Origin of the sequence: Pseudoalteromonas luteoviolacea NCIMB 1944 (assembly GCF_001625565.1) — a bacterium.
Lineage (GTDB): Bacteria > Pseudomonadota > Gammaproteobacteria > Enterobacterales > Alteromonadaceae > Pseudoalteromonas > Pseudoalteromonas luteoviolacea_F.
On the sequence record NZ_AUXS01000047.1, the window covers coordinates 1 to 96,852 of the forward strand.

Annotated in this window: 86 protein-coding genes and 2 tRNA genes; 33 read left to right on the forward strand and 55 right to left on the reverse strand. The window is 44.3% G+C overall.

Annotated features, from left to right (window positions below; all coding sequences use genetic code 11):
* The 4 genes from N483_RS17930 to N483_RS17945 all read right to left on the reverse strand — a co-directional run.
* Nucleotides 1–1,610, reverse strand: a 1,610-nt coding sequence (locus tag N483_RS17930; protein WP_063383368.1) for a choice-of-anchor tandem repeat GloVer-containing protein, incomplete at its 3' end; no start/stop codon positions are given.
* A 20-nt stretch (nt 1,611–1,630) separates the two neighbouring features.
* Nucleotides 1,631–4,135, reverse strand: a complete 2,505-nt coding sequence (locus tag N483_RS17935) for a TonB-dependent receptor (protein ID WP_023398991.1) — start codon at nt 4,133–4,135, stop codon at nt 1,631–1,633.
* Between the two features lie 112 nt (nt 4,136–4,247).
* Nucleotides 4,248–5,213: a FecR family protein gene (locus N483_RS17940; RefSeq protein WP_023398992.1), complete on the reverse strand. Its 966-nt coding sequence runs from the start codon at nt 5,211–5,213 to the stop codon at nt 4,248–4,250.
* A gap of 19 nt (nt 5,214–5,232) precedes the next feature.
* Nucleotides 5,233–5,736 carry a sigma-70 family RNA polymerase sigma factor gene (locus tag N483_RS17945; protein ID WP_023398993.1) on the reverse strand — a complete coding sequence of 168 codons (504 nt, stop codon included), beginning with the start codon at nt 5,734–5,736 and terminating at the stop codon, nt 5,233–5,235.
* A 939-nt stretch (nt 5,737–6,675) separates the two neighbouring features.
* On the opposite strand from N483_RS17945, the gene N483_RS17950 reads away from it, so the two are divergent.
* From N483_RS17950 to N483_RS17960, 3 genes are all read left to right on the forward strand, one after another.
* The gene (locus N483_RS17950; protein WP_023398994.1) at nt 6,676–8,646 is read left to right on the forward strand and encodes an ATP-binding protein; all 1,971 of its coding nucleotides are present in this window, start codon (nt 6,676–6,678) and stop codon (nt 8,644–8,646) included.
* On the forward strand, nt 8,639–9,073 hold the full coding sequence (locus N483_RS17955; RefSeq protein ID WP_023398995.1) for a response regulator: 435 nt from the start codon (nt 8,639–8,641) through the stop codon (nt 9,071–9,073). Before N483_RS17950 ends, N483_RS17955 begins: the two co-directional genes overlap by 8 nt.
* A 489-nt stretch (nt 9,074–9,562) precedes the next feature.
* Nucleotides 9,563–9,838 (forward strand): helix-turn-helix transcriptional regulator, encoded by a 276-nt coding sequence (locus tag N483_RS17960; RefSeq protein WP_023398996.1) that lies wholly within the window; start codon nt 9,563–9,565, stop codon nt 9,836–9,838.
* Between the two features lie 447 nt (nt 9,839–10,285).
* Here the strand turns inward: N483_RS17960 and N483_RS17965 are convergent, their stop codons facing one another.
* The 4 genes from N483_RS17965 to N483_RS17980 form a co-directional block, all read right to left on the reverse strand.
* Complete coding sequence (locus N483_RS17965) at nt 10,286–10,543, reverse strand: helix-turn-helix domain-containing protein (protein ID WP_023398997.1); 258 nt, start codon at nt 10,541–10,543, stop codon at nt 10,286–10,288.
* A 398-nt stretch (nt 10,544–10,941) separates the two neighbouring features.
* Complete coding sequence (locus N483_RS17970; protein WP_023398998.1) at nt 10,942–11,466, reverse strand: TlpA family protein disulfide reductase; 525 nt, start codon at nt 11,464–11,466, stop codon at nt 10,942–10,944.
* A 308-nt stretch (nt 11,467–11,774) separates the two neighbouring features.
* The gene (locus N483_RS17975; protein ID WP_155250754.1) at nt 11,775–12,227 is read right to left on the reverse strand and encodes a YbaN family protein; all 453 of its coding nucleotides are present in this window, start codon (nt 12,225–12,227) and stop codon (nt 11,775–11,777) included.
* Nucleotides 12,228–12,240: 13 nt separating this feature from the next.
* A complete protein-coding gene (locus tag N483_RS17980; protein WP_023399000.1) occupies nt 12,241–12,852 on the reverse strand; it encodes a biliverdin-producing heme oxygenase in 612 nt (203 codons plus the stop codon).
* 344 nt (nt 12,853–13,196) lie between these two features.
* Between N483_RS17980 and N483_RS17985 the strand changes: the two genes are divergently transcribed.
* From N483_RS17985 to N483_RS17995, 3 genes are all read left to right on the forward strand, one after another.
* Nucleotides 13,197–14,384 carry a cellulase family glycosylhydrolase gene (locus tag N483_RS17985; protein WP_023399001.1) on the forward strand — a complete coding sequence of 396 codons (1,188 nt, stop codon included), beginning with the start codon at nt 13,197–13,199 and terminating at the stop codon, nt 14,382–14,384.
* 279 nt (nt 14,385–14,663) lie between these two features.
* Nucleotides 14,664–16,655, forward strand: a complete 1,992-nt coding sequence (locus N483_RS17990; protein ID WP_023399002.1) for a methyl-accepting chemotaxis protein — start codon at nt 14,664–14,666, stop codon at nt 16,653–16,655.
* A gap of 109 nt (nt 16,656–16,764) precedes the next feature.
* Nucleotides 16,765–16,983 (forward strand): TIGR02450 family Trp-rich protein, encoded by a 219-nt coding sequence (locus N483_RS17995; RefSeq protein WP_023399003.1) that lies wholly within the window; start codon nt 16,765–16,767, stop codon nt 16,981–16,983.
* Nucleotides 16,984–16,993: 10 nt separating this feature from the next.
* Here N483_RS17995 and N483_RS18000 read toward each other — a convergent pair whose 3' ends face one another.
* Nucleotides 16,994–18,205, reverse strand: coding sequence for a helix-turn-helix domain-containing protein (locus N483_RS18000; protein ID WP_023399004.1), 1,212 nt, complete (start codon nt 18,203–18,205; stop codon nt 16,994–16,996).
* 186 nt (nt 18,206–18,391) lie between these two features.
* Between N483_RS18000 and N483_RS18005 the strand changes: the two genes are divergently transcribed.
* The gene (locus tag N483_RS18005; protein ID WP_023399005.1) at nt 18,392–19,102 is read left to right on the forward strand and encodes a DUF2306 domain-containing protein; all 711 of its coding nucleotides are present in this window, start codon (nt 18,392–18,394) and stop codon (nt 19,100–19,102) included.
* 142 nt (nt 19,103–19,244) lie between these two features.
* Nucleotides 19,245–20,057, forward strand: a complete 813-nt coding sequence (locus N483_RS18010; protein ID WP_023399006.1) for an SDR family NAD(P)-dependent oxidoreductase — start codon at nt 19,245–19,247, stop codon at nt 20,055–20,057.
* Here N483_RS18010 and N483_RS18015 read toward each other — a convergent pair.
* On the reverse strand, nt 20,054–20,944 hold the full coding sequence (locus N483_RS18015) for a LysR family transcriptional regulator (RefSeq protein ID WP_023399007.1): 891 nt from the start codon (nt 20,942–20,944) through the stop codon (nt 20,054–20,056). The genes N483_RS18010 and N483_RS18015 overlap by 4 nt on opposite strands.
* 98 nt (nt 20,945–21,042) lie before the next feature.
* Between N483_RS18015 and N483_RS18020 the strand changes: the two genes are divergently transcribed.
* On the forward strand, nt 21,043–22,035 hold the full coding sequence (locus tag N483_RS18020; protein WP_023399008.1) for a zinc-dependent alcohol dehydrogenase family protein: 993 nt from the start codon (nt 21,043–21,045) through the stop codon (nt 22,033–22,035).
* Nucleotides 22,036–22,350: 315 nt separating this feature from the next.
* Here N483_RS18020 and N483_RS18025 read toward each other — a convergent pair whose 3' ends face one another.
* The 5 genes from N483_RS18025 to N483_RS27065 all read right to left on the reverse strand — a co-directional run bounded on the left by N483_RS18025 (nt 22,351) and on the right by N483_RS27065 (nt 25,544).
* Nucleotides 22,351–22,734, reverse strand: a complete 384-nt coding sequence (locus N483_RS18025) for a hypothetical protein (RefSeq protein WP_023399009.1) — start codon at nt 22,732–22,734, stop codon at nt 22,351–22,353.
* Nucleotides 22,731–23,330 (reverse strand): hypothetical protein, encoded by a 600-nt coding sequence (locus N483_RS18030; RefSeq protein WP_023399010.1) that lies wholly within the window; start codon nt 23,328–23,330, stop codon nt 22,731–22,733. Before N483_RS18030 ends, N483_RS18025 begins: the two co-directional genes overlap by 4 nt.
* Nucleotides 23,331–23,522: 192 nt before the next feature.
* The gene (locus N483_RS18035; RefSeq protein WP_023399011.1) at nt 23,523–24,899 is read right to left on the reverse strand and encodes a class II fumarate hydratase; all 1,377 of its coding nucleotides are present in this window, start codon (nt 24,897–24,899) and stop codon (nt 23,523–23,525) included.
* Between the two features lie 8 nt (nt 24,900–24,907).
* Nucleotides 24,908–25,279 carry a hypothetical protein gene (locus N483_RS18040; protein WP_023399012.1) on the reverse strand — a complete coding sequence of 124 codons (372 nt, stop codon included), beginning with the start codon at nt 25,277–25,279 and terminating at the stop codon, nt 24,908–24,910.
* Nucleotides 25,280–25,373: 94 nt separating this feature from the next.
* Nucleotides 25,374–25,544: a hypothetical protein gene (locus N483_RS27065; RefSeq protein WP_023399013.1), complete on the reverse strand. Its 171-nt coding sequence runs from the start codon at nt 25,542–25,544 to the stop codon at nt 25,374–25,376.
* Nucleotides 25,545–25,741: 197 nt separating this feature from the next.
* Here N483_RS27065 and N483_RS18045 point away from each other — a divergent pair, with 197 nt between their 5' ends.
* Nucleotides 25,742–26,332, forward strand: a complete 591-nt coding sequence (locus N483_RS18045) for a DUF938 domain-containing protein (RefSeq protein WP_023399014.1) — start codon at nt 25,742–25,744, stop codon at nt 26,330–26,332.
* Here N483_RS18045 and N483_RS18050 read toward each other — a convergent pair.
* The 4 genes from N483_RS18050 to N483_RS18065 are packed head-to-tail and all read right to left on the reverse strand — an operon-like array spanning nt 26,309 to nt 31,938.
* On the reverse strand, nt 26,309–27,469 hold the full coding sequence (locus tag N483_RS18050; protein ID WP_023399015.1) for a GNAT family N-acetyltransferase: 1,161 nt from the start codon (nt 27,467–27,469) through the stop codon (nt 26,309–26,311). The genes N483_RS18045 and N483_RS18050 overlap by 24 nt on opposite strands.
* Entirely contained in the window at nt 27,459–28,730 is a 1,272-nt protein-coding gene (locus N483_RS18055; RefSeq protein ID WP_052027376.1) for an alpha/beta hydrolase, read from the reverse strand. The genes N483_RS18050 and N483_RS18055 overlap by 11 nt, the downstream gene beginning before the upstream one ends.
* Entirely contained in the window at nt 28,706–31,456 is a 2,751-nt protein-coding gene (locus tag N483_RS18060) for an ATP-binding protein (protein ID WP_023399017.1), read from the reverse strand. The genes N483_RS18055 and N483_RS18060 overlap by 25 nt, the downstream gene beginning before the upstream one ends.
* A 20-nt stretch (nt 31,457–31,476) precedes the next feature.
* Complete coding sequence (locus tag N483_RS18065) at nt 31,477–31,938, reverse strand: Lrp/AsnC family transcriptional regulator (protein ID WP_023399018.1); 462 nt, start codon at nt 31,936–31,938, stop codon at nt 31,477–31,479.
* A gap of 137 nt (nt 31,939–32,075) precedes the next feature.
* Here N483_RS18065 and N483_RS18070 point away from each other — a divergent pair, with 137 nt between their 5' ends.
* A complete protein-coding gene (locus N483_RS18070; RefSeq protein ID WP_023399019.1) occupies nt 32,076–33,269 on the forward strand; it encodes a PrnB family protein in 1,194 nt (397 codons plus the stop codon).
* A complete protein-coding gene (locus N483_RS18075) occupies nt 33,259–34,371 on the forward strand; it encodes an aminotransferase class V-fold PLP-dependent enzyme (protein WP_023399020.1) in 1,113 nt (370 codons plus the stop codon). The genes N483_RS18070 and N483_RS18075 overlap by 11 nt, the downstream gene beginning before the upstream one ends.
* Here the strand turns inward: N483_RS18075 and N483_RS18080 are convergent.
* The 4 genes from N483_RS18080 to N483_RS27070 all read right to left on the reverse strand — a co-directional run bounded on the left by N483_RS18080 (nt 34,364) and on the right by N483_RS27070 (nt 35,851).
* The gene (locus tag N483_RS18080; RefSeq protein ID WP_023399021.1) at nt 34,364–35,131 is read right to left on the reverse strand and encodes an MBL fold metallo-hydrolase; all 768 of its coding nucleotides are present in this window, start codon (nt 35,129–35,131) and stop codon (nt 34,364–34,366) included. The two genes, N483_RS18075 and N483_RS18080, sit on opposite strands and share 8 nt — an antisense overlap.
* Before the next feature lie 169 nt (nt 35,132–35,300).
* Nucleotides 35,301–35,393 (reverse strand) — tRNA-Ser (locus N483_RS18085).
* Nucleotides 35,394–35,411: 18 nt separating this feature from the next.
* Nucleotides 35,412–35,502 (reverse strand) — tRNA-Ser (locus N483_RS18090).
* A gap of 199 nt (nt 35,503–35,701) precedes the next feature.
* The gene (locus tag N483_RS27070; RefSeq protein WP_023399022.1) at nt 35,702–35,851 is read right to left on the reverse strand and encodes a hypothetical protein; all 150 of its coding nucleotides are present in this window, start codon (nt 35,849–35,851) and stop codon (nt 35,702–35,704) included.
* Nucleotides 35,852–36,108: 257 nt separating this feature from the next.
* Here N483_RS27070 and N483_RS18095 point away from each other — a divergent pair, with 257 nt between their 5' ends.
* The gene (locus tag N483_RS18095; RefSeq protein ID WP_269201447.1) at nt 36,109–36,978 is read left to right on the forward strand and encodes a diacylglycerol/lipid kinase family protein; all 870 of its coding nucleotides are present in this window, start codon (nt 36,109–36,111) and stop codon (nt 36,976–36,978) included.
* Here the strand turns inward: N483_RS18095 and N483_RS18100 are convergent.
* Nucleotides 36,956–37,879, reverse strand: coding sequence for a DMT family transporter (locus N483_RS18100; RefSeq protein WP_023399024.1), 924 nt, complete (start codon nt 37,877–37,879; stop codon nt 36,956–36,958). The two genes, N483_RS18095 and N483_RS18100, sit on opposite strands and share 23 nt — an antisense overlap.
* A 103-nt stretch (nt 37,880–37,982) precedes the next feature.
* Between N483_RS18100 and N483_RS18105 the strand changes: the two genes are divergently transcribed.
* Nucleotides 37,983–39,434: a PLP-dependent aminotransferase family protein gene (locus N483_RS18105; RefSeq protein ID WP_155250752.1), complete on the forward strand. Its 1,452-nt coding sequence runs from the start codon at nt 37,983–37,985 to the stop codon at nt 39,432–39,434.
* 35 nt (nt 39,435–39,469) lie between these two features.
* Here the strand turns inward: N483_RS18105 and N483_RS18110 are convergent, their stop codons facing one another.
* Nucleotides 39,470–40,258: a DUF2884 family protein gene (locus N483_RS18110; RefSeq protein WP_023399026.1), complete on the reverse strand. Its 789-nt coding sequence runs from the start codon at nt 40,256–40,258 to the stop codon at nt 39,470–39,472.
* A gap of 353 nt (nt 40,259–40,611) precedes the next feature.
* Here N483_RS18110 and N483_RS18115 point away from each other — a divergent pair, with 353 nt between their 5' ends.
* Complete coding sequence (locus N483_RS18115; RefSeq protein ID WP_023399027.1) at nt 40,612–40,794, forward strand: PA3496 family putative envelope integrity protein; 183 nt, start codon at nt 40,612–40,614, stop codon at nt 40,792–40,794.
* 60 nt (nt 40,795–40,854) lie between these two features.
* On the opposite strand, the gene N483_RS18120 is transcribed toward N483_RS18115, so the two are convergent.
* Nucleotides 40,855–41,304: a c-type cytochrome gene (locus N483_RS18120; RefSeq protein ID WP_023399028.1), complete on the reverse strand. Its 450-nt coding sequence runs from the start codon at nt 41,302–41,304 to the stop codon at nt 40,855–40,857.
* A gap of 362 nt (nt 41,305–41,666) precedes the next feature.
* Here N483_RS18120 and N483_RS18125 point away from each other — a divergent pair, with 362 nt between their 5' ends.
* A complete protein-coding gene (locus tag N483_RS18125; protein ID WP_023399029.1) occupies nt 41,667–45,725 on the forward strand; it encodes a S8 family serine peptidase in 4,059 nt (1,352 codons plus the stop codon).
* 251 nt (nt 45,726–45,976) lie between these two features.
* Here N483_RS18125 and N483_RS18130 read toward each other — a convergent pair whose 3' ends face one another.
* Complete coding sequence (locus N483_RS18130; RefSeq protein ID WP_036975968.1) at nt 45,977–46,408, reverse strand: DUF2721 domain-containing protein; 432 nt, start codon at nt 46,406–46,408, stop codon at nt 45,977–45,979.
* A gap of 26 nt (nt 46,409–46,434) precedes the next feature.
* Nucleotides 46,435–46,944 carry a TlpA family protein disulfide reductase gene (locus N483_RS18135; protein WP_023399031.1) on the reverse strand — a complete coding sequence of 170 codons (510 nt, stop codon included), beginning with the start codon at nt 46,942–46,944 and terminating at the stop codon, nt 46,435–46,437.
* A gap of 101 nt (nt 46,945–47,045) precedes the next feature.
* Between N483_RS18135 and N483_RS18140 the strand changes: the two genes are divergently transcribed.
* Nucleotides 47,046–47,471, forward strand: coding sequence for a YqaA family protein (locus N483_RS18140; RefSeq protein WP_023399032.1), 426 nt, complete (start codon nt 47,046–47,048; stop codon nt 47,469–47,471).
* 41 nt (nt 47,472–47,512) lie between these two features.
* Here the strand turns inward: N483_RS18140 and folX are convergent, their stop codons facing one another.
* From folX to N483_RS18170, 6 genes are all read right to left on the reverse strand, one after another.
* Nucleotides 47,513–47,887, reverse strand: a complete 375-nt coding sequence (folX, locus tag N483_RS18145; protein ID WP_036975970.1) for a dihydroneopterin triphosphate 2'-epimerase — start codon at nt 47,885–47,887, stop codon at nt 47,513–47,515.
* Nucleotides 47,888–47,907: 20 nt separating this feature from the next.
* The gene (gene folE, locus N483_RS18150) at nt 47,908–48,465 is read right to left on the reverse strand and encodes a GTP cyclohydrolase I FolE (protein ID WP_023399034.1); all 558 of its coding nucleotides are present in this window, start codon (nt 48,463–48,465) and stop codon (nt 47,908–47,910) included.
* A 55-nt stretch (nt 48,466–48,520) separates the two neighbouring features.
* On the reverse strand, nt 48,521–49,228 hold the full coding sequence (folM, locus tag N483_RS18155; protein WP_023399035.1) for a dihydromonapterin reductase: 708 nt from the start codon (nt 49,226–49,228) through the stop codon (nt 48,521–48,523).
* Nucleotides 49,229–49,473: 245 nt separating this feature from the next.
* Complete coding sequence (nadE, locus tag N483_RS18160) at nt 49,474–50,304, reverse strand: ammonia-dependent NAD(+) synthetase (protein ID WP_023399036.1); 831 nt, start codon at nt 50,302–50,304, stop codon at nt 49,474–49,476.
* 89 nt (nt 50,305–50,393) lie between these two features.
* Nucleotides 50,394–51,011, reverse strand: coding sequence for a YceH family protein (locus tag N483_RS18165; RefSeq protein WP_023399037.1), 618 nt, complete (start codon nt 51,009–51,011; stop codon nt 50,394–50,396).
* Nucleotides 51,012–51,110: 99 nt separating this feature from the next.
* Complete coding sequence (locus N483_RS18170) at nt 51,111–54,440, reverse strand: ATP-binding protein (RefSeq protein WP_052027377.1); 3,330 nt, start codon at nt 54,438–54,440, stop codon at nt 51,111–51,113.
* A gap of 229 nt (nt 54,441–54,669) precedes the next feature.
* Here N483_RS18170 and N483_RS18175 point away from each other — a divergent pair, with 229 nt between their 5' ends.
* Nucleotides 54,670–56,970, forward strand: a complete 2,301-nt coding sequence (locus N483_RS18175) for a penicillin acylase family protein (RefSeq protein WP_023399039.1) — start codon at nt 54,670–54,672, stop codon at nt 56,968–56,970.
* Between the two features lie 4 nt (nt 56,971–56,974).
* On the opposite strand, the gene N483_RS18180 is transcribed toward N483_RS18175, so the two are convergent.
* Nucleotides 56,975–58,048 (reverse strand): sensor domain-containing diguanylate cyclase, encoded by a 1,074-nt coding sequence (locus N483_RS18180; RefSeq protein ID WP_063383371.1) that lies wholly within the window; start codon nt 58,046–58,048, stop codon nt 56,975–56,977.
* 112 nt (nt 58,049–58,160) lie between these two features.
* Nucleotides 58,161–59,048: a DMT family transporter gene (locus N483_RS18185; protein WP_023399042.1), complete on the reverse strand. Its 888-nt coding sequence runs from the start codon at nt 59,046–59,048 to the stop codon at nt 58,161–58,163.
* A 304-nt stretch (nt 59,049–59,352) separates the two neighbouring features.
* Between N483_RS18185 and N483_RS18190 the strand changes: the two genes are divergently transcribed.
* Nucleotides 59,353–59,736 carry an MAPEG family protein gene (locus N483_RS18190; protein ID WP_023399043.1) on the forward strand — a complete coding sequence of 128 codons (384 nt, stop codon included), beginning with the start codon at nt 59,353–59,355 and terminating at the stop codon, nt 59,734–59,736.
* Nucleotides 59,737–59,747: 11 nt separating this feature from the next.
* Here N483_RS18190 and N483_RS18195 read toward each other — a convergent pair whose 3' ends face one another.
* Complete coding sequence (locus tag N483_RS18195) at nt 59,748–60,458, reverse strand: pseudouridine synthase (RefSeq protein ID WP_023399044.1); 711 nt, start codon at nt 60,456–60,458, stop codon at nt 59,748–59,750.
* Between the two features lie 119 nt (nt 60,459–60,577).
* Here N483_RS18195 and N483_RS18200 point away from each other — a divergent pair, with 119 nt between their 5' ends.
* Complete coding sequence (locus tag N483_RS18200; RefSeq protein ID WP_023399045.1) at nt 60,578–60,883, forward strand: DUF6482 family protein; 306 nt, start codon at nt 60,578–60,580, stop codon at nt 60,881–60,883.
* Between the two features lie 242 nt (nt 60,884–61,125).
* Nucleotides 61,126–61,863, forward strand: coding sequence for a hypothetical protein (locus N483_RS18205; protein ID WP_155250753.1), 738 nt, complete (start codon nt 61,126–61,128; stop codon nt 61,861–61,863).
* A gap of 11 nt (nt 61,864–61,874) precedes the next feature.
* Here the strand turns inward: N483_RS18205 and N483_RS18210 are convergent, their stop codons facing one another.
* The 9 genes from N483_RS18210 to lptM all read right to left on the reverse strand — a co-directional run bounded on the left by N483_RS18210 (nt 61,875) and on the right by lptM (nt 70,382).
* The gene (locus N483_RS18210; RefSeq protein ID WP_023399047.1) at nt 61,875–63,017 is read right to left on the reverse strand and encodes a retropepsin-like aspartic protease; all 1,143 of its coding nucleotides are present in this window, start codon (nt 63,015–63,017) and stop codon (nt 61,875–61,877) included.
* Nucleotides 63,018–63,040: 23 nt separating this feature from the next.
* Entirely contained in the window at nt 63,041–63,919 is an 879-nt protein-coding gene (locus N483_RS18215) for a dTDP-4-dehydrorhamnose reductase family protein (protein ID WP_023399048.1), read from the reverse strand.
* 156 nt (nt 63,920–64,075) lie between these two features.
* Nucleotides 64,076–65,599: a peptide MFS transporter gene (locus N483_RS18220; RefSeq protein WP_023399049.1), complete on the reverse strand. Its 1,524-nt coding sequence runs from the start codon at nt 65,597–65,599 to the stop codon at nt 64,076–64,078.
* Nucleotides 65,600–65,746: 147 nt separating this feature from the next.
* Nucleotides 65,747–66,448 (reverse strand): HAD-IA family hydrolase, encoded by a 702-nt coding sequence (locus N483_RS18225; protein WP_036975926.1) that lies wholly within the window; start codon nt 66,446–66,448, stop codon nt 65,747–65,749.
* 79 nt (nt 66,449–66,527) lie between these two features.
* On the reverse strand, nt 66,528–67,448 hold the full coding sequence (locus tag N483_RS18230; protein ID WP_023399051.1) for a tyrosine recombinase XerC: 921 nt from the start codon (nt 67,446–67,448) through the stop codon (nt 66,528–66,530).
* Nucleotides 67,445–68,071: a DUF484 family protein gene (locus N483_RS18235; protein ID WP_023399052.1), complete on the reverse strand. Its 627-nt coding sequence runs from the start codon at nt 68,069–68,071 to the stop codon at nt 67,445–67,447. The genes N483_RS18230 and N483_RS18235 overlap by 4 nt, the downstream gene beginning before the upstream one ends.
* Nucleotides 68,068–68,898 carry a diaminopimelate epimerase gene (dapF, locus tag N483_RS18240; RefSeq protein ID WP_036975928.1) on the reverse strand — a complete coding sequence of 277 codons (831 nt, stop codon included), beginning with the start codon at nt 68,896–68,898 and terminating at the stop codon, nt 68,068–68,070. The genes N483_RS18235 and dapF overlap by 4 nt, the downstream gene beginning before the upstream one ends.
* A gap of 47 nt (nt 68,899–68,945) precedes the next feature.
* Nucleotides 68,946–70,202 (reverse strand): diaminopimelate decarboxylase, encoded by a 1,257-nt coding sequence (gene lysA, locus N483_RS18245; protein ID WP_023399054.1) that lies wholly within the window; start codon nt 70,200–70,202, stop codon nt 68,946–68,948.
* A complete protein-coding gene (gene lptM, locus N483_RS18250) occupies nt 70,203–70,382 on the reverse strand; it encodes an LPS translocon maturation chaperone LptM (protein WP_023399055.1) in 180 nt (59 codons plus the stop codon). It abuts the gene before it with no gap.
* Nucleotides 70,383–70,513: 131 nt separating this feature from the next.
* Here lptM and cyaY point away from each other — a divergent pair, with 131 nt between their 5' ends.
* From cyaY to add, 7 genes are all read left to right on the forward strand, one after another.
* Nucleotides 70,514–70,834, forward strand: coding sequence for an iron donor protein CyaY (cyaY, locus tag N483_RS18255; RefSeq protein ID WP_023399056.1), 321 nt, complete (start codon nt 70,514–70,516; stop codon nt 70,832–70,834).
* Nucleotides 70,831–71,487: an alpha/beta hydrolase gene (locus N483_RS18260; RefSeq protein ID WP_231105478.1), complete on the forward strand. Its 657-nt coding sequence runs from the start codon at nt 70,831–70,833 to the stop codon at nt 71,485–71,487. The genes cyaY and N483_RS18260 overlap by 4 nt, the downstream gene beginning before the upstream one ends.
* Before the next feature lie 16 nt (nt 71,488–71,503).
* On the forward strand, nt 71,504–72,334 hold the full coding sequence (locus N483_RS18265; protein ID WP_023399058.1) for a DUF2914 domain-containing protein: 831 nt from the start codon (nt 71,504–71,506) through the stop codon (nt 72,332–72,334).
* A gap of 18 nt (nt 72,335–72,352) precedes the next feature.
* A complete protein-coding gene (gene hemC / locus N483_RS18270) occupies nt 72,353–73,291 on the forward strand; it encodes a hydroxymethylbilane synthase (RefSeq protein WP_023399059.1) in 939 nt (312 codons plus the stop codon).
* A 1-nt stretch (nt 73,292) separates the two neighbouring features.
* On the forward strand, nt 73,293–75,113 hold the full coding sequence (locus tag N483_RS18275) for a uroporphyrinogen-III C-methyltransferase (RefSeq protein ID WP_023399060.1): 1,821 nt from the start codon (nt 73,293–73,295) through the stop codon (nt 75,111–75,113).
* Nucleotides 75,110–76,234: a heme biosynthesis HemY N-terminal domain-containing protein gene (locus N483_RS18280; protein ID WP_023399061.1), complete on the forward strand. Its 1,125-nt coding sequence runs from the start codon at nt 75,110–75,112 to the stop codon at nt 76,232–76,234. The genes N483_RS18275 and N483_RS18280 overlap by 4 nt, the downstream gene beginning before the upstream one ends.
* Before the next feature lie 170 nt (nt 76,235–76,404).
* Nucleotides 76,405–77,400, forward strand: coding sequence for an adenosine deaminase (gene add, locus N483_RS18285; RefSeq protein WP_023399062.1), 996 nt, complete (start codon nt 76,405–76,407; stop codon nt 77,398–77,400).
* A 12-nt stretch (nt 77,401–77,412) separates the two neighbouring features.
* Here add and N483_RS18290 read toward each other — a convergent pair whose 3' ends face one another.
* From N483_RS18290 to ubiD, 3 genes are all read right to left on the reverse strand, one after another.
* Complete coding sequence (locus N483_RS18290) at nt 77,413–77,823, reverse strand: CBS domain-containing protein (RefSeq protein ID WP_023399063.1); 411 nt, start codon at nt 77,821–77,823, stop codon at nt 77,413–77,415.
* Nucleotides 77,824–77,954: 131 nt separating this feature from the next.
* The gene (gene fre / locus N483_RS18295) at nt 77,955–78,668 is read right to left on the reverse strand and encodes an NAD(P)H-flavin reductase (RefSeq protein WP_023399064.1); all 714 of its coding nucleotides are present in this window, start codon (nt 78,666–78,668) and stop codon (nt 77,955–77,957) included.
* A 142-nt stretch (nt 78,669–78,810) separates the two neighbouring features.
* Nucleotides 78,811–80,286 (reverse strand): 4-hydroxy-3-polyprenylbenzoate decarboxylase, encoded by a 1,476-nt coding sequence (ubiD, locus tag N483_RS18300; protein ID WP_023399065.1) that lies wholly within the window; start codon nt 80,284–80,286, stop codon nt 78,811–78,813.
* A 288-nt stretch (nt 80,287–80,574) separates the two neighbouring features.
* On the opposite strand from ubiD, the gene N483_RS18305 reads away from it, so the two are divergent.
* Nucleotides 80,575–83,190 (forward strand): EAL domain-containing protein, encoded by a 2,616-nt coding sequence (locus N483_RS18305; protein WP_023399066.1) that lies wholly within the window; start codon nt 80,575–80,577, stop codon nt 83,188–83,190.
* On the opposite strand, the gene N483_RS18310 is transcribed toward N483_RS18305, so the two are convergent.
* Nucleotides 83,175–83,951, reverse strand: a complete 777-nt coding sequence (locus N483_RS18310; protein ID WP_023399067.1) for a sel1 repeat family protein — start codon at nt 83,949–83,951, stop codon at nt 83,175–83,177. The genes N483_RS18305 and N483_RS18310 overlap by 16 nt on opposite strands.
* An 85-nt stretch (nt 83,952–84,036) precedes the next feature.
* On the reverse strand, nt 84,037–85,446 hold the full coding sequence (locus N483_RS18315; protein WP_023399068.1) for a M20/M25/M40 family metallo-hydrolase: 1,410 nt from the start codon (nt 85,444–85,446) through the stop codon (nt 84,037–84,039).
* Nucleotides 85,447–85,664: 218 nt separating this feature from the next.
* On the opposite strand from N483_RS18315, the gene dbpA reads away from it, so the two are divergent.
* Nucleotides 85,665–87,047, forward strand: a complete 1,383-nt coding sequence (gene dbpA, locus N483_RS18320; protein WP_023399069.1) for an ATP-dependent RNA helicase DbpA — start codon at nt 85,665–85,667, stop codon at nt 87,045–87,047.
* A gap of 16 nt (nt 87,048–87,063) precedes the next feature.
* On the opposite strand, the gene N483_RS18325 is transcribed toward dbpA, so the two are convergent.
* Nucleotides 87,064–87,666, reverse strand: coding sequence for a DNA-J related domain-containing protein (locus N483_RS18325; RefSeq protein ID WP_023399070.1), 603 nt, complete (start codon nt 87,664–87,666; stop codon nt 87,064–87,066).
* Nucleotides 87,667–87,758: 92 nt separating this feature from the next.
* On the opposite strand from N483_RS18325, the gene N483_RS18330 reads away from it, so the two are divergent.
* Nucleotides 87,759–90,584 carry an ATP-binding protein gene (locus N483_RS18330; protein ID WP_036975930.1) on the forward strand — a complete coding sequence of 942 codons (2,826 nt, stop codon included), beginning with the start codon at nt 87,759–87,761 and terminating at the stop codon, nt 90,582–90,584.
* Here N483_RS18330 and N483_RS18335 read toward each other — a convergent pair.
* The 3 genes from N483_RS18335 to trxA all read right to left on the reverse strand — a co-directional run bounded on the left by N483_RS18335 (nt 90,561) and on the right by trxA (nt 93,763).
* Nucleotides 90,561–91,838: a methyl-accepting chemotaxis protein gene (locus N483_RS18335; protein WP_023399072.1), complete on the reverse strand. Its 1,278-nt coding sequence runs from the start codon at nt 91,836–91,838 to the stop codon at nt 90,561–90,563. The genes N483_RS18330 and N483_RS18335 overlap by 24 nt on opposite strands.
* A 131-nt stretch (nt 91,839–91,969) precedes the next feature.
* On the reverse strand, nt 91,970–93,229 hold the full coding sequence (rho, locus tag N483_RS18340; protein ID WP_023399073.1) for a transcription termination factor Rho: 1,260 nt from the start codon (nt 93,227–93,229) through the stop codon (nt 91,970–91,972).
* 207 nt (nt 93,230–93,436) lie between these two features.
* Nucleotides 93,437–93,763 carry a thioredoxin TrxA gene (gene trxA, locus N483_RS18345; protein ID WP_023399074.1) on the reverse strand — a complete coding sequence of 109 codons (327 nt, stop codon included), beginning with the start codon at nt 93,761–93,763 and terminating at the stop codon, nt 93,437–93,439.
* Between the two features lie 92 nt (nt 93,764–93,855).
* Between trxA and rhlB the strand changes: the two genes are divergently transcribed.
* Complete coding sequence (rhlB, locus tag N483_RS18350; protein ID WP_023399075.1) at nt 93,856–95,139, forward strand: ATP-dependent RNA helicase RhlB; 1,284 nt, start codon at nt 93,856–93,858, stop codon at nt 95,137–95,139.
* Nucleotides 95,140–95,169: 30 nt separating this feature from the next.
* A complete protein-coding gene (gppA, locus tag N483_RS18355; protein ID WP_023399076.1) occupies nt 95,170–96,672 on the forward strand; it encodes a guanosine-5'-triphosphate,3'-diphosphate diphosphatase in 1,503 nt (500 codons plus the stop codon).
* Nucleotides 96,673–96,852: the final 180 nt, after the last annotated feature.

Below are 96,852 nucleotides of genomic sequence, written 5' to 3' on the forward strand. Positions count from 1 at the left end.
TCAGGCTCAGGCTCAGGTTCTGGCTCTGGTTCCGGCTCTGGATTGACTACCAGTTCAAGTGTGCGAACAAAGGCCTTTTGATCTGTATCCAGACAAGTGAGCACATAAGATTTGTCACCTTCCGACTCTGGCTCAATGGTTTCTTGACCCGTTGCATCCTTTTCACCTGCCCAATCACCGCTGGCAGTACAGCCACTGAGATTTGTGGATTGCCAGTGTAGCTCTAGACTCTCACCTAGTTCGAGCTGCGCTGTTTCAGTGGTAAAACTGAGGTCGTGTTGAGTGACAGAAAATTGAAAAACACCGCCTGAGTCTGTGGTATTGTTGCCGTTTGTTGCGCCATATATGGTTTGTGAACCATCAAGCAAGGTACCAGCGGATAGGCCCATAGGTGCGATTGAATCCTTGCCGGCAAAGTGCAGCACGACTTCATAAGTGTCTTTTGCTCTGTCTACATCAGTGGCATCTTCACTTAGGTTAATACGGTAGAGCGTACCGGACTCGCCATCGCTGCCACCGCTTGAAGTTGTGCCGTAAATGTTACCATCGGCGGCCAACACAAGGGGACCTGCTGGTTTATCACCATCTTGGCTATCTTCTTGTGTCGCAAAGGTGTGTAAAACAGTGAATCCGTTGTCATTGCTTTTGTGCATGCGCCAGATGGTTTTTTGTGACGTGCCGTAAAGCCAGTCACCGTGTTCGACGAGTCCGTTGGTTGCCAGCACATGATCGTCAATCAGCCCGTGAGTCTCATCATCAAAGCTCTTGAGTACAGTGACATCTGTGCTGCCATCTGTTGCGACATTGGTTAAGTCCACTTTAAATAAAGTACCGCTGGCAAAGTTATCACCTTCTAAGCCGTCATTACTGCCGGCACCTGCGGAATCTGCTGATTTATGCGCAAGGCCGTAAATAGCATTGTCAGCTGCACTAAAAACCAATGCAGCAGGTGATTGTCCTTTAGTGAAAACGTATAGATCGCCAGCTGCTTGCTTATATTCTTCGCGGCTGAAATCGACCAGCATAGCAAGTTCACCTGTGCTGCTGAGTCTTAGCAGTGCATAAAAGTCATCGCTGCGATCTGAGGCTGCGAAGTACACGTTGTCTTGTGAATCAACCGTAAGTAAGCCATGTATTTCAAATTTACCGCCATTAATACCTGACAGATCAAGGTCTGCCAGTGCATCTTGCATTTCTTCGCCTTCGCTCCACTTAAATAAGCTGGTTTTAGCGCCACCGTAAGCCATGCCTTGACCGTCGACAACAACATTTGTATCAAACGCTGTGATCTCGGTATTTAGAGAGTTGGCTTGCGTGTTGTAGTCAGTTAGCGCACCTTCAGTTAGCTGAGGTGTAAAATAATAAATACCGGACTGTCTGATTGAGGCAAAATCGCTACCGCCACCAGAGAGAAAAGTGCCGACAAGCTTGCCGCTGACCGGATGTAGTACGGGCGGCTTTGCAGGCAACATGCCCTTATCACCACCAAACATGATGGTTTGTGGTGTGCCAAACACATGTAATTGCTGCAGGTTGATCTCAGCGGCGCTTGCCAAGTTTGCGCTAACTAACGCGCTACTGATAAGTGCCAACTTAAAAGCTTTTCGCATGTTTATACCCTTGTCTTTAATTAAAATTTTGCTGTTATTCTTGCGATGACGCTGCGTCCCGGCGCAATCCAGTAAGAGGTGCCATTTGCCTCGGCATAATTGAGGTCCTTGAGGTTGTCAATCGACATGCGCAACTGAATATTTGGTGAGTATTGGTAGTCCAGCCACACGTCGTAAACTTCCCAGTCCACGACCTTCTCATAGGCTTTTCCACCGCGACCATCGTTGTCTTCAAAGCGCATTCTTGCGCCAACTTTTAGGCTGTTATCAAACAACTTTAATCCAAGTGTGATGGCGCCATTGTGTTTCGGAGGTGGAATGTAAAGCAGTCCGCCAGACTCAGTTTTACCTAAGTTTGTAGCGGGGAAACCGACCTGACTACCTAGTGGGAACGGGTTGTAGTCACCCAGGCCAGGATCGAAATTCATCTTGGTATAATTGAGCTCAGCAAACATCATTTTAGATTGATAATCAGCTTGTAGCTCTATGCCTTCAAAGCGGATCTCATCTTGCAAATTGACATAGCTGCGAATGCCACTTTTGTCGCTCACTGAGGTTGGACTCATCACCATCCCCTGAATGATGAAGTTGTCTACGGTGTTTTCGAACCAGCCTGTTTTAATAAACAGATCATGCTCTTTGGCCAACTGACTAAACTCAAAATTCATCCCCACTTCGTTGTTACGAGATTCTTCGGCTTGTAAGCCGGGGTTTGGGTAGAAAGGAAATTGGTTGCCCACATGCATCCCGAATAACAAAGTTTCAGTGATCGAGGGAGGGCGCACACCTTTGGCAGAACTGACATAAGCTTGAATTTCATCATTAAAGCGGTATGCAAATCGTAAGTTAGGTGAGACAAACTCGTCGTGGCGTGCCACGGAAAAATTAGTGTAGATCAGCGTCTTGCTCGGGGTGACACCGGGTGGATTGAGAATCGAACCAGAGTTGATCTCACCCTCTCCCTCGAGTGAAAAGTGCTCATATCTGACGCCCGCTTCAATGGACAGGTGTTCCCCATATTGCCACTCGGTCTGGAAAAACGCACTGCTCACTGCACGGTTTCCCCCAGGAGTTGCCCCTGTGAACCAAGTTGGGTCACCCGTTCCAGGCGTTTGTTGGATTGCTTGAGGCTGGGTCCAGTCTCTAAAGTATTCCACGCCTGTATTGAGCATGAGCAGTGAATCAGCTTCACTCAGCCAAGCATGTTCTAAGCTAAAGAATGAAATATTTTCGAGCACCAGACCAAAGGTATTGGTTTCATATTGCAACTCAAACTCCCCGTAGGGGTTAATTGAGTCTCCTAGCTCAAACTGATGCTGGCGCATTTGAGTTCGGTTGTAGTAAACACTTGAACTTAAATCAAAATAATCTGAGTTAGGGTTCCAGAAGTAATCTACTTTAATGGTGTCATTACTGAGTTTGCTGGTGGCACTGGGTTGCTCGGTTTCCCCTGTGGTTGAGCCCTCGTCGAAGTTGGCAGAGAAGCCCACATAACTCAGCTTTATGGCGTGTTGTTCGTTGATTTTATAGCTGGCCTTGAGCAAAGAGGACCATTGATCTTGCTCGGTAAATGAGCTGAGCGCATCAAAGTAGTTGTCATTGCCGGCATTACCACCGTGCTGACCAGGCTCAAACCTTCCGACGTGTTTGCGCCCAACCGCTGCGACCAGCTCAAGATCCTTTCCCAAGCGTACACCAGAGGCGAGTAAGCCTTGCATATGGTATGCGTTGCTGCCTGTTGCGAGCGCAACTTTGCTGCCGTGGTCTTGCCCTTCAAGTGCGAGATCAGCAAATTCCAGAGTGTTGAAATTTACGACACCGCCAATGGCACCTGCGCCGCCAGCGTGGCCGACGGGACCTTTTGCAATGTCAACACTAGAAAGCAGTTGGGGATCTAGATAGACAGTACCATTGGCGCCGTGTCCGCTGCGCTGAAAATTCTGTCTTGCTCCATCGATCATCACATTGACTCGACCAAAGTCTTGAATACCACGTACATTGACCGCGACTCCGGGTTCTTGTCGTGTTTGCGATGTGGTCACGCCGGGCACATTGTAGAAAATGTCAGAGGTATCTCGCGGTGCTACACGGGCAAGCTGATCTTGGCTTAATTTAGTGTCTGAAGAAGCGGATTGATAGATCTCTTTATGGGTATTATTACTGGCATATACCTCTAGCGTATCGAGCATGACCGCGTGTTCAAGGTTGCCTGATAGCGCTCGAATGACATAGCTACCATTGCTGGTTTTCTCAGCGTATAAACCTGTGCCTGCGAGCAACTGTTCAAAGCCATCACTCAGTACAAACGCGCCTTTTAACCCAGTTGTTTGGGCACTGCCTATCTGGTTGGGATCAAATTGCAACAGTACGCCTGTTTGCAGTGCCAAGGTATTGAGTGCCTCAGCTAAGCTGCCTTTGGGAATATCAAGTTGGTGTGCCTGTTGTGCCAAAACGGCGCTTGGTAGAGCAAGCCCTGTACACAACACAGCAGTAAAAATTGAGCGAGTAGCACTGTCGCCTATCATAAATAGTTCTCATTATTATTTAGAGCTACTTATAGGACGGGGCAGTAAAAAAAAACAGTACCCAAAAACTCAAAAAAACTAAAAAACTTTTATCCTTTTTTAAAAAGTCATTTTATTTCAAAGAGATAATCTGTAGGTAATTTGCTATAGAACTGTGCTTGATGGCTGGATCTGACGCCAGCATTTTCAGTGCTAAGTCGACATCATCGGTAGGGTAGACACCCGAAACACGGATCTGACTTAGCTTTTCATGCTGGTATACAAACACTCCTGGATAGTAGGACTCTAATGACTCCAGTAGCTCAGTCAGACTGATATCATTTGCAACTAATCTATTGTTTAACCATGCCAACCTGATGTCAGGGTTTGTTTGATAGGGCCCTGTTAGGTATTTATCTGCAACTTCCATAGCTTGGCCTTGTTGGCCAATTACACATCTATGTTGTGGTAAATAACAAAGTTCTACTTTGGACTCGCTCACCACGACATAGGTATCTTGCCCTTTGGTTTTCACTGAGAAGCTGGTCCCTAAAGCTGTTGCGCTGGTATCTTGGGTTTCGACGACCAAGGGCCATGAAGGATTTGTTTTTGCCTCAACATGTACTTCGCCTTTGTATAATCGAATCAATCTGGTGTCAGTATTGTATTCAATATCGATTTGCGTTTCGGCATTCAATGTTAATACGCTGCCATCTTGCAGCTGTATGGTTTGCGTTTGGCCTTTTAGGGTATAGTGATCTGCTGTGACGCCACTTAGTCCCAAATGATTTAGCAAAAATCCAAACCCTGCGAACAAAGTCACACTTAGGAAGGTTTTGCCAAGACTGACTGATCTGGGTTTATCTTTGTCTAGTACATTGTTGAGCACCCGAACGTTCAGGCCAGTATCTTCCGGGGTATCAAATTCGCCCCATAGTGCTTGTAATTCCGCGTAGGCTTTTTGATTGTCAGGATGTAAGTTAAGCCACTGATGATGGGCTTGAATATCTTCGTCGGCGGGCGAATCTGAATGGAGTAAAGCACACCAGTCTGCTGCCTGCTTGAGTTTATGTTGATAGCTGGTTTGATTCGCCGACATGAGTTTCTCTAGGTATTGATTAATCCATCAGTTGACTGTGGCAATGCAGCAATGTTTGTGCGATGTATTTTTGCACCATACTTTCAGAAACATTGAGTTGCGCAGCAATCTCTTTGTATTTCATGCCGTCTAAACGTGCCATCAAAAAGGCGCGTCGAGGTTTGTCTGCCAGACCTTCTAATAATCGCGATAGCGCTTCTAATCTTTGCATGGTTTCTAATACCGTTTCACATGAAGGCACTTGCTCTTGCTGCATTTCGGTTTGCGCTTCAATATAGGCTTGCTCGATGCGCTTGCGTCTCGCCTTATCTATGATCAAGCGATTGGCGATGGTTGCTAAGTATGCTCTTGGCTCTTTGACTTCGAGCAGATCTGTGGAGGAAGTCAGGGCCCTAATAAAGGTGTCCTGAGATAAATCCTGTGCATCGTGATGGCTATGTAGTTTTAGTTTGTTTTGTAAAAATCTAACTAACCAAAATTGGTTATCACGAATAAAAAGGTCCATGCCAGCGGAATTCGACACCTTTGTTCCTTACCATAGTGCATAAATAGGAATAATTATCATTAACGGTATCATTAATAAGATGGTGTAGCAAGTCTATTATTCTACGAATAAAACATTGCTCGATGCTGAATTTAGGGTTTTTTCTAGTTCATAATTATCAGAATTGTCAGTGCGAGCCGACAATATGGGACTAGCTTTTTTAGCTTTGGTACGGGGTAGGTGTTCCGCATTAAAAGCCTTATATTCTTTGGCTCCAGCAGTTTTTTAGCTGTTAATGAATATCACTAAAACCGTGTAATTTCTCGCAGCACAGGGGGGATGGGCAAGGAGTAGTATGAGTAAAAGCTTGGTCGCTTTGAAACTGATGAAAAATATTGTTTTGAAAGGGTCTAACGACCGAGCAAAATGTCGAGCGGTGTTGCGTGATTTGCATCTATCCATTTGTATTTTAATGCTTAAATTTTAGTCAAATAGACAATTGGCTAGGTGATCCACAAAATGTAAAGGCGATAACGATCAGCGATATCAAATACGATATACGCAAGTCTGTTTGCTATAAGTTTTCCACACTGTGTTAAATAATATGTAAATATGCCCGACTCAGGGTGATGATTTAGCTGAAAAATATCGAACTGAGTGCGAGGGGCTGGTACTTTGTAGCCCGACGAGGTTATCACTATCTGCGCTAATGAACCGTTGTTACCTTTTGTATTTTCTGTGTTTTTTATTTTAAGAGCTAGCTGTGTGATGGTTTTTTGTGGTAATAAACGCCCATTATTTCTCGCGAAACTTTAATTTTCAGCATGTTATAAAAATGTAGTGCGTTAATGGCGCAAAATACACAGATTCAATTACACTAAATGAAGCGTGTTTGTTTTCTTGGCAGGTAAACGCGTACCGACTTTTTGACTTAAAGTCATTTACCACTCATTGCGCGAGAATAAAAAGGAAATTGCTTTGCATATAGATGTAGAAAGTACAGGGAAGCGATTTAAATTATCTTTTATCGTGGTTTTTATCTGTGTCCTACTGAGTATGTTGGCATCTCTTTGGGTCTGGCAACTTGCTGATAATCAAGAAAAGCACCTCATTAAATTAACCGCGATTGCCAAGAGCGAATTAATTGAGCATCAATTTATCAATTCAATGCCTGCCATCATCAGTGCGCTGGAGCGCATGCGCAATCGCTGGGTGGCGCGAGAAGGACCGCCTTTTGAAGAGTGGCGATTGGATGCTCAGGATTATGTCAATGACCATGCTGGGCTGCGTGCTGTCGAGTGGGTAAACAGCGAGTATGTTGTTAAATGGGTTGTGCCACTGCAAGGCAACGAGTCGGCAGTGGATCTCGACTTGTCATTTGAGAAAAACAGATTAAAAGCCCTAGAGCGAGCAAAAGTCTCGAAAAACTTTTCATTGTCTAAGCCGGTTCAACTTGTTCAAGGCGGTAAAGGCTTTTTAGCGTATTTTCCGATTTATATTCACGGTAGATTTGACGGGTTTATTTTGGGCGTGTTTGACATATCCCAATTGGTAGATAGCTTGCTTCCGCATGAATTTATCAATGACTACAACATAGAAGTGTTGTCAGAGGGCAGCGTGATGTTTAGTAAAGTAGAGGCGGGTATGCAGTATGACGAGTCGACTGGTTTTAGTCATTCATTTGCACTGCATGGCGTAGACTGGGAGTTATTGCTGTGGCCCAAGCAAAGTCGTATTTCCGTTGATGACTCTGACATTCACTATATTGCTCTACTTAATGGACTGTTTGTCTCTTTCCTTGCAGGTATTGCTTCTTTTTATTTAATTAAATCTCGTATGTCTGAGCGGATCATTAGTGCACAAGATGTGGAACATAAAGCAACACTCGACAATGCCATTGATGGCATCATCACCATCGATGCACATGGTGTGATAACGAGCATCAACAACTCGGCAGTGAATATATTTGGTTACGCTAAAGAGGAAAGCATTGGCAAAAATTTCAGTGTATTTATGCCAAAAGCACATAGAGGTGAATGTGATCAAAACCTGATAGATGATTTAACGTCAGGAAACAAGAAGATCATCGGCACCGGTCAACGAGTAAAGGGTCAGCGCAAAAATGGCCAAATATTCCCTTTGGATTTAGGGGTTACGGGGTTTCGGGTTGCGGGAGAGCAGTTTTATTGTGGGGTAGTGAGAGATATTTCAAAGCAAGTAGCGATGGAGCGGGAGCGTGAGCAATTGATCGAGCGCTTGACCAAGTCTAATGAAGAGTTAGACAACTTTGCTTATATTGCCTCTCATGATTTAAAAGAGCCGTTACGAGCAATACAAAATCACGCTGGATTTTTAAAAGAGGACTATGAGACTGAACTGGGCGAAGATGGTGTCTATAAATTGGACCGTTTGGTATATCTAGGCTCCAAAATGGAGCAGCTCATTTCTAATCTGATGTATTTCTCAAGATTGGGTCGTGAGGAGCAAAGCAGCAAGCAGGTCAATATGGATGAAGCGCTCAGTCATGTGCTTGAACGCCTAACAGAGTCGCTGCAAGAACATAATGTCGAAGTGTTCGCAGAAGCCTTACCCAATGTGGTTGGCAACCAAACGCGATTAGAAGAGCTGTTATACAACTTAATAACGAACGGGTACAAATACAACTTATCGGAGCATAAATCTATTAATGTAAATTATGATTTAGAGCGGCATGCATTTTGTGTCAAAGATAATGGCATTGGCATTGATGCGCACTTTAAAACCGAAGTTTTCAGAATATTTAAGCGCCTAAATAGTAACAAAAAGTTTGGCGAGGGTACGGGAGCTGGTTTGACCTTTGCGAAAAAAATAGTTGAACAACACAAGGGTAAAATTTGGTTTGAGTCGGAGCTTGGAAAAGGAACAAGTTTCTATTTTACATTGAAGGAAAGTGAAGTCGAAAATGAATGACAATAAATTGATTTTGATTGTAGAAGACAGCGATGACGATTATTACGCGACTAATCGGGCATTTAAAAAAGACGGTAACCTATCAAATCCAATTGTACGATGTGAAGACGGGCAAGAAGCGCTGAATTACCTCAGTCAAGAGTGGACACCGTCACATCCAAAGCCGGCTATGATACTGTTGGATCTTAACCTACCGGGATTGGATGGTCGTCTCGTGTTAAAAGAAATAAAAAGCACTCGGCGTCTTGCAAACATCCCCATTGTGGTTTTGACAACCTCAGATGATGAAAAGGACATTGAGGAGTGCTATGACCTTGGGGCCAATACATATATTCAAAAGCCCGTTAAACTAGATTCATTATTTGATGCTGTACAAAAGCTTAAAGACTATTGGTTTCAGATTGCGATTTTACCAAAAGGAGACTAACCCCCGTAACGCTTATGGCTTTTAGACGAAATTATATTAGGTTGGTTGGGTACTCGCCCGCGCGGTAGGCGTTGCCTAGCCTAGTGTTTTGGTATGGCAGGGGCAAGTGCTTCTAGTGGACTTGTTTCGAAGAACCGCAATCAGTCACATTGAAACAGTTGAATTTATAGGCAATGTCAATAAAGCGCTGGTAGGAAAGTGTGATGCAATGACCCCTACTTATATTTCCCAGCGGACACATTGGTTTGTTCTAACCTCGCTTCTGGCTGCTGCACTCTGTTTTTCTACATCAATTATTGTTCAATACCTTTACTACACGCTGTTTTTCTTAGCTTTTGTATATGTGGGCTATAAGTGAGTGGATGCCTTTTATTAAAATTCGAAGATTTTTCCGCATGAAGCAAATTATATTGATGACAATGAAGTTTGTAAGTCACTATCAAAAATAAAATAAATATTTACCATCAATACTGATTGGCGAGGGAAGAGATGAAAAACAATGCAGTAAGAAGAAAAATAAAGGTGAATAACCTAATGGAAGAGGTACAGCATAACTTACGTCGAGTTCGCAAAAAGAACAAGCTGACGCAAAGTCAACTTGGTGCAAAACTCGATGTAGATCAAGCGACTATTAGTAATTTTGAGACCGGCAGAACAATTATGACAATGGCGCAGCTTTACGAAATGTATCTAATATTTGGTGATGATTTTGCCTGTCCTTATATTAGCTATACTGGCAATGGCAGTAGTCAAAATGCTGGCTAGCAATACGTTGATGCGCTGCAGCTGAGAGGCGCTTACGTCAAACCGTTTTGAACAGGTATCAGTCGTTTTTGTGAGCCTGTGATGTGTTAGGTGCTTTAAAATAGTGTCTGTTATGTCAAAAACACTGTCCATATACGATCACTGTTTACGGATTGAGAGTATGCTCATCTACTTGAGGTCAATATAAATTGCGGCACCTTTTCATCTGCCAATGTGTATTGAGCTGTGGTGTTGCAAACACTCTATTGTTGATAGTTTAAATGATCAGCTAGTTAGTATGACAGACAGCACAACAGCAGAGCCATGAATCAAAACAGTACTGTGTATGAGCTATTAATTTTTGAAATCGAATGCGGCGATCGACCTCTTAAGAGAGAACAATAATGAGAGGCGGTTTTAAAGGTTATCGTTGAAGAGAGATTTCAAAGTGCTTGGGCAATAGGGACGTTATTCGTCATCTTTGAACCGATGAGAGCCATCACTATCATTTATTTCGTCACTGATACTTTTGATCTGATTTAAGAGTGCTTTTGCATCAACTTTACAATAAAACAGCCATTTGAAAAAATGCCCTGTTCTAGGCTCACCTACACCCAATTCGTAGTTACTGACCGTTTCTCTAGTTATATTGAGTTTATCGGCCATCTGCTTTTGCGTAAGTCCTGCTTTTTTTCTCATCGCTTTAAGGTCATTACCACTTATCACATCATTATTCCTTTCCAAAATTTGAAGGTATTACTTTGATAGAGTTTATGTGGGCTTAAATCTTTAGCATGCATTGTGAAAATGAGTGCTTGGAATCATCTTTATATCAATAGTTATGGTAATAAATTTACCCAAGGCGGATACTTTCATGGTGCTTTGCCTACTTTTTTCCTCTGCGATGCTCAAAGTTAATTGTGTAATAAATGGTGTAAGGTCGTCGTGCATAAACTTAGTCAAACTTTCATATTGTTGATTCTTATGGTTATAAAAAAGCGAAAAGAATAGGCCCCTGTAATGAACTCGCGAGCAATTATTTAACTATGTGAGCAAGCGTCCCGTGTGGTCGTAAAAGCAAACTAAAAGAGAACCTGCCCATTGTAAGATAGTAAGGGCGCGAATTAGATTTTATCAGGCGTATTTTTATCTAATGCTTGCTGTATTGCGTCCAACATAGGCTGTGCCAGTCGTTCACTGAAACCTGCTTGTGTATAGCTGATCTGGCCATTTTTTTCTATGACCATGGTAAAGGGCAGGCCAGGTTTCTTAAATTTTTTGTACAGGACACCTTTTTTATCAAAAACAAACTCAACTTGCATTCCTCGCTGTTCAAATTGTCGAAGCAATTTTTTATATGTGCGCCGAGTTTGTCCTAGCTTGCCCTCTTCTTTTGTATTGACAACAATGACTCGAATACGATTGTTTGTGAGCTTACGTTGAAGCCCCTCAAGAAGCGGAAGTAGCTGCTTACAGTATACACACCATGAGGCCCAGAACGTCACAATTGTGGGTGTGGTGGTACTGCGAAATACCGGCTCACCTAGCTTATTTTGACCGATCACCTGATCGGCACCAAAATGTGTGATGTTCGCGTTTACCGAGGCAGTAAAACACAGTACAAATAATAGCATCAGGTATCTTTTCATTCAGTGGGCCCTGTTAGAGATGTGTGCGCAATAGCGCGGGTTTAAGTGCCTTTAATATTTTAAAACGCTCTTTTTTTATCATGATAACAGTGATTTGGCAATTGTCCCTAATTTAGGTTGCTTCATGGTGGGCGTATGAGGGAAGGCTATCTGTTCTTTGGTTTAATATGTGATTCTTGGGTGAAGTAGCTTGTTCGTTTGAGCAGTTACGGTGACGAAATACACTGGTATAAATAAGCTTGTTGATACCCCAAGACGTGGCGCCAATTTAATTGCGCGCCTTACACGGTGCATCCGATATTGCTGTACTAAAGAGTGATAGACCAGCAGCTAAACAGGATTATCGCAACCATACTCAGTAACACATTTCCGTGTTTTTGGCGTATTAAATTGGGTTGGTCGGCTGTGCTATTCGGCTTAGCAAACAAATAATTACAGATAAATGCGAAAAGAACTGCAAGTGCAATTTGCAACCAGCCAAAAGACAGCGCATAACCAGATATCAGCACGCTTGCCAGCATACCTATTGCCGCAAAGTATTTTGCTTTCTTAGGCACTACTTTGTGCCTTTGCCAATTGCTTAGTGTCACACCAAATTGGGGATGTGTGAGCAACCAATGTTCGAGGCGTTTAGACGACTTGGAGAAGCACCACAGTGCCATAATTAAAAATACCGTAGTTGGCATGATTGGCAATAAAGCGCCAATCACAGCCAATCCAAGCGATACAATACCACCGGCAAAATAGCCATACTTCAACATATTACGTTGTACGTTAAGCGACATGGGTACTTGGTGAATGAGTATAGCTGAGCTCTACCAGCTCATTAGCAAATTTAAATGCAGCTTGTGCACCAGTTAACATGGCCTGTTCTTGGTCCTCACTGAGCTCTACCTTTTCAATGCTTTGCATGAACTCTCTCCAATGAGCGCCCCTGCCGACCTCTGAACCCGCTAGAAAGCGTGCACCATATTTCTCACTTAGCCCTAGCTTTTCAGCCTCTTTGGCCAAAATGGCCGCGCCAAGCTTTGAGCCTTCAATGACATATAACCAGCCTAAACTTTCAAAATGAGAGGTGTTAAGCTCGCTCAGTGTAGGCATAGTAGCTGGCTGTGGCATGTTTAAATCTTGAAAGTCTGCAAGCAGTTGAGCACTGCGATCTCTAGCTTGCAGATCTGGGATAATGGTTGCTAATTGAGCATCTTGATACAGTGCTGCAACGTGCTTCATTAAATAGTATTGGTAGCGCAAAAAATGACCATAATTGGCTTTGTTTTCAAACGGTGACTGCGCCATGATCTTTTTGTCGAGTTGGTCATGAACACTGGATGTTGATGTTCTAAGTTTACTCATTCTAGGGTAGTTAGATGATTTTAAGCTGCTCATATTTTTCTAATTTAATTGGTCATATAAATAAGAACGTATGAGCGATAAAAACCCTTACCATATACTTTGTGTTTATTTTTAACTTTTTGTTATTTAAATAATTTTGTGGGCTTGTGAACTGCATAAGTTGGTTCAGTGAATTGCTCTGGCCAAGGTAACCCTGGGGTGCTACACGCGATTATTAGCTCACTATTAACCAATGGGTGTGCTTGCTTTTTAAACACATATCAAACCAATAGCAATACTTTACGATCAATCATCCGCCAAAACCTAGCCATTTCAAATGAAAGTCTCTATATCTCAATTGGGAACATTATTGTAAATAACATGTAAAGGAAAGCGCGATGAAAAAGCGATATTTAAGTGCCCTCACAGTGTGTTTGGGACTAGCTGCCAGTCATGCTGATGCGGCAAGTTGTGCAGATACCAATGTCTATCCGAATTGGCCACAATCTGATTGGCAGGGTCAGCCGAGCCATGCAAATACTGGCGACAAACTTGTCCATAACAATATATTGTATCAAGCCAAATGGTGGACCAGTGCGGAGCCTGGAACCAGTTCGGCATGGCGGTATTTAGGCCGTTGTGATGATGCAACACAGATCACGCCGGTTGAAAAATACGGTCGTTTAAAGGTGTGTGGTACGGGACTGTGCAGCGAATCAAACCAGCGTGTGCAGCTTCGTGGCATGAGCAGTCACGGTCTGCAGTGGCATGGGTTAGGTAAATGTTTAACTGAAAAAAGTTTGGATGTATTAGCGTTTGACTGGCAAGCTGATATTTTGCGTTTGAGCTTGTATGTACAAGAAGGCGGATATGAAACAGATCCGGTTGGCTTTACTAACCAAATGCACCAACTCATTGAAATGGCGAGCCAGCGTGGGCTATATGTGTTGGTTGACTGGCACCAGCTTGATCCGGGCGACCCAAACTACAATGTTGAAGGGGCTAAAAAGTTTTTCACTGATATTGTGACCAAGCACAAACACCGCAATAACCTGATCTATGATATTGCCAACGAACCAAATGGCGTTCCTTGGTCAGCGGTACGCCACTATGCTGAGCAGGTTATTCCTGTGATCCGTGCGATTCAACCTAATGCTCTTATTATGGTCGGAACTCACGGGTGGTCTACGTTTGGTGCATCAATGGCGGATGGCGATTTACAAGATGTGATCAACGACCCAGTGCCATTCGACAATATTATGTACACCTTCCATTTTTATGCTGCTGCACACACCGAATATCATCGCAATATGCTGGATAGAGCCTCAGATATTTTTCCTGTGTTTGTCAGCGAGTTTGGCACTCAGCACTACACAGGTGGCGGTGCAAATGACTTCATCAGCTCGCAAAAATACATCGACCTGATGGCACGAAAAAAAATCAGTTGGACCAACTGGAATTATTCAGACGATCCGCTGAGTGGGGCTGCTTGGCAAGTGGGCAGCTGTGCGGCGCAAGACTTTTCAGACGCTCAATTGAAAGAAGCGGGTGCTTGGATAAAGGCGAAAATACAAGAGGGACGTTAGTTGTCAGCGCGTTGCTAATCAAACAGTAAAAAAGAGAGTAATAGCTCTCTTTTTTATTTAATTTTTTGGAATAATTACAGAGCGGTTTAAATGTCGCTAGTTTATTCATAGTACTGACTTATTTGGCTTTTTACCTTTACTGGGGAAATTTAGGTATGCATGGTTAATTTTAATATTTTCAAAAAGATGGGGTTTTTGAATAAATAATTTGCAACAAAGTGAGCTGTACTATAGTTTACTTCGTAAAAAAAATGTTTAAGAAAAAATAGTGGTGAAGTGATGTTACAAGCAATTGCTCGATTTGTATCTAGCCATATGACAACAGTTGTATTACTTCCATGTTTACTCTTAGGCGCAGTGATTTTTTATGATGTATCAATGTCAGCGAAACGGATGAACGACGCGTATGATGCAGAGTACAATGCGTTTTTGAGTCATATGGTGTTGAGTGTGATCCATGAAACACAAAAAGAACGAGGGGCCTCTGCAGGGTTTATTGGTTCCAAAGGCACAAAGTTTAAGGACAAGTTACGTCAGCAACGCAGTCAAACAGACAAACAGATTGCCAAGTTAGCGGAAGAAAAACAACACTGGCAATTGATGCCTGAAATGGCTAAAGAGTTGGCTGAATTTGAAAGTAAGTTCCGCCAGTTATCTCAGATCCGTAGTCGTGTAGACACCTTATCCATCCCGCTTTCAGAAGCGCTGAAATATTACACGGATATCAACCTCAAAGCGCTGCATATGGTGATCACAGCCTCGCGATTGAGCAATGACCACACCATCGCCACCGAGCTGGTTGCGATTTATAATTTCTCAAGTGCCAAAGAATCGGCTGGTATTGAACGCGCGGTGCTGTCAAATGTGCTGAGTCGCGATAGCTTTACACCAGCGTTAAAAACCAAACATGTGGCCTTGATGACCAAGCAAGATGTGTATTTAGAAGAAGCGCTTGAAGCGTCGCCTCCAATCATGAAAAGAATTTTTCAGCAAGCACTGAGTGACAATGCCTTTCAAGCAGTTGCACGCTATCGCAGTGCGGTTGAAAACAAAAATGCCAATTTTGGCTTAGATGCAGAGGCGTGGTTTAAAGCCGCGACTGAGCGGATCAATGTGTTAAAAGAGTCCGAAGAAGAGGCGCTTACATTGGTTGACAAGACCGCGATAAAGATCCAACAACACGCTGTTTTGGTGTTGGTGATTGAGTTGATTATTTTAGTGGTTGGATTGGTGATCACCGCGTCACTGTTCTTTGCCATTCGTTTGCGTCGCCGACAGTCAGCAAAAATCGCTGAGGGTATCGATATTGCAATGTTACATAAAAACTTAGGTCATGAAATTGGTGTAATTTCAAAAGATGACCTAGGAAAATCGGCAAACAACATCAATAAACTCACGCGACAATTTGAAGACGATTTAGTCGAGTTTGCTAAAGTGTCTTCAAACATCGCTAATGCCTCGCAAGAAACGGCGGCGGCGATCCAGCAAAGCCAAGAGAATTTAATTAGTCAGCAGTCAGGGATCCAAACCATTGCCTCTGCCTCAGAGCAAATGAGCGCCAATATTCAAGTCATTGCAAACTCCATGAATGAAAACGCTGTAGCGGCTAAAACGGTGACGCAAGAATCTCTTCAAGGACAGCAAGTTGTGGCGGATGCGGTGCAGGTGATACAGCAGGCATCCGATGATATGGCGCGGTCTGCCAAAACGGTTGATGCACTGAATGAGCGTGTTGGTAGTATCTCATCTATGGTCGAAATGATAAAAAGCATTGCTGAGCAAACTAACTTGCTGGCGCTAAATGCTGCAATTGAGGCCGCCCGAGCCGGGGAGCAAGGTCGTGGGTTTGCTGTGGTTGCCGATGAAGTCCGCAGCTTGGCGAGCCGTACGCAAAAATCAACAGAAGAGATATCAGCCTTGGTGACTGAGTTGCAATCCAGCTCTTCAGAGGCCTCTAATGTGATCACGAAAGGCAAAGAAAATGCCTTAGAAGCGGCAGAGCGGGCAGAAGAAATCAAACGCGCACTCGAGCAAATTGTAGAGCAAGCGCAGCAGGTTGAGCTGGTGACCGAGTCGGTGTCGAGTAATACGCAGCAGCAAAGTAATGCGATTGATGAAGTGAGTAAAAACATCAATGGTATTTTCCAAAAAGCAACGGAAAATGTCAGCGGCGCAGAGCAAATCAATGTTGCTGCTATTGATATTGCTGAGGCTGCTAAAGTGATGGATAAGCTGATCGCTGAATATACGGTAAGCCAATCAGTACGATAATGAAGTCGGTGGGTATATCGAAGTGGTTATACCCGCCGGTTGCATATCTAATTGATCCCAGACGATTGTGCGGTCGTATCATGCTGTAAAACAGCGAATATGAACACTTATGCAGCATGCCCTTAATCCTAGAAAGCTACTAAATAGCAAGTGGACATCGGTCAGTCCTACTCACAAAGAGAAGCATTTTATTGTCACGTCGGTCGAATTTGACGAGCAGGGATGTGTGATTGAATGTCTCATTGAAGCGCTGATGACCCGGCGTGAAGTTGCCATCAACTGGCGCGAGTTAAAAGATCCTAAAATGTGGAAAATAGGATGGCAATAATCTTAAACCACTATTGATTGCCATCTAGTTGATGCTGTTTCCGATAAGCGCTAGGGGTCAGCGAAGTGTGTTTTTTAAAGGCGGTATAGAATGCCGACTTGGAATTAAAACCAACTTGCATGGCAATCGTGAGGATAGAGTCTTGCTCCTGCGCCAAAAGTTGTTTCGCAGCGTCGACACGATGTTGATTGACGAAGTCGAAGAAACGCATTCCGAGTGTCTCATTGAGTGTTTGCGAAATGTAGTGACTGGGTGTATGAATGTGCTTGGCAAGTTTAGGTAAGGATAAACTTGCGTCTAGGTAGTGCTTATCCGTCACCATGGCGTGTTGCAATTTGGTGGCTATTTGAGAAGCGCGCTGATGGTCCAGTGCGCTGCGTTGGTACTTCACTTGTTCTGCGGAAATTGGATCTGGCATAAATTCATGGCTATCTGCTATTTCATAACATTCAGTGAACCCTGGTTTTTGTCTTAAGCCCCACAAAGCGAGACTGTATACAAGGAGCAGGAGCATCATTGCATAAAGGTGTTGATCAAATTGAATTGGGCTAAAAAGGTTGTCTAAAAACAAATCCAGAGCAATAAATAACCATACCCCACCAACCGAGAGTAAAAGCCAGACTAACCAACGTAGCTCCTTTTGTTCTGTTGACGCAAAAACATCTTTCAGTTGATTGTGATAGTGATGCAGCCTGTTGATGAGTTTGTAAAAGTACCAGGCAGATTGCACTATCCAGCCCAATACACAGACAAAAGTCACAATTAATAAACCGTAAATAACGTTGCGAAGCAATGTTGGGGCTTGCTCTACGAGCGTCAGATCATCATTTACTAAAATGGCGTAGCGATATTGCTCTGGTAATATCAGCGCTACCAGTGCTATCAGACAGCCAAATCCGCTTGGCGCAAAATGCTTTATATCGCTTTTTTGAAATGACCAAGGTGTTTGGCAGGTTAGCCCTTTGCTGTATAGCCATAAACTGGGGGCAACAAGTAGTAACGCGGGTAGACAGAAGATTAAGTGCAATACTTGAAAGCTAACTGGCAATAATGTTTTGCTAATGGGCAATGCACTAATGAAGCCGATAGCAAGTAAACACCCAGCTAAAGGTCTGTAAACTTGCCAGTTCCGAGCACGCAATAAAAGCTGGTGAGCGCTGATTATGATCACGCTAAGGGTTGCAATTTGGAGTGCAAATAGGCTTGGTGGCTCGGTCATCATATGCGTTGCAAAGCTCTTTTTAGAACGGTCTCTAAAATTAAAGTTAGTAGTTAAAACAACATATTAAAATTAATTGTTAGGTTGAAATAACCCCATAAAAGTTCTCGCCAATCAGCGCGGACGACACTTTTTTAGTCATCTTACATAATCAACTCACACATCACCAATGAAATAAGTGAGCAAGTAATGACGCAAAAAAATCGACAAATACCATTCAACTGGCCAGTTGTCAGTGGTCTACTTCTGATCACTGCTATCCCAGGCATACCAGCCATCATTATTGTGGCCCTTGTATTGTTGGGAGCGGGAACTGTGGCAGGGATATCAAATATCATTAACCCTCAATACTTTTCGACACCTGCTGCGATTTTAACACACGGTTTTTCAGGAGCAGTGTTCTTTTTAACCATGCCTTGGCAGTTTTCACCACGCATTCGTTTGTACTATCCAAAATGGCACAAATTCGCTGGGCGCATCGCTGCTGTATCGGGATGTGTTATGGCACTCTCTGGTATTTGGATGCATTTAGTATTGACTCCCGATGAGTTGGGCGCGCGATTTATTGCTTTGGTTACCATGAGTGTGGCAATTGTTGGGGCGTTTGGTATCGCCATTTGGTACGTATTACAAGGGCAAATAATAGCGCACAAAAAATGGATGATGCGTGCTATCGCTATTTGTTTAGCAGCTATCACACCGTTATTTCTCGGTGCGATTTTACAATTGCTCTTGGGTAGTTGGCAGGAAACCTTTAAAGGGGTTTTTGGATTTTACCACGACTATGACCGGCTAATCGCAATGACGATAAACTTGTTACTAGTTGAGTGGTTGGATAAGAGGCAGGCAAAGGCAATAGACAAAAATAAAGATGATATGGTAAGTGCATCTGCTGGTTAGGTATGACAGTGGGTGGGCGTTTAGCAAAGTATGATTATCAATAATTTTTTGAAACTAATTTATTATTAATAGCTATTATCAAGATAAACCTGTGGTATTAAAGTAGCAGCTTCATTCTCAGCCAATGTGCATAGGAAAGAATATGAGCAAAACGATTTTGATCACTGGTTCAACTGATGGAATTGGGTTGGCGACCGCCTGTTCGTTACTGGAGCAAGGGCATCACGTGCTGTTACACGGGCGTAACGCACAAAAGCTAAGTAAAGTATGTCGCAGCTTGGTTGCGCGTTTTGGTAAAGATAAAGTTGGGCAATACTGTGCCGACCTATCTGTGATGACTCAGGTGAGCGCGCTGGCACAAGCCGTGGCTGAGGAATGTCCTCAGCTAGATGTATTGATCAATAATGCCGGGGTGTTTCATGTCGACGACACAGTGACGAGTGAAGGGTTTGACATGCGATTTATGGTCAACACCATTGCACCTTATATCTTAATGCAAGGGTTGCGTAGTGTGCTGGGTGCATGTGGGCGGGTTATTAACTTGTCATCGGCCGCCCAATCGCCATTTGAGGTCCAAGAGTTGCTCACGCCTAGTCATTTAACTGCTGGCGCCGTTTATGCGAAAAGCAAACTGGCATTGACCATGTGGTCAATGCAGATTGGCGCTCAGTGGAAAGAAACTGGGCCAAGCGTTATCGCAGTTAATCCCAAGTCATTTCTAGGTAGTAAAATGGTGCAAGAAGCGTATGGAATGCAAGGTAGTAGCGTGCAACTTGGTGCTGATATTTTGCTTGAGGCCGCATTATCTGAGCGTTTTGCTCAAGCTTCTGGATACTACTTTGACAATGATGTTGGCCAGTTTCGCGATCCACATGTCAGCGCGTCGACGCCGGGTTTGATGGCCCAATTGATGGAGGTTTTGATACAGCTGGAAGCACAGCTTCAAAGTTCCTAATCCCAATAGGGGACATCGCCGATATAGGCTTTTAGATAGTCGATAAACACTCGTACTTTGGGGGCCAGCAACCGGGAACTCGGGTAGACGGCCCACAGTGCGGTATCATTGATAAGTGGCTGGTCTTTGAGTACTTGAACCAGTTTTCCCTCTTGTAGTGCTTGATAAGCACACCACATTGAACACAAAGTGATCCCCATGCCACGCATACATGCGTCTCGAATAGCTTCGCCATTATCAATTTGTAGTTTGCTCGCAGGTTTAAATTTTATATTCCCTTGTTTGTTGGCAAATACCCAGTGCTCTATCCCGGTGAGGTTGATGATAGGGTGAGCTTTTAACTCTTCAATTGTCGCAGGGATACCGTGTTGCTCAATGTAATCAGGAGAGGCGCACAGAATACGTGTATCACTGGCCAATTTACGCGCGACCAAGGTGGAGTCGCTTAACGCAGCATTGCGAACTGCCACATCAAATCCGCCTTCGACCATATCAACTATGCTGTCGCTAAGGCGTAAATCAATATGAAGCTCTGGGTAGAGCTGCGTGAATTCAACAAGTGCGGGTACGATATGCATTCTGCCAAATGAAGCGGGGGCCGTGACGCGCAGTGTACCCTGAGGGGTATGGCTGCCTGCACCAATAGCTGCTCTGGCACTTTCTACGCTATCAAGTACTGACTCTGCATGAGGTAAAAAGGCAAACCCCTCTTCAGTTAATGACACTTTACGCGTGGTACGGTAGAGCAGTTGTGTCCCCAGTGTTTCTTCAAGTTTATTGATATGGGCACTGGCAACCGCCGCTGAAAGTCCCAACTCTTTGCCTGCAAGGCTTATATTGTGTGTCGCTGCGATGCGCGTGAACAACTTTAAGTGAGCAATATTCATTATCAACCAAATCTTAAAACTGATTGTGTTAGTCGCTGTATTATCAAAATTATAGTTAAAAAATATACTAGATGCATTCAATGAACGAGGGTTTAGTTATGAAAGCGATGGTGATTAATGCATTTGGTGGTACTGAGGTTTTTACACAAGCAGAGGCAGCACGGCCTAAGGTCAGTGCTGGGCATGTGCGTATTAAAGTGATGGCGAGCAGTGTTAATACGGTTGACACCATGATCCGAGAAATGGGTCCAGCATTGCCTCTGTCTCCGGCGCTACCAGCCATTTTGGGGATGGATTTTGCTGGCATCGTGGATGAAGTTGGCGAGGATGTAGAGGGCTTTAAAGTGGGCGATGAGGTGTATGGTTGTGCTGGTGGTCTGGCCGATTTACCCGGCGCTCTAGCCGAGTATATGGTTGCTGATGCAAACCTCATCGCACATAAGCCAAAGTCCCTCAGCATGCGGCAGGCTGCAGCACTGCCATTGGTTGGGATCACCGCGTATGAAGGTTTGATGCGCGCTGGCGTTGGTCAAAATCAACAAGTATTGGTGCATGGTGGGGCAGGTGGGGTTGGTCACATTGCGATACAGCTGGCCACGCATTTTGGTGCTGAAGTTTATGCAACAGGTTCAAAACCAGCACAATTGAGTTTGATAGAACAGCTTGGTGCAACGCCAATTAATTATCAGACTGAATCGGTTACCGACTATGTAGCGACGCATACGCAAGGGGCTGGATTCGATCTTGTCTACGACTCCGTGGGAGGCGCGAATTTATTAAACTCTTTTGAAGCGGCGGCGCTAAATGGCCAGATAGCAACTACTGTGTCACTGGCAGAAATTGATTTGTCAGTCGCCCATTTTAAAGGCTTGTCACTGCACGTCGTATTTATGCTGATCCCCATGCTACATAACGTGCAACGCAGCGATCATGGTCGTATTTTGGCAAGTATGGCCAAAATCGTGGATAGCGGGAAACTACAGCCTGTATTGGATAACACGGACTTTAGTTTCGATGAAATCGGCGATGCACACGCGCGCTTAAGCAGTGGGCAGGCAATGGGGAAAGTGGTGGTCAGCAATCGTTGGTAAGTAAAAATGTCTCCGCCATTGCATCAACTAAAATAAGTGCAGTTTTAACAATGTACCGCTATGATAAATTTATGTGTCTAAGCGTATGAGTTGTCGGTGTCTTTTTATCTTCTTTCGTTACTGCTGATGTTTGCACTGTTCGGCGTTGCATCAACGTATTTATTGCGTTTTATGTACTGCTATTGGATTAAAAAACGCCTAGTTTTGTCTTATTTAGGGCGGGCGGGGTTATGTGTCGCATTGGTGATACCACTGGTGATACTGAATTACATATTAGTGGGATAGACAGTGATGTTCACATCACTGTCTACTTGATTATTTCAACACAATAGATTGGCAGTTACTGCTAATGCATAGCGCTTGAACAGGTAATACTGGCTCACAAATTTCGCTGGCAATCTTATCTTTATTTTGTAATTGCTCTGCCATAGTGACCATTTTAGCGGCGTGCTCTACCTCTTCTTCATTCACATTGCGTGATGAATAAACTAAATACCGGCTTGGTCCACCACAGGTAAGCCGTTCACCTACCGCAATCACTTTACATTGAAAACTGGCGTCACATCCTTTATCTGCGATGATCTCTTCCAATGAGTCATTTGACTTCGCTTGAGCAGATTGAGGCTCTGAATAGGTGGCTTCACAGCCGGCTAAAAATATCAGTGACAGACCAAATAGTGTGCCGAGGTTCCACTTCATCGATAGTCCCTAGTTGGTGATTTGTTCGTTCCATCTAGTTTAACACAAGTATTTTCAACACATTGGGTTGATGGCTGACGTAAGTGCTCACAAATGCTGATCATGCCATGTTTGGCATTGTACTGTGCTTCACTGTCGGTGAGTTTTTTCGCCAATTCATAGACCTTGCTCTGATCGGCCGTTTTACTTGAAAATAATAAGTAACTTGAAGGGCCGCCACATGCTCTGCTGCCAACTGGAATGGCTATGCACTGGCTGTTGCTGTCACAGCTTTTGTCCTTAGTAATAAAATTGAGGTAAGCGTGTTGGTTTTTGATCCCTGCTTCTGACACTTCGTCTTCATCGTAGTGTGCAATTGGTTCCATGGTGGTGATCATTTTTGCCGGTGCAGGCTTACTGGTGCCCTTATCATGGCGAGTCGCTGATTTGGTTTGCAGCTGAGCTGGCTTCATCGGCTTTTTGCTGGGCTTTTCCTGTTGTTGAGATACTTCAGGTTGAGCCTGTTGTTGTGATTGCGTTGGCTCAGAGCCAGCCTTTGTTGTGGAACATCCTGAAATAATTACTAGGCTAGCAAGTGTTAGCTTTAATGCGTTCATAATCTATCCTGTTTTTTTTTAACAGTGTGCCGTGCTTTGTAATGAGATACAAGAGCAAGCACGCTAGGGTTAAGCAACAAATTGAGTGAAAACTGACCCAATTTAGTGGGCCATGACTCGCCTGTATAGATGCTGAATAGCGACAGGCGAGTGAACATTGCTAACCCTATATAAGACTAGAGCGCTTTTAAATTATAAGCCACCCTCAGTGAGCTTTTGCGGGTCAAGCAAGGTTTTAAGCTGTGCTTCGCTTAAGTCAGTATGCTCTGCCGCTACCTCTATGATTGGGCGACCTTCTTTATAAGCAAGTTTGGCAATTGCGGCCGCTTTTTCATAGCCGATCACCGGATTAAGAGCCGTTACCAAAATTGGGTTGCGTGACAGCGCACGCTGAATGTTTTCTTCATTGACCTTGAATGTAGCGATTGCTTTATCTGCGATAAGGCGAGAAATGTTTGCTAGTAGCTCAATGCTTTGCAAGATGTTGTATGCAATCACAGGTAACATGACATTGAGTTCAAAATTACCAGACTGTCCGCCAACGGTGATGGTCGCATCGTTGCCAATCACTTGCGCACTCACCATGGCGGCAGCTTCTGGGATCACTGGATTGACTTTACCTGGCATGATTGAAGAGCCTGGCTGAAGCGCTTGTAGTTCGATTTCCGCTAAACCAGCTAATGGGCCTGAGTTCATCCAACGCAAGTCATTGGCGATTTTCATATTGGCGACAGCCAAGGTTTTTAGTTGACCAGACAACGCAACGATGGCGTCTTGGGAACCAATGTTGTAGAAAAAGTTAGGGCTTGGATTGAAACGAATACCAACGTTGCTACTCAGGTAGGTATTGAATGACGATGCAAACTGTTTATCTGCGTTAACGCCAGTTCCGACTGCTGTGCCACCTTGACCTAACTGATAAACTTTTTCCAAAGAAGTTAAGATGCCTTCGTAGGCTGAGTCAATTTGCTGTTGCCAGCTGCTCAGGGTTTGCGCAAATGTAACAGGCATTGCGTCCATAAGATGCGTGCGGCCCGTTTTCACGTGGTGACCAATTTCTTTGCTCTTTCTTTCAATGGTCTGTGACAAGTGCTTCAGTGCTGGCAGTAACTCATAGACCGCCGACGTTGCACTGCTCACATGAATCGCAGTTGGGATCACATCATTTGAGCTTTGGCCCATGTTTACATCATCGTTGGGGTGGATCTGCAAGCCACTCTGTTGGCTAGCTAAGGTTGCGATAACCTCATTGGCGTTCATGTTAGAGCTGGTGCCAGAGCCCGTTTGGAATACATCGACTGGAAACTGATCTAGGTGGTCACCATCAATGATTTGTTGGCATGCGTTAGCGATGGCTTTGGCTTTATTTTGATCAAGGTGGCCGAGCTCCGCATTGGCTTCTGCCGCAGCTTGTTTAATGTAAGCAAGTGCGCGAACAAAGCTGGTTGGCATGGTTAAGTCACTGACTGGAAAGTTGTTGACTGCGCGTTGAGTTTGCGCTTGATACAGTGCTGTTTCAGGTACTTCTAAAGTGCCCATGCTATCAGATGCGGTACGATAAGTTGTCATGCTGACTCCTAGTTAAAAGGATTAAATTCGTGACTTATGATCCTAGCTTCTCGCTCTAAACGATAAAAAGAAGTCATCGAGCGGTGTTGTGTTTTATAGAAACGCTTTAATGCTAGAAGAGGTTTATGAAGCTGCTCGAAACACTGCTGGCGATAGCTTTGATGGACTAACGGATCAGCAATGTGGTTTAGCAGTTCAAAAAAGACACGTCGTAAATAGAGTTCTTGTAATAACACGCACGGTTTTTTCTCATACCACTTAGCCAGCTTAAATCCATCGTCGATAAATTTGGCCACGTGCACAGGGGCATCTAAATAAGGGCGTTGACATTGTGTATCTAAGCGGGGTTGAAACTGACACAGAACTTGAGGTGTAACCATGACGTATTATATTTTAGTGTAACGATAATTATTATCATTACACTAAAATAGGAGATTAGCAACCCTTATGCGGATTGTAGGTCGAGTGGGAGTGTTAGTTATATCCCAAGATAAATTGTTCAGTTGTTTGCTCTTTTTCCTGCTCTTTACTGCTCAGCAAATCTGCGACTTCTTGTTGGTAAGTTTGTTTTGACTCAGTGGTATCGGGCTCTGGGATATGACCTAAGCTCTGATTGGGCATATGCGTCACTTTTGAATATTTCATATTTATATCTCCATACAGGGTATTTGAACGGGTACACTAGGTACTTATAGTCAATACCAATGTTTTTTGCATACCATATACCAGAGTTTTTTTATCCATATTAATCAGTGAAGTAAATAGACATAACGACATAGTCGTTGCAAAATGCAAAGCACAATGCGCTATTTCGGCGCAGATCCGATCTAAATAGGTGCAATATGACAAAACCTTTTTCTCAGGCATGTGAAAATAATAAAGATCCAATTCTAGCGTTGTTGGCCCCATTTATTGGCAATATTAGTGCTGTATTGGAAGTCGGGTCTGGCACAGGCCAACACGCGGTGCACTTTGCCCAAGCATTGCCTGAAGTTGTATGGCAAACATCTGATTTAGCATGTAATCATGCCGGTATTACGCAGTGGTGTGAGGAGGCGCAATTGGACAATCTGCGGCGACCTATAACGCTTGACTTAACGCAGCATTGGCCTGTTGAGCAAGTACCTGCGATCTATACTGCGAATACCTTACATATTGTCTCACCTCAATTGGTGGTGCGCTTTTTCGAAGGAGTCAGGCGTCATCTCGCACCGCACGGCAAGGTTATTATCTATGGTCCATTCAATTATCAAGGGCAGTATACATCTGCGAGCAATGCAGAGTTTGACGCATTTTTAAAATCCCGAGACCCCAACAGTGGGATCCGGGATATCGAGTGGATAATCGATTTAGCACAGGCTGCTGGGCTGGAACTAGACGCTGATCATGCGATGCCAGCCAATAACCGCTTATTGTGTTTTATAGGGCAATAACGCTTTGCACTGAAGCGCATAGTGTGCAATTTGCGAGCGCTCTGTATTGATAAAGTTGTCGATTGCTTGATTAAACAAGGGGTGGAAAATAGTGTGATATGAGTGGGTTAACACAGGTTCAAAGCCCCTCAGCAGCTTGTGTTCACCCTGAGCGCCAGCGTCGAAACGTGCGAGTTGTTGGCTGATAGCGTAGTCTATTCCCTGGTAGTAGCACAATTCAAAGTGTAAGTGCTCACTATGCTCAAGTGCACCCCAATATCTACCATACAAAGTATCTTCATCTTGTAAATATAAACTGGCAGCAACAAAACTTTGAATGTCTGTTTGAGTATCCTTGCGATATGCACAACACAGTTTTATCTGATCAGGTATCGCAGTAAATAAGAGATCAAAAAATGCCCGCGTTAAATAGCCATTGTGTCCAGAACGTTTGCGATATGTATGGCAGTAACATTGATAAAACAGGTCGATAATCTCTTTGTTGATGCTCGACTTATCTAGCCAGACAATCGTGAGTTGAGATTGTGTTATCTTGTCGCGCTCTTTTTTAATCATCTTGCGTTTTCGCGCTTTCATGGTCGCCAAAAACGCATCGAAGTCGACATACTGTTGGTTGTGCCAGTGAAATTGCACCCCGTGTCGTTCAAGTAACCGGGTATTAGACCAAGCTTCCGCTGTTGAAGGGAAGTTAACATGCCATCCGGACCAGTCATGTTGTTCCGTCGCTTCATTCAAAGCCGATAGAATATATTGATACAGAGACTCAGTTGGTGTTTTACATAATAACCTAGTACCCACGACCGGTGTAAAAGGGACGCCACAGAGCCATTTGGGGTAGTAATCAAGTTGATGGCGCTCATAAGCTTCGGCCCACGCCCAGTCAAACACATACTCACCATAGGAGTGACTTTTTATATAGCCGGGCAAAATAGCAAAGGGTTGGCAGCTGCCTTGCTGGTAGATCACAAGATGGTATGGCTGCCAACCGGTCTGCTCGGAGACACTGCCGCTGCTTTCTAGTGCTCCAAGCCAAGCATAACTGGTAAACAAGCTACGACCCGCGAGTCGTTGCCAGTCGTTTTGGTCAACTTCACTAATCTCAGTAATAAATTGATGGCTAAATTGTTCAGTTGACATGGGTGTTTAAGAACTCGATAAGTTGAACCGTCATACCCTTGTAGTCAGGGTTAAATGTAACACGTGCAAAAGGTTGATAGGCTGCTTTATTGGCTTCGTGGTGTTCGCCATAGGTGATGATGTCAGCCGATTTACACGCTCGATAGGCTTGTGCGTCTTCAAAGTAGCTACCACAATGGCGGTAGGCACCATGCAAGCCGTAGTAGGGGTGCTCTTTTGGAATAAGCAAACCGATATGCGACATATCAACGACCCCATCTAATTTGCTGATTTGTGTTGTTTTGATGGTATCAGGCACAGCCACAGGCTGTTCGGCATATAGCCTCAACGCCATCGGTGCACTATGTCGTTTTGCCCAGCGAGTTAACAAGCGCATGGTTGCTTGACTGTCGATTGTCGCATCTACTTGGCTCATTATGGTTAAGATGGGTAGATCTGTCGGGACGGGTGTTTGCATCATATCAACCATCACTTCATGAACAAGTGCGGCAGCAGCCAGAGGAAATGATTCATACTTAGCAAAATCAAGATCTGCATCTTTATCAAGCCAATCCATAAAGGGCAGCCAATCAACCCACTGAGCCAGTCCACTGTTTTTGTTATGGGACGCGGTCGCCGGAGCGATCAAGACCAGTGCTTTGAGGTTTTCAGGCGTATATTTGGCGATATCCAGCGTAGCTAAAGCCGCACCAGTAGAAAAGCCCATGACCGCAAACTGGTTAAAGTCTTTGCTTGTACGTTCGATGGCATAGCGAACGTGTTGTTGCCAATCTTGGTATTGAACACGGCGTAAATCATCGGCAGCAGTACCGTGACCTGGCAACAGTAAGGTTCTGACATTAAAGCCCTGTCGATACAAATCTTGTGCGATTGAACTAAAAATATAAGGGGAGTCGGTTAAGCCATGGATCAGTAAGATGGCTTTGTCTTGATTGGTATGCAAGAGCTGGTAAGGGACGATGTGATCAATTACTCGGTGTTTTTCCGCCGTATTTTGTGCAACAACTGGCAGTGGACAAGGCAGACTTGCTCGCTTATTACGCGTTGCGAGCAAGGTGTTTGTAGCCTGAATATATTCGCTATACTGCATCTTAGCATTCAGTTTAAGCACCGGCGAACCAATTTGATTCGCGTAGCGATATTCTCCGGACGCCATGCCAGTTAGGTATTGTTGATGGTTTTTAGGCAGTGTAGTGCAATCCTGCGCGGCGGCGCCGATTGCACACAGTGCTGAGATTATGCCGATGAATTTTTTGAGCATGTTTTTGCGTAATGGGCCAGACATGCCCCTAGCTTATCGCGATCAAGCGGTTTTGCAAGGTGACTATTAAAGCCAATAGCCAGCGCATACGCTTTATCTTCAGGCATGACATCGGCAGTCAACGCGACAATAGGGAGCGCTTGCTGATCGAAGTGCTGTCGTAGTGTGGTCGTTGCTTGATAGCCGTCTAGCACCGGCATTTGGCAGTCCATCAAAATTAAATCAAACGCCTGTTGTTGTGCAAGTGTTACAGCTTGTTGACCATTCTCAACCAGGTGGTACGAGACGCCAAAAGAATCTAGCATTGATTTAATCACGATCTGATTCACTGGGTTATCTTCGGCGACCAGTATAGACAGTGTCGCGATGTTTGCTTCATCGAAATCGGGTAATTGAGCGCTATGGGCTTCACCAAAAGGGCAGCGTAGTGAGAAGTGGAATTGGCTGCCCACGTCTGGCTGACTTTCAACCGATAAGTTGCCATCCATCATGTCACTTAATTCTTTGCAAATTGCCAGCCCTAAACCAGTGCCACCAAAGCGCCGCGATGTAGAATCATCTGCTTGAACAAATGGCGCAAAGATATGGGCTAGATGTGTGGCGTCAATACCTATACCTGAATCAGAAATAATAAATTGTACGCGATAATCGGATTCACTTTCTGTTATCTCGCAGTGCAGACTTACTTGACCAGAATCAGTAAACTTAATGGCGTTGCTGCACAGGTTTATCAGAATTTGCTCAATTCTAAGTTCGTCACCTTTGAGCCACACGGCATGCTCTACATTGCTGTGCAGTCGCCAGTGTAGGTTTTTCTCTGTTGCACTGGTAGCGAATAAACTGTCCATGCGCGTCAACAGCTGTTGGAGATCGAAATCACGTTGCTCTAGGTGCAGCTTGTTCGACTCAATCTTGGTGATATCGAGAATGTCATTGACCAAGCCGAGTAGAGTTTTGGCTGCCATATCAATGTTCGTGACATATTTTTTCAAGGTGTCTACAGCTTGTGTGGTATTGGCCAGTGACGCAAAGCCAATAACGGCATTGAGTGGTGTCCGGATTTCATGACTCATATTGGCGAGAAAGCGGCTTTTTGCCTGATTCGCTTTTTGTGCATCCTGCAATGCAATATTGAGCGACTCGGTCCGTGCCGCAACCAAATGGTTAAGGGCAATATTTTGATAGTTGTAAAGCAGCACAATAAAGGTGATTAACGCGCATATGCTGAGCTGTATCGTCAGCAGCCAAATGGTCTGTTGGTGGTTTAAGTTACTGATGTAACTATCTTTAATAGCCAAGGTTAAGCGCCAGGTTTGGCCTGCGAAATGAATTTGCGTATTGTAGTGCGTATTGGCGTCGTAGGGTTTTTGCGCAATATCATAATTGCTGAAAAAAGGTGTTTCGCTGTTGCCGTCATAAAAAGCGAGGTCGTAATTATTTCCCAGTGTCGTTTTTAAGACTGAGGTTAGCAAAACATCTGTTTGTACAACGCCAATTGCATAGCCGATAATATCCGCGTTGATAGTTTGCGATGTCGTTGCATTTTGATGAAATACCGGAGAAAAGAGTACATAGGCAGGTTTTGCTGGATGAGTTTGTACCAATTTGACCACGTTGGTTGCTCTGGGCTGCAAAATGATTTCTGGGTCTTCCAATGCTGCTTTGCGGTTGGCTCTGGAGTATATATTAAAGCCTAGTGAGGCAAAGTTTTCAGCTTGAGGCGAGACATATTTCACGATCACCATGGGGTCCCTTGGATTCAAAGGTAAGCCGTGTAACTTCACTTCGTTGCGATAAAGAACATTGAGCTCGGATTGTAAATCGTTCGCGTGGGATTGCGCGATGCGTTGTCCCCAAGAAACCGCAAATAAAAATGGATAACGAGCCCTTTGTTGCTCAGCGATTTGCATAAATTTGGCTTGGTCGAATTTGGGTAAAGACTGCAACTTAGCTGCAACCCCTTGCACGGCCAACATGCTCAGATTTACATGGCGCAAAACGACATTTTCAATGATATTCACTTCGCGTTGTGCTTCTCTTTGTGCCGCTTGAAGATTGCCTTGATTGTAGAGATATGTGGTGGCGGTCACAGAGAGCAAGAGTATCGAACAAGTAGCCAAGATGATGCGTTTGTGTTGATAGTGACGCGGCTCAAACACAGTCAAATTGAGCAGCATCAGCAACAGAGGCGTAAATATTAAAATGCCTAAACTATCACCTAACCACCATGCAATAACGTTTTGCCAATGCTGCGAAAACGCATACAGCGGGTTGAAGAGGCTAAGTGCTAACATACCGATATTAGCGGATGCGACATTGGCGATGATACCCACTAGCAAGACATAGTACGCGATGTTTTTTCTTGAGCGCATCAATAGCGGATCACCCAACCAGAAGCGCATTAAGTAGCCCCCTATCAAGCCCTGCACTACAGCGCCAGTGGCGACCATTGAGACTTGCAAAATATCACTGTAATTATGGATATGGGGTTTGAATCCGAAGTAGGTACTCCAGTTAAACAAAATTGATGCGATGAAAATCGCCGGTGCGAAACGCCAGCCCCATAAGTAGCTGCCGACTAAAGCTATGCCTGCAGGCAACCAAATCGGGAGCACCTGATCTTGAAATGCGATCAGGGTAAATAGTTTTCCAAATCCAAAATAGCCTAACGCCAAGCCGATATAGGCGAGGAGATGGTGAATTGGCGAGCGGAATTGAATTTGCATAGATTACATGCCTATTGGACTCATAAAGGAACTCCGCGTTTATTAAAGGTCTGCTTTAGCACTATGGTTGATTCGACAGCTGCAATAAAATCTAACGACGCAAGGCTATGTTTAACAAAATGCTCATAACTTGGTAAGTCTTCAGCGATAATTTCTAGCAAGTAATCGTGACTGCCTGACACCACAGAGCAACTCCTGACTTGTCGCAATGCGTCGACATGATTTTCGAAGCTTTCTGCGGCTTGAACCGAGTTTTTGGTCAAGCGAATAAATGCATATACTAAAACAGAGTAACCAACAGCCGGAGGTGAAATATCGGCATGATACCCCAAAATAACACCGTCTTGCTGAAGTTTTTTAACTCGCCGCAAACAGGGGGTATCGGACAAGCTCGCTTGCTCGGCAAGTGCAGCATTACTCAGTCGTGCATTTTGCTGTAAAGCACTGAGTAATATTCTATCTTTGTTATCAATATCAGCCATATTAGTTAATTCTGCTACTTTTTATGATTAAAAATCAGTATTCCGCTATTTGAGTGTAACGATTAATAAATAATTGGCAAATATCTCTGTCGATGTTTTGTTAGCCTGACAATGATGCAATTTTCAGGATTTTTACAATGACACAGCGAACACAAGAATTTGACCTCTGGATAAGAAATGAGTTTGTCATGCTCAACGATAAATTAGAGGCAATCTATCGTGAACAGGCTGATCCGGCCAACGTAGAAGGGGTCGGTGACGAAATAAAACAGCAATTATTGTTGCAGGGGCAGCACTTTATTGAGGCGCTACTCGCTGAGGGTAATACCGATGAGGGGTTCGATAATGCGTTTGACTTACTCGGCAATGTTGGCTTGTATATGGCAGCATGTCGCCGTCATGAGTTGACTGAGCCAAGTAGAGAGGGACATTCCCCATTAAAGGCTGCTTCTGCACTAGCAATGCATATTGGTTCATCAATAGGTGTAACACCTAGATTTGCAACAGCGCATTTAACAACACACAATACTGCAATTAATGGGACGTATAAGCGTTTTACCAGCGATCCGGCTGAAAAGCTGTTTATAGATTACAACACACGTGGGATTTTAGCCTACAAGCGGGCCGCAGAAGCGCTATTAAAAGTTCAGCCTCTGGGTATTTCACACCCAATGGCGCCAGTGTTGTTAGAGGAAGTTAAACGCGCACTGGTCGATGTTATCAATTCGAACCAAGCACTGTTTAAGCAATTGGATACCGAGTCTTTCTTTTATGTCGTCAGGCCTTATTACAAACCGTACCGGGTTGGCAAAGAAGTTTATCGTGGTGCCAATGCCGGTGATTTTGCCGGTATAAATGTGATTGATATGATGCTGGGTTTATGTCAGGCGAATGATGTCGATTATGCTCAGATCCTCGTTGAAAAGCTGTTGTACATGATGCCGGAAGATCAGGCTACTTTGAAAGAGTGTATGCGATTACCCAACTTATTGGATGCTTTTTTAGCGGCACAGGCACAGTGCAAGGAGCCTTGGTATCAAGCGGCGTTAAAAGTATTTTTACAAGCGTGCAAGTTACATGGTGATACGGCAATTCAGCATCATAATCAATTAGTTGAAAAATATATTTGTGGTCCAGCAAAAGCGCTGGCTAACCAGCATTTAGACAAAGTTACTGCCAGTGGCCCACCATTGCAGGTATTGTTGGCTCAGCTTGAAACGCTACGAGACAAGCGGGCTGGTGCAAAACGAACAGATCTTGATACCCGCTATGATGATTTACAAACCCTGCGCAAAACCTTAGTGTCGAGTGAGGTGACAGATGCAAGCTGATAACTTTTTTATGCCGCAGGGAACCTACTTGTTGAGTCATTCGGTCGGGCGCATGCTAAAGAGTGCACCTGAACACTTTCACAATCAGTTTATACAGCCGTGGCAGCAGCAGAATCGTGAGCCCTGGGCACAGTGGCTAGATGGCATTATGCAGTTTAACCAAGCACTGGCCAAATTGCTCAATGGTCACGCCGACAATTTTTGTCCACAAACAAACTTGTCGAGTGGTTTGACCAAGTGGTTAATGAGTATGCCGTCGCTGCGCGGTCGTCGCATTCGAGTTTTGCTCAGTGAAGATGACTTTCCAAGTATGGGGTTTGTTTTACAGCAGGCACTTGAAGATGTTGAGTTGTGCTTTATTCCTGCTGGCGAAGATGTGAGTGTAATGTCGACTTGGCAGTCGCATTTAACGGCACATTTCGATTTGGTTTTTGTCAGTCATGTTTACTCTAATACGGGACATCAAGCACCTGTTGCTGAGATCGTATCACTGGCAAAACAGCACCAATGTAAGGTGATTGTCGATATTGCACAATCTGCGGGGATTTTGGCAGTAGACTTAGCCGCGTGGCAGGCAGACTGTGTGCTGGGCTCATGTGTGAAGTGGCTGTGTGGAGGACCTGGAGCTGGATTTATTTGGGTCTCACCGGCGTCATTGGCTGACTGCGCGCCAAAAGATGTCGGGTGGTTTTCACACCAAGATCCGTTTGAATTTGATATTCATCATTTTGCTGCTCACGACACCGCATTGCGCTTTTGGGGTGGAACGCCTTCGGTTGCACCTTATGTGATGGCAGCGCACAGCATTGATATGTTGCGTGAATATGGCATTGAAAACATTCGCCATCACAACTTAACTTTGCTTGAGCGTCTTTGGCAAGCACTCCCACCTGGGTGTATTTCATCGCCGCAATTTGAAAAGCGCTGTTCTGGCACCGCGATTGTTAATGTATCTGATGATATGGAAAGTTGTTTACATCAGTTGTCTCAGCAAGGTATCGCGGTGGATGCGCGTCGTTATGGGTTGCGCATATCACCGCACGTGTACAACGACAATACGGACATTGAACGTTTCATTGCAGTTATTAAGTCAGTTATTTAGGTGGTAAAGGTTGGTGAAGGCCAAGGGCTTTTTTGGTCTTCGCTTTGACTGAGCGCCAATGTGTGACAGGTACGTGGGGCGCAAGTTGATCTAAGCGATCAAAGTCAATATCAGTAAATGGGATCTCACCTTGGTGTGCCAAAATGATCGATGCCGGTTTCAGCTTACGGATCCTTTGTAGTGATCTGCGATAACGATTGGGGTAAAAAATTGGGTAGGGCGGTATAAACTGGCCTCTGACTTTAACAAAAAGATCGGCCACGTAAAGGCGCTGTGTAGTCACGTGATATATAGAAAGATCTCTGTCTGTGTGGCCTTGTGTGTATATAGCTTGCCATTCATTAAAGTCAGGTAGTCGCTCTTGATCTGCTAAATAGTAGTCTGCGGCTAATTTTCTCGCATACCAAAGATTCTTCCGTGCTTTCTTTTTTCTTCCGGCAACCCACAATGCCAGAATCATATCGGACCAATGCATTAAAATGCCATCGAGTCCGCTATACCAATGACCTGCTACTTTGGCTGTTGCTATTTTTGCGCCACTACGGGATCTGAGCAAGTGCGCCCCTCCGGCATGATCGGGGTGCATATGCGTCACAATAATGAGTTTGAGATCGGTGATCGGGCGCGACAACTCCTTGCAAATAAAATGACAGACAATATCAACATCTGCGCGTGTACATCCGTCGAGTAACAATAACTTGTCGGGGTACTCGACTAAGTAAATTTGTTGAATGTACCCTTCGATAAAATGAATTTGCATGGGTGATCATAAAGTTTAAAAAGACATGACTATATTCTTAACACATCTGACCAGTTTGTGAAGTGAAAAAGTATTCAATGCGAAATTAAGGGATGGGGGCTTAAAAGAAGTTGAATGTAAATTTCAGACATAAAAAAACCGTCCAATGGACGGTTTCTTTACAAGATAATGGCGGAGGGGGAGGGATTCGAACCCTCGATAGGGCTACAAACCCTATACTCCCTTAGCAGGGGAGCGCCTTCAGCCACTCGGCCACCTCTCCGGCGCAAAACTTTAAAAATGGCGGAGAGATAGGGATTTGAACCCTAGATACGCTATTAACGTATGCCGGTTTTCAAGACCGGTGCTTTCAACCACTCAGCCATCTCTCCATGGGCACAGATAATACTTATCGAATTGGGTGCTGTAAATAGTTTTTTAATCGTTTGCTGAAAAAATAGTCAAAAAAGCGAAGTTATTGAATTGTTTGCCTGAAATTTATACTTTTTGATAGGGTGTGTTTAAAATGTAGACGGGAAAAACAGTTGATGGCCGCACTGAATTGGCCATCAAGTGTACAAGAGTACAGATTTACTTATGCATTACCACAGCACTAAGGTTCAGTGATCGCCCGATTGTACTTAACCAAGCCATCCACTGAATTTGTGGTTTTTGTGCAATAGCGCGGATTGGTTCATGGGTGGTTTGCGTGTTGCTGCACGCAGCAGCTGAATTAAGCATATCGTACTCCAAATAATTGACTGTCGGTTAATTTACTTGGTTATTTTGCATTCGGGATGATTAAAATTAAAACGATAAAAATTGCCTGTGAAGCATTAGAAAAACTAATGGGTGGTTGTGTTGTTGTGCTGTTTATATGAACTAATGAATATTTATTCAATGGTTTGTTGGTGCTTTTGTTGTGTTTTGTGATTTATAATTGATCGGTTGAATAGTTATTCAGATAAAAATATTTAGGGATTTATCTTTTGTTAGTGGTGTATAACCCGCAGGGTGGAAAAAAAATGCTGGCGCATAAGGAGTGGTTAGAAAAAAACGCTCTTGAGCGTCAAATCAAATTGCAATGGTATGCAACATGTGGCTGTTTTGAGCGCGATTTAGCACAGCTAAAGTATTTAATAAAACAGCAAAATCAAGTGACAGTTTTAGGTGGTGATGGCACGTTAAACTTAGCCATCAACGCTTTATTATGTGTAAACGAAAGCGCTTTGGTTGATACAAACAAGAGTGTGGCTTTATTACCTTGCGGTACGGGCAATGATTTCGCTCGACAATTTGGCTATTCAATCAGGCAGTGGCGCGCTGCCGTTTTTGCTGATTCCACGTGCAATGTAGATGTAGGTCAAGTAGACCGACGCTATTTTATCAACATGGCGGGTGTCGGCTTTAGCGCTGAAGTGGTATCCGCGATGGCAGGAAAAAAGCGTTTTGGCGCGCTTAGTTATACATTTGCAGGGATAGCTAAGTTATTTTTTTACAAGGGTGTCACTGTTAATGTCGACGGTATTGAGCAGCGCGTCTTAATGAGTCTATTTGCCAATGGTCGTCATTTTGCTGCGGGATTAACACCGGCGCCATTGGCTGAGGTGGGCGATGGCCAGCTACAGATGGTTACTATTCCGAATATTGCTTGGCACAAACGTTTGCTGAGTTTTGCATTGATGTTATTTGGCTTACACACCAAATTATCGTGGGTAAAGGTGCAAAGTGGGAGCAATTTCAAGATAACTTCTTCAAACATTTGTGTTGAAGCCGATGGGGATTTAATCGCAACAACGCCCGCGTTGGTTAAGTGCAATGCGGCGTCGTTGCGATTGAAGGTGCCTAGTTTGGATGGGCCTGTTTAGTTTGCAACACAGAGCTGTACTTGTTGAGTAGCTTCTTGGGGGCAAGTACCAGTAAATTGCCTGCGCAAATAAGGCCAAAGCCAATAAAAGTATTGAGCTGCCAAGTAAAGCCTTCAAAAAGTGTGCTGAGCACTACTGCTACAATCGGGAATAATACGATGATATAGCTGGCGCGCTCTGGACCAATATTTTTTAGTAGAGAAAAGTAACATGCAAAGGCGATCACAGTGCCAAAAACAGAGAGGTAAAGCAGAGAGAGCCAGTAACTGGTATCGGCTTGTGCCACAAATGACAGTGGGCTGAAGGCAATATATGCCCCGAGCAACACACTGCTGTACAACATGCCCCAAGCGTTGCCCTCTAAAACACCAATGGCGCAATCTGAGTTGCGGATACTGACCATATTTCCCAAAGATGCGACAAAGGTTCCCGCCAGTGCCAATGCCAGACCAACCAAGGTATTAGAAGATAAATCAGCCGTCCCTAATTCGTGCCAAAACAAACTGACGATCCCAGCTACACCCAAAGCCGCGCCAATATAGCTTTTAAAGGCAATTGGCTTGGCAAAAAATAGGCGAGTATTGATCATGTTTAAGATCAGCATAAAGGAGAAAGCGATAGATGCCATCGCTGAAGATAAACTACCTTGTGCCCAGTAAAGTAGCAGGTAATTGAGTCCAAAGTTACCTATGGCCAAAAGTATGAAAAAACCGTGATCAATGAGCTTAAACTGCATGGGAAGCTGTCGCCAAACAACAAAGCCCCACATACAGAGTGCAGAAATAGCAAAGCGATAAAAGAGTGATACAACTTCGTTGACTTGACCGAGCTGGAACTCAATGGCCAGCCAAGTTGAGCCCCAAATAAGAACGGTAATGATATATAACAGCCAATTTCTCATCGTTGGTCCTTGTATAATTGGATTATTGCGACAAGGAGCAGTTTACTCGGATAATCTGTGTATAATAGATACAGAAAAAGTCATTTTTAACCTATACAGATTGATGTGGAGTCATCGCGTGCAAAGCAGTCAATTCCTTTATCAGCAGGTCATTGATGTGATCAATGACATGATCTCTCAGCAGGTGCTCAAACCAGGAGATAAACTTCCTTCGTTGCGAAAACTTGCGCAACAGCTGTCAGTTAGTATCCCGACAGTTAAACAAGCCTACTATCACCTTGAAGGGCAAGGGAGAATCTATTCGAAAGAAAAATCCGGCTACTTTTTATTTGATGGTGAGCAAAATACTTTACCAAGGCGCTGCAAGTTGCCCATCAACCCAACTCAGGTCAACAAGCAGTCTTTAATTGAACAGGTATATGAAGGGATACACGCGCCACACGAGGCGAAATTTGGCATTGCTAACCCAGTGACTGCGATGGGGGATGAAGCTATATTGGCAAAAATGATGCGCAGTGCCTTAAAACAAGCAGGTGAGCAACTGTTGCAGTATGGCGCTATGGATGGGCTGTTGAAGTTAAAGCAGCAGATAGTACAGCGTTATTTGCATATGGGGTTATCTGTAGTCGCCGATGATATTGTCATCACCAATGGTGCCCAAGAAGCACTGGCGATTGCGTTGCAGTGCGTGACGCAGCCCGGAGACGTCGTAGCGATTGAGTCTCCTGGCTATTTTGGCATCATAGAACTAATTGAAAACCTTGGACTACAAGCAATTGAAATTCCAGTTTGTCCTGATGATGGCTTATGGCTTGAAGACTTAGCACATGCGCTGACCAAACACGATGTAAAAGCATGTGTGTGCTCTACCAGTATTAACAATCCGATTGGCAGTTTCATGCCGGATAGTCGCCGTCAAAGTTTGCTACAAATGTTGGTAGAAAATAACGTCACGCTTATCGAGGATGATGTATATGGCGATTTGTATTTTACCAAATACCGTGGCAAACCTGCTCAGTATTATGCCCAACCTGGGCAAGTGATCACCTGTGACTCATTTTCTAAAACAGCGGCGCCGAGCTATCGAGTTGGGTGGATGTTGGCACCGGGACATGCTGCCAGAGCGCGTCGATATAAACGGGCGCTGAGCTGCTCTTCATCACTGATCAATCAATGGGTATTGGCAGAGTATCTGGCATCGGGCGCTTATGATCGCCATCTCAAAAAGTTGCGACTGCGGCTACAGGAAAACAAACAAAAAATGCTGGCCTGTATTCGCAGTGCCTTTCCAATTGAGACACGGATCAGTGATCCGCGAGGCGGTTGTGTAGTCTGGTTAGAGCTGGATGCAAGTATTGATGGTGGTACATTGTTCAATATGGCAATGGCTCAGGGGATCAGTTTGACGCCCGGACAGCTGTTTAGTGCGTCGGAGCGGTTTCAAAATTGTATACGACTGAGTTATGGACTGCCATGGCAGGACAAACATGAAGCGAGCTTAAAGCGATTGGGAGAGCTGGTACAAGTACTGAGTGACAAGAAGAGGGGACCTTAAACAGCGTCCACTCATTGGTTGGAATGTTTTCTTACTTAGTGGGATGTAGTGTGCATCAAAGCGTACCCAGACAGCGTCGGCATTGATTGTGCTAGATGGGCCTCTTGCTGGGCTATCTGTGCAAACTGATCACATAGTGAGTCTGCACTTGCTTCAAGTTGTTCTGCTTGCGCATTGATCCGACGTTCAAAATTACTACCTAATTGTTCCATACGTTGCTCAAAGGCATTGATGTCACCATCCGCGTTTTTCATTTCTGAACCCAGTGAAATGAGCAGTGTGCCAATTGACTCAAACATGGCACTTTTCACTGCGCTTTCAACACGGGATTCAAATTGCTGCTCGAAATGCTCGCCAAATTCAGCCATGGTTTGCTCACCCATGACAAAAGTACCCTCTTGGTAAAAGGTATTTTGTACTTCCACATTTAGTTCATCGAGGATCTCTGATAGGTCATCAAAGCTGTTTAAATTGAATGTTGTGGCAACTTCATTTAGAGCAACTTCTGCCAGATCGACCGCTTGTGTCGCGACTTCGGCGACTTTTGGTAATTCAGCCCGCAATGTTTCTGCATAAAAAGAGAGAGCTTGGCGTTGCTGCGGTGTCACTGTGATTATTTGCCCATTAACAGACAAGGTACCATCTGCTGCGATCATCATATTTTGGTTATTAGCTTGTGTTATTGAGATCTCTTCAGGTGTGATTCTGACATCATTTTTGAACTCTAACTGGCAGTTATCACTGGAGATTGAAAAGTTGTGATCGCTATGCGCATAGACAGAGGAAGACGATAAAATTGCAAGTGTAATTAAAGTGGTTTTCATGGCTTGGCTCTTATTTTTTGTTGATGACACTTTGTGTATTCCAAGTATGATGCCAATTTTTAAAGTCCATATTTTTCAATTGCATACGGTTTTTATCGAGATAGGAGGTCAGGATAAAAATAACCTTTCAACTAAAATTTGGCCATTTTACTCATAATTTGGTTTGATTTGTTTTGTTAATCGTCACGATAAAAATCATTCACTGTCCAAGCGGCTTATTTCGAGCTAAATACTTTATAAGTCGTAATGTGTGTGGGGAGGTCTTTATCGCCCACCCCACTTATGCATACAGCAGTAAACAGCTATATCCGTGTATTGAAAGTTGATCTCTAAAGGTTAAATAGGAGCTTATCATGGGTAAAACATATTCCTATGATCCATTGGATGACGAATATCAAGAAGAATTTGGCACACTGAATGAAAAAGATGTTAATAAGCAGCGGCAAAAAGTCAGAAAAAAACTAGACGAGTACTTAGAGCAAAAGCGATTGCGACGACATTTAGGAGATGATGAATTTGACTTTTTTGATGAGTAGTCTCACAGCATGAAAGAGAGCGACGGTCATGCTCTCTTTAAATGTGCTGTATTTTGGCGATTAATCTTTAAATGATTTGTGACAATCTTTACAGCCCTGCGCCCACTTGCCAAATGCTTTGGCAATCACCTTTTTGTCTCCAGATTCTGACGCTGTAGCGAGCGCTTGCGCATACTTGGCGAAGTCCGCAGCTTTTTTATCGAATGTTGCTCTGTCGCTCCATATTTCTGGTAAAGCGCTGGTGTCGCCTTTATCAGTACCCGTGATAAATGCTTCCCATGGCATATTAGAAAGTTGGGCTGCATTGTGGGCACGTTGTTTGAAACGTTCTGCATCAAACGGCACTTTACCTTTAAGCATGTCGCCCATATCACCAATCTGATAGCGAATTAATTGAAACGCTGCTTTGCGGTACTCAATGGCATCCTCTTTTTCTTTGAACAGTGTGCTGGCTTGACTTTGCATACTGAAACCCGCCAGCAAGGTTACTAGTGTCAATAACTTTTTCATAAGTTGCCCCTTAAATAAATAATTCTATCCCTTTTTAAGGGTTTCAATAGGATTTGGCAAGATTCTGAGGTCAACGGTAGCGCAAGTGTCTTAAAGTGAAAACAAACTGTTTACTTTATGGGTCCAAATAGGCAGCTCATTTACAGTAAATTTAATTTATATCTGTTTACTTTTCTTCACATTGTGCTTTTTCTTATTAAAACAAAGGTTTACGTTGTTGAATAAAATTAAAGTTCAAAAAATGTAACTTAATTGTATTTCCATTATTGCAATTAACCATGTAGTCACATTATATTGATGAATGATTCTACTCTCTAAATATAAATAAACACCAAATTAAACAACAAGTCCTAGGGGAAACTATGGCCAAGTATTCATTTAAAGCGACAGCGGTAGCTATGGCTGTCTCAGGTGCTCTTTCAGCAGCATCAGTAAGTGCTGCGACATTAGAGACCAACACTCGTTCACTTAACACAGAAGTAGCAAAAGTAGAGCTATCTGCAAAGCAAGAAAATAGAGCTGAGGCTTTCTTAGTAGTTTTAAAACAAGAAACTGCTGCAAACCTAATGGAGCGTGGTAATTACTCAGTAAGTGATGCACGTCAAACGGTTGCATCTGTAGAGACGTTACAAACAACAGTTAAGCGTGATTTAGCAAGCCTAAATGCAGATATCAAAGTTGTTGGTTCTACTAAACTATTAGCATCAACTCTGATTGTTGAAGCGTCTGATGAAGCACTAGAAAAGATCAAAAAGAATAACAATGTAGCGCGCATCTTACCTTTATATGACTATGAGCTACATGTTGCTGATGCAAACAATTACATCCAAGCTGCACCTATTAATACTGCAGGTTTCACTGGTACTGGCCAAAAAGTTGCTGTACTAGATACAGGTATTGACTACACGCACAAAGTATTTGGCGGCGCTGGTACACAAGAAGCATATGACGCAGCACAGGCAGATCCAGCAGCGGTAACATGGCCACAAGGTCAAGTTGTTGGCGGTTACGACTTTATGCGTAACGATGCGGACCCGATTGAAAACGATCCTGCAAACCCAACTGAAGATGACGCACCAACATCTCATGGTACATCTGTATCACACTCTGTAACGGGTATTGCTCCAGATGTTGAACTTTACGTTTACTCAGTGTGTGGTGGCGGTTGTCCATTTGCAGCTCAGCTAGGCGCACTAGAAGCAGCAATGGATCCAAATGGTGACGGTGATATCAGCGACCGCGTTGATGTAATCAATATGTCACTAGGTGGTGAGTTCGGTTCTACTGATCGTGAAGACGGTACGCAATTCCTAATCCACCAAGCAGTTAAAATGGGTACGAACGTTGTTATCTCAGCGGGTAACGATGGTAACCACCCATTCCGTATCGGCGGTCCAAGCACAACACCTAACGCGCTATCTGTAGGTGCAATGGGTCACCCAGTACTACCTGATCTATTCGCAGTTGGTACTCTAAATGGCGACCGTATTGATGTTGGTACTGCGAGCTTTGGTCCACAAGACCCGTTCTCATTCACAAACGCAGATACAGAACTTGTTTACCCTGAAGCAAATCAAAATGGTTGTAACATCCCTGATCCAGATAACGAAGGTGAAGTGTTAAATCCATTTGAAGGCATGGACTTCACTGGCAAAGCGGTACTAATTGACCGTGGTGCGTGTGCGTTCGTTGACAAAGCACTAAATGCGCAAGCTAAAGGTGCAAAATACGTTATCATTGCTAACAATGTTGAAGGCGGTGCGCCAGGTCTTGGTGGTTCAAGCGACGCTGTAACTGTACCGACTATTTCTGTTTCACTAGATACAGGTACTGCAATTAAAGCAGTATTGGCTGCTGGTAATCAGCCAACGTTTAACTTTGGTATTGAATCACACGTTGCAATTGACAGTGTTGCTGACTTCTCTTCTCGTGGTCCTTCAATGGATGGCCTACTTAAGCCAGAAATCACAGCACCAGGTGTTAACATCCAGGTTGCTGCGACAGGTACACTTGACCAGTTAGCTGGTGCAACTGGTACTTCTTTCTCAGGTCCAATCACTGCAGGTGCTGTAGCACTAGTACGTGAAGCGCGTCCAGAACTAAGTGCTGCACAAGTGAAAGCGGTACTAATGAATACTGCAAACCTAAATGTATTCATGGAGCCAAAATCACTAAATGCAGAGACAGAGCTAGCGCCAATCAGTTTAATCGGTGCCGGTCTTGTTGATGTTAAGAAAGCGGTTGATTCACAAACAGTTGCATGGGTACACCATGATGACTACGACACAATTCAAGCTGCACTTTCATTCGGTTTTGACGTCTTAGAAGAAACAACGACGTATACTAAGACTGTATATGTTAAGAACTTCCACACAGAAGAGAAAACATATAACCTACGCACTGAAGATCGCTACACAAGTGATACAGATCTAGGCGCAACAAGCTGGAAGTTCCCTGCGTCAATTACAGTTGCTGCTGGTGAAACTGCTTCTTTCCAAGTTGAGTTAACAATTGACCCAAGCAAACTACCTGCATGGAGCCTACCTAACCCACAAGGTGCAAATGACCTAACTGCACGTGCGGCTGCGTTGACTCTTTCTGAGCTAGACGGTGCACTAATTTTTGATGACCAAGCGCTAGACGGCGATCATGACATCCACATGGTTTACCATGTACTACCACGTGCAAATGAAGGTGTTGAAGTATCTGTTCTTGAAGAAGGCGATAAGCGCGTTCAAGTAACAAACAACGGCTTCACAACCTTTAACGTTGTAACAGATCAGTTGGTTGCTGTAGGTGAAGAAGCATCTGCAGAAGACAAGCAATTCAATATCCTAAGCACGTCATTCAATGTATACGGCAGCGAGTCATGTGACTCTGGTGCAATCTTCACAGCGTCAATGGCACTACGTGATGAGCTAACAATGCACCGTCAAGCGGGTTACCGTATGACACTAGATGTAAACTACGATGGTGTGCCTGACTTCTTCTTACAAAACTACAACGATGTAGGTCGTAGTGCAGCCGTTATCGGTCGTGCTCGTACATTGAGTGGTCCAATTATCGATGGTGAAGATCAGTGGAGATTCTTGTCAGCAATGTTCCACGAAGGTGGTACTAACACAATTACCTTCTCTGGTTGTTCTAGCCTAATTGGTTTAGATACGTCTAACCTTGGCGACAAGATCATGATCGAAGCGCAAGCGGGTATCGGTAACTACCAGTCAGGTATCTTCGAAGTAACAGACTCTTTAACAGGTCACACTACATTCGAAACTGCGCCAGCTTCTCTAGTTGATGCAGATGGTAACGCTGTTGAATCTCTAGCTCCGGGCGCATCTGCGTTTGTTGATAGCTACAAGCCATTCACACTAGCGTCAGACGACCAAATCTTAGCGAATATCACAGCTGATATGTTACCAGCGGTAGTGGCTCCTATGATTGCTGATGCAGACTTAGAAGTATCTGAAGATGCAGAGGTAGGCCACGTAATTGGTCAACTAGAAGTAGTTGAACAAGACGGTGCTGCTAAGATCTCTGAATTCGAGCTTGTTGCTCGCTCACATTCAGGTATCACAGTACACAAAGACGGTTCAGTTGTTGTTGCTGATGGTGAGCCTCTAGATTACGATGCAGGCGTAATGTCAGTTGAACTAACTGTTGTTGCTCACGATGAAAAAGGCTTCAAGTCAGAGCCTACAAATATCATTGTTGACGTGTTAAACGCAGTTGACGAAGATTCAGAGAAAGCACCATATGTTGCTGAAGGCCAAGAGTTTGACGTTCAAGAAAACGCAGACCTAGGTACTGAAGTTGGCATGCTTGAGTTCATGGACCAAGATGACAATGTTTCTTCATTCAAAGTTGAAGGTTCTGATGCAATTGCAATTGACGCTGAAGGTAACATCACTGTTACTGGCGAAATTGACTTTGACCAAGGTGAGTCTTTCGAAGTAACTGTAACAGCTGTTGATGCAGACGGTCTTGAGTCTGAAGCGGTAACTGTCGTATTCAATGTTGAAGAAGACGAATACGAAGGTAAGCCAATGATCGAAGAAGGTCAGAGCTTCAACATCGAAGAAAACAGCCCAGTTGGTACTGTAATTGGTCAGCTAACGTTCTCTGATTTCGACAACGATGTTGTTGAGTTCATGGTAGCGGGTACTACGTTAATCACGATTAACGAGCAGGGTCAGCTGATTGTTGCTGGTAACCTAGACTTCGAATTCGACCGTCAGTTCAGCTTCGACGTAACAGCGAAAGATGCGGCAGGTAAATACTCTGACGACGTTCGTGTTGAAGTTCGCTTGATTGACGTGAAAGAAGACAACGGTGACGACGATGACGATTCAGGTTCACTAGCTTGGTTGACACTACTAGCTGCACCATTTGCTGCACTACGTCGCCGCAAGCAAAAGTAATATGATTGATATCAGCTGAGCCTGATAATTAATCAAACATAATAAACACCGGCTTTGAGCCGGTGTTTTTTTATGTCCGATTAACGTTGGAATTAGAAACTCATGGGCAGTTCCCCAAGGTAGATGGAATGGAGGGCCAGCAACACCTTCAGTATAATAAAGGGGGTTATAAATGAGTTCGTTTAGCGTGGGAGGAGCTTATACAAGTATATAAACCCGCCAGCAAATATGGGTAGGGCTTAATTGAGCGCTTATCCAATATCTTTAAAAATCATACCGCGTCGCATACTACGTGTTGCCAACATGACCTCAGCGAGTAACGCTATAAAAGCCCCAATTAAAAGCAGCATGGCAGCAATGAAACAGCTTGAAACTGTGATCCCAAGTGACCACGTATAGAGGTGGGAAATAAACAATAGCACGACCACTGCACACACCATGAGTGCGCTAAGAACGCTCATGCTAAAAGCGATGTGAATGCAGCGAGAGCGCTTTAGCAAAGCGCGCATTTCTTGGGTGAGCGTAAAATGTAGGGTGTCATCTTGATTGGCATTGAGCTTTCTATCAAGTAAACGTGCTCGGTCTGTAATACGCGCTAATCGATTAGATAAAACACCCAAAAATGCGGCGATCCCTGTTAATAGAAAAACTGGGGCCACAGCGGTTTGGATCACTTTGGCCATGGTTAAGATACTGACAACGTCTGAATTTAGTTCCACTTTACCTGCTCAATAATATTTTCTGTTTCACCAATTAAAGTGTTAACGACGCGGTTGTTTTCATCAAGTAGGATCAGTCGCGGTACCCCTTTATTGGCATATTGGCTGTACACTGTGCGCTGTTCATCTGTGATGAGGGGAAAAGAGACATTATAGTCAGCAGCGAATTGTGCAAGTGACTCTGAGGTCTCTTCTCGGCCAATTGCGACAATGGTGAGGTTGCGATCGGTGACTAAAGGAGAAGCGTTGAGTTCGTTAAACATACGTTGTGAGTCTGAACACCAAGTAGCGAAAAAGATGACTAGCTTTTTGCCCTGTGTATTGGCCAAATCGACTGGTTGACCATTGATGTCTTTAAATGTCAGATGTTTAAATATGTCGCCTTGACTAATATAGGTTTCATAGTCCGCGTTGGGTGTAGTCGATTCAGTGGTGCCACAGGCGCTTATTGCTAAACATGCGGCGGTGAGAAAACTGATTGTGAGCTGACTTTTTATCATTGTTGATTTCCTTATGGTAGGCTGGTCCTATTTACGCGTATTTTTAATCACATAGCAAGCTTTGTGATTGCTGTATTTCCAACACATTTTATCTTTTTACTATGGTTTATCTGAGTCTTTTTTTCAGCGCATTTATTGCAGCGACGCTGTTACCTGCGGCGTCGGAGTTACTGCTTACAGGTATGGTTGTTAAGCAATCAGGTCATGTATTTTTGCTGTGGTGCAGCGCAACCATAGGTAACGTGCTCGGAAGTTGTGTGAATTACTACCTTGGCACACAAGTTGAGCGGCTTAGCCATCGCCGCTGGTTTCCCGTATCGCCGAGCAGCATGGCGAGGGCACAAGCGCATTTTCAACGCTATGGCACATTTAGCCTCTTGTTTGCGTGGTTGCCAGTTGTCGGTGATCCACTGACGCTGATAGCTGGGGTATTTAAAATTAGATTTAGTGCATTCTTATTGTTGGTGAGTATTGGAAAAGGGCTTCGCTATGCTTTGGTGATAGCGTTGGCTATGGGGTTGTTTTGAGCTTGTTGGCAATGCTCCAGTCATCTGGAGCATATGGGTTTTTAATCTATGTTTTGCGCCTTGCGCCACTCAAGTGTTAAAGAAACAGAATCTGCAAAGCGTAGCGCATGGGGTTTATCAACTCGCACACGGGCAAAAGAAACATCCGGGTGCTGGTGACACTCCGATAATATATCTGCCACTAATTTTTCTAGCAGCAAAAAGTGTCCAGTCTCAACCAGCTTGATCACCGATTTGGTAATGGTTTTATAATTAAGCGCATGATCAACTTCGTCTAGCTGAACACATTCAGTGTCAGCGGGGTAGTGGATCTCGATATTGATAACTACGTCTTGTTTTTTTTCGCGCTCTTCGTCATTGAACCCGATGAAGGTTCGTAATCTCAGGTTAGTTATATTGATAATCGCATTATGCATCATTGGCATGTCCTTGCAATTTAGTCGTGTTTGACGAGTTGTAAAAACTCATTGCGAGTTTTTGCATCCTCTCTGAAGTTACCTAACATGACTGAGGTGCGCATTTTCGAGTTTTGCTTTTCTACGCCACGCATCATCATGCACATGTGTTTTGCTTCGACAATCACACCAACACCTCGTGCACCAGTCACTTCTTCAACAGCTTTGGCAATTTGATGAGTCAACTGTTCCTGAATTTGAAAGCGGCGTGCATACATGTCGACAATTCGAGCAAATTTAGATAAGCCTAACACTTTGCCATTGGGAATGTAAGCAATGTGGCAACGGCCGACAAAAGGGAGCAGATGATGTTCACACATTGAGTACAATTCGATATCTTGGATCAATACCATATCGTCAGCATCGGATGAAAACACCGCATTATTGGTTATCTCATCTAAAGTTTGTCGATATCCTTGAGTTAAGTACTCCATCGCTTTGGCCGCACGCTTAGGTGTGTCTAATAACCCTTCTCTGTCTGCGTCCTCACCAACGGCGTTAATGATCTCTGTGTAACTGTTTTTTAATTCTTCATGCATAATAATAACTCACAAAAATTGTGCTTGGGTTTAAATCAATGCATCAAACCCAAACTTACTTTAAATGCCTGCCACCATCAACGGCGAGTGTTCTACCTGTTATATAGTTGCTGTTGAGCAAGAGCTCAATACTTGCAATGACTTCTTTGCAACCCGGTTCTATGCCCATAAGTGACTTTTTGAGGGTTTTGGCTTTATAAGCTTCATCGTCCTGCTCATTAAAAATAATGAGTGATGGCGACACTGAATTGACTTTAATATCAGGTGCATATTTAGCTGCAAAAGAGCGACTTAAATTGTCCAATGCGGCTTTGCTGGCAGCGTATGCAATGTGTTTGGGACTGCCTTTCTCAGCGACATAATCCGTAATATGAATTATGTCGCTAACATCTTGTGATGCTTGTAGTAGCGGGGCCAGTGCCATATTGAGCAAGTAGGGTACTTTAGCGTGTATGCGCATCATATTATCAAACAGGGCATCGTGATTTGGATTGAGTTTTTCACAATCCCAACTCGATGCATTGTGCACTATGGCACGCAGCGCTGGCGTATAATCACTGACTTGGCGAACAAGTGTATCGATGGCGTTTGGTTCATTAAAGTCAACTTGTATACACTTCACACCTTGTTCGGCTAGCTCGTCAACCGAGTCGTGACGGGTTCGATAGGTGACAATGAGCGGTACATTAGCTGCGATGAAGTGCCGAGCAAGTGCGAGCCCAATACGCTGTGCTCCACCTGTGATTAAAATAGGGGCGTCCATTGGTTTCCTTTAAAATTAGTATCTTGTGGTACATTCAAATTCAAGCTTGAGATTGAAGTGAATCAAGAGTCACCAGCTGATACACATAATAGATAATACGAGATAAGTTACCTTTATGATCACTAACTTAGCATGAGTTTTTGTTGGCTGTACACAAATATGTAACTATTTTGTTAAGCCGTGGTGGCTTGTCTAAAAATAGAATAGGGTGCTAAGCGCACCCATCGGATTTAATCGGCTAGGGTTTAGTCATAAACTGTGGGAATAGGCTGTCGCTTGTGCTGGGTGCGCTGATAAATCGCAATCAGTTTTTCTTCTACTTCGAGTGAAACTGGTTTGCCCTCTAAAAAGTCATCAATACTCTCGTAACTTAAGCCCAGCGCAGCTTCGTCGGCCAAGCCGGGGCGATCGCATTCAAGATCAGCCGTTGGCACTTTTTCAACAAGCTGTGCGGGTGCGCCTAAATGTGCAGCCAGTGAGCGCACTTGACGTTTAGACAGGCCAAATAATGGAGCCAGATCACAGGCGCCATCGCCGAACTTGGTGTAAAATCCGGTGATGTTTTCTGCGCTATGGTCCGTACCAACAACTAAACCTGCGCTAAGCCCTGCAATTTCATACTGAGCAACCATGCGCTGCCTAGCTTTTACATTACCTTTGACAAAATCAATTTGAGTTTGTGTTGGGAGTGTCAAATTTGCTTCATTCATGGCTTGAATAGCCTGCTCATGCATCGCATCGGCGGCAGGTTTAATATTGACGGTAAGGCGTTTACTTGGCTTGATGAAATCCATCGCCATTTGTGCCTCGTCTTCATCTGCCTGCACACCATAGGGAAGACGCATAGCGATAAATTGATAAGATTTATCTTGTTGTTCTTGGTTCAATTCATCTACTGCTAGCTGGCAAAGACGGCCGCAGGTGGAAGAATCTACTCCACCGCTGATCCCAAGGACAAGGCTGGTGCAGTGTGCGGAAAGCAAACGCTGTTTGATAAACTGCACTCGACGAGTGATCTCTTCGGTTACATTAATAGAAGGTTTAACTTTCATTTCGGCAATTATAGCTTCGCGCATTGAATATCCTCAGGCCTCTTAATAATCTTCACAAACAGTGTAATAGATCCGTAAGTCTTGGGGCAACGATGTTTTTTGCCTCAGACAACTTAAAGCCCCAAATGCTGTTTGATTGCTTTTAACTCAGCTTTTAATTGATTGATTTCTTCTAACAGCGAATTGAGCTCGCTTGGTTCATCAATGGATGCAATGGGAGTGTCTGCTGGAGCTGGTACATCGCCAAATAGGTGCTGATAGCGACTTTCTCGCTTACCAGGCTCTCTTTCTTGTTTCACCACTAGTTCTTGCTGTTGTAATTGATTAAGCGCCTCTTCGACTTCGGCTACATTGGCAAATTCGGCAAGACGGCCACTGCGAGTGCGTAATTCACCAGGTGTTTGTGGACCGCGTAAAAGTAACAAGCACACAATCGCTCGCTGCTGCTCATTTAATTGCAGGCTACTAAACTCGGTATTACAAAAGCGGTGAGTGTATTTAGAAACACGACCTGACAAAGCTTCATCACACATAACTAAACGCTGAGACTTTAGTTGTGACAGGCCATCTAAAACCTCAGCTTCTGTGAGCGCTAGTACGGGCTCTCTATTTGACTTTTGGTTGCAGGCATTGGTCAGTGCATTTACAGACAGTGGATATTGATCTGGTGTGGTGGTTTCTTTTTCTAGCAAACAACCAATCAAGCGTTGTTCGATCATAGTGAGCTTCATAGTTTCCCTTTTCAAGTAGTATCGTAAATGAAATTTGCACACCGCTTGTTGGCTTTGTGACAAGGAGCCAAATCGGAATATGGGTGTCAGCAATTTGCTTTACTCTATGCTATTTAAAGATATTTTCCTAGTTGAGCCAGTCCATTCTTGTAGTGATTTTGTCAACAAATCAAAATTGATTGGCTTGCTTAGGTAAGCGTCCATACCCGCTGCTAGGCATTTTTCTTCATCACCTTCCATGGCATTTGCCGTGAGCGCGATAATTATCGTGTCTTGGTGCTGCTTGCCGCATTTTCCATGACGTATTTCTTGAGTGGCTGTGTAGCCGTCCATTTCTGGCATTTGGCAGTCCATCAAGATCACGTCATAAGGTTGCTCTAGGCTTTGTAAGTGCTCAATTGCAAGGCGACCATTGGTTGCGCACTGTGCTTCAATGCCTATTTTTGCCAGTAAGCTAAGTGCCACAGTTTGGTTGATTTTGTTATCTTCGACCAATAAAACAGAGCAATTGAGCTGCACCCCCTGGTTCTCTGATTTGGCAGTATGCTTTTTTTGCACCAGTGTCAGCGCATTGGCGGGTGTAAGTGGAGCAAGTATGGTATTACAGTCGTGGGCATGCGGCAGTGCTGCTAATTCTTCAGGCGTGTGGCATAAAATAGCGTAGTTAAGTTGATGTTTTTTTATAAACGTAAACAAGGCCTGTGAAACCAGTTCTGTACTGTGACTTAATACCGTGGCAGTGACGATAAGCGCGGGGTGAGAGTTACACTGTGATTCACAAAATTCCAGCGCATCTGGGATGGTTAAAAAATGCTCTGTGGGAACTCGCCATGCATTGAGCATATGCCGTGCACTCAGTTCAGTTTGAGCGTGCTGATCTATTATAAGTAGGTAGTCACTGGTGCTATCTAGCGCTTTTATGGGCTGCGCATCTTGCAGTTCAATATAAAAAGTAAAGGTGCTGCCAATACTGAGTTTACTATAGGCATGCAGTGCCCCGCCAAGGAGTTCGCACAGCTGTTTGGCGATGGTTAGACCTAGCCCTGTGCCGCCAAATTTGCGAGTGGTTGAGGGATCTGCCTGTGTAAATGAGTCAAAGATTTTGTCTAGTTGCGCTTTGCTGATACCAATGCCTGTGTCTTCAATACTGCACCATAATCGCGTGTTTTGGTTACTTTGTTCTGTATAACAAGTTAGGGTGATCTTACCATTTTCAGTGAATTTGATGGCATTACTGATCAAGTTGTTCAGTACTTGCTTCAACCTGTGTGGATCAGTTTTAGCAAATTGATATTGCATATTACGGCTGTCGAGAAACAGCTCGGTATGCTGCTCGATGGCTTTAGGGGCAAAGGCTGAAAAGCAGTCACTGATAATCTGAATTAAGTCACATTGCACTGTGTCAATTGACATTTTTCCGGCTTCGATTTTTGAAAAATCGAGAATGTCGTTGATGATCGTCAGCAAAGATTCCGCGGAGCTCTGGGCCAAGGATAAATGGCGTCTTTGCCCGTCATTTAAGGTTGAACCGCTCAAGATATTGAGCATACCGAGTATACCGTTCATTGGGGTACGAATTTCATGGCTCATGCTGGCTAAAAAGGATGCTTTGACTTTGGCCGATTGTTCCGCCAGCTCTTTTTCCATGATGGCTTTGTGCTGTGCTTTTTGTTGTTGTTGGCTACTAAAGAGGCTTGCCAGCATGGCGGCGATGGCTTTTAAAAAGCGTTTGTCACTTTGGGTCCATTGTGGGTGTGCAGTATTAAATTCCGCAGTTAAAGTGCCATATAGCGTGTCTTTAAAAAATATCGGCACAAACACAATTGCATCTATTTCAAATGGTGAGAGGTATTGCTCATTGATCACTCGGGTTACGGGGTGGCTTTTTGCCGCCCAGGCTTCGATAATGTTTTTATCGGCCAGAGCACTAAACAGTGCCGCCTGAGAGGTTTTTCGCCATGGTGGGTAGTGCTGTAAGCTGTCTTTTTTCGTATTACTAAAACACACCGGGTAGAGATGAGTTTGCTCCTCACTAAATAGCCAGATACTTGCTCGGGATGCGTTGACACCTTGGCAGGTTGTGTCGATACACAGTTCTTGCGCTCTGTCTAAATGGTTGTTGAGTATCACTTCATGGGTGCTAAGTTGGGCTAAAAGCTCGTTGTTTTTGGCGACTTTTTCATGCTCAACTTCCATGGTTTTACGCTGATGAATATTTTGAATTGAACCATATACTTCGAGCGTTTTGCGGCCCGACGTTTTAGTTTGTGCTTTGATAAGTACCCAGCAAGGAGGTTTATCTTTAGGGACTACTAAAAATTCACCTTGGAAACCCTGACCCCTTTTTATCGCTGTGCTCATGGCATCTTGAAATTTCTTGCGCTGTGCACCCTCCTTAAAAAACTCTGTACTGCCCATCCACGAGGGGTGGTAATGTGTTGGTACATTAAAAATTTGCTTGGTCACAGTGGACCAGTTGATGTGGTGGTTGCTCAATTCAACTGACCACGCTCCTACTTCAGCTAAAGACCCCATACTGGTTAAGGAGTTGGCTTGATCTTCAAGCTGTTTTAGCAAGCGCGTAAAAAAGATAAAAGCGACAACAAATATTATCACGATAGTGAGTAGTGCCAGCCTAAACGGCCACAGTGCAGAGTCCTCACCTGACCAACCAAATCTAGGCGCAGCGTAGAGCAGCCAAGAGCCCGAAGGCACATTTATCTCAAAGGATAAAGGATTGAGATGTTGAATATCACTTGAGCCATAAAAATAGGCTCCCTGCTCTCCACGCGCGTGTTGCCCGCGAATGGCTATTTGGTAGTTGTCTTCCAGTTCGTTTAGTCGGGCACTTTGATACAACTTTTGCATATCAATGACCACTGAGAGTAGCCCCCAAAACTGATCCTCGGATTTAAAAACGGGCACCCGTGCTATTAATGCTTCTCCGCCTTGGACGAGCTGGAGGGGACCTGCTAATACGATTTCTCTGGTTTCCTGAGCCTTTAGCGCTTCAACTCGTTGGGTGGGGTGGGTGCGGTAGTTTAACCCGATCGCTTTTTCATTGCCCTCCAGAGGGTAGACAAACTGTAGGATCATATCCGGCGCAGCGCCTAAATTGCGCAGTATGTCATCCGACTCAAATAAAGGGGACGCTATATTTGCAAATTTTTGTTGGCTGAGCTGATCTTCATTGGCAAGTGCAATAGCAAGCCCTCGCACTAATTGAATATTAGCTGCAAGCTGCCCCTCTATACGGGTGCGGTAGACATTGACTTGTTCATAAGTGCGGTTTTTTTGTACTTCTATGAGGTGCTTATGGTTAACACGATCAACATACCAACCTGTGGCGATGATCACCGTCAGCAGCATTAACACTCCAAGCTTGGATAATATTGCTTTCCTTGGCGGCACAACATTCTCAGTTTGCATGTTTTTTCTGTCGGTTCCATGAATTATTTAACTATAGTTGTCTTGCCTAAAAGTCGCCAAATCAAACCTTGTTTAAACCAAGCTTAAATAAATTGCAAAAAAAGCGTCGTAAATTTAAAGCATCAAAAGTGTCTTTGAACGTGGTGAAATGAATTGCTATAACTGTGTTGGCGAATAGGGTAGGTTGCAACGGTGCGTATCACCCGCTTATTTGTAGAAAGGAAAGTATATGTTGAAATGGTTTAGGGTAGGTGCTTCGGTCTTGGTTATAGGCATATTGACGCTTACGGCAGCAATATATGGGGTACTCTCACTGAGTTTACCTGCTTTGGATGGCCACACTCAAAGCAGCAATTTACAAGCAAACAGTAAGCTGAGCCGGGATGCTTTAGGGCAGGCGGTGATACATGCACAAAATCGTCAAGATGCTGCATATACGATGGGTTATGCGCATGGCCAGGATCGTTTCTTCCAGATGGACTTGCTGCGCCGAAATGCCGCTGGTGAATTGAGTGAGCTTTTTGGTGAAGGGGCTGTCTCACTTGATAAATCCCTTCGGTTTCATCAGTTCAGAAAACGCAGTGAAGAGATTTTTGCAACCTTGAGCGCTGCAGAGCAAACCTTATTGCATGTATACGCTCAAGGCGTCAATGATGGTCGATTGCAATCGGGCATGTCAAACTTCGAATATTTATTGCTTGGCGCTCAAGCCCAAGATTGGCGTCCTGCGGATTCCTTGTTAGTTATTTTCAGTATGTATCTGGACTTGCAGACAGCTACGTTCAGAAGAGATAAAACACTGATCCATATTGCTGAGCAGTTTGGCCAACCTATGGTCGACTTTATCCTTCAGCCAAGTAAATTCCAAGCGGCACTTGATGACAGCCAATTGTCCACAGCGACAGTGCCGATCCCTGCATTGACACAGCCAGTTGAGGTTGCGAGAAATGTGACAAAAATTGAAGAAACCCCTCTCTATGGCAGCAATAATTGGGCTGTGACTGGGAGCTTGACAGAAACAGGGGCTGCGATGGTATCAGACGATATGCATCTTGGCCTTAATGTGCCGTCCATTTGGTATCGTGCTCAAATAAACTACCACACTGATTCAGCTCAGCCTGTGACGGTTACGGGTGTCAGTTTACCAGGTGTGCCTGCCATTGTGGTTGGTAGCAATGAACATATTGCATGGGGGTTTACCAATGGGTATTTGGATACAGCAGATTGGATTGTGCTATCGGAGCAAGATGAGGAGCAAACGGTACTTGAAGAGATCAAACTGCCAAACGGTGAGGTGCGGACTTACGCTCTCTCTATGAGTCAATTTGGGCCAGTTAAGCAGTTCAATGGTAAACGCTACGCGCTGCAATGGGTTGCGCATCAACCTTACGCCGTAAACCTGAACTTATTACAGTTGGAGCAAGTGGTATCAGTAGAACAAGCACTCAAAGTAGCAAGTGATGTCGGGATCCCAGTCCAAAACCTCATGGTAGTTGATAAACAGGGTAATGCGGCTTGGCAGCCGATAGGCGCTTTGCCATCTAGGGTCTTTCCAAGTGATTTGGCAGTTTCGTCCGTGCGTGCAGAGTCATTGCTTTGGAAAACGAATGAGGCGGTTCGTCCACACGTGATCAACCCTGACAATGGCAAGTTGTGGACAGCCAATTCACGAGTGATGTCGGCCATAGATCATCGTCGCTTTGGCGATGGAGGTTACGCGCTGGGGGCGCGTGCAGTCCAAATTCGCGACCGATTATTAGCGGCTGAACGATTTACCGAAACAGACTTCAATACACTACAACTAGATAATGAAGCGCGCTTTTTAATGCCATGGCATGACTTGCTGGTTGATACACTCACAAGTGCATCAGGCAAAGAGCAAAATTACAAACAGGCACTTGCCTATTTGGCTAATTGGCAAGCTTGCGCGTGCACGGATTCAGTTGGTTATACGCTAGTGAAGTTTTTTAGAAAGAGTGTGATTGATATTGTTTTTAGCCCCGTTGAACAGTATCTGCAAGGTCAAGATGAAACACTGGCACATTTAGCGCGTTACTTTGAGCCAGCTTTGTGGCAATTGATCCAAACTCAGCCCAAAACTTGGTTGGCGGGACATCAAGATTGGCAGCACTTGTTAGAGGCGGCATATTTACGTACTCATGCTAGGTTGCAAACAAAATTTGGCGCCGGTATGGCTAATTGGACATGGGGCGAGGTGAATACTTTGACCGTACAGCACCCATTTAGTCAGCAAATGCCATTTTTAAGCCGCTTTTTAGATATGCCCGCTGTCCCCGGGTTTGGCGATAGCTATATGCCGGCAGTTCAAGGAAAAAGTTTTGGTGCATCTCAGCGCTTTATCGCTCAGCCGGGACATTTGGAAAATGCAGTGATGACGGTCGCTGGGGGGCAAAGTGGTCATCCGCTGTCACCGTATTATCGCAAAGGCTTTAGCGCATATGCTGAAGGTCAATTGACACCTTTATTACCTGGAAGCATACAGCACACTATTGAGTTCTCGGCTCAGTAAAAAGTTATTGTAGGGAGTGCTGGACCGCATCTGAATGGGCGCTGGTGGTGCGGTTTCGCCCTCGAGCCTTACTCATATATAAAGCATCATCAGCGAGCTTTACAGCAACTCGAAACGGCAAAGCGGGGTGCCACTGAGCAACGCCAAAGCTCATGGTGACTGGCAGACGTTGATCATTAAATGAGTGGGTTGCAATGTCACGACGCAAGCTTTCGATACGCGCTTGCGTTGTGGCTAAATCACAGTTGACGAACACCAGTAAAAACTCTTCTCCCCCCCACCGCACCGCAATGTCTGAGTGTAATGTGTGTTGCTGTATTTTTGATGCAACTTCAATAAGAACCTCATCGCCTATTTCATGACCATATTTATCATTGATGGTTTTAAAATGATCAATATCGGCCATGATGACGGATAATTGCTGTGATGTTTCAATACTGTTCTCTTGTGCATTGTTGATCAGTTCTTTTGCGTAGCGGCGGTTAAACAGATTAGTCAGCGGGTCGATGGCGGCCATCTGAGCAAGTTGATAGCGGTTTGAAAACGAAACCTCTCTAATGTGGCCAATGGTATAAATACTGGGAAGTGCACAAATAAGCACATTGATAAAGTGAATATAAGGTGCAAACTCACTGAATAAGAAGGTGTTTTGTACTTTGTTGAACAGTTCAAAGAGCATGGCAAACGTAATTATCAATAGCAGAGCCAATGCTGACGCAAATTTTAATTTGAGTTGGTAATCAAGCAAGATCAGGCTGGCAATGGTCCAAAGATAATATTGAAACCCATAATCCATGCCCAGTGTGGCGCACACGAAAACGGAGTGCACAGTGACTTCGATGCAAAACAGTCGCAGGGCTAGGGGAGTTTGGTGCATGTACAAGAGCTTGATCCCTACAGCCCACGCAATCACACTGCCCACATTAACTGCGGTTAATATCCAAATATCACAGTACCAAAAAAAAACCAGCAACAGACTATGAAGCGCCAAACAGTAATAAGCCAGCTGTTTGAACAAGCGGTTTTTTACCAGTTCGACAGTATCTGGCTGACTAAAGTAATGTTGACGTGTTGCCACCCCAACTCCATTTGTGTTTCACCGTTACTACAGTATAGGAGAAGTATTACAAGCTGAAAACTTGCTGGTGAATAAGTGATGCGGTGAGCAATATGCAGCGTAATTGATGGTATCACAGTGCAATAATATCATCTGCCATTACTAAAACAGCTGCGAGTGCAATTAAACTGAGTCCCAGCGTATCACGCTTTTTAGGCGGTGATTTGAGCCAATAAGTTGCGATTAACAAAGTAAAAAACACTTCGATTTGACCTAAGGTTTTAACATAGGCGACGTGCTGTAAACTCATGGCACTGAACCAGCCGATAGAGCCAATACAGCTGGTGGTGCTGATCAATAATACCAACGGGAGGTGCGCTCTGAGTGTTTTCCAAATCTGAGGTTCTGTAAGCCAGCTATATCCGCTTAATAACAGTGTTTGACAACTGAGCACTGAGAGTAAAACCCAGCCAGCACTGTGTGGAAAAGGTAAAGCCAAGGTCAGTGCGGCTTCTCGCACCCACAGCGACGTCAACGCAAAGCAGGTGCCGCATAAAATACCAATTGCTGCGGTTTTAAAATTGAGTTGTTTAAAGCTAAATCCACTCAGTAGCAGCACTGCAATTCCACCGATTAGCACGCCAATCCAGCCTACAAATGTCAAAGCAGAGCCAAAAAATAGCATGCCGAGTATCGCTGCCACTAAGGCTTCACTTTTTGCTAAGCCCGCACCTGTTGCAAAGTTCTTTTGTTTAAATAGTACCACCATGAGTGCCGTCGCGATGATCTGCATGATGCTGGCACCTAAGATGTAGATTAATAAGGTATTTGAGAACTGTGGCGTTGGCGCCGGGTTAAAGTAGTAAAGTAAATATAAATACAGTCCAGCCAAGGGTGTGGCAAAAATAAATCTAGCCAGAGTCACGGCGTTGACGCTGGCATGTTTGCTGAGGTGACTTTGTAGCGCATTACGCCAAGCTTGGCTAAATGCGGCGAGACAAGTAAATAAAAACCACCCCATGATCTGCTCCTTTGTTTAAAACTGCGTTGTTAAAATACAATTGTTATGTCTTGTTTCATAATGAATTTTTGTGATGTTGGCTATTTCGAATTGTGACTAGACAGCACTGCGACAATCTGTCGCAGTGCGCTTTACAACCTGTATGCATATACTGACGTCGATGTTACTCATAAAGCCACTGAGATGTGATTGGGTGGCTTTATTTCTTTTTGCAGCTCTCCTAATACTCTCTGTTGGTTGGAATGATTTCATTTCTTGATAAATTGCGCTTAAATAGTGGCCAAGTGATTATCAAGGAGTGTTTATGAGTGTCATTATTGTGTGTGCACTGATCGGTGTGCTACTACCCTATTTAGCAAAAGTCCCCATTATCATTGCCGCAAGTAAAGAGGGGGGCTACGACAATAAACAGCCAAGAACACAACAAAGCCAATTGTCTGGTCTTGGCGCCCGCGCTGTTGCTGCGCACTACAACTGTTTTGAATCTCTTATTGTATTTGGTCTTGCGATTGCGATCGTGCTCGCAACTGGGACGACTGGCACATTAATTCAAGGCCTGGCAGTCACTCATATTGTGGCAAGGTGTTTGTATTGTGTATTTTATTGGTGTGATTTAGATAAGTTGCGCTCATTGAGCTGGCTGGTGGGCATTGCCTGTCCCATAGGTATGATTGCGATGAGTCTGTAATCCGATGAGCGCTATACGGACAATACCAATTTCGCGATATCTATCTGACAATATTGTCCTTCTGGTACCGTCTTTGGATCGAGGATGAGATTGGCAATACGCACACGGTACAAGTCTACCACTTGCCGGCCACAGTGTTTTGCCATTTTCCTTATTTGGCGGTTGAGACCCTGTTTTAGCACAATCTTAAATGTTTTTTCATCGATTTGAACCACTGTGCATGGCAGGGTAGTTTGCCCGTCGACCGGGACTCCGTTTGACAGTGTTTCACAAAAGGTTGCATCAATGGGTTTATCAACTTTGACAATGTATTCTTTTTCCTGATGTTTATCTGGGTGGATCAGCGCGTGACATAACTCGCCGTCATTGGTGAGCAATAATAGGCCTCGGCTATCTTTGTCTAGCCTGCCGATTGGGTAAACACGTGAGCCCTTTGGCAGGTGATGAAACAGGCTACTTGGGTCTTGCTCACTCAACTTACAATCGATGCCAACTGGTTTGTGATAAAGATATAGTAACTTGGGGGCCAGGCCCGCGACTTTTTGCCCAGTGACCCAGATATCATCTTGTTCTGTGACATGATCAATGTGGTTTGCCGCTCGGCCATTTACTTGTACTTGGCCTAATTCAATTAATCTGGATGCTTGTCGTCTTGAACAAACTCCGCAATGGCTGAGGTACTTGGCTAGGCGCATAGGTGCAATAACGGAGTTTTCAGACATTTATGAGGAGCCGTAATCAGGATTAAAGAAAGGCAAACTATATCAAATCTCAATCAGTATGTATCCGCCATAAACTTCAATTGAATATAAAGCGTATAACACGTATTTGGAGGTATGTTATGAAAATCACTCTGGCGGCACTGGCAGACAAACCAATTATCGATAAGTTTATTGTTAATTCACTCGATCAAGCACTTTACCAACTTAGCGTGTGCTTGGGCGATTCGGAATATATCGTTGTCGATGCACAAGGCAAAGGGGTGAAAGCGCATAACCCACTGGCACTGCAAAAGCTCGTCCAACATCTGCCATATCAAAAAATGATGTTACGTCATCAAAGCGCCTATGACGAAATGATAGGGCAGCCAGTACGCCAAAGCAGTAACCTACTTGAAGTTCCCTTTGGGGACAACAAGTTATACTAGCTAAATGTTGACATTGTGTTTGATTTTTATGAGCTTGATGTCTCTATTGTACGGTTATTGTCAATTCTTCAAATTGAGCCATAGTGGTTAAACTGTAAGTAATACAAGGCTTTTATAAGGCTTACATGAGAATTAATTGTGTAAAAAATTACTTTTCTTAAAAAAATTCACACTTTATTAAAACAATCATATATATTGGAGTTACACTTAATGTAACTTGGGTTAAATTGGTGTTACTGGTTGTGGAGATCAATAAATTACAGAGACAATTGAGTCAATGTGGTGATCTCGTACGAGTAGGTGGACCGCATGAACGTGGTCATCAGGTCCCTGCTCGTGCGATTTCGAGAACAAAGACATTGCTATCGCTAGGTGCTAATGACAATTGGCGCTTTGATAAAGCATTTCAGGCACTCAATCCTGAATGCCAGATCATTGGTGTCGATCATAAGCTTTGTTTATCGTCAGTGATCAGTGAGGCATTTGGCAGTGGTGTTAAGTCATTGCGCAGTGCGCTGTCAGGCAAGCTCAAACAGAGCAAGCGTCATGCAAACTCATTACTTAACCAAATCTTACTTTATACATTTTACACCAGTAGTAATCGGCTGTTACGCCGTCGTGTTAGCACACAAACTAACGAAGTGGATATCAGCTTAGAAACCTTAATTGCTGTCTATGGCACGATAGATGACAACGCCACTATGTTGAATATTAGTATGTCCTGCGACGAGTATCATTTAGTTGACGATATCATAACGCTGGAAAGCATGCTCAGTGTGGTGACAATTGAATTATCGCCAATACCGCAGTGTGTAAAGCAAGTTGAAGCATTTATAGAGCGCATGTCAGAGTGTTTTGATATCGTTTATGTGTCTAGCAATGGAGTGGATGTTGACAAAGCGGCATCCATAGACTGTTTAGCTGCGCCTCTTGAGCTGACATTCATGAATAAAAGGCTGTCAGCGTCTAGCGCGTCATAGCTCTTAGTGGATTACCTCGGTTTTAAAATCAGCTCGGCTTGCTGCTGATCTATTTCAAATTCGAAATGACGCAAAAAATTCATGCCAAGCAACCCTGGTCCGTAATGGGACTGCTCCATTACCCCAAATTCAAAAGGGGTTTTTTGTTTGCTGCCAATTTGTATTCCAGTGCTCATATAAAAGGGAACTTCGGTAATGCCGTTAGCCGTGCTCACTCGGCGAGAATTTAAATAGTTTACGTCATATGCGAGCAGTTCGAACTGGGCGGCTGTCAGTGCCGTAATACTTGCCCCAGTATCAATCATTAAAGAGATTTCTTGCCCTGCTATTTGTGCTTTTAAAACATAGTGTTCACCACGTCGCTCCAAGGGAATTCGCTCTACTTGTTGTGTGACGTTTTCAAGGGCATCTTTGAGTGGTGCGATCGCCTTATGGCGTTGCTGTTGAGCACTTAGCTGTGTGAGCAATAATTCTGCCTCTAATGGGTTATTCAGTGCTAAGTGCGCCTCGATAATGGCGGCAATGATAGGGAGGTTATTAGGCTGCTCACTGAGCCAAATTTGCCCTTGTGCGATTATTTCATGCCAATCGCTGTGTTCTTTAAGATGGTTTAAACGCTGAGTTATCAAGGCTGTAACGATATCCTGCAAATGTTGATATTCAGGGTAGAGGTGCAGCAGTTTGATATAGCGATAAATCGCTTCATTTTGCTCTCCTTGCGCAAGATAAACATCCGCTTCCAATTTAAGCGCTGCAAAGTCTTTGGGGGTAACTGCTAGAATACGTTGTACAAACAATAAGATACTGGCAAGTTGCTGTTCACTTTTGAGCTTCAAGTCCCTACGCAGCTTCTTTAGCCATGCATGTACTGTGTTTAGCTGCTGAGTAGGGTTGGTACTATCGTGCCAAAGGCGCGCAGCGGTGAGTAAATCGCCCGCTTCAAAGGCTTGATCTGCCAGCTCTAAAGGGGTGTGTGTTTTGACAAGTTGGACGTTTGTGTGCGGCGCAGCGGGCATTGAGTCTATACTGACACCGGGTTGTTGCGGTTCAGCGGGGAAGAGCATGCTTTTTAGCAATGAGTGTGGTCGTTGCCACTCTAGGTAGACATTGAGAGACAGGGAGCAGACAAGTAAAAATCGAATAAAATATCGCATAATTGAACGCCCCTGATGTTGCTTTAATGGCCGTGCTGATTCAGCACTTTGGCTATTGCCGTGGCAAAATCGCGATGATGTTTGATGCCCATTGTGTGCAACCTAGTGTCTTGCAATGCACAGTTGTAAGGCCTTGTCGCAGTTTGCGATGGCTCAGGTAGTGCGACTAAGCCTTGTGTGTCAAGCGCTAATACCTTGGCAATCTCTACTGCCATGGCGTATTTGGTCATCAGCTGGTTGTTTGAGATATGGAAAGTACCACATTGTTTATCGCGAGGTTGTGCCAATAAATCGTTGAGCGTAAGTGCGATATCTTCAACATGTGTTGGGTAGCGTATTGCCCAATCATCATGTGCACTGTTACAGTCTTTTATGACTTGTTCAGCGATGATTGTTACAGCGGATTCAGCCAAATATTCAACGTCACCATAGAGTACGGGGACTCTCACGACTGTATGCTCAGGACAAACAGCTAATACAGCAAGCTCTGCTTGCGCTTTACTTTGGCCGTAAAAATTAACTGGCGAAGTCGTGTCGTTTTCGGTGTATGGGGCTGCTTGACCGTCAAAAACGTAATCTGTGCTGATCAACACAAATTGAATGTGCCTTTTTTTGCATTGGTTCGCTAAAAACTCTGCCGCCTGCACATTTAAAGCTATAGTTGCTTGGTGGTCATTTTCACATATGTCAGGTTTGCGTTCAGCTGCTGCGTGTACCAAAACTTCAGGTTGGTGTGTATCTAAAAAGGCAGTAATGGCTGTTTGGTCGTGCAAATCAAGTTGCTCAATTGGCGGTGCGGCTCTGCGAAACCCGGTACCAATGACAGTATTTGACTGTGATAATACCTTCACCAATGCACGTCCGAGTAACCCGGTGGCACCTGTAACGACGATTTTTTTCATGGTTGATTGATCTCCTAAAACACCTATTTATCTTAACCTTAGAACTTGGTGTAAAAAAAGGGAAATATGGAGAAATAACATAGCTGCGTCATCAGAGATGCGCAGCGAGCAGAGCTGAGATGCAACACGCGTCTGGGCTGCACCTCTCTTAATCGGTTATGCAGGTTGCTGCTGGGTTTGCCCTTCCCATATTTTGGCTCTGAAGCTAAATAACAGGATAAGAATACCCACGCCGATACCAAATAAGCTGATCTGCAAATATAGATTTGGAATTTGATCGACTTGCTCAGGATCGAAATTGCCTGCAAGTAGGCCTGAAATAATATTACCGATAGAATAAGTAAGTACAAATATCCCCATCATTTGACCGGCAAAACGTTTAGGTGACAGTTTGCTGACGGCACTGAGTGCGACCGGGCTAAGACATAACTCACCAACGGTGTGCAAAAAGTACGTAGTGATCAACCACATGGGCGCTACCTTTAAGCCTTGTGCAGCATATTGTGAGGCAAAGAACATGACAATAAAGCCACTTGCCATAATCACCAGACCAATAGCACATTTTAAGCTGTACGATGGTGTGATCATGCGTTTAGCCAAGTTTATCCAAAGGGCTGCAAAGAAAGGGGATAAAATAATAATGAAAAATGAATTAGATGATTGGAACCAAGCTGTTGGTACGGTGAAACCCGCAATGACACGGTCAGTGTAGTCCTGTGCGAATAAGTTTAGCGACGAGCCTGCTTGTTCAAAACCAGACCAAAAACAAGCTGAGGCGACACAGACTAAAAACAGCGCCCATAGTTTTTTCTTTTCATCTGCATTTAAGTTGCCAGCAAAATAGATATAGGCATAGTAACCGAGAAAAATTACCGTAAACGCTACAGCAACATATTGAGCTAACACCACAGGGTTGATTACTATGCTGCCTGCGTAAGTTAATCCGACAATCGCACCTGTCGCGGCGAGTATTGCACCAATAGCAAACCAAGCTTTTTTGCTGCCTGCTGGTGTCAATGGGTTACTGGGCTTGTCTCCAACACCTTCGATGTTTCCCAATGTAAAACGGTATTGCACTAGGCCGATGGCCATACCTACAGCGGCCGCACCAAATGCCCAGTGCCAACCAACATTTTCCATAAAATAGCCGCATACCATGTAGCCGATCACCGAACCAATGTTGATCCCCATATAGTAAATGGCATAGCCACTGTCGCGACGCACATCTTCACTACTGTACAGTTGACCAACCATCGCACTGATGTTGGGCTTGAGTAGGCCTGTGCCTATTGCGACTAAAATTAAACCGATAAAAAAAGTACTTTGGGCGGGGATCGCAAGCACAATATGGCCTAACATGATTATGATGCCGCCATACCAAACGGTGCGTTGTCCACCAAGTAATCGGTCAGCTATCCAACCACCTGGCAAACCAAGAAAATAAACCGCACCGGTGTACAAGCCATAAATGGCTGTTGCCGTTGCCACAGTAAAGGCTAAACCCTCTTGTTGGAGGCTGGCCGTCATAAATAATACCAGCAATGCGCGCATGCCGTAGTAGCTCATACGCTCCCACATTTCGGTAAAAAAGAGGGTCGATAGGCCTTGAGGATGACCAAAAAAGCCCGTGTCTAACTTGTTGTCTGATGACTCAGCAGAAGCTGCTTCGTGAGATGACATAATGACTTCCGATTCTATGTTTTTATATTTGAAAGCCAATATTAGTACGTTATCTGTACATTGAATGCAACTTTAGCAGACTAATTGCGCATTGACAGCGCTTGTATTGGGCGCAGATTGCACCCAAAAAACGACTCATCTAGATATTCAACACAGCGCGCTAAGCTGGTGTATATCACTGATTTCAATATCTGCAAGGCCTTGATATTTATATTTAATCCCTTGATTGTTTAACCAGATGCTATGGCACCCTGCGAGGTTGGCACCTTGTACGTCGGTATCTAAACTATCGCCTATGTGCAAAATTTGCTGCGGCAGCACATTTAAATCCTGACATGCGCGTGTAAATAAATCTTCAGCGGGTTTTGCTTGGCCATCTGGCCCTGCTAAATACACGCGCTCAAATACCCCTGCTAAATTGAACTTATCGACTTCGACATTGCCGTTAGTAATGGCTATCAAGGTGTACTGTTGGGCAAGTTTATCCAATAGGGTTAAAACTGATTTGGCAACGGTAATTTGGCTACGAGCATCAGCAAACGCTTGATATGCTAACTGGGTATGTCGCTCAATTTCTTCTTTTGTTAGGTTAAGCTGCGACAGACCATGCTCTAGTGCAACCTTTCTCCATTGTGTGACATCACTTTGCAAGTGCGGCTGTGTGTTGCCTATGTATTGTCGACACGCCAGCCAATAGTCGCCTTCTTTGGCAGCCCATTGCGGGATAGATTGTAAATAAGTTTGCATAGCGCCAATGGCACCTAAAATAATGGGGTGGTTGTTATAAAGGGTGTCGTCTAAGTCAAAACTCAAAACTTTGATGGGAGAAATTGCTCGATTAAATCGCATTGTGATCTTCAGTTTGGGCAACAATGAGTTCATTGTATGCGAAAAGTCCTGTTGTGGTGAAGTCAGCAGTATGGGTAGGTTAGGGTTTCTTTTGCTTAGCACGTGGGTGAGATTGGTCATAGACCTTCGCTAGATGTTGAAAATCTACATGCGTATATACTTGGGTAGCAGATAGGCTGCTGTGACCGAGCATCTCTTGGATGCCGCGTAAATCACCACTTGACTCCAATAGGTGGCTGGCAAACGAGTGGCGAAGTTTATGGGGATGCACATTTGCACTGATCCCTTGCTTTATGCCCCACTCCTTCATTCTAGCGCGCACATGGCGAGTCGAAATACGAGTCTTACGTTTGCTGACGAACATCGCAATCTCACCATCAAGTGCAAATAATGGCCGTACCTGTAACCAAGCAGCAATGGCATCGAGGGCTTTACTACCCACAGGCACTACCCTTTCTTTGCTACCTTTACCCAATACGCGAATTTCACCTTCTCGGATATCGTGAATATTGGTATTGACCAATTCGCTGATCCGCAAGCCGCTTGAGTACATTAATTCCATCATGGCTTTATCGCGAACAGCGAGTGCATCTTCGTCATCAATATCTAAAAGCTGCATCATCTGGTCGACATCCAGATTTTTAGGCAGGGGCTTTTGAAACTTTGGCCCTTTCTGACCTGCGGCTGGATCGCGTAAATCACATCCATCTGCTTGCTTGGTTTTTAAAAATTTATACAAACTGCGGATACAGCTCAGCTTTAAATTGATGCTGCGTGGATTGTATTGTTTGGTGCGTAAATGCATTGAAAAGCGACGGATCAAGTCGCTACTGACACTCAACCAACTCTGACAGTGTGGCGCAAAAAATTGCGCGGCCAGCCTCAATTGGGTTTGGTATTGTGTCAGTGTATGAGGAGAGTACTGCTTTTCGTAGCGCAGGTAGGCCATAAACTCCTCAATGGGTTTTTGCCAAGTTGCGCTGAGCGATTGCTCGCTCATGCCAGCTCCTTGAGCCTCATTTGCAATGACGACACTAACTCGTTGACGAACAAGTTTCCATTGTCTGGTGAAAAGTGGTCAGCACAGTCACTGGCAAAAGCCAAAATTGCAGTTGGTTTGTCACTAGGGCCTAATAAATAAAGCGCCACAGACTGGCATGCAAAGCCACTGAATAAAAGTTTCTGCTCTTGTAGGTCTAATCGCCCTAAGTAGCGAGCGAGCTTATTGAATCGCCGTGTCACCAGCTCTTCCAGTGTGACGTCGTAAGGGATGAGCTGACAGACCGAAATCTTAGGAGATTGCGACAAAGTATCAGCCAAAATATCAGCTAATTCTTGAAAGTTATTGCAATACCACAGGGCGCGCTGACAATCACTGAATAGTTTAAAAATCAATTCATTTTCACGCGCTGAATCGACCATAGAATCGATTTGCTTTTTGAGCTTGGTATTTTCATCGCGCAGCAAGCGCTGTTGCATTAAGGCAAGATTGGGCGCGCCTTGGTGTTGCACATGCAGATTCATATCGAGCAACAGATAGGGGTGCTCTAACAAAAAGTTGGGGTTCTGCTGCAAAAATGCCATGACATCATGGGCTGACATAGGATCTTGGTTATGGCTCATATTGCTACCTGTCCATCAAATACATGTTCAGCGGGCCCTGTCATTTTGACTGGTTTACTTCCGCCGTTCCAGCGCACTTGTAATGTCCCTCCTGGCAAATCGACGCGTACTGTATCTGCTAGTTTGCCTTGTTTTATACCAACCACAACCGCACCACATGCACCACTGCCACATGCCAGTGTTTCGTTAGCGCCGCGCTCCCAGACACGAAGTTTGATATGCTCCCGGTTGATGATCTGCATAAAGCCTACATTGGTGCGTTTTGGAAAGCGCTCATGGTGTTCAATCATGGGTCCCAAGGTATCCACGTCGGCCGCATCAATATCGTCGACTTCAATTACACAGTGTGGGTTACCCATAGAGACAACGCCACAAAAAATCGTGTGTTCTTGTGCTCTGAGTACATAGGTTAGTTCACTTTGCTGCGCTTTAAAGGGGATATCTTGTGGGACAAATTGCGGTGTACCCATATTAACCGTGACTTGGCCGTCTTTTTCGGTGTAGAGGGTGATGTCTCCACCTTTGGTTGAAACACTGACTTTGTGTTTATTGGTTAACCCTTTCATGCGTATAAAGCGGGCAAAGCAGCGAGCGCCGTTACCGCATTGCTCAACCTCTGTGCCATCGGCATTGAAAATACGATAGTGAAAATCTAAATCAGGGGAATAAGGCGGTTCAACAAGGAGCAATTGGTCGAATCCAATGCCAAAGTGTCGATCTGCGAGCTTTTTTATTTGATCACGTGACAAGAAAACGTTTTGCGTGACGTTATCGATCACGACAAAGTCATTTCCTAGGCCATGCATTTTTGAAAAATTTACAAACATATTACCTTACTATTCTAGCCGCTGAGTGCGATGCATCATCGCTGTTATTATTCTGAAAGTAATGTTTCGCCTTGCCACAAAGACTCAAGAGTCTCTCTTGCTCTGATCACTTGCGCGCGATCACCATCTACCATGATTTCAGCCACACGTGGACGCGAGTTATAGTTTGAGCTCATGGTAAAACCATAAGCGCCCGCGCTGCGTTGAGCAAGTAAGTCACCTGGTAAAATGGCCAGTGTGCGATCTTTACCGATAAAATCTCCAGTTTCACACACAGGCCCAACGACATCGTAGTTGTGTTCCGGCGTGCCATCATTTCTTGGGGTCACAGCGATAATTTCCTGCCAAGCTTGATACAGTGACGGGCGTAACATATCGTTCATCCCCGCATCTACAATAGCAAAGTGTTTATCTGCGGTCGGTTTTAAGTATTCTACTTTCGTAACTAACAAGCCTGCATTGGCAGCAATGGCGCGTCCAGGCTCAAAGATTAGCTCGAGGTCACTGTACGACTCAAGGCGGGCGATGACCTGCGCAGCATATGCGCTTGGATGTGGTGGTTTTTCACCATCGTAAGGTACACCTAATCCACCGCCGATATCCAAATGCTTGAGCTCTATACCTGCTGATTTTAAGGTGTCTATGAGTGCAAGAACCTTGTCCAAAGCGGCTAAAAACGGTTCAACTTCAGTTAACTGTGAGCCAATGTGGAAATCCACACCGACAACTTGAATGCCAGGAAGAGCACAGGCAAGTTGGTAGACGTCGAACGCTTGTTTGATATCTATACCAAATTTGTTTTCTTTTAACCCAGTTGAAATATAAGGGTGAGTTTTGGCATCAATATCGGGATTTACACGAATAGACACGGGCGCTTGCACTTGCATGTTTGCAGCAATTTCTGAAATCCGTTCTAGCTCGGCTTTAGATTCGACATTGAAACACTTGATGTTTTGTTCAAGTGCGTAAGTGATTTCATCTCGGGTTTTTGCGACACCAGAGAAGACCACTTTTTTCGGATCTCCACCGGCTTTTAATACGCGCGCTAATTCACCTTTTGACACAATATCAAACCCTGCGCCCATCTTGGCCAGCACATTGAGAACCGCGATATTGCTATTGGCTTTGACTGCGTAGCACACCAAATGTTTGTGTTTGGCTGCGGCATCTGTAAACGCACGATAATGGCGTTCTAGGGTTTTGCGTGAGTAGACATAACAAGGTGTTCCGTATTGCGCAGCAATATCTTTAACAGCGACTTGTTCGGCAAACAATTGATTGTCTTTGTACTGGAAAAAGTCCATTTAATTATCCTTTTCGTCAGTTTTTTTGCTGTCTGGTGCTTTTTTCTGTGTTGTTGAAGTGCGGTTCTTATCTGCGTCTTCAGGCAAATACAGTGGACCACGCTGCCCGCAAGCTGTTAACGTTAGGGTGCTAGTCAATGCTAGGGCAAGTAAGCTAAATTGAGTGTATGTCGCTTTCATTAGATTAATGATGTCAGTGCCTTTATAATCGCAGAGTAACAGAATTCGCGAAAAAAGCAGCTTTTGCGGTTGAAATTTATTCCCTGTTTTGGGAAAGAAGGCTTCGCTTAGCCGTATTTAAGGAGTTAGTCATGACAGATCACGAGTATCATCAATTAGCCGAAGCGTTAATGTTAACTATCGAAGAACAGATCGATGATTGCGATGCCGATTTAGATTATGAATCAGCTTCCGGTATTTTAGAGATCATCTTTGCAGATCAATCTAAGATAATCATTAACAAACAAGCGCCATTGCATCAAGTATGGGTAGCAACCAAATTTAACGGCCATCACTTTGAATTACGTGATGATAAATGGATAGATAACCGTTCGGGCGCTGAGTTTTGGCAATTTATGGCTGATGCAGCTACTCGTCAAGCGGGTCAAAAAATAGAGTGGCAACACGACTGATGTTAGAATTTGTAGAATATGCAGCAAAAGGGCAGCACAAGGCGACTGTGATCTGGCTTCATGGGTTAGGAGACTCGGGTAATGGCTTTTTGCCAATCGCACCGGAGTTAGATTTACCAGAATCTTTGGGTATTAGATTCGTCTTTCCTCATGCTCCCGTCCAACCTGTTACGATCAACGGTGGCATGGAAATGCGTGCTTGGTATGACATTAAAAGTATGGAACTTGAAAACCGCGCAGATGAAGCTGGTGTTCGTGAGTCTGCAGCGGCTGTCGCCCAATTAATTGAGCAAGAAATCGCAGCTGGAATACCAGCAGACAAGATCATTCTTGCTGGTTTTTCGCAAGGGGGCGTGATCAGTTTACATTTGGCGCCACGCCTATCTGATACACTGGCAGGTGTGATGGCATTGTCAACGTATATGTGTGCGCCACAAAAGCTCGGCTCAGAAGCCATCCAGCCAGCACTCAACGTATTTATGGCCCACGGAAGTCATGATCCTGTGGTGCCGATGCAAGCGGGAAAAACAGCGTACAATGCGCTTGTAGAGCAGGGGTATGATGTCAGTTGGCAAGATTACCCGATGGAGCACCAAGTGTGCATTGAAGAACTTAAAGCGATCCGAGCGTGGTTGATTTCACGCTTGTCATAGTGAATAGGACATACATATGACTCAACGTATAGTGATCAAAACCAAAATGACAGATGCCACGTCACAACCTCGGCGAGTTGAAACCGTGGGTTATCAATATCATTGGCGGCGTATCTTTACGGCATTGTGCGTCGCGGGTTTTGGTGTGACTGCGTTATCATATGGAGTGTTCACATCCGTATATGCTGATGAAACAGAAGCTGAGTTGCTACTAGCATCGAACGTGGTTGCATCAGTCAATGAGGCCGAGCAGCCGATATTGACAGCTGCTGATACGACGGAAAATGAGCAAACAGAGAGCTTGGTCATACCAACCTCTTTGGTGGCAGACACAGATACGCCCGAACCTGAAGTAGATACCATTGAGCCAGTTGCTGATGAGCCTCAGGCAAGCGAGCCTGAGCCGAGCAAACCTGAACCTATCGTTGAGCCAAAAGCGTCTAATTCACAAACACAATTTGCAGCAGATGCTCATGTGGCAAGTATCGCGCTAAATGCCAAAGTTGATACCAGCCACATAAGCCGCGCGGTGCTGACGTCGGGTATCGAAAACCGTGAGCCTATCAATGTGCTCAAGCATCTTGTTGAACCTAATAAATTTCAAGAAAAGCTATTTTTCTTTACCGAGATCAAAGGTCTGCAAGGCCAGGTAGTGCAACATTTATGGTTTCATCAAGACCAACTGATGGCGGATATTTCTCTGCCAGTCAGCACACCGAGATACCGTACTTACTCGAGCAAAAATATCATGCCGAGCCAAACTGGAGAGTGGCGTGTTGAAGTGATCACCGAGAGTGGTCAATTGTTGGCACAAAAATCATTTCGAATTTTAGCAAAGGCTCCCTAGGGGTCGACAAGGCAAGACATGACAGAAACAAAAAATAGCGTACGCATTGCAACACGTAAAAGTGCTTTGGCACTTTGGCAAGCAGAGTTTGTAAAGGCGCAGCTAGAGCACTTTCACCCAGACTTAACAGTTGAATTGGTACCAATGTCCACCAAAGGCGACAAGATCCTTGATACCCCTTTGGCGAAAATTGGCGGCAAAGGGTTATTTGTCAAAGAACTTGAACAAGCGATGCTCGAAGGGCGGGCAGATATTGCAGTGCACTCGATGAAAGATGTGCCCGTAGATTTCCCTGCCGGGTTAGAGCTGCACACTATTTGTGAGCGAGAAGACCCGCGTGATGCTTTTGTTTCAAACCAATATAAGCACATCAATGAGCTGCCTGCAGGAGCCGTTGTCGGCACTTCTAGCCTGCGTCGCCAGTGCCAAATTCGCGAAGCCCGCCCAGATCTGGTGATCAAAGATTTACGTGGCAATGTTAATACACGGTTGGCGAAATTGGATGCAGGCGAGTTTGACGCTATCATCCTCGCTGCAGCAGGGCTTATTCGATTAGAAATGGCTGAGCGTATAGCCTGTTTTGTAGCTGTTGAAGATTCTTTACCAGCCAATGGGCAAGGTGCTGTAGGGATCGAATGTCGCAGTGATGATGAGCGAGTACAGGCTCTGTTGGCACCGCTTGAGCATGCGCCGACGCGCGCGCGCGTGTTAGCTGAAAGAGCCATGAATCGCCGTTTAGAAGGCGGGTGTCAGGTGCCAATTGGTGCTTACGCCGAGCTGCAGGGCGAGCAGCTATATTTACGTGGACTTGTCGGAGCGGTTGATGGTAGTAAAATTTTGCGCGCAGAATTGACCGGTGATATTGCAGACGCACAAGCGCTGGGTACTCAGCTGGCGGAGTCGTTGTTAAGCCAAGGTGCTGACAGTATATTAGCGGAAGTTTACAGAGACGCTTAAGGTGAAATTTGCCATAACTCGGCCGCAGGGAAAAGGGGAAGCACTTGCCACTGAGTTGGCAAAATCAAACATTTCAGCACTGTGCACGCCAGTGCTGACACTCAATTCAGTCCAGGCAACACCACAGCAGTTACTCGACGCCTGTGATGCCGACATCATTATCTTTATTTCACAAGATGCGGTGCAGAATTTTGCACAGCAATTACAAGCTGATGGTTTTTCTTTAGCAACGACCTGTCAGCTTATTGCTGTGGGTGAGCAAACTGCTGAAGCCATCAAGCTGTGTTTATCGCGCAGTGCAATTGCGCCAACGCGCCAAGACTCAGAGGGAGTGGTGGCGCTGGCTGAGTTACAAGATGTTGAGGCGCAGCGCACCGTCATAGTGAAAGGGCGAGGTGGTCGAACGCATATTGCTAAAACACTCAAAGCGCGAGGTGCACTTCTAAGTACCTGTAATGTTTATGAACGTGTTGCTGAGCACAGCACTTCCGAAAGCTGGTTAGACCACTGGCAGGCATCGAAAATTGACGGTATAGTGGTGACGAGCAACGCTGCCGTCGATGCAATATTCAATAGCCGACAAGCAGCGCATCAGAACTGGTTGCAAGCGCGCATGTTTGTAGTAGTCAGTGAACGGACAGCGCAACATCTAAAAATACAGTATAAAATAACCGATACGCAGATCGTGGTGAGTGCAGGGGCCAGTAATGGGGCCTTAGCACAGACGATTTGCGGTTTAATTTCCCAACAGGGCAGCGCAATGACGGAAAAACAAGAGTCGTCGGCTTCAATACCATCTAATGAGCCGCAACAGATGGAAAAAAAATCAACTAAGAATACAGCGAAGTTGAGCAAAACAGCTGTGCTTGCCTTGCTGGTCGCCTTGACAGGAGTGGCAAGCGCAGGTGGCGTATATGTTTATAACCAGCAGCAAGCGATTAAACAAGATGCACAATTGACGCAGTTGGCTGCACAAAATGCTCAATTGGCGTCGCAGCTCACTGCGACCCAAAAAGCGCTAAGTGACATACAAGCGCAGTGGCAAACACAGCAGCAAGTAATGGCCGCGCAGTTAAATAAGCAGCAACAAAAAGTCGAGCAAAGTTTGCAGCAAACGCTGTCTCAAGCCCGCCAACAAGTAGGTGGTGCTGTCAGCTCAGAATTGCGTGCATTGGCGCGTTACGCCGAATTTAAAGTGGCTAGTGAGCGAGACTACTTGGGCGCTGTAATTGTTCTTGAGCGCCTGGAGAATGCCATTTCTGAAGAAGTGGCGACGGATGCTCTGAAGTTGGCCATCAATCAAGATATCGCGATGTTACGGGCATTGCCAAAACCCAGTACTGAAGCCATATATATGGAGTTAGCTGGACTGATTTCACAGGTAGATAAATTGCCTTTGAAGACCATTGATAAGCCAAAATCACACGCTTCAGAGGATGCGCAACTGAGCAAAGACATCAGCGATTGGCAATCAAATATTATGCGCAGCTGGAATAAAATTAGGGCTGATTTTTTGACAATTCGCCAGCATGATAAGCCAGTGATCGACCCGCTATTGGATGCACAAGAGCAGCAATTGATCCGCGCGCAATTAAGAAGCTATTTACAACAAGCACAAACTGCCTTTTTGGATCAACAAGCTAGCATTTTCGATCAGGCTTTGACTGGCGCTAAAAATACGTTGGCGCGTTACTACAGAAGTGGCGATGCGAGAAGCGCCATGGTACTTGAACGGTTGCAGGTATTGCAGGGCACAGAGCACTCGGTCACAAAAGTACCACAGATCACCACTCCTCAAGCGTTGAAGGAGTGGTTACAATGATCCGATGGTTATTGGTGATTGCTTTGTTTTTCATGGTGATGGCTGGTGCGCATTTACTGATTGATGAAAAAGGCTATGTATTGGTATCTGCGGGAGTTTATACCGTGGAAAGTACCTTAGTTTCGTTGATCTTTATAGTGTTAGTATCTCTTGCTATTTTGATCATGGCGTTTAAAAGCAGCAAAGCCATTTGGCGTGTCTTTGGTGGGCTTTCTAAGCACCGTGCAAACAAGCGTGCAGCACGTCAGGAAGCGGCATTTGAGCAGAGTATTTGGGCATTGATAAATGGCCAAGATGAGAGTTTGAGTTACGCTTTGCAAAAAGCAGAGTTTCCAGAAAAGTGGCGTGATCAACAATGTGCTATTCAAGCAAAAGCGGCACTGCATGCGGGTCAAAAAGTTGTGGCGAGGGAGTATTTGCAGCAACTGAGCGAACCGGCTCAAAGTAAGGTTAGCCAACTTTGGCTTGCAGCAGAGCAACAAGAGCAAGCGCTGGAAAGTTTGACACCGCAAGCACAAATGAAAAAAGCTTCCCCAACAGAGCTACATGCTTATGTCAGTGCGTTATTACAGGCCAAAGATTGGGATACATTGCTATCGACGATAGTACAGCGCCATAAACAGCTGCATTGGAATGAGCAACAGTGGGACAGCTTTTTTAACGGCTATTTTGACGCCATTACTCAACACACAGATAAAGACATTCAATCACTGCAAAGTGAGCTACCTCGGGCACTAAAGCTGCTTAGTCACAATGCGTTTACTGCGGTCTGTGTGCGTACAGGTCAATTGGCGCCAGTGCGAAAAGAGTTAATTAAGCTGCTCAAAAAGGATCAGCTGGATGAACTGGCCAAGATATTACAGCATCTAGGTGGTGCAGACGTTGAACTGCGAAAATTGGTTCAAAGTAAACTTAAAAAGCAACCGGAGCAAACAGAGCTGTTATTTTGTTTGGCCTGTCTGGCCAATGGCGAAGGGGACCATGGGTTGGCGGCACAAATTTTTGATACGCTTTCAACGACACCTTGGCAGGCCATGTGGCTGCACCAAGCAGAGCTGGCTTTCGCAAAAACCGGGCAGTATGAAAAAGCCTATTTATTACTGAGTGATCAGCAAAACTAGAAAAAGCCAGCGACACCGCTGGCTTTTTTGTGCTCAAAACGCAGCCTAATTACGCCGGAGTGATTTATTTGTCAGAGGTCTGGTTAGTTTGTTTTTGCGGATAATTGTCCTTGTATCTAAACTTAAGATGCGTATGATCTGAAAAATTTTATCTGCAAACCGAGTGCCTTATGATCAATACCAAACTACCTTTACTTGATTTACACCGCCACTTAGATGGTAATGTGCGTGCTGAAACAATTTTAGACCTTGGTCAAAAGTTTAACATGGCGCTCCCTGCACACGATGTTGAAGGCTTGAGGCCGCATGTGCAAGTGCTCGACAATGCGCCTAACCTGATGGCTTTTCTGGCTAAATTGGATTGGGGCGTCAAGGTGCTGGGTGACTATGATGCTTGTCGTCGTATTGCAGTTGAAAATGTCGAAGACGCAATTGCACAAAATATGGATTACACTGAATTGCGTTTCAGCCCTTACTACATGGCAAAAACCCATAACTTACATCCGCAGGGTGTGGTAGAAGCGGTTGTTGATGGCATTAAGTCGGCAAGTAACGGGCGTGATATCAAAGTCAATTTAATTGGTATCATGTCTCGCACGTTTGGTGTTGAAAAATGCCAGTATGAATTAGACGCCTTGTTAGCCTTTAAAAATGATTTAGTTGCCATTGACTTAGCTGGTGATGAACTTGGTTTCCCTGGTGAGTTGTTTATTGAGCACTTTAAACAGGTGCACGATGCGTACCTAGGTGCAACCATTCATGCCGGAGAAGCCGAGGGGGCAAGCAGTATCTGGCAGGCCATCCAAGAATTAGGTGCAACTCGAATCGGCCATGGTGTGAAAGCCATCGAAGATCCAAAACTGATGGATTACTTGCGCGACAATCAAATTGGTATTGAATCTTGTTTAACCAGTAATTTGCAGACAAGCACAGTAGCTAGCATTGAGACCCATCCACTAAAGCAGTTTTTAGATCATGGTATTTTGGCGACCATTAATACCGACGACCCTGCTGTGCAAGGTGTTGAGCTAGACAACGAGTTTGAAAAAGCCGCGCCACTGGCAGGGCTGAGCGCAGATGATATCGTCCAAGCGCAGAAAAATGCGGTCGAGATTGCCTTTTTAAGTGATGCTGACAAACAGGCGCTATTGCAAAAATACGCTTAACCTATTGGCTGCTCAATGCGTTGAGCAGCTTAAGTAGTTTTCTTTAAGTACATTGATAACCTGACTGCGGGTGACAATGGCAATGACTTTTCCTTCCTCAACAACTGGGTAAATTTTGGGTTTGTTTTGCTGCATTTGCGCTGCTAAATCGACTACTGTCATTTCTTTTTTAACGGATAACGTTTCTGTACTCATCAGTTGAGCAACTTGGTTTGCACCGTCGCAAAAATAACTGCTTTGTAGCAGAGGTGCGAGAAGCTGTTGTTCTGAAATGAAGCCAACCAATTTACCTTGAAAATCTTGAACGGGTGCGCCAAACAGACCAAAGGTTTGCAATTGCTCAATAGCCTCGGTAATTTCAGTATCAGGTGTGATCTTGGGAAACTGGGTCGACATGATGTCTGCGATAAATTGATTTGCCATGGTAATTCTCCTGTTAAGTGATAGAACTAGTATGGACAACCCTTAATCATTTTTAAAATTGATTATTTATATCGCTTTAATTGGTTTTTTCAATGAGTATGCGCGGCTGGATAACCGCGCATTAAAATGCATTACTTGATAAATGCGAAGGCATCCGCAAACATAAAGTCGCGCTGTGCGCCATGATTGATAAAGTCATCGCGGACAATACCGATCATGTCGAATCGACCAGCCATATAAACACTATATGGTTCTAGTGATACGATGTCTTTCATCACTGCTTGGTGTACATAACCTGTATGACCTGTCCAATCGTCAGACGCATTCTCTACCACAGGGATGAACTGGAAGTTTGTTTTTCCGTTAGCCCAAGCTTCCATTTCTGCTTTTGCATATAATGCAGCTTCTTCTTTTACACCCCAGTAAAATAGTACTGGTTGGTCATAGTTGATTTCTGCAAGGTAGTCAGCCATAGATTTAACGTAAGAAAAGCCAGTACCGCCAGCAAGTAATACTAAAGGTCTTGACTGCTCTGGGCGAACCTGTGACACACCTAAGCCAACTTCTAAATCAACATCGGCATCGTTACTATGTGCTTCTCTTAAGTGATCGAGTGCTTGCATCGCATAAGAATCTGCGCCAGAAGCGCCAATGTGCAGCTCAAGCTCTTGCTTTCTAGATGGGCTGCTGGCAATTGAGAAGGCACGCTTGTCTTTCTCGCCAAGCACGAGTTGTAAATAGTGACCTGCAGAAAATTCTGCATCATGTTGTGGCTTTAACAGCACTTTATGAACAAATTCAGTGAGAGGGGAAATAGCCTCTACACGCGCTTTTAGTGTTTGCATTTCGAACCTTAATTATTAAGCACTTTGGCGAAAGTATGCGCACTGTAACATATTTAATCGCGATTTTGATATATCGCCTTTGGTGATTGTTTACCTAATTTGTAAACAATCACAGTCAGATAGTACGCATTGATTGCCGAGATCACGTCTTGTCCATGATCCCAAGACTATCCCATATGTCATCGACCTTACGTTTAACCTCGTCGTCCATCACAATTGGCACACCCCATTCTCGGTCTGTCTCGCCTGGCCATTTGTTGGTTGCATCCATACCCATTTTAGAACCTAAGCCTGAAACGGGCGAGGCGAAGTCCAAATAATCGATTGGCGTGCTCTCTATCATGGTGGTGTCTCTGGCGGGATCCATACGTGTGGTAATGGCCCAAATGACATCATTCCAGTCGCGCGCATTGACATCGTCATCGCACACTATGACAAATTTTGTGTACATGAATTGGCGTAAGAAAGACCAGACACCCATCATCACGCGCTTGGCATGGCCTGGGTATTGTTTTTTCATCGTCACGACTGCCATACGATATGAGCAGCCTTCGGGTGGTAAGTAAAAGTCGACAATTTCAGGGAATTGCTTTTGTAAAATTGGCACAAAGACTTCGTTCAGCGCCACACCCAAAATGGCAGGCTCATCGGGTGGACGACCCGTGTACGTGCTGTGATAAATAGGGTTTTCGCGATGAGTTATATGGGTCACCGTCATAACTGGGAAGTCGTCGACTTCATTATAGTAACCAGTATGATCGCCATATGGCCCTTCAGGTGCCATTTCACCTTGCTCGATATAACCTTCAAGGACAATTTCAGCACTGGCTGGGACCTGCAGGTCATTGGAAATGGATTTGACGACTTCTGTCTTGCTACCGCGCAATAAACCCGCGAAAGCATATTCGCTAAGTGTATCAGGTACAGGTGTGACCGCACCTAATATGGTCGCAGGATCGGCGCCCAATGCGACCGACACTGGATAAGGTTTACCTGGGTGCTCTTTACACCACTCTAGAAAATCAAGCGCACCACCGCGGTGTGATAACCAGCGCATGATGATTTTATTTTTGCCTAACAATTGTTGGCGATAAATACCTAAATTCTGGCGCTTCTTATGCGGGCCTTTAGTGACTGTTAACCCCCAAGTAATGAGTGGTGCAGCGTCACCTGGCCAGCAGTGCTGTATTGGTAGCTTGGTAAGGTCTACTTGGTCACCTGTGAGCACAACTTGCTGACAAGGGGCCTTTTTAACCTCTTTGGCAGGCATATTAAGTACCTGCTTGAAAACAGGTATCTGGCCAATTGCTTCTTTGATACCTTTTGGTGGCTCAGGCTCTTTTAAAAACGCCAGCAACTTGCCTACTTCACGCAATTCACTGACATCGGTTTGGCCCATGCCCATGGCAACACGTTTGGGCGTGCCAAACAGATTTGCGAGTACGGGAATATCGAACCCTTCAGGGTTTTCAAACAGAATAGCGGGGCCGCCAGCACGTAGTGTGCGATCGGCGATCTCTGTCATTTCTAATTTAGTAGAAATTGGTTGGCTGACACGCACGAGTTCACCTTGCTTTTCCAGCAACTCGATAAACTCTCTTAAGTCTTTATATTTCATTTTTGCCTGTTACGCAGTGAGTACGCTTCTCGGTATGGTTGAGTATATCAATTCCCCTCGAACCAGCACATACTCAAATAGTCCATTGATGTCACACGAGGTGAATTTATTTGTAACGGATAGCATACGTTTGTTGTGGTAATTGGGTCACTTCATCCGATTAAGTATTAATAAGTAATTGGTTTAACACTGATCATATTTTTCTTCATGATACTCACTCTTTAGTTTCAATGCCCTAGTGTATAGGCTATATTCTGTGAGAGTCGACGGGTATTGGGTGGAGGCGGCTTGAGGAAAATAACAAAAATAGCACAGCGACTGCTCTTCGCTTGTATTGGGCTGCATGCGCCTAAAGTCTTATCACAAACACTCCCGAGCGAGGTGTTTGATAACCATAGTGCCGTGATGTTATTGATCGAGCCCGGTAGTGGCAAAATCGTCCGTGCCAATCAAGCTGCGGCGGATTTTTACGGCTATAACAAAGCGCAGCTCGAAGCCTTACATATTCAAGAGATTAATCAATTTTCTCCACAGCAAGTGGAAAAAGAACGTCTCTCAGCACTTAATGAAGGGCGTAACTACTTTATTTTTCAGCATCGTTTAGCGTCAGGTGAAAATCGCACCGTGTCTGTTTATTCATCTCCTTTTATGGATGAAGACGGTAGTGCACTGCTTTTTTCTGTCATCCAAGATGTGAGCGAGCGGCGTAAACTTGAGCAAGCACTTTGGCACTATCAGAGCAACTTGGAGCAACAAGTTGCTCAGCAAACACAAGAAATAAAACACGCGAGCACAGTACAAGTCTTTTTACTCAGTAGCGTGATGGGGATATTTGTCGGAACAACCTTATTATTGGGTTGGGGGTTTTTACGGCTGCGCAAGACGAAAAAACGCTCTGAATTCCATCGTGCGAGACTGAATGCGATATTTGATGCCATTGGTGATTATCTCATATTTACCGACGTGAATGATAAAGTGCTGTCGGCCAATCGAGCTGCCTATCAAGATATGGGGGAGCTCGATGGTAAGGCGATTGTGGAAGTACTATCAAAGTGCATTTGCTTGGAGCAAATTCAATTTGAGCCAAAAGAGTGCCAAATCACCACCAACTTTGGCACTTTAGATGTTGAGATCAGTAAAACCGACGTAATGGATCACGATGGAGGTCTATATGGTCATATTTATTTGTTGCAAAACATCACCCAGCGCCTAGCGGATGAAAAAGAACAAAGACTTGCCAGTACGGTATTTTCAACAACCAGTGAAGGGGTTCTGGTTTCTGACAAAGACAACTGTATTCAAATGGTCAATCGGGCATTCACCGATATAACGGGTTTTACCGGTCCAGAAGTGATGGGAAAAACGCCCGCTATTTTTAACTCAGGGCGTCACGATACCGCTTATTTTACGCAACTGTATGATGCGCTGAGTTCGCGGGGACACTGGGAAGGAGAGATTTGGAACAAACGTAAAAACGGCGAGGTATATCCCAGTTGGTTACAGGTCTCTGCGGTATTTAATCAGCACGGCGATATAGATATGTATGTCGCGCTTTTTAATGATATTACGTCACGCAAACGCAATGAACAACTGATGTGGCAACAGGCGAATTTTGATAACTTAACAGGTCTGGCTAATCGTCATCATTACCACGCAAAATTTGACATTGCCTTAGGCCAGGCGCAGCGTAAACAAACTCGAGTGGCAGTATGTTTTATTGATCTAGACAGATTTAAAGCGGTGAATGATACCTTAGGGCACCATATTGGCGATTTATTGTTAATTGAAGCTGCAAACCGTATCCGCGAGTGTACCCGAAATTCAGATACTGTTGCGCGATTAGGTGGAGATGAATTTGCATTGTTATTGCCTGACATGGAGCTGATCAGTGATATGGAGAAAGTCGCGGAAAAGGTGCTCAAAGCACTGAGCGCGCCATTTCATCTTGAAGGCCATGAAGCCTATGTGTCCGGAAGTATGGGGATCACCTTTTATCCCGATGACGGGGAAGACCGCAAAGTGTTGTTACGCAATGCGGATAGCGCGATGTATAAAGCAAAAGAAAATGGCCGCAATTGTTTTCAGTTTTTCACCACGGCCATGCATGAGCATGCCAAAGCGCGTAGCCAACTAGAAGGAGCGTTGCACAGAGCGCTTGCTAATCAAGAACTGCGAGTTGTATATCAGCCCATTGTTGGAGACAATCGGTTGGGCTGTGAAGCGCTGCTGCGCTGGCATAATGATACGTTAGGAGAGGTTTCGCCAGTCGACTTTATTCCCATTAGCGAAGAGTTAGGATTGATCATGGCAATGGGAGAGTGGGTATTATATCAAGCCTGTGCACAGGCGCGAGCTTGGCTCAATAAGACTCAGCAGCCATTTTTTGTATCGGTCAATGTGTCGAGCACGCAGTTTAAGCGCCAAAATGTGGTGGCATTGGTAGAGAAAGTATTGAGAGACACTAGCTTGCCTGCGGAGTGTTTGACCCTCGAAATCACAGAAACGGTACTGGCTGATAATTCTGATGATATAGAGCGTCAGTTGGAGCAATTACGTGTGATGGGCGTGGGGCTGGCGATCGATGATTTTGGCACTGGTTATTCATCACTGGGATATTTGAAGCGTTTTCCATTGTCTAAACTCAAAATAGATCGCGCTTTTATCAAAGATTTACCTGATGATGAAGAAGATAAAACCCTCATAAGTGCGATCATTTCAATGGCAAGTAAGTTAAATCTCATCGTGATAGCGGAAGGTGTTGAAACACCAGCTCAGCTCGCCTTATTGCAGCAGCTAGGTTGTGACTATACCCAAGGTTACCTGCACTCTAAGCCGAGCAGTGCCGCCGAATTTGAAGCTTTTTTATTAAAATATCAAACGCGAACAGATCATTCACAAATTTGATGCAGTGTGCATAAGGACTTAAGTGCTTCTTTGGCTTTTACGTTACCTTGTGCACTGGCTGATTTGAGTAGCTCAAATCCTCGCTGCAAATTTTGCTCGCCGCCCTCTGCTGCTATGAGCATGGTTGCTAAATTATACATACCCCATTGATCTTTGTTCTTTGCTGCAAGTTCAAAGGCCTCTCTGGCAGCGACTAGCTCACCGCGCTGGTACAAGCCTATCCCTTGACTATTTTCTGCGGATAAAGCTGCACGTTGGTGTTTTGGAAAGTGAGGCAAGGCACGCTGCTTAACAATGCCACCCAGCACATAGATATCATTGGGGCGATACGCGGCGTAAATGGCACCGCTTTGATAATAGGGCATGACTTGTGATCTTGGGATATGCCAAGGCTGCGCTTGGAAGTAATCATCCACCATTAAGTTATCGAGTTGAATGGCACGTCTTGCATCTCGTTTTCTGGCGTAAGTGTAGCGACCTTGTTTGAGTGTAAGTTGATTGTCATTGACTGCGATGACTTGGGCAATGCGGTACTGTGCCTGATAGACACGATCAGTCTGCATTTTACCTATATCGACCATAATTACATCATCCACTTTTGGTGCCTCTAACCAGGTGTACTGTAGCTGCTGTGTGCGCTGGTGTTTAGCAATCCAGTGGGCACAAAAAGCAATGATAATAAATGCGATAACAATAGCTTTGTAGCGACTTAGTAATTCAGAGATGATGTCGTGAGATCGAAAGATTGCGTGTTTAATCATCGCCAGCTCCGTGGTTGATTTGAATTATCATTATGTAACGTGCCAAGACAAAGATATCATGCCTTTGTCTTGGCATAAAGCTAGGTTACTTACCTGCCATCTTGGTTTCAGCGTTGGCAGCCATCAAAGCAAATACTGCGTATGCAGCAGTGTTTTGTTTGAGTTTTTCTGGATCGACTTTGTCCAACGTGTCGTCAGCAGTGTGGTGGTAGTCAAAATAATCTGTTCCCACCTGATGTAAGTCGAAAATCGGTGCCGAAGTAGTTTGTTTTAACGGGATCAGATCAGGCCCGCCACGTGCTTCATTTTTGCGAATGTATTTAACGCCTAGCGGTTTTAATTGCTCAGCAATAGCTCTCACCACGGGTAACGATGCGGCATTTACATTTGATTCAAACGCGTATACGACATCTGCACCAAAATCAGATTCTGCAGCGGCAACAATATTATCGAGACGTTTTTCATAATGTTTGAAGTAGGCTTTTGCTCCCCATAGGCCCAATTCTTCTGCGGCAAATAGGACGACGCGGATGCTGCGCTCGGGTTGAGTATGATCGGCAATGTGTTTTGCTGCCGCCATAGTCAGTGCAACGCCAGCTCCATCATCGAGTGCGCCAGTTCCTAAATCCCACGAATCTAGGTGACTACCAAGCAATACATATTGCTCAGGGTATTTAGTACCGGTGATCTCACCGATGACGTTATAACTTGTGCCTTCGCCCAAATCTTCAGTCTGAATATTTAGCTCAACTTGCACAGGCTTACCCAAGGCTACCAGACGTGCCAGCTGGTCGGCATCTGGATTGGCAACCGCGGTCGCTGGAATTTTCGTGATGCCTTTGGTGTAGTGGCTACCACCTGTGTGGGCAAAGCGGTGATGACTGGTACTGACAGAGCGCATCATATATGCAATAGCGCCTTTTTTAGCTGCTTCAACAGCACCTTTGTTACGCGCTTTCACGGCTGGGCCATATCCATTGCCATCAATATCGCGATTCATTCGATAGTTTATAAAGGCAACTTTCCCTTCCAGGCTACCCGCAGGCGCAGCCTTGAGCTCGTCAAACGTCTCAAATAATACCACTTCACCTGTCAGGCCTTTTTTAGGTGTACTGATGCTGTTACCCAAAGCTGTGAGATGAAGGGGCTGTTTACTTGGGGTCAAGATAAAGCCTGACTCATGATAACGGCGCCACTCTGGGAATTTGGAAGGTTCCAACCACACTTTGTCAAAGCCAAGTTGTTGAAACTTTTGTTTGGCCCATGCAACAGCCATTTTGTCATTTTCAGTGCCCGGAAGACGTGGGCCGACTTCAGTGGTAAGTGATTCCACTAATTGCCAGCTAAGATTACTGTTGTGGGCGTGTTCACGCACTTTTTCAACCATCTCTAGCTCTGCTTTTGTAAATTCTTGTGCTTGAGCAAGTTGGCTCACACACAGTGTCACAAGCGGAAGTAAGCTGGATTTTATCAGCGTACGAAATGCATGTTTCATGATTAATCCTTGATAGATAAAATAAGCTTCATTTTGACATCGAAACTTTTTGATTAAAACGTTAATAAGATGAATTGCATGGACACTAGCTGTAGATAAGTTGTATTTATGCCCTGACTACCTGCCACAATGGCTAAAATGCTGAAAGTATATGGTTGTATACCTAGGTAGCAGATGTTTGTTAAAATTACTGCAATTTGATTTGTCAGGACATTCATGTGAATTCGCTATTTTCTCACCTTTCTTTGCGCTCAGAGCTTATGGAGGCACTATCCAAAGCGGGCTTTAATAAAATGACGCCAATTCAAGCGCAAGCTTTGCCAGAGCTTTTAGAGGGTAAAGATGTTGTTGCGCAAGCAAAAACGGGATCTGGTAAGACATTGGCATTTAGCTTGGCAATGTTGCAACAGCTCAAGCCGGGCGTACAGCAAACACAAGGTTTGATCCTTGCGCCTACCAGAGAGCTGGCTTCGCAAGTAGCGGAAGAAGTACGTAAACTAGCTAAGTCACTGGCGAATGTGAAAGTACTGACAATTTGTGGCGGCGAGCCGATTGGGCCGCAAATTAGTTCTCTAGAGCACGGTGCGCATATTATTGTAGGTACACCAGGACGGATTGAAGAGCACCTTTTTAAAGGCACGTTAGACCTCACCCAAGTCAGTCATTTCATTTTAGATGAAGCAGATCAAATGCTTGAAATGGGCTTTATTGATGCCATTGAAAACATTGCTGTGTATGTGCCACCAACACGCCAGACTATGATGTTCAGTGCAACTTATCCAAAAGACATTGAACAGCTTTCTGGTCGTTTTATGCAATCACCAACTCTGGTTAAAGGTGAAACTGAAACACTTAACAAACAAATTAAGCAGCAGTTTTTCGCTTTAAAGAACAATAAGTTGCGCTTTAACACTTTGAAGTTGTTACTCCTACAGCATAAACCAGAAAGTTGCATTGTATTTTGTAATACCAAAGTAGAAACCAAAAAGCTATACACTGAATTACAGCAAACGGGTCTGCAAGTGGTTGTATTGCATGGTGATCTCGCTCAGATAGAGCGCCAAAGAATGCTCTTGCGGTTTGCCAATAAAAGTGCCTCTGTATTGGTTGCAACAGATGTGGCTGCAAGAGGGTTGGATATCGAAGATATTGATATGGTTGTGAATTATCATATGGCCCTCGACCCACAAACCCATGTGCATCGAGTAGGACGTACTGGTCGCGGTGGCAAGAAAGGTTTTGCTTGCTCACTGTATGGAGAAAACGAAAAGTTTAAAGTTACCCAGCTAAGTGAATTGTATGAGCGAGAATTTAATCCGTCGCCAACGCCTCCATTGAGCTTGTTAGACAAGCCAGTATACAAGCCAAACATGGTAACTGTGATACTCGATGTGGGCAAAAAGCAAAAGATCAGAGCGGGCGATATTGTCGGTTGCTTGACCGGAGAGAATGGTATTGGCTCAGCACATATAGGTAATATTTCGGTACAAGACAATCAAGCATATGTAGCGATTTACCGCGATGCCGTGAAGCCAGCAATTCGCAAATTGCAAGCGGATAAAATAAAAGGCAAACGCGTTAAAGCGAAGCGCTTAGTTTAACGTTAATATGAGCAGCTTAAAGTGTGCCTTTAAGCTGCTCATACTCTTGTTTTAGTTGTTGGAAAACCGCGGTACAACCGCCCTTGTCTGGATGATTGGCAATGGCTAATTGCCGCCAGCGCCTTTGCAACTGGGCGGCAGTGTACTGAGTGGGAAGTTGCCACTTAATTTGTAAGTTGGCTCTGTCCTTATCAGTCAAACGTGCAGGTGTGTGTAGGTACTTTTGCCAGAAGTCACTCAATAAAGATTCAACCTCTTCTTTAGTTGTTTCATAATTGTTCCAATCTAAATAATACGCTTTAAGTGGATCCCTCGTCGCTGCTGGTTGAATATCTGGTATGAGGTCAATTGGCTGTGTGGGTTGTATATGAATATCTAGGTTTGAGACATGCAAAGTATAACCGCAGGTGTGTAATTCATCTTGTAGCTGATAGAGCGCATTCATGATTAAAAAGTTTTTCTTAAACAACTCTTTGTGAGGGTCAGGGTCTAATATAGGAAGCGCTTTCTTAGCTTTTAGCTGAGCTGCTAGCTCATGGATCTTTAAATGCTCGCCAGTAGTGATAATTTCAAAAATAGCATCAAGTAATGGGTTGGTCATTGTTCGTTCTGTAAACATAGTGTATCTTCATTGCCTAAGATATTGTTGATGAAATATTACGCTATTGCAAATTAGGGTTAACACGGATGGCATTAATAAAGACATGTTGCATGTTGATAGTGATACTGAGCTTAGGTGTCCAGGCAACTGCATCACAGCCTTTAAGTGATATACGGTCACTGGAGCAGCAAATGGAAAATATTGCTCAGTTAGGGCGCTGGCAAGAGCAAAAAATGGCAGCGGAACAACTTTTAAGTCACCCTCAACTGGCGTCAGAGCAACGGGCGTCTTTGTTAAAACAAATGGGGAAACTCGCCTTTGAAGCTGGGCATTTGAATGATGGTATTGGCTATTTCAAAGAGCTAGAGCTTGCGGTTAACGTGGAGCAGTCTCCGGAATTGCTGTTTCAAGCGATTAAAATGCAAGGAATTGGCTGGTATCACTCTGGTGGATTTGCGGCGTCACAGAAAGAGTATGCCAGAGCACTGATCCTCGCACAATCACACATGCCAGCAATAGAGATTGCGCATATTCAAAATAATTTAGGCTTGTCGTATTTGAAAATGCATGACTTAGTCAATGCATTGTCGTCTTTTACACAGGCGTATTCTCTTTATCAAACACACGGCAATAAACAGGATGAAGCAGATATTATCCTGAATATCGCCGGTGTGTATATTCGCTTACTGCGCTATGAAAAAGCGGAGGAGTTACTTGCAAAAGCAATCAGACTTTTTAACGAACTTTCAGACAGTTATGGTCTAGCGCTCTCTCAAGCAAACTTGGGGGTGGTATATACTCAAACTGGGCGCTATGAAGAGGCGCGTGTGCTATTGCAACAAGCCGTTGATTACTATGAGGCTGCAAATGATATTAAACACTTGTCATACGAATATACAAACTTAGCAAAAGTCAGTGTTGCTCTCGAAGAGGTGGAGCGAGCGGAAGCAGAGGTAAATTTTGCGGTTTACTACGCAGAAAAATCGGGAAATTTATCTAATATGTCGGAAGCGCTGCACGTGCGGGCACAACTCGATTTAATTAATGGTCGCGCCTTGTCTGCAATGGAGTCTTCTCAGCGCAGTATGGAAATAAGTAAAAAGTTAGGTGCAACTTTGCGTGAGTACAAAGCGATGTCGTTACTTGCGTTGGCCAAATCTGCTCAGGGGGAAACTGCACAGGCACTTTCCATATTGGCAGAATATAACAAAGGACGTGCTGAGCTGTTAAATCAAACCTTAATAGAAGAAGCTGAAAAGTATCAAACTCAATTTGAAGAAAGTGAACTGAGTCGAGAGCTGGCTCAATTGAAACAGGATCAACAACTACAAGTGCTGAAACGGCAACAGCAACAACAGCTAATTTGGATGAGTTGCTTAGTCATTGGCTTTGCATTTTTGGCCTTGGTTGCATGGTATCGGCGCAGTATTGAACGAAAAGCCAAGCTGGACCTTCGTCATGAAGTCGCACAGCGTACCGCAGAATTGCAAAAAACAGCAGATCAGCTGCGCAGTGCTAACCAGATAAAAAGTCAATTTTTAGCCAATATTAGCCACGAGATCAGAACACCGCTTACTGCGATTCTTGGCTATAGTGAAAACATGTTGCGTGAAAATCAGGGAAACATTGAGTTAAGGGAGCCATTGGAAGTGCTCGTGAGGCAGGGAGAACATTTAAAGGAACTGATTAGCGATGTATTGGATCTCAGCAAAATAGAAGCTGAGCAATTAGAGCTAGAGATGACGGAGTTTAATGTTGAGGCATTGCTCACTGATGTCACAGATATGTTCCATCACCCCTGCATGGAAAAGTCCCTTGAGCTGATCGTTGACCACCAGTTAGATAGCCCATGTTTGGTTTGCTTAGATTACGTTCGGGTCAAACAAGTACTTATCAATTTATTGAGCAATGCGATTAAGTTTACCCGTGAGGGCCATGTTGAATTAATAGCGGAATACTCTGAGAATAGACTACTATTTACGGTAAGTGATACGGGCATAGGTATGCCTCAATCGCAGCTAGACAAGATATTCGACTACTTTCAGCAGGGCGACAATAGTATTACAAGACGTTTTGGTGGCTCTGGGTTGGGGCTAAGCCTGTCACAGCAACTGGCAAACATGATGGGGGGAACAATCCGGGTTGTCAGTGAATTACATGTGGGCAGTCAATTTTCTTTTTGGTTGCCATGCACGCGTTTGAATGCATCAAGCTATGAGGTGTCAGAGCGGATACCACAAATAGGGCTAGGAGCAATGTTTAATGGCGAAGTTTTAGTGGCTGAAGACCACGATGATAACCGCGCATTGTTCGAGCGGATTCTATGTCAGCTGGGTGTTAAGGTTGAGTCCGCTGTTGATGGACGTCAGGCGGTTGAAAAGTGCCTTAGCAGTTTTCCTGATTTGGTGCTAATGGATATACAAATGCCAGAAATGGACGGCTTAGAGGCGTTAAAATTATTGCGTCAAGCAGGGTTCGAAGGACCTGTCTATGCGTTGACGGCAAACGTAATGGAACACGAGATCAGTTATTATCTGGATTATGGCTTTGATGGTCACCTAAGCAAACCGATTGAGCATAACAAGCTGGTTGCGGTGTTGCATGCTGAGCTGGGTGAATACGTTGAAAAGTTCAATGATACAGACATGAGCTTGGATATGACTGATCTAAAGCAGAGCTTTGCTTCTACTCTTGAACAAGAGCGCTATAAACTCATAGATTTGTGGCAGGAAAGTGACTACGACGGTTTACAGTACCACTGCCATAAAATAGCAGGAGCGGCATCCGTATTTGGTTTTACGCCAATCGCAGATATTGCAAAGCAATTCGAGCAAGCACTAAAAGAGCAAAACAGCGCACAATACCAAGACTTATTTTTGATTTTGTGCGATGAACTCAAAGTGCAATCATATTCAGAACAATTCGATGTCACTTGATTCCTGATCTTCCTCGATGTGCATCGGCTGCGTTTTTTCAGCACTGACGGTTGGCTGATGCGCACGACTTTTATCAACTCGAGGATCTATATCTGGTTCAGGCGTTTCCGTTTTAAAAATGCTGAGCTTTTCGTGGATGCTTGAAGATAAGTTCAGTAAGTCTTTGCTCGATACAGCCTGAATTTTGGAGCTAGATAAAGCATCAGAGTTGAGTTCAACCATGGACTCTATACTGGATTGAGCCTCATCTGATACCTCTTTTTGCTGGGATACCTGAGTATGAATGCTGTGAGACATCGCGTTAATATCCAACATAGCATGCTCTATTTGATCCACTTCTCTGGTTGAGGCTTCAGACAGCTGAACTGTTTTATCCGTTTCCTCTAAAGCAAGCAGCATTAAAGAGTGCGCGCTATCCGTACCAGCTTGGATTTTGCTCACCATAGTACGGACTTCCTGCGTAGATTGGCTTGTTCGAGCTGCTAAATTTCGCACTTCATCTGCAACAACTGCGAAACCACGCCCTTGCTCCCCTGCGCGAGCAGCTTCAATGGCGGCATTTAGTGCCAATAAATTGGTTTGTTCGGCAATTGAGTTGATGACATCGATCACGGCACTAATTGAATCGCTGTCTGTTTTTAACACTTCAATTTGTTGGCTAGTTTGACGAATATGGTTAGCAAGGCTAAGCAAGCTTTCTTGGCTTTTGTCGGTATCAATTCTCGTTTTCTTGACCGCTTCGGTTGCGCTTTCGACAGAGTTGTAAATCTTTTCTAGGTTCTCATCTAGTTCTCTGGAAACAACTAGCATACGATTTATCGACTCAGCTAAATCTTCACCATGTGCGTGTTGAATAGTCGCTTTTTGAGTCATAGAAGCGTAAGTGTCCCTAAGGTCATCAGCCATAGGGCCCAACCTAGCTGAGCAGGTATACACTTCGCAGATCAAATGTTCTATGGTTGCGAGTCCGGCATTGAGAGCTAGGCAGGCTGGAGGCAGCTTTTTATCTTGATCATCAAATCTATAAGTTAAGTCAATATGAGTTTCTGACAACAGCGCATTAATTAGGTCATCAAGATAATTCCCCTTATTAATGTACTTTGAAATCGTGAAATAAATAAGCACGGCGCTGAGGAGCATTAAGGTACATAAGAGAAGTGTAGCTGTTAAAGTAAAATCAAAATAAACAGCGCAAAGTACTGTGATAACAATGTTGGCGCACGTGGTACTGATGACACCGACGTTTAAACGCATATACTTGATACTCCTTTCTATGAGTTTAAAAACTAGAAACTTTTTCCAATTAGATTAATAGGTATAGTCTAATTTAGAACTAAATCCAAGCTGAAGAATGGTAAAAAAAAACCTGCCGAAGCAGGTTTTTTTTATTTGCGTTTCATGGAGTCAAAAAACTCATCGTTTGTTTTACTCATTGAGAGCTTATCGATTAAAAACTCCATCGCATCTATTTCACTCATTTCATGTACAATCTTGCGTAAGATCCACATTTTTTGTAGTTCATCAGGTTTAGTCAATAGTTCTTCACGACGTGTACCTGAACGGTTGAAGTCTATTGCAGGGAATACGCGCTTTTCAGCAATCTTACGATTTAAGTGCAATTCCATGTTACCAGTACCTTTAAATTCTTCGTAGATGACTTCATCCATCTTAGAACCAGTATCAATAAGTGCTGTTGCAATAATGGTTAAGCTACCGCCTTCTTCTACGTTACGCGCTGCACCAAAGAAACGCTTTGGCTTATGTAGTGCGTTAGCATCAACACCACCAGTCAGTACCTTACCAGAAGAAGGAATGACTGTGTTGTAAGCACGTGCCAAACGAGTGATTGAATCAAGTAGGATCACCACGTCTTTTTTATGCTCTACAAGGCGTTTTGCTTTTTCAATCACCATTTCAGCAACCTGTACGTGACGGCTCGCCGGCTCATCGAAGGTTGAAGCAACGACTTCACCTTGTACTAAGCGCTGCATTTCTGTTACTTCTTCCGGACGTTCGTCGATCAGTAGTACCATCAATGTCGCATCTGGATTGTTGTAAGAGATAGACTGCGCAATGTTTTGTAGTAACATTGTTTTACCAGCTTTTGGTGGTGCAACGATTAGTGCACGTTGACCTTTACCAATTGGTGATGCAAGGTCTAAAACTCGAGCTGTGATATCTTCAGTACTACCGTTACCACGTTGCATAACTAAACGTTCGTTCGCGTGAATTGGCGTTAAGTTTTCAAATAGGATTTTAGTTCGAGAGTTTTCAGGCTTATCAAAGTTGACTTCATTTACTTTTAACAATGCAAAGTAACGTTCGCCATCTTTAGGTGGACGGATAAGACCGCTAATTGAATCACCAGTACGCAAACTAAAGCGTCTGATCTGACTCGGCGATACATAGATGTCATCCGGCCCCGCTAGGTATGAAGCTTCGGAAGAGCGTAAAAAGCCAAAACCGTCCTGGAGAATTTCTAAAACACCGCCGCCATAGATGTTTTCGCCGCTCTTTGCGTGCGCTTTCAAAATCGCAAAGATTATATCTTGTTTTCTTAGACGGGCTACGTTTTCGAGTCCCATTGACTCGGCAAGTTTTACAAGCTCATTTATTGACTTGTCTTTAAGTTCGCGTAAATGCATATTGGTGGGTTCTTTAATTAACGTTGTCTTCTCGTCGCACGAGGGATTGAGTTGATATTCGATAAAAGGTTAGTGGCTCTATAAGTTAGCAGCTAGCTAGCGAGTCGTCCAGTCTTTATACAAAAAATAAATCCATTTATCTTTTAGTTGCCGCTAGTCAGCAAAAGTAAAAACCCAAATACGCGGTACTTGGGTTTTTATTGTTTTTTAAACGTTTTCGTTTAAGAACTCAACTAGTTGAGTTTTAGATAGTGCGCCAACCTTAGTCGCAGCAACCGCGCCATCTTTGAAAAGAAGTAGCGTTGGAATACCACGAATACCAAACTTACCTGGCGTGCCAGAGTTTTGGTCGATGTTTAGCTTGGCAATCTTTACTTTACCATCGAACTCATCAGCTACTTCATCAAGAATTGGCGCGATCATTTTACATGGACCACACCACTCTGCCCAAAAGTCCACAAGAACTGGGCTTGTTGCATTTAGTACGTCAGCTTCAAAGCTATCGTCAGTTAATTGAATTATTTTGTCGCTCATTACGTTCTCCGATAGAAATTTGGCGAATTATTTAGTGCGTATTTAAACACTCTTGTTTCTTATTGCAAGTTTAAACGTTATGCTTTATTGCTATGACTAAGACACATTTGACCAACACGAAATTTTCAGACTTTGCTTTAGCACCGGAAGTGGTCGCCGGTTTAACAGCGAATGGCTTCGAATATTGTACGCCAATTCAAGCAAAGTGTATGCCTTACGTATGTGAAGGCAGGGACATTGCGGGTCAAGCGCAAACAGGAACGGGTAAAACATTGGCGTTCCTGACCGCGACTTGTCATCGTTTAATGCAATCGCAACCAGAGCAGCAAACTTCGGTACAGCCGCGCGCCATTATAATGGCTCCGACACGAGAGCTTGCAATACAAATTCACAAAGATGCTCAAATCATCGCACCGCACTGTAATTTAAAACTAGGACTAGTATATGGTGGCGAAGAATATGAAAAACAACGGGCACAGCTAGAAAAAGGTGTCGATATTTTAATTGGCACGACGGGAAGGCTCATTGACTTCTATAAACAGGGAGCTTTTAACCTAAATAGCATTGAAGTTGTTGTGTTAGATGAAGCAGATCGTATGTTTGATCTTGGTTTTATTAAAGACATACGTTATTTGTTTAATCGCATGCCTGGTACGCAAGATCGCATGAACCTACTTTTCTCTGCGACGTTGTCTTATCGAGTTCAAGAGTTGGCATTTGAGCACATGCACAACCCGGTACATGTGCAAATAGAACCTGATGTTAAAACTGGCAAACAAATTCAAGAAGAATTATTTCAACCCTCACAAGAGGACAAATTGCCTTTACTTTTAACGCTAATCGAGGAAGAGTGGCCAGATAAAGCAATCGTGTTTGCTAATACCAAGCATAGTTGTGAAAACGTGTACGAGTGGTTAAAAGCTGATGGGCATCGAGTTGGCTTGTTAACAGGCGATGTGAATCAAAAGAAGCGATTGTCAATCTTAGCTAAGTTCACTAAAGGTGATTTAGATTTGCTTGTTGCAACAGATGTTGCTGCGCGTGGGTTGCACATTCCTGAAGTCAGTCATGTATTTAACTTTGATTTACCAGATGACAGAGAAGACTACGTACACCGCATAGGGCGTACAGGGCGAGCTGGTGCTTCTGGACATGCAATTAGTTTTGCGTGTGAGCAGTATGCATACAACTTACATGAGATAGAAGAGTATATTGAACATGCTATTCCAATTTCTCATTACGATAAGTCTGCACTACTAGATGATATAAAAGCACCAGTAAAGCAGCATCGTAGAAACTACCCTGCTGGTCAAAGGAAACGTGGTAATTCTAGACGTCAAGGTAATTACCAAAAATCATCGCCTAAGCACAGTTAAAAGCAGTAAAGGTAAGTAGAGGTTACAAGCGTGGGATACAACTCACCACTAAATAATGTATATGCCGTCATTGATTTGGGCTCTAATAGTTTTCATATGCTTATTGCAAAGCATATGGCGGGCGGAGTCCATACGATTGGCCGAGTGAAACGCAAAGTTAGGCTAGCTGCCGGGCTAAATGAACAAAATGTTTTATCACAAGAAGCGATGGAGCGTGGGTGGGAATGTCTGTCTTTATTTGCTGAGCGACTACAGGATATTCCAGCGCAAAATATAAAGATTGTTGCAACAGCGACATTGCGTTTGGCTGTGAATGCTGATGAATTTAAACAGCGAGCACAAAGTATACTGAACCATAAAATAGAAATTATTAGTGGTGAACTTGAAGCTTGTACTATCTATAAAGGGGTGGCACATACATCGGCATGTCACGGCAAGCAACTGGTTGTGGATATTGGTGGCGCAAGTACAGAGGTTGTCATAGGTAGAGGCTTTGATGCGGAGGTTTACCACAGCCTTAATATGGGATGTGTTACTTACCTAGAAAAGTTTTTCAAAGATGACCAATTAAGTGAAGAAAACTTTGCCAGCGCCATTGCAGCTGCAAAAAATACAATTGCTCCTCATGTCACCGCATTCCAACAGGTTGGTTGGGAGCTTGCGATAGGCGCTTCGGGTACGGTGCAGGCTATTCAGGAAATTTTCTCGGCACTTGGCCTAGATGAATATCTGTCACTGGACAAACTATACGATATCAAGGCGCTTGCAAGCGAATGTAAAACAATTCCACAGCTCGACCTTCCCGGGCTGAGTGAAGAAAGACGCTTAGTATTTGTATCAGGCCTCGCAATTTTGATTGCCTTGTTCGAATCTTTAGAAATTGAATATATGGGTTTGGCAGGCGGTGCACTGCGTGAAGGTGTGTTGTACAGTATGATTGAAGACTTGAGTGTTGCAGACATTCGAAAACGCACTCTCAATTGTTTTATGGCACGCTATCATGTCGATAACTTACAAGCACAGCGAGTTTATGAAATTAGCAATGGTTTCTTAAACCAACTCCAAGGGTACTGGTCTGTAGATATGCGTTTTGGCAGCGATGCGCTTAAAGCAGCATCTGTGATGCATGAAATTGGCTTATTGATCGATTTCAAAGAGTATCACCTTCACAGTGCATATATACTCAATAATAGTGTGATGCCCGGGTATACGCGTGCGCAAAAACAGCTTATTGCTGCTTTGGTGAGCTGTCATCGTCTTGATATAGATACCGACTCGTTTTCTACGTTGGGTGTTAATCAACATTTAGCTGAAGTCTTGATACGATTGCTGCGCATAGGTGTAATTTTATCTATGCGTCGACAGGATGATGTTTTACCAGAATTATTCCTGACGGCGTCAGAGCCAGAAACGCTGACACTGACGATGCCTAAAACTTGGTTAGATGAACATCCTCTTATGTGCAGCGAATTAGAACAAGAAGCGCGATATCAAGAAAAGTGCGGATGGCTTCTAAATGTAGAAAGTGAATAAGCTTCTGCTTAAAAAATACACTAAAACCAAGGGTTTTGGTTGTATTTTATGCTATTGAGCGTTTTTTTGTATTTTTATCAAAAAAACGCTTGCACCAATCTTAAATCTCCCTATAATGCGCACCCACTGACACGGGGCAACACGCTGAAAAGCAAGAGGCAAAGTGAAGGTCAAAGTTAA

Bases quoted from the DNA above. Each gene is read 5' to 3' on its own strand.
- cyaY (WP_023399056.1), top strand. From the start codon at position 70,514: ATGACAGATCACGAGTATCATCAATTAGCCGAAGCGTTAATGTTAACT.
- ubiD (WP_023399065.1), bottom strand. From the start codon at position 80,286: ATGAAATATAAAGACTTAAGAGAGTTTATCGAGTTGCTGGAAAAGCAA.
- N483_RS18075 (WP_023399020.1), top strand. From the start codon at position 33,259: ATGCAAGCTGATAACTTTTTTATGCCGCAGGGAACCTACTTGTTGAGT.
- folE (WP_023399034.1), bottom strand. From the start codon at position 48,465: ATGCATGAAGAATTAAAAAACAGTTACACAGAGATCATTAACGCCGTT.
- N483_RS17955 (WP_023398995.1), top strand. From the start codon at position 8,639: ATGAATGACAATAAATTGATTTTGATTGTAGAAGACAGCGATGACGAT.
- N483_RS27065 (WP_023399013.1), bottom strand. From the start codon at position 25,544: ATGAAATATTCAAAAGTGACGCATATGCCCAATCAGAGCTTAGGTCAT.
- N483_RS18175 (WP_023399039.1), top strand. From the start codon at position 54,670: ATGTTGAAATGGTTTAGGGTAGGTGCTTCGGTCTTGGTTATAGGCATA.
- N483_RS18115 (WP_023399027.1), top strand. From the start codon at position 40,612: ATGGGTAAAACATATTCCTATGATCCATTGGATGACGAATATCAAGAA.
- N483_RS18000 (WP_023399004.1), bottom strand. From the start codon at position 18,205: ATGATGACCGAGCCACCAAGCCTATTTGCACTCCAAATTGCAACCCTT.
- N483_RS18165 (WP_023399037.1), bottom strand. From the start codon at position 51,011: ATGAAGCTCACTATGATCGAACAACGCTTGATTGGTTGTTTGCTAGAA.
- N483_RS18335 (WP_023399072.1), bottom strand. From the start codon at position 91,838: ATGCGTTTAAACGTCGGTGTCATCAGTACCACGTGCGCCAACATTGTT.
- N483_RS17970 (WP_023398998.1), bottom strand. From the start codon at position 11,466: ATGAAAAGATACCTGATGCTATTATTTGTACTGTGTTTTACTGCCTCG.
- N483_RS18330 (WP_036975930.1), top strand. From the start codon at position 87,759: ATGTTGATAGTGATACTGAGCTTAGGTGTCCAGGCAACTGCATCACAG.
- N483_RS18060 (WP_023399017.1), bottom strand. From the start codon at position 31,456: ATGCAAATTCAATTCCGCTCGCCAATTCACCATCTCCTCGCCTATATC.
- N483_RS18315 (WP_023399068.1), bottom strand. From the start codon at position 85,446: ATGAAACATGCATTTCGTACGCTGATAAAATCCAGCTTACTTCCGCTT.
- N483_RS18310 (WP_023399067.1), bottom strand. From the start codon at position 83,951: ATGATTAAACACGCAATCTTTCGATCTCACGACATCATCTCTGAATTA.
- N483_RS18280 (WP_023399061.1), top strand. From the start codon at position 75,110: ATGATCCGATGGTTATTGGTGATTGCTTTGTTTTTCATGGTGATGGCT.
- N483_RS18195 (WP_023399044.1), bottom strand. From the start codon at position 60,458: ATGTCTGAAAACTCCGTTATTGCACCTATGCGCCTAGCCAAGTACCTC.
- N483_RS17995 (WP_023399003.1), top strand. From the start codon at position 16,765: ATGCAGCATGCCCTTAATCCTAGAAAGCTACTAAATAGCAAGTGGACA.
- N483_RS18135 (WP_023399031.1), bottom strand. From the start codon at position 46,944: ATGATAAAAAGTCAGCTCACAATCAGTTTTCTCACCGCCGCATGTTTA.
- N483_RS18220 (WP_023399049.1), bottom strand. From the start codon at position 65,599: ATGTCATCTCACGAAGCAGCTTCTGCTGAGTCATCAGACAACAAGTTA.
- rhlB (WP_023399075.1), top strand. From the start codon at position 93,856: ATGACTAAGACACATTTGACCAACACGAAATTTTCAGACTTTGCTTTA.
- lysA (WP_023399054.1), bottom strand. From the start codon at position 70,202: ATGGACTTTTTCCAGTACAAAGACAATCAATTGTTTGCCGAACAAGTC.
- N483_RS17975 (WP_155250754.1), bottom strand. From the start codon at position 12,227: ATGTTGAAGTATGGCTATTTTGCCGGTGGTATTGTATCGCTTGGATTG.
- N483_RS18030 (WP_023399010.1), bottom strand. From the start codon at position 23,330: ATGAACGCATTAAAGCTAACACTTGCTAGCCTAGTAATTATTTCAGGA.
- N483_RS18130 (WP_036975968.1), bottom strand. From the start codon at position 46,408: ATGGCCAAAGTGATCCAAACCGCTGTGGCCCCAGTTTTTCTATTAACA.
- trxA (WP_023399074.1), bottom strand. From the start codon at position 93,763: ATGAGCGACAAAATAATTCAATTAACTGACGATAGCTTTGAAGCTGAC.
- N483_RS17935 (WP_023398991.1), bottom strand. From the start codon at position 4,135: ATGATAGGCGACAGTGCTACTCGCTCAATTTTTACTGCTGTGTTGTGT.
- N483_RS18055 (WP_052027376.1), bottom strand. From the start codon at position 28,730: ATGCTCAAAAAATTCATCGGCATAATCTCAGCACTGTGTGCAATCGGC.
- N483_RS18045 (WP_023399014.1), top strand. From the start codon at position 25,742: ATGACAAAACCTTTTTCTCAGGCATGTGAAAATAATAAAGATCCAATT.
- folX (WP_036975970.1), bottom strand. From the start codon at position 47,887: ATGCATAATGCGATTATCAATATAACTAACCTGAGATTACGAACCTTC.
- N483_RS18265 (WP_023399058.1), top strand. From the start codon at position 71,504: ATGACTCAACGTATAGTGATCAAAACCAAAATGACAGATGCCACGTCA.
- rho (WP_023399073.1), bottom strand. From the start codon at position 93,229: ATGCATTTACGCGAACTTAAAGACAAGTCAATAAATGAGCTTGTAAAA.
- N483_RS18185 (WP_023399042.1), bottom strand. From the start codon at position 59,048: ATGGGGTGGTTTTTATTTACTTGTCTCGCCGCATTTAGCCAAGCTTGG.
- N483_RS17990 (WP_023399002.1), top strand. From the start codon at position 14,664: ATGTTACAAGCAATTGCTCGATTTGTATCTAGCCATATGACAACAGTT.
- N483_RS18190 (WP_023399043.1), top strand. From the start codon at position 59,353: ATGAGTGTCATTATTGTGTGTGCACTGATCGGTGTGCTACTACCCTAT.
- N483_RS18065 (WP_023399018.1), bottom strand. From the start codon at position 31,938: ATGGCTGATATTGATAACAAAGATAGAATATTACTCAGTGCTTTACAG.
- N483_RS18100 (WP_023399024.1), bottom strand. From the start codon at position 37,879: ATGAGAAATTGGCTGTTATATATCATTACCGTTCTTATTTGGGGCTCA.
- N483_RS18140 (WP_023399032.1), top strand. From the start codon at position 47,046: ATGGTTTATCTGAGTCTTTTTTTCAGCGCATTTATTGCAGCGACGCTG.
- N483_RS17985 (WP_023399001.1), top strand. From the start codon at position 13,197: ATGAAAAAGCGATATTTAAGTGCCCTCACAGTGTGTTTGGGACTAGCT.
- N483_RS18105 (WP_155250752.1), top strand. From the start codon at position 37,983: ATGTGGAGTCATCGCGTGCAAAGCAGTCAATTCCTTTATCAGCAGGTC.
- N483_RS17940 (WP_023398992.1), bottom strand. From the start codon at position 5,213: ATGTCGGCGAATCAAACCAGCTATCAACATAAACTCAAGCAGGCAGCA.
- nadE (WP_023399036.1), bottom strand. From the start codon at position 50,304: ATGCGCGAAGCTATAATTGCCGAAATGAAAGTTAAACCTTCTATTAAT.
- N483_RS18170 (WP_052027377.1), bottom strand. From the start codon at position 54,440: ATGCAAACTGAGAATGTTGTGCCGCCAAGGAAAGCAATATTATCCAAG.
- N483_RS18040 (WP_023399012.1), bottom strand. From the start codon at position 25,279: ATGGTTACACCTCAAGTTCTGTGTCAGTTTCAACCCCGCTTAGATACA.
- N483_RS18230 (WP_023399051.1), bottom strand. From the start codon at position 67,448: ATGAGCGAGCAATCGCTCAGCGCAACTTGGCAAAAACCCATTGAGGAG.
- N483_RS27070 (WP_023399022.1), bottom strand. From the start codon at position 35,851: ATGCTTAATTCAGCTGCTGCGTGCAGCAACACGCAAACCACCCATGAA.
- N483_RS18210 (WP_023399047.1), bottom strand. From the start codon at position 63,017: ATGCGATATTTTATTCGATTTTTACTTGTCTGCTCCCTGTCTCTCAAT.
- dapF (WP_036975928.1), bottom strand. From the start codon at position 68,898: ATGTTTGTAAATTTTTCAAAAATGCATGGCCTAGGAAATGACTTTGTC.
- fre (WP_023399064.1), bottom strand. From the start codon at position 78,668: ATGCAAACACTAAAAGCGCGTGTAGAGGCTATTTCCCCTCTCACTGAA.
- N483_RS18110 (WP_023399026.1), bottom strand. From the start codon at position 40,258: ATGAAAACCACTTTAATTACACTTGCAATTTTATCGTCTTCCTCTGTC.
- N483_RS18235 (WP_023399052.1), bottom strand. From the start codon at position 68,071: ATGAGCCATAACCAAGATCCTATGTCAGCCCATGATGTCATGGCATTT.
- N483_RS18325 (WP_023399070.1), bottom strand. From the start codon at position 87,666: ATGTTTACAGAACGAACAATGACCAACCCATTACTTGATGCTATTTTT.
- N483_RS17960 (WP_023398996.1), top strand. From the start codon at position 9,563: ATGAAAAACAATGCAGTAAGAAGAAAAATAAAGGTGAATAACCTAATG.
- N483_RS18005 (WP_023399005.1), top strand. From the start codon at position 18,392: ATGACGCAAAAAAATCGACAAATACCATTCAACTGGCCAGTTGTCAGT.
- N483_RS18290 (WP_023399063.1), bottom strand. From the start codon at position 77,823: ATGGCAAATCAATTTATCGCAGACATCATGTCGACCCAGTTTCCCAAG.
- N483_RS18215 (WP_023399048.1), bottom strand. From the start codon at position 63,919: ATGAAAAAAATCGTCGTTACAGGTGCCACCGGGTTACTCGGACGTGCA.
- N483_RS18070 (WP_023399019.1), top strand. From the start codon at position 32,076: ATGACACAGCGAACACAAGAATTTGACCTCTGGATAAGAAATGAGTTT.
- N483_RS18010 (WP_023399006.1), top strand. From the start codon at position 19,245: ATGAGCAAAACGATTTTGATCACTGGTTCAACTGATGGAATTGGGTTG.
- add (WP_023399062.1), top strand. From the start codon at position 76,405: ATGATCAATACCAAACTACCTTTACTTGATTTACACCGCCACTTAGAT.
- folM (WP_023399035.1), bottom strand. From the start codon at position 49,228: ATGGACGCCCCTATTTTAATCACAGGTGGAGCACAGCGTATTGGGCTC.
- N483_RS18225 (WP_036975926.1), bottom strand. From the start codon at position 66,448: ATGCGATTTAATCGAGCAATTTCTCCCATCAAAGTTTTGAGTTTTGAC.
- N483_RS18015 (WP_023399007.1), bottom strand. From the start codon at position 20,944: ATGAATATTGCTCACTTAAAGTTGTTCACGCGCATCGCAGCGACACAC.
- N483_RS18020 (WP_023399008.1), top strand. From the start codon at position 21,043: ATGAAAGCGATGGTGATTAATGCATTTGGTGGTACTGAGGTTTTTACA.
- N483_RS18050 (WP_023399015.1), bottom strand. From the start codon at position 27,469: ATGTCAACTGAACAATTTAGCCATCAATTTATTACTGAGATTAGTGAA.
- N483_RS17980 (WP_023399000.1), bottom strand. From the start codon at position 12,852: ATGAGCAGCTTAAAATCATCTAACTACCCTAGAATGAGTAAACTTAGA.
- lptM (WP_023399055.1), bottom strand. From the start codon at position 70,382: ATGAAAGCGACATACACTCAATTTAGCTTACTTGCCCTAGCATTGACT.
- N483_RS18200 (WP_023399045.1), top strand. From the start codon at position 60,578: ATGAAAATCACTCTGGCGGCACTGGCAGACAAACCAATTATCGATAAG.
- N483_RS18125 (WP_023399029.1), top strand. From the start codon at position 41,667: ATGGCCAAGTATTCATTTAAAGCGACAGCGGTAGCTATGGCTGTCTCA.
- N483_RS18120 (WP_023399028.1), bottom strand. From the start codon at position 41,304: ATGAAAAAGTTATTGACACTAGTAACCTTGCTGGCGGGTTTCAGTATG.
- N483_RS18025 (WP_023399009.1), bottom strand. From the start codon at position 22,734: ATGAAGTGGAACCTCGGCACACTATTTGGTCTGTCACTGATATTTTTA.
- N483_RS18080 (WP_023399021.1), bottom strand. From the start codon at position 35,131: ATGCAAATTCATTTTATCGAAGGGTACATTCAACAAATTTACTTAGTC.
- hemC (WP_023399059.1), top strand. From the start codon at position 72,353: ATGACAGAAACAAAAAATAGCGTACGCATTGCAACACGTAAAAGTGCT.
- N483_RS18035 (WP_023399011.1), bottom strand. From the start codon at position 24,899: ATGACAACTTATCGTACCGCATCTGATAGCATGGGCACTTTAGAAGTA.